The organism is Bradyrhizobium sp. CCBAU 51745 (assembly GCF_028128715.1).
GTDB lineage: Bacteria > Pseudomonadota > Alphaproteobacteria > Rhizobiales > Xanthobacteraceae > Bradyrhizobium > Bradyrhizobium manausense.
In genome coordinates, this window is the sequence record NZ_LBJP01000093.1 from 574,420 (window position 1) to 687,726 (window position 113,307).

102 protein-coding genes and 1 pseudogene (2 of these 103 cut by a window edge) are annotated in these 113,307 nt (G+C 65.3%); 56 read left to right on the forward strand and 47 right to left on the reverse strand.

All coding sequences use genetic code 11. The features are described from left to right. The 7 genes in view from XH98_RS38870 to amaB are tightly spaced (at most 33 nt apart) and all read left to right on the forward strand, a layout consistent with a single transcriptional unit that may run on beyond the window. A protein-coding gene (locus tag XH98_RS38870; protein WP_271621743.1) for an ABC transporter substrate-binding protein crosses the window boundary here: on the forward strand, window positions 1-312 show its 3' portion. It extends 768 nt beyond the left edge of the window; the window shows 312 of its 1,080 coding nt (coding positions 769-1,080); the start codon falls outside the window, past its left edge; it ends in the stop codon at window positions 310-312. 16 nt (window positions 313-328) lie between these two features. After that, window positions 329-1,417: an ABC transporter ATP-binding protein gene (locus XH98_RS38875; protein WP_271621744.1), complete on the forward strand. Its 1,089-nt coding sequence runs from the start codon at window positions 329-331 to the stop codon at window positions 1,415-1,417. A gap of 11 nt (window positions 1,418-1,428) precedes the next feature. Then, entirely contained in the window at window positions 1,429-3,186 is a 1,758-nt protein-coding gene (locus XH98_RS38880) for an ABC transporter permease subunit (protein WP_271621947.1), read from the forward strand. Window positions 3,187-3,219: 33 nt separating this feature from the next. Next, a complete protein-coding gene (dapA, locus tag XH98_RS38885) occupies window positions 3,220-4,125 on the forward strand; it encodes a 4-hydroxy-tetrahydrodipicolinate synthase (protein ID WP_271621948.1) in 906 nt (301 codons plus the stop codon). Window positions 4,126-4,137: 12 nt separating this feature from the next. Continuing rightward, complete coding sequence (locus XH98_RS38890; RefSeq protein ID WP_057757020.1) at window positions 4,138-5,016, forward strand: IclR family transcriptional regulator; 879 nt, start codon at window positions 4,138-4,140, stop codon at window positions 5,014-5,016. Between the two features lie 7 nt (window positions 5,017-5,023). Next, window positions 5,024-6,181 carry an alpha-hydroxy acid oxidase gene (locus tag XH98_RS38895; RefSeq protein ID WP_271621745.1) on the forward strand — a complete coding sequence of 386 codons (1,158 nt, stop codon included), beginning with the start codon at window positions 5,024-5,026 and terminating at the stop codon, window positions 6,179-6,181. 29 nt (window positions 6,182-6,210) lie between these two features. Beyond that, a complete protein-coding gene (gene amaB, locus XH98_RS38900; RefSeq protein WP_271621746.1) occupies window positions 6,211-7,776 on the forward strand; it encodes an L-piperidine-6-carboxylate dehydrogenase in 1,566 nt (521 codons plus the stop codon). A 78-nt stretch (window positions 7,777-7,854) separates the two neighbouring features. On the opposite strand, the gene XH98_RS38905 is transcribed toward amaB, so the two are convergent. The 3 genes from XH98_RS38905 to XH98_RS38915 form a co-directional block, all read right to left on the reverse strand. After that, window positions 7,855-8,955, reverse strand: a complete 1,101-nt coding sequence (locus XH98_RS38905) for an alkene reductase (protein WP_271621747.1) — start codon at window positions 8,953-8,955, stop codon at window positions 7,855-7,857. A gap of 176 nt (window positions 8,956-9,131) precedes the next feature. Further along, the gene (locus XH98_RS38910; RefSeq protein ID WP_220003928.1) at window positions 9,132-9,635 is read right to left on the reverse strand and encodes a DUF1993 domain-containing protein; all 504 of its coding nucleotides are present in this window, start codon (window positions 9,633-9,635) and stop codon (window positions 9,132-9,134) included. 245 nt (window positions 9,636-9,880) lie between these two features. After that, window positions 9,881-11,182 carry a lytic murein transglycosylase gene (locus tag XH98_RS38915; RefSeq protein WP_271621748.1) on the reverse strand — a complete coding sequence of 434 codons (1,302 nt, stop codon included), beginning with the start codon at window positions 11,180-11,182 and terminating at the stop codon, window positions 9,881-9,883. Between the two features lie 308 nt (window positions 11,183-11,490). Between XH98_RS38915 and htpX the strand changes: the two genes are divergently transcribed. Further along, window positions 11,491-12,423, forward strand: coding sequence for a zinc metalloprotease HtpX (gene htpX, locus XH98_RS38920; protein WP_271599739.1), 933 nt, complete (start codon window positions 11,491-11,493; stop codon window positions 12,421-12,423). Window positions 12,424-12,680: 257 nt separating this feature from the next. Next, complete coding sequence (locus tag XH98_RS38925; RefSeq protein WP_271621749.1) at window positions 12,681-13,322, forward strand: tetratricopeptide repeat protein; 642 nt, start codon at window positions 12,681-12,683, stop codon at window positions 13,320-13,322. 9 nt (window positions 13,323-13,331) lie between these two features. Here XH98_RS38925 and XH98_RS38930 read toward each other — a convergent pair whose 3' ends face one another. Together XH98_RS38930 and XH98_RS38935 are read right to left on the reverse strand one after the other, a co-directional pair. Continuing rightward, window positions 13,332-13,700, reverse strand: a complete 369-nt coding sequence (locus XH98_RS38930; protein ID WP_271599737.1) for a hypothetical protein — start codon at window positions 13,698-13,700, stop codon at window positions 13,332-13,334. Window positions 13,701-13,878: 178 nt separating this feature from the next. Then, entirely contained in the window at window positions 13,879-14,679 is an 801-nt protein-coding gene (locus tag XH98_RS38935) for a hypothetical protein (RefSeq protein WP_271621750.1), read from the reverse strand. Window positions 14,680-14,906: 227 nt separating this feature from the next. Between XH98_RS38935 and XH98_RS38940 the strand changes: the two genes are divergently transcribed. Continuing rightward, the gene (locus tag XH98_RS38940) at window positions 14,907-15,200 is read left to right on the forward strand and encodes an antibiotic biosynthesis monooxygenase (protein WP_045005289.1); all 294 of its coding nucleotides are present in this window, start codon (window positions 14,907-14,909) and stop codon (window positions 15,198-15,200) included. A 127-nt stretch (window positions 15,201-15,327) separates the two neighbouring features. On the opposite strand, the gene XH98_RS38945 is transcribed toward XH98_RS38940, so the two are convergent. Next, the gene (locus XH98_RS38945; protein ID WP_271599735.1) at window positions 15,328-16,773 is read right to left on the reverse strand and encodes a helix-turn-helix domain-containing protein; all 1,446 of its coding nucleotides are present in this window, start codon (window positions 16,771-16,773) and stop codon (window positions 15,328-15,330) included. 234 nt (window positions 16,774-17,007) lie between these two features. Between XH98_RS38945 and XH98_RS38950 the strand changes: the two genes are divergently transcribed. The 3 genes from XH98_RS38950 to XH98_RS38960 all read left to right on the forward strand — a co-directional run bounded on the left by XH98_RS38950 (window position 17,008) and on the right by XH98_RS38960 (window position 19,620). After that, on the forward strand, window positions 17,008-18,642 hold the full coding sequence (locus XH98_RS38950; protein WP_271621751.1) for an isocitrate lyase: 1,635 nt from the start codon (window positions 17,008-17,010) through the stop codon (window positions 18,640-18,642). A gap of 23 nt (window positions 18,643-18,665) precedes the next feature. Continuing rightward, complete coding sequence (locus XH98_RS38955) at window positions 18,666-18,875, forward strand: DUF4170 domain-containing protein (RefSeq protein ID WP_008137787.1); 210 nt, start codon at window positions 18,666-18,668, stop codon at window positions 18,873-18,875. A gap of 190 nt (window positions 18,876-19,065) precedes the next feature. Further along, on the forward strand, window positions 19,066-19,620 hold the full coding sequence (locus XH98_RS38960; protein WP_271599733.1) for a hypothetical protein: 555 nt from the start codon (window positions 19,066-19,068) through the stop codon (window positions 19,618-19,620). Window positions 19,621-19,762: 142 nt separating this feature from the next. Here XH98_RS38960 and XH98_RS38965 read toward each other — a convergent pair whose 3' ends face one another. Further along, on the reverse strand, window positions 19,763-20,644 hold the full coding sequence (locus XH98_RS38965; RefSeq protein WP_271599732.1) for a metallophosphoesterase family protein: 882 nt from the start codon (window positions 20,642-20,644) through the stop codon (window positions 19,763-19,765). A gap of 118 nt (window positions 20,645-20,762) precedes the next feature. Between XH98_RS38965 and XH98_RS38970 the strand changes: the two genes are divergently transcribed. The 7 genes from XH98_RS38970 (at window position 20,763) to XH98_RS39000 (ending at window position 27,663) form a co-directional block, all read left to right on the forward strand. After that, on the forward strand, window positions 20,763-21,254 hold the full coding sequence (locus XH98_RS38970; RefSeq protein WP_271599801.1) for an NUDIX domain-containing protein: 492 nt from the start codon (window positions 20,763-20,765) through the stop codon (window positions 21,252-21,254). Between the two features lie 44 nt (window positions 21,255-21,298). Then, window positions 21,299-22,450, forward strand: coding sequence for a hypothetical protein (locus XH98_RS38975; protein WP_271621752.1), 1,152 nt, complete (start codon window positions 21,299-21,301; stop codon window positions 22,448-22,450). Window positions 22,451-22,535: 85 nt separating this feature from the next. Continuing rightward, on the forward strand, window positions 22,536-23,051 hold the full coding sequence (locus tag XH98_RS38980; RefSeq protein ID WP_271599730.1) for a GNAT family N-acetyltransferase: 516 nt from the start codon (window positions 22,536-22,538) through the stop codon (window positions 23,049-23,051). 222 nt (window positions 23,052-23,273) lie between these two features. Beyond that, window positions 23,274-24,044: an IclR family transcriptional regulator gene (locus XH98_RS38985; protein WP_057757053.1), complete on the forward strand. Its 771-nt coding sequence runs from the start codon at window positions 23,274-23,276 to the stop codon at window positions 24,042-24,044. A 269-nt stretch (window positions 24,045-24,313) separates the two neighbouring features. After that, window positions 24,314-25,633, forward strand: a complete 1,320-nt coding sequence (locus tag XH98_RS38990; protein WP_271621753.1) for an MFS transporter — start codon at window positions 24,314-24,316, stop codon at window positions 25,631-25,633. Window positions 25,634-25,643: 10 nt separating this feature from the next. Then, on the forward strand, window positions 25,644-27,254 hold the full coding sequence (locus XH98_RS38995; RefSeq protein ID WP_271599728.1) for an N-acyl-D-amino-acid deacylase family protein: 1,611 nt from the start codon (window positions 25,644-25,646) through the stop codon (window positions 27,252-27,254). Between the two features lie 25 nt (window positions 27,255-27,279). Then, window positions 27,280-27,663 carry a RidA family protein gene (locus XH98_RS39000; protein ID WP_128962613.1) on the forward strand — a complete coding sequence of 128 codons (384 nt, stop codon included), beginning with the start codon at window positions 27,280-27,282 and terminating at the stop codon, window positions 27,661-27,663. 175 nt (window positions 27,664-27,838) lie between these two features. On the opposite strand, the gene XH98_RS39005 is transcribed toward XH98_RS39000, so the two are convergent. The 6 genes from XH98_RS39005 to XH98_RS39030 all read right to left on the reverse strand — a co-directional run bounded on the left by XH98_RS39005 (window position 27,839) and on the right by XH98_RS39030 (window position 37,680). Beyond that, window positions 27,839-30,010 carry a TonB-dependent receptor gene (locus XH98_RS39005; protein WP_271621754.1) on the reverse strand — a complete coding sequence of 724 codons (2,172 nt, stop codon included), beginning with the start codon at window positions 30,008-30,010 and terminating at the stop codon, window positions 27,839-27,841. Between the two features lie 244 nt (window positions 30,011-30,254). Next, on the reverse strand, window positions 30,255-30,653 hold the full coding sequence (locus XH98_RS39010) for a DUF2946 family protein (RefSeq protein ID WP_271621755.1): 399 nt from the start codon (window positions 30,651-30,653) through the stop codon (window positions 30,255-30,257). Window positions 30,654-30,856: 203 nt separating this feature from the next. Then, window positions 30,857-32,920 carry a hypothetical protein gene (locus tag XH98_RS39015; RefSeq protein ID WP_271621756.1) on the reverse strand — a complete coding sequence of 688 codons (2,064 nt, stop codon included), beginning with the start codon at window positions 32,918-32,920 and terminating at the stop codon, window positions 30,857-30,859. 7 nt (window positions 32,921-32,927) lie between these two features. Further along, window positions 32,928-35,741, reverse strand: a complete 2,814-nt coding sequence (locus tag XH98_RS39020) for a DUF4159 domain-containing protein (RefSeq protein ID WP_271621757.1) — start codon at window positions 35,739-35,741, stop codon at window positions 32,928-32,930. Next, window positions 35,738-36,682 carry a DUF58 domain-containing protein gene (locus XH98_RS39025; protein WP_057757070.1) on the reverse strand — a complete coding sequence of 315 codons (945 nt, stop codon included), beginning with the start codon at window positions 36,680-36,682 and terminating at the stop codon, window positions 35,738-35,740. Before XH98_RS39025 ends, XH98_RS39020 begins: the two co-directional genes overlap by 4 nt. Beyond that, window positions 36,682-37,680 carry an AAA family ATPase gene (locus XH98_RS39030; protein ID WP_271599722.1) on the reverse strand — a complete coding sequence of 333 codons (999 nt, stop codon included), beginning with the start codon at window positions 37,678-37,680 and terminating at the stop codon, window positions 36,682-36,684. Before XH98_RS39030 ends, XH98_RS39025 begins: the two co-directional genes overlap by 1 nt. Window positions 37,681-37,969: 289 nt before the next feature. Between XH98_RS39030 and XH98_RS39035 the strand changes: the two genes are divergently transcribed. The 5 genes from XH98_RS39035 to XH98_RS39055 are packed head-to-tail and all read left to right on the forward strand — an operon-like array spanning window position 37,970 to window position 41,543. Then, complete coding sequence (locus XH98_RS39035) at window positions 37,970-38,581, forward strand: DUF1285 domain-containing protein (RefSeq protein WP_271599721.1); 612 nt, start codon at window positions 37,970-37,972, stop codon at window positions 38,579-38,581. Continuing rightward, window positions 38,578-39,252 (forward strand): CoA pyrophosphatase, encoded by a 675-nt coding sequence (locus XH98_RS39040; protein ID WP_442868684.1) that lies wholly within the window; start codon window positions 38,578-38,580, stop codon window positions 39,250-39,252. Before XH98_RS39035 ends, XH98_RS39040 begins: the two co-directional genes overlap by 4 nt. Beyond that, window positions 39,249-39,512 (forward strand): DUF6111 family protein, encoded by a 264-nt coding sequence (locus XH98_RS39045; RefSeq protein ID WP_271599719.1) that lies wholly within the window; start codon window positions 39,249-39,251, stop codon window positions 39,510-39,512. Before XH98_RS39040 ends, XH98_RS39045 begins: the two co-directional genes overlap by 4 nt. Window positions 39,513-39,522: 10 nt before the next feature. After that, entirely contained in the window at window positions 39,523-40,776 is a 1,254-nt protein-coding gene (locus XH98_RS39050) for a CCA tRNA nucleotidyltransferase (protein WP_057757079.1), read from the forward strand. Then, a complete protein-coding gene (locus XH98_RS39055) occupies window positions 40,773-41,543 on the forward strand; it encodes a sulfite exporter TauE/SafE family protein (RefSeq protein ID WP_271621758.1) in 771 nt (256 codons plus the stop codon). The genes XH98_RS39050 and XH98_RS39055 overlap by 4 nt, the downstream gene beginning before the upstream one ends. A gap of 111 nt (window positions 41,544-41,654) precedes the next feature. Here the strand turns inward: XH98_RS39055 and XH98_RS39060 are convergent, their stop codons facing one another. From XH98_RS39060 to XH98_RS39075, 4 genes are all read right to left on the reverse strand, one after another. Next, a complete protein-coding gene (locus XH98_RS39060; RefSeq protein WP_271599716.1) occupies window positions 41,655-42,071 on the reverse strand; it encodes a hypothetical protein in 417 nt (138 codons plus the stop codon). A 191-nt stretch (window positions 42,072-42,262) separates the two neighbouring features. Next, a complete protein-coding gene (locus XH98_RS39065) occupies window positions 42,263-42,631 on the reverse strand; it encodes a VOC family protein (RefSeq protein ID WP_271621759.1) in 369 nt (122 codons plus the stop codon). A 69-nt stretch (window positions 42,632-42,700) separates the two neighbouring features. Then, complete coding sequence (locus tag XH98_RS39070) at window positions 42,701-43,387, reverse strand: helix-turn-helix transcriptional regulator (protein WP_271599800.1); 687 nt, start codon at window positions 43,385-43,387, stop codon at window positions 42,701-42,703. Between the two features lie 161 nt (window positions 43,388-43,548). After that, window positions 43,549-44,097, reverse strand: a complete 549-nt coding sequence (locus XH98_RS39075) for a hypothetical protein (protein ID WP_271599714.1) — start codon at window positions 44,095-44,097, stop codon at window positions 43,549-43,551. Window positions 44,098-44,412: 315 nt separating this feature from the next. Between XH98_RS39075 and XH98_RS39080 the strand changes: the two genes are divergently transcribed. Together XH98_RS39080 and XH98_RS39085 are read left to right on the forward strand one after the other, a co-directional pair. Further along, window positions 44,413-44,799, forward strand: coding sequence for a GNAT family N-acetyltransferase (locus tag XH98_RS39080; protein ID WP_271621760.1), 387 nt, complete (start codon window positions 44,413-44,415; stop codon window positions 44,797-44,799). Window positions 44,800-44,855: 56 nt separating this feature from the next. After that, window positions 44,856-45,503 carry a glutathione S-transferase family protein gene (locus XH98_RS39085; protein ID WP_271621761.1) on the forward strand — a complete coding sequence of 216 codons (648 nt, stop codon included), beginning with the start codon at window positions 44,856-44,858 and terminating at the stop codon, window positions 45,501-45,503. A 175-nt stretch (window positions 45,504-45,678) separates the two neighbouring features. On the opposite strand, the gene XH98_RS39090 is transcribed toward XH98_RS39085, so the two are convergent. From XH98_RS39090 to XH98_RS39110, 5 genes are all read right to left on the reverse strand, one after another. Then, window positions 45,679-46,431 carry an HAD family hydrolase gene (locus XH98_RS39090; RefSeq protein ID WP_271621762.1) on the reverse strand — a complete coding sequence of 251 codons (753 nt, stop codon included), beginning with the start codon at window positions 46,429-46,431 and terminating at the stop codon, window positions 45,679-45,681. Continuing rightward, window positions 46,422-47,309: an oxygen-dependent coproporphyrinogen oxidase gene (hemF, locus tag XH98_RS39095; protein ID WP_205668293.1), complete on the reverse strand. Its 888-nt coding sequence runs from the start codon at window positions 47,307-47,309 to the stop codon at window positions 46,422-46,424. Before hemF ends, XH98_RS39090 begins: the two co-directional genes overlap by 10 nt. 113 nt (window positions 47,310-47,422) lie before the next feature. Continuing rightward, the gene (locus XH98_RS39100) at window positions 47,423-47,788 is read right to left on the reverse strand and encodes a 6-pyruvoyl trahydropterin synthase family protein (RefSeq protein WP_057757100.1); all 366 of its coding nucleotides are present in this window, start codon (window positions 47,786-47,788) and stop codon (window positions 47,423-47,425) included. 14 nt (window positions 47,789-47,802) lie between these two features. Further along, a complete protein-coding gene (queE, locus tag XH98_RS39105; protein WP_271621763.1) occupies window positions 47,803-48,435 on the reverse strand; it encodes a 7-carboxy-7-deazaguanine synthase in 633 nt (210 codons plus the stop codon). A gap of 13 nt (window positions 48,436-48,448) precedes the next feature. Next, complete coding sequence (locus XH98_RS39110) at window positions 48,449-48,913, reverse strand: tRNA (cytidine(34)-2'-O)-methyltransferase (RefSeq protein ID WP_271621764.1); 465 nt, start codon at window positions 48,911-48,913, stop codon at window positions 48,449-48,451. A gap of 279 nt (window positions 48,914-49,192) precedes the next feature. Between XH98_RS39110 and petA the strand changes: the two genes are divergently transcribed. The 6 genes from petA to XH98_RS39140 all read left to right on the forward strand — a co-directional run bounded on the left by petA (window position 49,193) and on the right by XH98_RS39140 (window position 56,360). Then, window positions 49,193-49,723, forward strand: coding sequence for a ubiquinol-cytochrome c reductase iron-sulfur subunit (petA, locus tag XH98_RS39115; protein ID WP_057757105.1), 531 nt, complete (start codon window positions 49,193-49,195; stop codon window positions 49,721-49,723). A 62-nt stretch (window positions 49,724-49,785) separates the two neighbouring features. Beyond that, a complete protein-coding gene (fbcH, locus tag XH98_RS39120; RefSeq protein ID WP_271599707.1) occupies window positions 49,786-51,858 on the forward strand; it encodes a cytochrome b/c1 in 2,073 nt (690 codons plus the stop codon). A 235-nt stretch (window positions 51,859-52,093) separates the two neighbouring features. After that, on the forward strand, window positions 52,094-52,768 hold the full coding sequence (locus tag XH98_RS39125) for a dienelactone hydrolase family protein (RefSeq protein ID WP_271621765.1): 675 nt from the start codon (window positions 52,094-52,096) through the stop codon (window positions 52,766-52,768). Window positions 52,769-52,797: 29 nt separating this feature from the next. Next, window positions 52,798-53,415, forward strand: coding sequence for a hypothetical protein (locus XH98_RS39130; protein WP_271621766.1), 618 nt, complete (start codon window positions 52,798-52,800; stop codon window positions 53,413-53,415). Between the two features lie 230 nt (window positions 53,416-53,645). Next, window positions 53,646-55,811: an anthranilate synthase component I gene (locus XH98_RS39135; RefSeq protein ID WP_271621767.1), complete on the forward strand. Its 2,166-nt coding sequence runs from the start codon at window positions 53,646-53,648 to the stop codon at window positions 55,809-55,811. A 9-nt stretch (window positions 55,812-55,820) separates the two neighbouring features. Next, window positions 55,821-56,360 carry an adenine phosphoribosyltransferase gene (locus XH98_RS39140; RefSeq protein ID WP_011085277.1) on the forward strand — a complete coding sequence of 180 codons (540 nt, stop codon included), beginning with the start codon at window positions 55,821-55,823 and terminating at the stop codon, window positions 56,358-56,360. Between the two features lie 6 nt (window positions 56,361-56,366). Here the strand turns inward: XH98_RS39140 and XH98_RS39145 are convergent, their stop codons facing one another. From XH98_RS39145 to XH98_RS39185, 9 genes are all read right to left on the reverse strand, one after another. Continuing rightward, a complete protein-coding gene (locus tag XH98_RS39145; RefSeq protein WP_271599703.1) occupies window positions 56,367-56,699 on the reverse strand; it encodes a GIY-YIG nuclease family protein in 333 nt (110 codons plus the stop codon). A 128-nt stretch (window positions 56,700-56,827) separates the two neighbouring features. After that, window positions 56,828-57,496 carry a hypothetical protein gene (locus XH98_RS39150; RefSeq protein WP_271621768.1) on the reverse strand — a complete coding sequence of 223 codons (669 nt, stop codon included), beginning with the start codon at window positions 57,494-57,496 and terminating at the stop codon, window positions 56,828-56,830. 60 nt (window positions 57,497-57,556) lie between these two features. Next, window positions 57,557-58,309, reverse strand: coding sequence for a hypothetical protein (locus tag XH98_RS39155; protein ID WP_271599701.1), 753 nt, complete (start codon window positions 58,307-58,309; stop codon window positions 57,557-57,559). A 196-nt stretch (window positions 58,310-58,505) separates the two neighbouring features. After that, window positions 58,506-59,774, reverse strand: a complete 1,269-nt coding sequence (locus XH98_RS39160; RefSeq protein WP_271621769.1) for a M48 family metallopeptidase — start codon at window positions 59,772-59,774, stop codon at window positions 58,506-58,508. Window positions 59,775-59,914: 140 nt separating this feature from the next. Next, window positions 59,915-60,475, reverse strand: a complete 561-nt coding sequence (locus tag XH98_RS39165) for a LemA family protein (RefSeq protein WP_237870166.1) — start codon at window positions 60,473-60,475, stop codon at window positions 59,915-59,917. 139 nt (window positions 60,476-60,614) lie between these two features. Next, window positions 60,615-61,592, reverse strand: coding sequence for a small ribosomal subunit Rsm22 family protein (locus tag XH98_RS39170; RefSeq protein WP_271621950.1), 978 nt, complete (start codon window positions 61,590-61,592; stop codon window positions 60,615-60,617). 112 nt (window positions 61,593-61,704) lie between these two features. After that, window positions 61,705-65,169, reverse strand: coding sequence for a chromosome segregation SMC family protein (locus XH98_RS39175; RefSeq protein ID WP_271621770.1), 3,465 nt, complete (start codon window positions 65,167-65,169; stop codon window positions 61,705-61,707). 216 nt (window positions 65,170-65,385) lie between these two features. Beyond that, a complete protein-coding gene (locus tag XH98_RS39180; RefSeq protein ID WP_220003882.1) occupies window positions 65,386-66,057 on the reverse strand; it encodes a DsbA family protein in 672 nt (223 codons plus the stop codon). A gap of 135 nt (window positions 66,058-66,192) precedes the next feature. Next, window positions 66,193-66,684, reverse strand: coding sequence for a DUF721 domain-containing protein (locus XH98_RS39185; RefSeq protein WP_271599698.1), 492 nt, complete (start codon window positions 66,682-66,684; stop codon window positions 66,193-66,195). Window positions 66,685-66,805: 121 nt separating this feature from the next. Here XH98_RS39185 and mutY point away from each other — a divergent pair, with 121 nt between their 5' ends. Continuing rightward, a complete protein-coding gene (gene mutY, locus XH98_RS39190) occupies window positions 66,806-67,924 on the forward strand; it encodes an A/G-specific adenine glycosylase (RefSeq protein WP_442868685.1) in 1,119 nt (372 codons plus the stop codon). Window positions 67,925-67,976: 52 nt separating this feature from the next. Then, complete coding sequence (locus tag XH98_RS39195) at window positions 67,977-68,396, forward strand: PaaI family thioesterase (protein WP_271599697.1); 420 nt, start codon at window positions 67,977-67,979, stop codon at window positions 68,394-68,396. Between the two features lie 166 nt (window positions 68,397-68,562). Here XH98_RS39195 and XH98_RS39200 read toward each other — a convergent pair. Then, window positions 68,563-69,831: pseudogene (locus tag XH98_RS39200) on the reverse strand (flavin-dependent oxidoreductase); the annotation flags it as partial. A 127-nt stretch (window positions 69,832-69,958) separates the two neighbouring features. Here XH98_RS39200 and XH98_RS39205 point away from each other — a divergent pair. Then, window positions 69,959-70,579: a glutathione S-transferase family protein gene (locus tag XH98_RS39205; protein WP_220003877.1), complete on the forward strand. Its 621-nt coding sequence runs from the start codon at window positions 69,959-69,961 to the stop codon at window positions 70,577-70,579. Between the two features lie 118 nt (window positions 70,580-70,697). Here the strand turns inward: XH98_RS39205 and XH98_RS39210 are convergent, their stop codons facing one another. Beyond that, window positions 70,698-71,612: a LysR family transcriptional regulator gene (locus XH98_RS39210; protein ID WP_271621771.1), complete on the reverse strand. Its 915-nt coding sequence runs from the start codon at window positions 71,610-71,612 to the stop codon at window positions 70,698-70,700. Between the two features lie 92 nt (window positions 71,613-71,704). Here XH98_RS39210 and XH98_RS39215 point away from each other — a divergent pair, with 92 nt between their 5' ends. Further along, entirely contained in the window at window positions 71,705-72,148 is a 444-nt protein-coding gene (locus tag XH98_RS39215; protein ID WP_271621772.1) for a nuclear transport factor 2 family protein, read from the forward strand. A gap of 155 nt (window positions 72,149-72,303) precedes the next feature. After that, window positions 72,304-74,313, forward strand: a complete 2,010-nt coding sequence (locus tag XH98_RS39220) for a methyl-accepting chemotaxis protein (protein ID WP_271621773.1) — start codon at window positions 72,304-72,306, stop codon at window positions 74,311-74,313. Between the two features lie 62 nt (window positions 74,314-74,375). Here the strand turns inward: XH98_RS39220 and XH98_RS39225 are convergent, their stop codons facing one another. After that, window positions 74,376-74,702, reverse strand: coding sequence for a hypothetical protein (locus XH98_RS39225; RefSeq protein ID WP_271599692.1), 327 nt, complete (start codon window positions 74,700-74,702; stop codon window positions 74,376-74,378). Window positions 74,703-74,975: 273 nt separating this feature from the next. After that, window positions 74,976-76,106 carry a site-specific DNA-methyltransferase gene (locus XH98_RS39230; protein WP_057757145.1) on the reverse strand — a complete coding sequence of 377 codons (1,131 nt, stop codon included), beginning with the start codon at window positions 76,104-76,106 and terminating at the stop codon, window positions 74,976-74,978. Window positions 76,107-76,521: 415 nt separating this feature from the next. Here XH98_RS39230 and ypfJ point away from each other — a divergent pair, with 415 nt between their 5' ends. After that, a complete protein-coding gene (gene ypfJ, locus XH98_RS39235; RefSeq protein ID WP_271599691.1) occupies window positions 76,522-77,463 on the forward strand; it encodes a KPN_02809 family neutral zinc metallopeptidase in 942 nt (313 codons plus the stop codon). Between the two features lie 164 nt (window positions 77,464-77,627). Next, window positions 77,628-78,191: a molybdenum cofactor biosynthesis protein B gene (gene moaB, locus XH98_RS39240; protein ID WP_220003871.1), complete on the forward strand. Its 564-nt coding sequence runs from the start codon at window positions 77,628-77,630 to the stop codon at window positions 78,189-78,191. 415 nt (window positions 78,192-78,606) lie between these two features. Here moaB and XH98_RS39245 read toward each other — a convergent pair whose 3' ends face one another. Both XH98_RS39245 and XH98_RS39250 read right to left on the reverse strand, forming a co-directional pair. Then, on the reverse strand, window positions 78,607-79,551 hold the full coding sequence (locus XH98_RS39245) for a bifunctional helix-turn-helix transcriptional regulator/GNAT family N-acetyltransferase (RefSeq protein ID WP_442868686.1): 945 nt from the start codon (window positions 79,549-79,551) through the stop codon (window positions 78,607-78,609). Between the two features lie 62 nt (window positions 79,552-79,613). After that, entirely contained in the window at window positions 79,614-80,189 is a 576-nt protein-coding gene (locus XH98_RS39250) for a glycosyl transferase (RefSeq protein WP_271599690.1), read from the reverse strand. Window positions 80,190-80,525: 336 nt separating this feature from the next. Between XH98_RS39250 and XH98_RS39255 the strand changes: the two genes are divergently transcribed. Beyond that, on the forward strand, window positions 80,526-81,365 hold the full coding sequence (locus tag XH98_RS39255; protein WP_057757157.1) for an RMD1 family protein: 840 nt from the start codon (window positions 80,526-80,528) through the stop codon (window positions 81,363-81,365). A 136-nt stretch (window positions 81,366-81,501) separates the two neighbouring features. Here XH98_RS39255 and XH98_RS39260 read toward each other — a convergent pair whose 3' ends face one another. Both XH98_RS39260 and XH98_RS39265 read right to left on the reverse strand, forming a co-directional pair. Continuing rightward, window positions 81,502-82,695 (reverse strand): acetate/propionate family kinase, encoded by a 1,194-nt coding sequence (locus XH98_RS39260; RefSeq protein WP_271621774.1) that lies wholly within the window; start codon window positions 82,693-82,695, stop codon window positions 81,502-81,504. A 7-nt stretch (window positions 82,696-82,702) separates the two neighbouring features. Then, entirely contained in the window at window positions 82,703-85,117 is a 2,415-nt protein-coding gene (locus XH98_RS39265) for a phosphoketolase family protein (protein WP_271621951.1), read from the reverse strand. Between the two features lie 210 nt (window positions 85,118-85,327). On the opposite strand from XH98_RS39265, the gene XH98_RS39270 reads away from it, so the two are divergent. From XH98_RS39270 to XH98_RS39280, 3 genes are all read left to right on the forward strand, one after another. After that, the gene (locus XH98_RS39270) at window positions 85,328-86,491 is read left to right on the forward strand and encodes a PA0069 family radical SAM protein (protein ID WP_271621775.1); all 1,164 of its coding nucleotides are present in this window, start codon (window positions 85,328-85,330) and stop codon (window positions 86,489-86,491) included. Window positions 86,492-86,575: 84 nt separating this feature from the next. Next, window positions 86,576-87,349, forward strand: a complete 774-nt coding sequence (locus XH98_RS39275) for a ribonuclease HII (protein ID WP_271599687.1) — start codon at window positions 86,576-86,578, stop codon at window positions 87,347-87,349. Between the two features lie 99 nt (window positions 87,350-87,448). Then, on the forward strand, window positions 87,449-88,957 hold the full coding sequence (locus XH98_RS39280) for a glycosyltransferase family 39 protein (protein WP_271621776.1): 1,509 nt from the start codon (window positions 87,449-87,451) through the stop codon (window positions 88,955-88,957). A gap of 141 nt (window positions 88,958-89,098) precedes the next feature. Here the strand turns inward: XH98_RS39280 and XH98_RS39285 are convergent, their stop codons facing one another. Beyond that, window positions 89,099-89,929: a uracil-DNA glycosylase gene (locus XH98_RS39285; RefSeq protein ID WP_271621777.1), complete on the reverse strand. Its 831-nt coding sequence runs from the start codon at window positions 89,927-89,929 to the stop codon at window positions 89,099-89,101. Between the two features lie 136 nt (window positions 89,930-90,065). Here XH98_RS39285 and XH98_RS39290 point away from each other — a divergent pair, with 136 nt between their 5' ends. The 3 genes from XH98_RS39290 (at window position 90,066) to XH98_RS39300 (ending at window position 94,804) form a co-directional block, all read left to right on the forward strand. Further along, entirely contained in the window at window positions 90,066-91,727 is a 1,662-nt protein-coding gene (locus XH98_RS39290) for an electron transfer flavoprotein-ubiquinone oxidoreductase (RefSeq protein WP_271599684.1), read from the forward strand. Window positions 91,728-92,035: 308 nt separating this feature from the next. Then, the gene (locus XH98_RS39295) at window positions 92,036-93,832 is read left to right on the forward strand and encodes a tetratricopeptide repeat protein (RefSeq protein ID WP_271621778.1); all 1,797 of its coding nucleotides are present in this window, start codon (window positions 92,036-92,038) and stop codon (window positions 93,830-93,832) included. 87 nt (window positions 93,833-93,919) lie between these two features. Continuing rightward, entirely contained in the window at window positions 93,920-94,804 is an 885-nt protein-coding gene (locus tag XH98_RS39300) for a 4-(cytidine 5'-diphospho)-2-C-methyl-D-erythritol kinase (protein ID WP_271599682.1), read from the forward strand. A 115-nt stretch (window positions 94,805-94,919) separates the two neighbouring features. Here the strand turns inward: XH98_RS39300 and XH98_RS39305 are convergent, their stop codons facing one another. From XH98_RS39305 to XH98_RS39320, 4 genes are all read right to left on the reverse strand, one after another. Continuing rightward, window positions 94,920-95,789 (reverse strand): alpha/beta fold hydrolase, encoded by an 870-nt coding sequence (locus XH98_RS39305; protein WP_271621779.1) that lies wholly within the window; start codon window positions 95,787-95,789, stop codon window positions 94,920-94,922. Between the two features lie 137 nt (window positions 95,790-95,926). Continuing rightward, a complete protein-coding gene (gene fabF, locus XH98_RS39310) occupies window positions 95,927-97,189 on the reverse strand; it encodes a beta-ketoacyl-ACP synthase II (RefSeq protein WP_271621780.1) in 1,263 nt (420 codons plus the stop codon). A gap of 1 nt (window position 97,190) precedes the next feature. Then, window positions 97,191-97,706, reverse strand: a complete 516-nt coding sequence (locus tag XH98_RS39315; protein ID WP_271621781.1) for a winged helix-turn-helix transcriptional regulator — start codon at window positions 97,704-97,706, stop codon at window positions 97,191-97,193. 440 nt (window positions 97,707-98,146) lie between these two features. Then, on the reverse strand, window positions 98,147-99,154 hold the full coding sequence (locus XH98_RS39320) for a polyprenyl synthetase family protein (RefSeq protein WP_220000532.1): 1,008 nt from the start codon (window positions 99,152-99,154) through the stop codon (window positions 98,147-98,149). Between the two features lie 132 nt (window positions 99,155-99,286). Here XH98_RS39320 and XH98_RS39325 point away from each other — a divergent pair, with 132 nt between their 5' ends. The 6 genes from XH98_RS39325 to glyS all read left to right on the forward strand — a co-directional run bounded on the left by XH98_RS39325 (window position 99,287) and on the right by glyS (window position 104,962). After that, the gene (locus XH98_RS39325; protein WP_057757173.1) at window positions 99,287-99,514 is read left to right on the forward strand and encodes a putative signal transducing protein; all 228 of its coding nucleotides are present in this window, start codon (window positions 99,287-99,289) and stop codon (window positions 99,512-99,514) included. Beyond that, entirely contained in the window at window positions 99,507-100,274 is a 768-nt protein-coding gene (locus tag XH98_RS39330; RefSeq protein WP_271621782.1) for a tRNA1(Val) (adenine(37)-N6)-methyltransferase, read from the forward strand. Before XH98_RS39325 ends, XH98_RS39330 begins: the two co-directional genes overlap by 8 nt. Before the next feature lie 216 nt (window positions 100,275-100,490). Then, window positions 100,491-101,399 carry a S49 family peptidase gene (locus XH98_RS39335; protein WP_057757177.1) on the forward strand — a complete coding sequence of 303 codons (909 nt, stop codon included), beginning with the start codon at window positions 100,491-100,493 and terminating at the stop codon, window positions 101,397-101,399. A gap of 104 nt (window positions 101,400-101,503) precedes the next feature. Next, window positions 101,504-101,695 (forward strand): hypothetical protein, encoded by a 192-nt coding sequence (locus XH98_RS39340; RefSeq protein ID WP_057757179.1) that lies wholly within the window; start codon window positions 101,504-101,506, stop codon window positions 101,693-101,695. 220 nt (window positions 101,696-101,915) lie between these two features. Further along, a complete protein-coding gene (locus tag XH98_RS39345; RefSeq protein WP_271599677.1) occupies window positions 101,916-102,863 on the forward strand; it encodes a glycine--tRNA ligase subunit alpha in 948 nt (315 codons plus the stop codon). Continuing rightward, window positions 102,863-104,962: a glycine--tRNA ligase subunit beta gene (gene glyS, locus XH98_RS39350; protein WP_271599676.1), complete on the forward strand. Its 2,100-nt coding sequence runs from the start codon at window positions 102,863-102,865 to the stop codon at window positions 104,960-104,962. The genes XH98_RS39345 and glyS overlap by 1 nt, the downstream gene beginning before the upstream one ends. A 244-nt stretch (window positions 104,963-105,206) precedes the next feature. On the opposite strand, the gene XH98_RS39355 is transcribed toward glyS, so the two are convergent. Next, a complete protein-coding gene (locus XH98_RS39355) occupies window positions 105,207-105,560 on the reverse strand; it encodes a DUF1236 domain-containing protein (protein WP_271599675.1) in 354 nt (117 codons plus the stop codon). Between the two features lie 200 nt (window positions 105,561-105,760). On the opposite strand from XH98_RS39355, the gene XH98_RS39360 reads away from it, so the two are divergent. The 3 genes from XH98_RS39360 to XH98_RS39370 all read left to right on the forward strand — a co-directional run bounded on the left by XH98_RS39360 (window position 105,761) and on the right by XH98_RS39370 (window position 110,803). After that, window positions 105,761-105,916 carry a DUF3096 domain-containing protein gene (locus tag XH98_RS39360; protein ID WP_083514732.1) on the forward strand — a complete coding sequence of 52 codons (156 nt, stop codon included), beginning with the start codon at window positions 105,761-105,763 and terminating at the stop codon, window positions 105,914-105,916. Window positions 105,917-106,012: 96 nt separating this feature from the next. After that, a complete protein-coding gene (gene ppdK / locus XH98_RS39365) occupies window positions 106,013-108,904 on the forward strand; it encodes a pyruvate, phosphate dikinase (protein ID WP_271599674.1) in 2,892 nt (963 codons plus the stop codon). Between the two features lie 438 nt (window positions 108,905-109,342). Then, on the forward strand, window positions 109,343-110,803 hold the full coding sequence (locus XH98_RS39370) for a cell wall hydrolase (protein ID WP_271599673.1): 1,461 nt from the start codon (window positions 109,343-109,345) through the stop codon (window positions 110,801-110,803). Between the two features lie 167 nt (window positions 110,804-110,970). On the opposite strand, the gene nadC is transcribed toward XH98_RS39370, so the two are convergent. Then, window positions 110,971-111,849 (reverse strand): carboxylating nicotinate-nucleotide diphosphorylase, encoded by an 879-nt coding sequence (nadC, locus tag XH98_RS39375; protein WP_271621783.1) that lies wholly within the window; start codon window positions 111,847-111,849, stop codon window positions 110,971-110,973. 11 nt (window positions 111,850-111,860) lie between these two features. Further along, on the reverse strand, window positions 111,861-113,307 hold the 3' portion of the coding sequence (locus XH98_RS39380) for an L-aspartate oxidase (protein ID WP_271621784.1). The gene runs 161 nt beyond the window's last position; 1,447 of the gene's 1,608 nt are visible here — the last part of the coding sequence; its start codon lies off the right edge, out of view — the gene reads right to left on this strand; the stop codon is at window positions 111,861-111,863.

Below are 113,307 nucleotides of genomic sequence, written 5' to 3' on the forward strand. Positions count from 1 at the left end.
GTCGAGATCGTCTGGAATCAGGGCATCTGGGGCGGCGACAATTGGTCGATCCTGTCAGGCACGCCCAATGCCGATGCCTGCCGCGAGTTCATCAAGTTCGCCTCCGATCCGAAGCGGCAGGCGGCGCTGGTCGAATATTTCCCGGCCGGTCTCACGCAGCCGGAGGCCTTCAATTACGTCAAGCCCGAGGTCGCGAAGAACTGCCCGACCTACCCTGACAACATCAAGGCCGGGCTGAAGATCAACGCCAAGTACTGGCTCGACAACCAGGCCGCCGTCATCGAGCGCTTCAACAGCTGGATACTGGCTTGAGGATCGGAAGCGACCCATGATCTCGTCGAGCCTGTGCATTCGCGAGCTCTGCAAGCGCTACGGCGATTTCGTGGCCCTGGCGCCGACCAGCCTCGACGTCGCGAAGGGTGAATTTCTCACCCTGCTCGGCCCGTCGGGATCAGGCAAGACCACGCTGCTCAGCCTGATCGCCGGGCTCGCCCAGCCCGACGAGGGACAGATCCTGATCGACGATGCCGACGTCACGCATAGCCCGGCCTATGACCGCGACATCGGCGTCGTGTTTCAGAACTACGCTCTGTTTCCTCACATGACGATCGAGGACAACATCGCGTTTCCGCTGAAGATGCGAAAAATGTCGGATGCGGAAGCCCGCCGGCGCGCTGGCGAGGCGCTGGAGACGGTACGCCTGCCGCACGTCGCAAAGCGCTATCCGCGCGAATTGTCCGGCGGCCAGCAGCAGCGTATCGCGCTGGCGCGCTGCATCGTCTATCGCCCTGCGATCATCCTGATGGACGAGCCGCTCGGGGCGCTCGACAAGAAGCTGCGCGACCAGATGCAGCTCGAGATCAAGCGCATCCATCGCGAGCTCGGCACCACGATCGTCTATGTCACCCACGACCAGGAAGAGGCGATGACCATGTCGGATCGCATCTGCCTGATGAATGCGGGTGCGATCGAGCAGCTTGGCACGCCGCAGGATCTTTACTTCCGGCCGCGCTCGCTGTTCGTCGCCGACTTCCTCGGCGAGTCCAACCTGCTCAGCGCCACCGTGCGTGGCGTCGACGGCGAAGGGCTCGACATCGTCCTCGCCGAGCAGCTTGCGGCCTCGCGCGCGGTCGGCAATGGCTCGCGTTTCGTCGCCGGCGAACCCATCAAGGTCATGGTGCGCCCGCAGAACCTCGTGGTCGGCGAGGGCGGCCAGCTGTCCGGACGTCTCACCGACGTGATGATCAGCGGCAGTCTGACGCGGCTCTACATCGCGCCGGAGGCTGCGGGCCTGCCGCAGCTCGTGGCCGCGCATCCGACCCGCAGCGGCTCTCCGCCTTACGAGATCGGCCAACGCCTGTCACTCGGATGGCGTGCGGCGGATGCCGTCGCGATCCATGAGGGGAAGGGGATCTGAGCTTGGCCACCATGCGCGCGATATCGCAGAGGCTGGCCTGGACGCGGGCCGCGATGGGCGCGCCGCTGGTGCTGCTGCTCGTGCTTTTCCTGGTCTATCCCGTCGGCCAGCTGCTGCTGCTCAGCGTCCATGGCGACAATGGCTTCACGCTCGCACAATATCGCCAGCTGTTTGCTTCGTCGGTCTATCTCGACGTTCTCCTGATCACCCTGAAGATCTCGCTGGTGACGACGCTGGTCTGCGTCGTCACCGGCTATCCGATCGCCTATCTGATCTCGGTCGTCGGCAAGGAGCGCAAGGCGACGCTGCTGTTCTGGGTGCTGCTGTCGTTCTGGACCAGCTTTCTGGTTCGCGCCTTCGCCTGGATCGTGCTGCTCGGACGCAACGGCGTCATCAACAAGCTCCTGCTCTCGCTCGGCATCATCTCGAGTCCCGCGAGCCTGCTCTACAATTTCGGCAGCGTCCTGGTCGGCATGGTCAACGCGCTGCTGCCGCTCGCGGTGCTGACCATGCTCTCGGTGATGGAGAACATCGACCGCAATTTGCCGCGCGCCGCCGCCACGCTCGGGGCGCGTCCGGGCATGGCGTTCTGGAAGATCTATTTTCCGCTGTCGCTGCCCGGCGTTGCCGCTGCCGGGATCATGGTGTTCGTCACCGCGATCGGCTTCTTCATCGTGCCTGCGCTGCTCGGCGGGCGCCGCGAGACCATGATCACGCAGCTCATCATCGACCAGGTGCAGCAGACCATGAACTGGGGCTTTGCCGGTGCGATCTCGGTGCTGCTGCTGGTCGTCGTCCTCATCGTCTTTGCCGCCTATGACCGGCTGCTCGGCCTGTCGACCATGACCGGCGCATCGGCGCCGCGCAATGCCAAGCCGTCGCGCCTGTCGGGTCCGATCGTGCGGGCAGGCGATGCGCTGCTCACGCTGCTCGGTGCGATCTCCGACCGCATCATTCTGCTGCTGTCGTCGCGCCGCCGCGACCGCAATCCCGATCAGGCCGGCATGGGCTTGCAGGCCTTCGTCTGGACCATGCTGCTCATCATCAGCGCGCCGACGATCCTGATGATCCCGCTATCGTTCGGCAATGGCGGCCTCAATTGGCCCCCACAGGGCTTTACCCTGCATTGGTACGAGACGGTATTGAGCTCGCCGGTCTGGACCCAGGCCATGCTGCGCTCGCTGCTGGTCGGCATCGGCACCGGGCTGCTCGCCATGCTGATCGGCACGCCAGCCGCGTTCCTGCTGGTGCGCAGCGACATCAGCGGCAAGGCGGCGTGGCTCGCCTTCATCCTGTCGCCGATCGTGGTGCCACGGATGATCATCGCGGTCGGCCTGTTCTACGTGTTCGCGCGCATCGGCCTCGTCGGCAGCGCCGTCGGTCTCGTTCTCGGCCACACCGTCGTCGCGGTGCCCTACGTGGTCATCACCATGATGGCGGTGCTGCGCAATTACGACACGCGGCTCGATCAGGCCGCGCAGAGCCTCGGGGCGCGTCCGCTTGCGACGCTGCGCTACGTCACCTTCCCGATCCTCGCTGCAGGCATGATGTCGTCCTTCCTGTTTGCGTTTGCGACCTCGTTCGACGAGCTCACCATCGCGCTGTTTGCCACCGGCGGCCTCAATGCGACGCTGCCCAAACAGTTCTGGGACGAGGTGACGCTTCAGGTCTCGCCTGTGATCGCCGCCGTCTCGACCTGTCTGTTCGTTTTCATGGGGCTTCTCATCTTCGTCGCCGAACGGCTGCGCCGGCGTGCCGCCGCGAGATAGAAGCGCCGCCGTCCAACCAGAGGTTCTAAAGTGATGCTCACTGCCATCAGTCTCCGCGGCCTGTTCCCGGCCATTCCGACCCCGGTCAAGGTCGACGACACCATCGATGCCGGCGCGGTCTCTTCCATGTTCACCTGGCTCAACAAGCAGGGCATCGACGGCGTGGTGCCGCTCGGCGGCACGGGCGAATATGGCGCGCTGGCTAGATCCGAGCGGATCAAGATGGCTGGCCTGTCGGTGAAGGCGATGGCGGGCAAGGGCCCGGTCATCGCCGGCGTGCTCGACACCGGCTTCCACGATGCCTTGCAGGCCGGCCGCGAATTCGCAGCCGAGGGCGTGGACGGCCTGCTGGTTCTCACGCCATATTATACCAATCCGACTCAGGCGGGCGTTCGCGACTATTTCCTGCGCTATGCCGATGCCTCGCCGGTGCCTATCCTGATCTACGAGATTCCCTATCGCACCCGGATCGCGATCGAGCCCAAGATCCTGCATGAGCTCTCCAGGCATCCCAACATCATCGGCATGAAGGCCTGCAATCTCGACATGTACCATTTCCTCCAGGTCGTGGCCGGCGTCGACGAGAGCTTTGCGGTGCTGAGCGGCGAGGACAGCCTGTTTCCGTTGCATCTCGCAGCCGGCGCGAAGGGCGGCATCATCGTCACCGCGTGCCTGTTGCCGCGCGCCTGGCGCCGGATCTTCGAGACGGCGACGGCGGGCAAGACGGCGGAGGCGTTGAGCCTGCATCGCCGCCTGATCCCGCTGATGAACATGGCGTTCGCCGAGACCAATCCGGGACCGATGAAGGCGGTGATGGACATGGTCGGCGTCGAGGCGCCGCGCATGCTGGCGCCGCTGGTGCAGCCGGCGCCGGCGCTGGTCGCCTCCTTGCGCGCCGAGCTCGGCCGGCAGCTGGCGATCTCGGAGGGTATCGCATGAGAGGGTGGCAGCATGGCGCGTAGCAGCCGCGCGAGCGGCGGCCGGCCTGTCAAGGCAAAGGCCGTCAAGGCGAGCGGGAAAACCAGCGTGAAGGCGACGGACAAGGCCGACGAGCCGCGCTCGTCCTTGTTCGTCGGCTCGACCGAAAAGGCGTTCCAGGTCCTGCATGCCTTCGACGGGCCGCAGCGTTACATGACACTTGCTGACATCGCGCGCGCCGCCGATCTCGACCGCAGCGCCACCCAGCGCCTGGTCTACACGCTTGAGACCCTCGGCTATCTCAAGCGCATCGAGGGCACGCGGAACTATGGCCTCACCTCGAAGGTCCTGCAGTTCTCCCATAGCTATCTCAAGGCCAACGAACTCGTCGACAAGGCCTCGCCCTATCTGCTCGACATGAGCCGCAATCTTGGCGAGACCTGCAACCTGCATGAGCTCGACGGCCACGAGGTCGTGTTCGTGGCGCGCTTTCCCGGGCAGCACCTGATCCATATCGATTTCGTGATCGGAAGCCGACTTCCGGCCTACTTCACGGCTTCCGGCATAGCCATCCTGGCGGCCCTTCCTGAAGCAGAGCAACAGGACCTCCTGAAGCGTACGCGGCTTGAGCCGCTCACGCCTTACACGATTACGGATCCTGTCAAGCTCGCAGAGCAGGTGCACCTGGCCGCCAAACGCGGCTATTCGATCCAGATCAACCAAAGCGTCATGGGCGATATTTCCGTTGCGGCGCCGATCATCGACGAGCACGGGCGGCCTATCGCTGCGGTCAACATCTCCGTGCCCACGACGCGCTGGACCACGGAGCGTGTCGAGGCCGAGCTCGTGCAGCACGTTCACGTCGCCGCAACCTCGATCTCCAAGTCCAAGTTCAAACGCTACGCGGCCTGAAACGCCGATGCCGATGCTCCTCAATGCCAGCGACTATCGCAGCCGCGCGCGACAATTCCTCCCGCGCGGGCTGTTCGAATATATCGATCGCGGCTCCGAGGACGAAACCGCGCTGGCGCGCCTGCGTGACTCGCTCGACGCCATTACCTTGCTGCCCGCGGTCCTGACGGGGCGCGACAGGTGCGATCTCGACACGGTGTTGTTCGGCCGGAGGATCGCTGCGCCCCTCATTGTCGCGCCGACGGCGCTCGCCGGTCTTGTTTCGCATGACGGGGAGACCAAGCTTGCCCGCGCGGCCTCGCGCATCGGCATTCCCGTCTGCATCTCGACGCAATCGGTGACATCAGTCGAGGCGATCCGGCGCGGCGCGCCGGATGCCCTGCTCTGGTTCCAGCTTTATGTCTGGCGCGATCGCGCCCTGACCGCGCGGCTCCTGGAGCGTGCGAGCGCGTGTGGCTGCGACAACCTGCTCGTCACCGTCGATACGCCGGTCTCGCCGAACCGGGAGTATAATGAACGCAACGGTTTCGGCATTCCCTTCAAGCCGCGGCTGCGCAGCATGATCGACGTGGCACTGCATCCCGGTTGGCTGTTCGGGGTTCTCGCGCGCTATCTCATGGGCCAGGGTGTGCCGACCTACGGCCACTATCCGGATGCATTTCGCACCGCCATCACCCGCGCTGACATCGCCGAGTCGGTCCGGATCGAACCGCATCTGAGCTGGGACGACATGCGCTGGCTGCGCGAGATCTGGCCGGGTAAGCTCACCATCAAGGGCTTGCTCGCGGTGGGGGATGCCGAAAAGGCGGTCGAGATCGGTGCCGACGCCATCGTGGTCTCGGTTCATGGCGGGCGCAATCTCGACTGTCTGCCGCCTCCCGCGGACTGCATTCCGGCGATCGTGGCTGCCGTGAAGGGACGTCTGACGATTCTGGCCGACAGCGGCGTCCGGCGCGGCACCGACGTCCTCAAATATCTTGCGCTCGGCGCGGAAGCCGTGCTTCTCGGTCGCTTGCCGCTGTGGGGACTTGCGGCCGGGGGGGAGCAAGGCGCCGAAGCCGTCCTGCGCATGGTCCTGCGCGAGATGGAGACCGCGATGGCGTTCCTGGGAGCGCATTGCGTTCCCGCCTTGCGGAACGGGCGCACCAGCGAGCAACCGAACTAAGATCAACTCCAACATTTTGGAAGGCCGCCATGTCCGTCAAATCAGCACCGCAGACGCATACCGCCAATGCCGATCTTGCCGGCGAAGTCGACCGGCTTCTCGCCGAACTCGGCGTCAAGCGCTCCGACCATACGGAGGGCAGCATCCTCGTTCGTACGCCGATCACTGGCGGGATCATCGGCCGCGTCGCGGAGATCGGCGCAGCCGAAGCTGCCGGTGCGATCGAGCAGGCGCACGCGGCGTATCTCGGCTGGCGGCTGGTGCCGCCACCCAAGCGAGGGGAGCTCGTGCGGCTGTTCGGCGAGGAGCTCCGCGCCAGCAAGGAGGCTTTGGGCCGGCTGGTGTCGATCGAGGTCGGCAAGATCGTCTCCGAGGGTCTTGGCGAGGTTCAGGAAATGATCGACATCTGCGATTTCGCGGTCGGCCTGTCGCGGCAGCTCTACGGCCTGACGATCGCAACCGAGCGTGGCGAGCATCGCATGATGGAAAGCTGGCATCCGCTTGGCGTCACTGGCATCATCTCTGCGTTCAATTTTCCGGTCGCCGTGTGGGCCTGGAACGCAGCCCTGGCGCTGGTGTGCGGCAACAGCCTCGTCTGGAAGCCGTCCGAGAAAACACCGCTCACCGCGCTTGCGACACACGCCCTGTTTGGGCGTGCGGTCAAATGCTTCAACGAAGCTGGCGGGGATGCGCCGCAGGGGCTTGCGGCAGTGCTGTTCGGCGGCCGCGAGATCGGCGAGGTGCTCGTCGACCATGCGAAGGTGCCTCTGGTCTCGGCAACCGGGTCCACGGCGATGGGACGCGCGGTCGGTCCGCGGCTCGCCAGCCGGTTCGCCCGGGCGCTGCTCGAACTCGGCGGCAACAACGCCGCGATCGTCGCGCCGACGGCCGACCTCGATCTCACCCTGCGCGGCGTTGCCTTTGCCGCGATGGGAACGGCGGGACAGCGCTGCACGACGTTGCGCCGCCTGTTCGTCCACGAGAGCATCTATGACAGCTTTGTGCCGCGACTGAAGCAGGCCTATGCGTCCGTCACCGTCGGCTCTCCGCTGCAAGGCGGTAACCTGGTTGGTCCGCTGATCGACGGCGCGGCCTATCGCGCGATGCAGAGTGCGCTCGAGGCTGCGAGCGCTGCCGGAGGTCAAGTCCAAGGTGGCGAGCGCATCGCCATCGAAGGGGCTGCCGACGCTTACTATGTCCGCCCGGCGCTGGTCGAGATCGCGACGCAGACCGGACCGGTGAAGCACGAGACCTTTGCGCCGATCCTCTACGTGATGAAATATCGCGATTTCGATGCCGTGCTCGAGTTGCACAATGCCGTTCCGCAGGGGCTGTCGTCGTCCATCTTCACCAATGATCTGCGCGAAGCGGAAACATTCTTGTCGGCGCGTGGCTCTGACTGCGGCATTGCCAACGTCAATATCGGCCCATCCGGCGCGGAGATCGGAGGCGCCTTCGGCGGCGAGAAGGAGACCGGCGGCGGACGCGAGTCAGGATCCGACGCGTGGAAAACCTATATGCGGCGGGCGACCAACACCGTCAATTACGGCCGCACGCTCCCGCTGGCTCAAGGCGTCAAGTTCGACGTGGTGTGAGGACGCGGCGTACTGTCATGCCCCGTCCCCGTGCGCAATTGCGCACCAGGCGGGGCATGACAGCGTTGGCGTGGGAACCTACTCTGCCGGCTCAGCCGCCAGCGTCGGGTAGTCCGTGTAGCCCTTGGCGCCGCCGCCATAGAAGGTGTTCTTGTCCCAATCGTTCAGCGCCGCGCCCTGCTTCAGCCGCTCGACCAGGTCGGGGTTGGAGATGAAGGGCTTGCCAAAGGCGATGAGATCGGCCGCGTTGGCGTCCAGGACCTTGGTGGCGAGTTCGAAATCGTAGCCGTTGTTGGCGATGTAGGCGCCGCCAAACCGCTTGCGGATGCTCGCATAGTCGAACGGGGCGACGTCGCGCGGACCGCCGGTGGCACCTTCCACGACGTGGAGATAGACGAGCTTCAAGGCGCTGAGGCCGTCGACGATATGGTCATACAGCGCCTGCGGGTTGGAATCCGAGATGTCGTTGGCGGGCGTCACCGGCGAGATGCGGATGCCGGTGCGGTCGGCGCCGGCCTCGGTCGCGACGGCCTTGGAGATCTCAAGCATCAGCCTGGCACGGTTCTCGATTGAGCCGCCATAGGCATCGGTACGCTTGTTGGCGCCGTCCTTGGCGAACTGTTCGAGCAGATAGCCGTTGGCGCCGTGAATCTCGACGCCGTCGAAACCGGCCTCCAGCGCGTTCTTCGCAGCGCGCTTGAAATCGTCGATAATGCCTGGAATTTCGGAGAGTTCGAGCGCGCGGGGCTGGGAGACGTCGGCGAAGGTGCCGTTCACGAAGGTCTTGCCCTTGGCGCGGATCGCGCTCGGCGCCACCGGCGCTACGCCACCGGCCTGGAGATCGACATGCGAGATGCGGCCGACATGCCAGAGCTGGATGAAGATCTTGCCGCCGCGCTCATGCACCTTGTCGGTGACCTTGCGCCAGCCGGCGACCTGGTCCTTGCTGTAGATGCCGGGGGTGTCCTGATAGCCCTGGCCCTGTTGCGACACCTGGCTCGCTTCGGTGATCAGCAGGCCTGCGGAAGCGCGTTGGCCGTAATACTCGGCGGCGAGCGGGGAAGGGACGAAGCTGCCGGGCGCGGCGCGGTTGCGCGTCAGCGGCGCCATCACGAGGCGGTTGGCCAGCGTGATCGGGCCGAGCTTGTAGGTCTCAAACAATTTGGTCGAGCGGCTCATTGAGATGATTCCAGAGGTTAAGGGGTCTGGAACACTTGTGCATTGCGACATCGGGCGCAAGAGACGAGCCATACGGAAAGTGCAGGCGAGCTGCGCGGCAGGCTCCGCGCAGCATATTTCGTGTGCAATTTCGGCCACGACAGCGGAATTCCGCTACGCGGTCGTCGATCCAGCAATCAGTTGGCGCCGAGGAAATCGCGTTTGCCGATCTCGACGCCATTGTGGCGCATGATGCCGTGAGCCGTCGTGGCGTGGAAATAGAAGTTCGGCAGCGAGACGGCGCTGAAGAACTGCTGGCCCTTGAGCGTCATGGTCCGGTCCGGGCCCGCCGGGAAGGTCACGTCCTTGGCCTCGGCGCCTTCGAACTGCTCCGGCTTGAACGATTTCACATAGTCGATCGTCTTCGCGAGCCGCTGCTTCAGCTCCTCGAACGTCTTTTCCGTGTCGGGCATCGAGGGCAGTTCGCTGTGGGTCAGCCGGGCGCAGCCCTTGGCGGCGAAATCGCTGGCGAGCTGGATCTGCTTTGACAGCGGCAGCATGTCCGGGAAGAGGCGCGAGCCGAGCATGACGCTCGGGTCGATCTTCTTGGCCGCGCAATGTGCCTCGGCCTTGGTGAGCAGGCCGATCAAGCTGTTCAGCATTTGCAAATAGGCGGGAACGACGGCGTCATAGAAGGACATGTGATGCTCGCTTTAAGGGTGGGAATCTCAGGCGGAAAACCTGAGCCACTCACATGGGAGCCTCATGGAATAATACAATCGGGAAAGTGGCTTGTGCAGTGCGAAAATTCTACCGTGTCACCCTCCGCTCTCATCGCCCGGCTTGACCGGGCGATCCAGTACGCCGAGACGGCTGTGATTGAATCGAGAAGCCGCGGCGTACTGGATGCCCCGGTCAAGCCGGGGCATGACAGCGCATGGGGTCGCTACCGCATCACCCCCATCGGCTGCGCCTGTGCCGTGCCGCCGCGCATGCGGGCCAGCAGCTCCGCGGTCGGCCAGGAATCGGCGGGCAGGCCGTATTTGATCTGCATCGCCTTGACGGCTGCGCGGCTCTGCTGGCCGAGAACGCCGTCGATCTTGCCGACATTGAAACCGGCCTGGACCAGCAGCTGCTGCAATTGCTTGAGCTCGTTGAACGGCAATTGTGCGACCGGCGTCGCCGGCTTGCGCATCGCCGCTGCGCCCGCGATGCGCGAGGCGAGATAGCCGGCGGTGGTCGAATAGATCAGCGAGTTATTCCACTCGGTATAGGCCGCGAAATTCGCGTAGGCCATGAAGGCCGGCCCAAAGCGTCCCATCGGCAGCAGCACGGAGGCCGGAAGATTGTCGTTCGGCAGCGGCCTTCCGTCGGGATAGGTGACGCCGAACTGCGCCCATTTCGAGCGCGGCAGCTGCACGCTGAGATCGGTCTGATCCCACGGCAGGTTCTGCGGCACCTTGATCTCTTCCAGCCACGGCTCGCCGCGCCGCCACTTCAAGCCGTTGGCGATATAGTTCGCGGTCGAGCCGATCACGTCGGCCTCGCTGCGCAAGAGGTCGCGCCGTCCGTCGCCGTCATAGTCAACGGCGTAGTTGACGTAGTGCGTCGGCAGGAATTGCGTCTGGCCGAGCTCGCCGGCCCAGGAGCCGATCATCTCGTCGGGCGTGAGGTCGCCGCGATCGATGATCTTCAGCGCGGCGATGGTCTCGTTCACGAACATCTCCGAGCGCCGGCAGTCATAGGCGAGTGACACCAGCGATTTCAGCGTCGGCAGATTGCCCATATTGGCGCCGAAGTCGCTCTCCAGGCCCCAGAACGCGGCGATCACCGCCGGCGGCACGCCGTACTCCTTCTCGGCGCGCGCAAACGCTGCCGCGTGCTGCCTGATGTGCTGCTGGCCGTTCTGCATGCGATAGGGCGCGGCCATGCGGCCGGCGAATTCGGTGAAGAGCTGGCCGAACACGCGCTGGCCGCGGTCGCGATTGACGATGCCCTGGTCGTAGACGAGGTAGGGCGACGCCTCCGATATCGTTCGTTGCGACACGCCCGCCGCGACCGCCTGCTGTTTCACCTCGGCGAGGAAGCGATCGAAGCTCGCTCCGTTGTGGCACGAGGCGGCGCGTGGCGACGGTGCCGTCGTCCTGGGCGCCGCAGGCTTTGCGGGCGGTGGCACGAGCTGGGCCGAGGCGGGAAGGGAGAACACGGCGAGGGTAACGGCCGCGATCGCAAATCGGGTCAGGAGCATGAGGTTTCCGAAAGGGGGGAGACGCTTGGATTCTTGACGAAGTTTAATGGAATGATCGCCCGCAAACCATCCCTTCGTCATTCCGGGGCGATGCGCAGCATCGAACTACGGGGCGCGATTGCGCCCCTGAGAATCTCGGGATTCCGGGCTCGCCCTTCGGGCGCCCCGGAATGACAATGCATGGTTGAGCCAGTGCCGCGGCTCCGCGACGCACCCTGAAACCTTGCGCCTTAGCAGGGGGCGTTCCTACCTGATGTCTGCCGGCCCGCAGTGCCTTGGGCGGCCATCGCCGGCGCTGGAGACGAGCCATGAACTATCTGCGTACAGCGATGCTTCTCGCGGGCCTGACCGCCCTGTTCATGGGCGTAGGCTATCTGATCGGCGGCGCCTCAGGCGCCATGATCGCGCTTGTGATCGCGGCCGCGACCAATCTCTTCACCTACTGGAACTCCGACCGTGCGGTGCTCTCGATGTACGGCGCCCATGAGGTCGACCGCCATAGTGCGCCGGAGCTGGTCGGGCTCGTCGCCGAGCTGGCGGGCCGTGCGGGCTTGCCGATGCCGCGCGTGTTCCTGATGGACGAGGCGCAACCCAATGCGTTCGCGACCGGACGCAATCCCGAGAACGCCGCCGTGGCCGTCACCGTCGGCCTGATGAACCAGCTGAGCCGCGAGGAGCTTGCCGGCGTGATCGCTCACGAGCTCGCACACATCAAGAACCACGACACGCTGCTGATGACGATCACCGCGACCATCGCGGGCGCGATCTCGATGCTGGCGCAGTTCGGCATGTTCTTCGGCGGCCATCGCGACAACAACGGTCCCGGCATCGTCGGTTCGATCCTGATGATGATCCTGGCGCCGCTCGGGGCCATGCTGGTGCAGATGGCGATCAGCCGCACCCGCGAATATGCCGCCGACAATCTCGGCGCGCGGATCGCAGGGCAACCGATGTGGCTCGCCTCGGCGCTGCTCAAGATCGAGAGCGCCGCGCATCAGGTGCCGAATTATGATGCCGAGCGCAATCCGGCGACCGCGCATATGTTCATCATCAATCCGCTCTCGGGCCACGGCGTCGACAATCTTTTCGCCACCCATCCCTCGACGCAGAACCGCATCGCGGCGCTCCGGCAGCTCGCGGCCGAGCTCGGCACGCATGCGATGCCCTCGGTCGGCGCCGTCGAGAACTATCCGCCGCACGGCCCTTGGGGCCGCTCGTCCTCGCGCGGGCCGTGGGGATGAGCTTGCGCGTAGCGCCGGCGTATTCTGATCGCGCTGCAATTCGAGCGGGAAATTTCTGATGCAACGTCGCATTGCCGGCACCTGTCGCGATCTGGCCCAGGGAACGGCAGGCGGGCAGGACCCCGCCTGGCCCGGCCACGCATTATGCTGCCATTGTGATCTGGCGCACAGAGGGCCCTCTCGGGGGGTGTTAACACCTCACCCAGAGTGTTCCTTCGAAAGGGGATGTGTGACCGGCCTGTCGGTCACCGCCAAAGATGACCAGAGTTGCCGTGCCATTGTTGATCGTGCTGGGCTTGGCCATCGGCCTGTCCGTGCATACGGTCGTGAATTGCGGCGACGAGGACGAGCCCGACATCTGCTCGGCCGTGATTGGCTTTTCGCCGTTGCGCGGCTCTCTGATCGCCTTCGCCTATGAAGGGCGCGGGCGGATCGCGCTCCGCCACGGCGACAACGCCCGGGCGATCGCCGATTTCAATGAGGCTATCCAGCTCAATCCTAACCGCGCCTCGCTCTACCGCGACCGCGCGCGGGCGTACCGGCAGAACGGCGAGCCGGAGCTTGCGATCACCGATTATGACGAGGCGATCGCGCTTGATCCAAAGCCAGCGGCGCCCTATCGCGAGCGCGGCCTTGCGCTCATCGCCAAGGGCGATCTCGATCGCGCCATTCTCAGCTACAACACGGCGGTCCGTCTCGACCCCCGCGATGCGCAAGCCCGCATCGACCGTGGCCTCGCATTCCTCGCCCGCGGCCAGGCCATTGAGGCCCGCGCCGATTTCGAAGCCGCTCTTGCGCTACCTTCCGGCAAGGACAGCCGGGCCCATGACGCCGCGCGCGCCAAGCTCGCCGAGCTCACCAATTCCGAGCCGACCGAGGTCTCGACACCGCGACGGTGAAAGCGCCGGCTACTTCGCCTTCTTGGCTTTTGCCGCCTTCGCCTTCTTGGCCTTCTTCGCGGGCTTGTCCTTTGCTGGCTTGTCCTTGGCCGGCTTTTCCGACTTCACCTCGACGGGCGTGCTGGCGGCGAGCCGCATCGCGCGGGCGTAGCTGTCGGCGACGTTGTCTGCGGACATCTGCAGGCGCCGCGCGGCGGCGGTGGCCTGTTCCATGGTCGCCTTGGCCATCATCTTGAAGCGGGCGCCGGTCTCCTGGCTCTTGGCCTTGGCCGCGAGGCCGCTGAAGCGATCCCGCCGCTCCTTGGCGCGGGACATCAGGCCCGTCTGCAGCTGTCTGGCCAGTTGCCGGATCACGACATCCAGGTCGGCGTCCGCCATGTCTTCTATCCTCTTCGAAACAGTCCAATCGATGCGGCGGGACTATGCAGATCAGGCCCCGCCTTGGCAATTGCCGCCCGTGCGTCATCCGCAGCTTCCGGCCTTACAAAACGAAAAAAGCCGCGCATGTCGCGCGGCTTTTGGGCATCAGGTTGGCGCTCGCAGCGCCCGGTCGAACTCACTTCAGCGAGGCGACCGGTCCGCTCGAGGCCGCTGCCGGGTCCGGGTCGAAGCCGAACACGCCGATCAGATATTTGTAATAGTCCGGCATCTTCTCCTTGAGCGTCTCACGGGTCTTGGGATCCTGGTAATCGCTCTTTCCCGCCAGGAAAATGCTCGCGGTCACCGCGAAGAATTCCATGTGATTCTTCATCGCATAGGCCTCCTTGGGCAGGAGATCCTTGGACTTGGCGTAGGCGTAATAGCTGATCACGCCCTTGTTGGCGTAGCCGTCCGGCAAGAGCCGTGCGTGATAGGCGTGCAGCATTTCGTGCAGCAGCACGGCCTCCTTCTCGTAACGCATCATGTCCGGCCGGATCATGATCACGCCGAGGCCGGAATCGACCGCGAGGTCGACGGCATTCGGATTGGTCCAGCGCTGCTTGTCATGGTCCCACACCGTCAGGGTGCGAGGGGTGGTGCGCTGGATGTCCGGCGTGACCCGGCCGTAGCAGGCGGTCGCGGCGCCTTCGTCGAGGCAGGCCAGCTCGCTCGCGATGATCGGAACGGTGTGGAAGAAACGCATCACGCGCGGCGACAGGCCGGAGGCCTCGACGACGTCGATCTGCTGCTTCAGATTCTCGGTGAGCTTGTCGAGGTCCTTGCGATCGGACGCCTCCGACACGTCGAACATGTAGCCGCGGTAGCTCTGGAAGCCCGGCGGCAGCGCGGCTGACGTGACGTCGAGCGAGCCGGCGTTGGACGGATTGGCAAAGAGCGCGCCGACAATGGTCGCGGTCAGCAGCAACGCAATGCGCATGATGAACCCCCTGATGTCACTTCACGCGGCAGGATAGGCTGCCGTTGTTTGCGAAAAGTGAGTGGGGCGAGACTAGGGCAGCGATGTTGAGGCGTGCTTAATCCCTGGTTGCAGATCGCGGGCGCAAGTTAGGGCCGGGTTAACCAAGCCGTAGATCGGCCGCGCGCTTCGGCGTAACATGCGAACGGGCCCCAAGCCCCACATCAGTAGCCGGAAGGGAGGATGCCATGTATGCCGCCATCCGTCAGGCCAAGGCGAAGAGCGGAAGCGCCGAGGAGCTGGCGCGCCGGATCAAGGACGGTGCCGTTCCGATCATCAGCGACGTCGACGGCTTCAGGGCCTATTACGTGGTCTATGCCGGCGACGACACGGTGACCGCGATCTCGATCTTCGACAAGTTCGAGCAGGCCGAAGAGGCGAACAGGCGCGCCATCGCCTGGATCGAGAAGGATCTGGGCTCGCTGCTGGCCGGTCACGCCAGCGCCGCCGCGGGGCCGGTGATCGTGCATACGCTGGCGTGAGGGCGCGAGGCTCGCGCCACACTCTCCGCTGTCATCGCCCGGCTTGATCGGGCGATCCAGTATTCCGTGACAGCAGCGATAGAGTCGACAGGCCGCGGCGTTCGCGGGGCAGGACCGAGGTGGGAGGTCACAACTCCCTTGCATTCGAGAACGCGAACGAACTCACCCGCCGCGTGGTCTCATCCAAAATCAGCGTGCGGGTGATCGGCGGCTCGGCGCGCTGGGCGCAGTTTTCGCGCTCGCAGAGCCGGCAGTTGACGCCGATCGGCGTGCCTTCCGTCTTCTCCAGGTCCATGCCGGCGGCATAGGTCAGGCGCGCGGCGTGGCGAATCTCGCAACCGAGGCCGATGGCGAAGCGCGGCTGCGGCAGCGGGTGCGGCGCGATGGGACGGCGTACCATCTGCGCGATCGAGAAATAGCGCGTGCCGTCGGAGAGCTCGATCACCTGCTTGAGCAGGCGATCCGGCGTGTCGAAGGTCGAGTGCACGTTCCACAGCGGACAGGTGCCGCCGAATTTCGAGAACGGGAATGTGCCGGAGGAAAAGCGCTTGGAGACGTTGCCGGCATTGTCGACGCGCAAGAGGAAGAACGGAATGCCGCGTGCATTCGGCCGTTGCAGCGTGGTCAGGCGATGGCAGACCTGCTCGAAGCCGGAATTGAAGCGCTGCGCCAGCACGTGGATGTCGTAGTTCAGCGCCTCGGCGGCGGCGAGGAAGGCCGGGTAGGGCATCATCACCGCGGCGGCAAAGTAATTGCCGAGCGTGATGCGGAACAGCCGCCGCGGCGCATCGTCGAGCGGGCCGGCGCGGCCGATGATGGTCTCCAGGGCTTGCGCGCATTCGCCTAAGCCCAGCTGGAAAGCGAGCTGGAAGGCGCGGCCGGGCGGATCGACCAGCTCCGAGATCAGCAGCTGGCGGCGGTGGCGGTCGAAGCGCCGCAGCGTCTCGCGCATCACATCGACAGGCATGATCCGGGTCTGGATCGAATGCTTCTCGCGCAGCCGCGCGGCAAGCGCGGCGTAGAGCCCTTCGGCCGGCACGTCCAGCTCATCGCGAAGCGTCTCCGCCGCCTGCTCCAGCTCGGGGAAATAATTGCGGTTGGCCTCGATCAGCTCGCGCACGCGCTCGACCGGATTGGCCTCATAGCGGGTGCCGACGTCGCGGTCGGCCATTTGCGCGGCCGCCAGCGTCTCGCCCTGGCGCGCCTCGGTATAGGCCGCGTAGAGCCGTTGCAGCGCATGGGTGACGCCGGGACAGAGCTCGGCGAGGTCGCGCAGCTCCTGCTTTGGCACGTCGATTTGGCGGAACAGCGGATCGGAGAAGATCTCGTTCAGCTCGGCGAAGAAGCGGTCTTCATCGGCGGTGGCGAGATCGCGCAGATCGAGGTCATAGGTCTCGGCCAGCCGCAGCAGGATCTGCGCCGTCACCGGGCGCTGGTTCCGCTCGATCAGATTGACATAGCTCGGCGAGATGCCGAGCCCCTCGGCGATTTGGGTCTGCGACAGCCCCAATTGCTGCCGGATCCGCCGGAAGCGCGGACCGACGAACAGCTTTTTCCCTGACTCGGCGGGCATTTTGAGGCCTCCAGATGCATCAAGGTCAGTCGTTCTGACCTATAATTTACAAAATTTACAAAATAACATCTATTACATGTTCTGATGTTACATGACATCACCATTCAAATACAAGGCCTCTATACGAACTTCTCTTTCTCGCGTTTATCTCGTGACACGCATTTCGCAATGCATTGTCAAAAATGTCGATGACGAAGCGCTCCGCTTTGTCATCCGTCGAGAAGGATAAGGCACATGAACTACCAGCCCCGCGGCGTCAGCACCCTTCAGGGCCCGGCCTCGTATCAGAGCGAGATCGAGGCGGCCCAGGCGCTCCTCAAGACCCAGCCGACCTGGAACGGGGTGACGGCCGAGGCCGTCGCGCGCATGCGCCTTCAGAACCGTTTCAAGACCGGCCTCGACATCGCCCGCTACACCGCGGCGCTGATGCGGGCCGACATGGCGGCCTATGACAACGATCCGACCAAGTACACCCAGTCGCTGGGCTGCTGGCACGGCTTCATCGCCCAGCAGAAGCTGATCTCGATCAAGAAGCACTTCGGCGGCAGGACCGATCGCAAATATCTGTACCTGTCCGGCTGGATGATCGCGGCGCTGCGCTCCGAGTTCGGCCCGCTGCCCGACCAGTCGATGCACGAGAAGACCTCGGTGCCGGCGCTGATCGAGGAGCTCTACACCTTCCTTCGCCAGGCGGATGCCCGCGAGCTCAACGACATCTTCCGCAGCCTCGACAAGGCGCGCAAGGAAGGCGACACCGCGCGCGAGAAGGAGCTGATCGCGAAGATCGACAACTTCCAGACCCATGTCGTCCCCATCATCGCCGACATTGACGCCGGCTTCGGTAACGCCGAGGCGACCTATCTGCTCGCCAAGAAGATGATCGAAGCGGGCGCCTGCGCGCTGCAGATCGAGAACCAGGTCTCGGACGAGAAGCAGTGCGGTCACCAGGATGGCAAGGTCACCGTGCCGCACGAGGTGTTCATCGCCAAGATCCGCGCCTGTCGCCACGCTTTCCTCGAGCTCGGCGTCGAAGACGGCATCATCGTCACCCGCACCGACTCGCTCGGCGCCGGCCTGACGCAGCAGATCGCGGTCAGCCACAAGCCGGGCGACATCGGCGACCAGTACAACAGCTTCCTCGATTGCGAGGAAATCACGGCGGAGAACGCCAAGAACGGCGACGTCATCATCAACCGCAACGGCAAGCTGATGCGTCCGAAGCGGCTGCCCTCGAACCTCTACCAGTTCCGTCCCGGCACGGGCGAGGACCGCTGCGTGCTCGACAGCATCACCTCGCTGCAGAACGGTGCGGACCTGCTCTGGATCGAGACCGAGAAGCCGCATATCGAGCAGATCGCGAAGATGGTCGACCGCATCCGCAAGGTCATCCCGAACGCCAAGCTCGCCTACAACAACTCGCCGTCGTTCAACTGGACCATCAACTTCCGTCAGCAGGTCTATGACGCGTGGAAGGAAGCCGGCAAGGATGTCAGCAAGTACAGCCGCGCCGAGCTGATGAAGCCGGAATATGACGATACGCCGCTGGCCGCCGAAGCCGACGAGCGCATCCGCACCTTCCAGGCGGATTCGGCCAAGCGCGCCGGCATCTTCCACCACCTGATCACGCTGCCGACCTACCACACGGCCGCGCTGTCCACCGACAACCTCGCACGCGAGTATTTCGGCGAGCAGGGCATGCTCGGCTACGTCAAGAACGTGCAGCGCCAGGAGATCCGTCAGGGCATCGCCTGCGCCAAGCACCAGAACATGGCCGGCTCCGATATCGGCGACGACCACAAGGAATACTTCGCGGGCGAAGCGGCCCTGAAGGCGGGCGGCGCCCACAACACCATGAACCAGTTCGGCTAACGCACCTCGACAGGAGACTGACAATGACCAAAGGCAGCAATTTCTGGGTGATCGGCGGCGAGTTCGGCTCGATGAACTTCCACAAGCTGGTCGAGGGCTCGGCCCAGGTGCAGGGCCCGTTCAAGACCCGCAAGGAAGCCGAAGACGCCTGGCGCTCGGTTTCGGAAGAGAACCGCCACAAGGCCGGCGTCCGCTTCTCGATCGTGGAAGAGCCGTCGCGGGTCTCGGCCTGACGGCCAGCTGACAAGTCTCAAGAAGACGTCCAAGGACGGAGGGTCCCATCCGGCGCAAGCCGGGTGGGATCGTCTGTTTTTGGCACATATCAGCGGCCTGTGGGCACCGTAAGTATCTGGAATAATGGGCCCTTTGCGGGGGGTCTGGTTGCTGATAGGTTAACGGGTAGAGTTGAGGACAGGGACGACAATGTCAGAGCCCGAGACCAGCGGTATCAATCCCGGCCAGCCGCGCCCGGTGCGGCTGCGCGATGCGCTGCTCCGCGCACGGATCGAGGCTGCCGACCGGACCGGGGTGGTCGTCGATCTCAGAGACGCCGAAGTGGCCCGGCTCGAGATCCTCAACGACGCTCTCGATCCGCTGTTCGCCCAGGTGCCCGACAGGATCGATCTGTTCGACCGCGGCATCAGCCAGGGTGATACGCCGAGACTCTGGATCGACGTCGTCGCCCATATCATGATGGGACGCGACAAGCGGCAGTACCGCTTCGTCCAGGACACCCGCTTCGGCCGCATCGTGCTCGCCGAATCGCACGACACCGCCGTGATCGTGGACGCCGTGACCGACTACGTCGCCCGCCGCATGATCGAGCGCGAACATGCGATGGTGGTGCCGCCAGAGCCCAAGGAGGAAGTTGCGGAGCCGCCGCGCCGCTCGCGCCTCTGGCCGTTCCTGTTCGGCTTCATCCTCGGGGCCGCCGCGCTGTTCGGTGTCGCCGTGCTCGCAGCGCTGCGGAGCTGGTGAGGACGCTGCTCGTAGCCCGGATGGAGCGAAGCGCAATCCGGGAAGCCTGTCGCTGCGGATGCACTGCCCCGGATTACGCTGCGCTCCATCCGGCCTACGAAGCGGGCTCATGCTTCGCATGCCCCGGAATGACCGCATCGGATCACATCACCCGCGCGCGCTTGATCTCGCGGATCTGCAAGCCATGATCGATGCTCCGCACGATCTGCTCGCAGCGCCAGCCTTCATTGTCCTTCTCGATCGCAAAAAGATTGTAGGCCGCCGCAGGATAACGCCCATGCGCGAGCGCGGAAGCCGATGGCACGCCGATCGCGGGAATCTTGCCGTTGGGGCCTTCGAACCACATCGTCGAATGAATGTGGTCGTGCCCGTGCAAGACCAGCTCGACACCCCGGCGCTTCAGCAGCGCCAGCAGCCCGGCCGAATCCGTCAGCCGCTTCTGGCGCGCGTCGGACTTCAGGGGATGATGCACCAGCAGCACGCGGAAGACGTCCTCGGTCGCAAGCTGCTCGAGCACCTGTTCGAGGTCAGTGAGCTGATCGCGCCCGAGCGTGCCCGTCGCCATCAAGGGCAGCGTCGGCACCGCGCTGGAGAGACTGATCAGCGCAACCGGGCCGCGCCGGCGCACGCCGGGAAAGCCGATGCGGCCGTCGTCATCTGCAAGATAGGGCGCAAAGGTCTCGCCGAAGCGGTGACAGGTCGCGCGGACATAGGCGTCGTGATTGCCGGGGATCGTGGTAACGCGGTCAGGCGGACCGACTTCGTCGAGCCAGGCGCGCGCCGGCGCGAACTCCGCCTCCATCGCCAAATTGACGAGATCCCCCGTAACGGCAATGTGGTCCGGCGCCTGCGCCCGCACATCGGCGACGAGCGCATCAAGCACCTCGCGGCGCTGGTATTTATGGCGGTTGCGTGTCCAGTTGACATAGCCGAGCGCGCGCTTGCCGGCGAGCTCGGTCAGCCGCGGCTTCGGCAGCGGCGGCAGATGCGGGTCGGACAGATGGGCAAGCGTGAAGGGTGCCATGAAAGATGTCATCCGCGCGATGGCCTCGCTATTCCGATGCCGTAATGGCAAGGTCTCCGGCAACGTGCAAGGAAAGCCTGAAAGAGCCAAGCCTGAAAGAGGAAAGCCTGAAAGACTGATGGGAGAGCCTCTGCGCCGGATCCGACGGAAATTCGAGCCGCTGCTGCGGCGGTTCTTCCATGCCTATTTCCTGGTGGTCCGCGGCATGACGCTGGGCGTTCGCGCCGTGGTGCTCGATGCCGACAACAAGGTGTTCCTGGTCAAGCATAGCTATGTCTCTGGCTGGTATTTGCCGGGGGGCGGGGTCGATTTTGGCGAGACCATGGAACAGGCAATGCGCCGCGAGCTCAAGGAGGAGGGCGACATCGACCTGACCGGAGAGGCCGTGCTGCATGGCATCTTTTTGAACAGCCACGTCTCCCGCCGCGACCATGTCGCGGTCTATGTCGTCAGGCATTTCCGCCAGGACCGGCTACCCGAGCCCAACCGCGAGATCATCGAATGCGGCTTCTTCGACGCCGCCGCGCTGCCGGAGGAGGTGACTCCAGGCACTCGCTTAAGGATCGCCGAAGTGCTCGATGGTAAGCCCGTGATGGCGACGTGGCGCTGATGGCCGGCTATGCTAGTGACCCGAACCGGCGCCACGGAAACCTGATGAAATCAGCAAAACTCGCCTTCGGCCTCATCTGTCTTGCGATCCTCGCCAGCAACATTTGGGGAATGTCGCGATGGAGCGAGGCGCGTGGGGTCTATGACGACATCTGCTATCTCAGGCAGGCCCATCTGTTCCAGCGCTTCGGCATCAGTGGGCTCAATACCAACGCAGTCGGGGACGACGACCGTTATTTCGAAGGCAAGTTGAAGGAGATCGCGTTTTCCGAATGGAAGGATCCGATCCGCTGGCCCTGTCACAACCCGATGCCTGGTGGCAAGGTGGTGTTGCAATATCCGCCGGGCACGGGTTTCCTGCTGGCGCTGTTTCCGGAAGGCCACCAGGTGGTGCCGCTCTACATTGTTGCGAACCTGATTGTTGGCGGGCTGGCGCTATCAGCTATTGCAATGGCGAGAAGCCTGCCATCGCTCATTGGCGCAGGCGTGTTCGGCGCGCTTGCGATCGGTCTCATGATCAATCCCGCCAAGGCGAGCTATTCGGTGGCGCCGACCATGGCGCTGTGCGCTGTTGCAGGTTTGCTGACCGCGGTGTGGCTGAGCCGGGACAAACGCAGCGTTCTGCTGATCGCGTTGATCGGGCTCCTGCTCGGCGCCTCCGTCAATCTCAGGCTGCCGAACGCGCTGCTCGCCGCAGGCTATTTCCTGTTCCTCGGCATTCCCTTCCTGTGGACGCGCTCGCTCGCGATCTTCGTGCAGGGACTTGCCTTCGGTGCAGGCGTGCTCGTCGGCATGGCGCCGACGCTGGCCGCGCAGGCCATCAACGCCGGCAGCGCGCTGGCGACCACCTATGGCAGCGCCGACGTGGTTGCGCCGGCGTTCGATCTTGCCGTGTTCGTCCAGTATCTGCGCGACATGCAAATCGTGCTGATCGTGCTCGCGATCGGCGCGACGCTTTGGCTGCTGTGGGCCGGTGAACGACATGTGCGACAGGCCGCGTTCGTCGTTGCCGGCAACCTCGTCGTCAATCTCGCATTTTTCATGACCCACCCGATCTTCACACCATACTATGTCGTGCCGATCACGATGCTGTCGCTGTGGACGCTGTCGTTTGCGCAGGTGTTAGAGCCCGCCGCGGCGCCCATGGCCGCATCGGTCCGGAGCGCAGCGGCGAGCCTTGGACCGCTGCCGCGATGACGCCCCAGCCGGCGCTGAAAAGGGACTGAAGTTGGGCGCGACGCCCATGGACCTCGCCAGGCGCAGATGCTATCCCGCAAATGATATGAACGATCTCTCCATCACCATCCGTCCCGAAGCCGCAGGCGACGCGCAGGCGATCGAGCGGCTGCACGAGCGCACCTTCGGCCCCGGCCGTTTCGTGCTCAGCGCCTATCGCATCCGCGAGCACGTCGAACACCTGCTCGACGTCTCCTTCACCGCCCGCATCGGCACGCTGCTGGTCGGCTCCGTCAGGCAATTGCCCGTGACGGTTGGCGAGACGCCTGCACTGCTGCTCGGGCCGCTCACGGTCGAGCCGCCGTTCCGCAGCCGCGGCATCGGCCGCATGTTGATGGAGCGGGCCCTGAAAGAAGCGAAGGACAAGGGCCATCGCATCGTGCTGCTGGTCGGCGACGAGCCCTATTACAGCCGCGTCGGCTTCAAGCTGGTCCCCAAGGGCCGCGTCACCATGCCGGGCCCGGTCGATGCCGCGCGGATCCTGGTGTTCGAGCTCGTCGACGGCGCCTTCGAAGGCGTCTCGGGCGCGGTTGCTCCGGACTGGAGCAAGGCGCGAGGGTAGCGCATCCGCTCGGAGCTCACATCTTCCGCGCCACCACCGAGACATTGCAGGCCTATCTCGATTTCGATCCCGCGCGAAGCGCGATCTGACCGGGTTGCACAGGGCTGACTGCCAGTACGCCGATGTCACTCCAGAGCTTTGAACGCGAAAGTCTGACCCGCTATACCGTCGGCGCGGTTTGTGCCAAAACGGCAGGCGAAGCTGACGAAGGATTGATGAAGTTTGGCCGCATCGAAGAAGGGCGCCTCGCCCGCGGAACGCCAGAACGGGATTGATCGGACCATCGATCTGCTCGAAGCGCTGCTGCATTTGCGCGCGCCCTCCAAGCTCAGCGACCTCGCCAAGCAGATGGGCGCGCCGCGATCGACGGTCTATGCCATCGCCAACCGCCTGATCGAGGCGGACCTGCTCGAGAGCGTCGGCGACGGCGGTCAGGTCTATTTCGGCAAGGCGGTGCATCTCTACGGCCGGGCCTATGCGGAGGCCAATCCGCTGCATCGCCGCTGCCGCGAGGCGCTCGATCGTCTCGCGACCCAGCACAGCGCCACCGCGCAACTCTGCGCGCTGCGCGGCCGCAAATATGTGGTGGTCGATACCCGCGACGGATCGGGCCTGTTCCGCATCACCACCGACGTCGGCATCGAGGTGCCGCTGCCCTGGACGGCATCGGGCCGGTTGCTGCTCGATCACATGAGCCCGGCGGAGATTCGCGCGTTCGTTCCGAAGGAGGATTTCCGCCTTCCTGATGGCCGCGTGCTCGACGTCGATGATTTCATCAAGGACGTCGCACGGGCGCGGCGCGACGGCAAATGCGTGACCACGGCGCTGTCCGATCGCTTCACGTCGTGCCTTGCCGCGCCGATCCGCGACAAGAAGGGTGTCGCGGTCGCGACGCTTTGCTTCGTCGTTCCCGCCGATTCGGTGAAGGAGCGCAGGACCGCGCTGCTCGACGATCTCGTCGCCACCGCAACGGAACTCTCGGATCGTTCCTGAACCGAACCGACCGTCAACGTCGCTGACCGATGTTCCCGCATCGTTGTGCGTTGTCGCCGCACGATGTTCGCGCAGAACGCGACGCGCGCGAACGCGCGTCGCGGCCGGAATGTCCGCTCTTGACATCACGACGCTGTCATCTCTAACGTGTCGCTATAAGATAATATTGTCCACTATAAGAGACAATGCAGTTGCGGGCGCGATGAGGTTCTCCCGGTCCCATGTCGGGATTGGAGACGCGATCCTGCGTGTCCAAGCGAGGATTCAACATGACGAAGGCAACCCAACAGGTACCCGGACGACGCTGGCTGATCGGTTGTCTCCTCGGCGTTGGAATTCTCATCAACTACATCGATCGCGTCGGCCTCTCGGCCGCGACGCCGGAGCTCACCAGGGAGCTCGGCCTCACCGCCACCGACATCGGCCTGCTTGGCAGCGCATTCTTCTGGACCTATTCGCTGCTGCAAGTCCCCGGCGGCATGGTGCTCGACCGCTTCGGCGTCACCACGGTCGGCCGCGTCTCGAGCTTCCTCTGGGCGGTCGCCGCCACCATCACCGCGCTTGCCAGCGGTCTCTGGGGCATCGCCGGCGCGCGTCTGTTGCTCGGTGTCGCGGAAGCGCCGGCGTTTCCGGCCAGCCAGAAGGCGACCGGCCACTGGTTCCCGCTCGACGAACGCGCGCGCTCGACCGCGATCTTCGATTCCGCCGCAAAATTCTCCAACGTGATCGGCGTGCCGCTGGTCGCCTATGTGATCTTTCTCTACGGCTGGCGCTGGGGCTTTGGCGTCACCGCGCTGCTCAGCTTTGCCTATTTCATCGCCTACTACCTGATCTATCGAAATCCGAGCGAGGATCCGAAGCTCTCCAAGGCGGAGCATGACTACATCATCGCCGGCGGCGGTACGCCGGAAGGCCCGGCCGCAGCGGGGCAGAGCCGCATGCTCGGCTACCTCCTGCGCAACCGCAAGGTCTGGGGCCTGACCATCGGCTTCTCCGCCTATGGCTACACCTTCTATCTCTTCCTCACCTGGCTGCCGGGCTATCTCGCCCAGACCATGCACATGAACCTGATGTCGGCCGCAGGCTATTCGACCATCCCGTGGATCTTCGCGACACTGTCGGACCTGTTGATCGGCGGCTTTCTGGTCGATCATCTGATCGCGCGCGGCTACGACCCGACGCGGGTGCGCCAGTCGGTGATCATCGTCGGCATGCTGATGGGGCTCGCCGTGATCGGCGCCGCCTTCACCGTGAAACCGGGCTGGGCGCTGCTGTGGTTGTCGATCGCGATCTCGGGCCTGTCGGCCGCCGCACCCGTCGGTTCCTCGATCGTGTCGCTGATCGCGCCCAAGGGTGGCGCGGGCACCGTCGGCGGCATCCTGAATTTCACCAACAACATGATGGGCGTGCTCGCGCCGATCGTGACAGGCATCGTGGTCGACTGGACCCAATCCTTTGCCGGTGCTTTCATGATCGCCGGTGTGGTGCTGCTGATCGGCATCTTCTTTTATGTCGTGGTGCTCGGCCGGATCGAATCGATCCCCGACTACGAAGAGGTCGCACCATCAGGCGCCGTGGCTGTTCATTGAGGAGAGGGGCATGCCCCAGACCACCAGCGGCAAGGACACGCTGATCCGCAACGCCAGGCTGATCGACGGCACCGGCGCGCCGTGGTTCGAGGCGGACTTGCGCATCAACGGCAGCCGCATCGCGGCGATCGGTGCCGCGCTGCCGGCGGAGGGTGCCGACATCATCGACGCGCGCGGATGCTATCTCGCGCCGGGATTCATCGACGCCCATTGCCATGACGATCTGATCTGCCTGCGCGAGCCCGACCGGCCCGAAAAGGTGTTGCAGGGTGTGACCACGCTCGTGGTCGGCAATTGCTGCTTCTCGCTCTATCCCGCGACCGCAGGCTCCGCCGAGATGCTGCGGCTGCATTTCTCGGGGCTCGCCGGCGAAACCCGACCCGACGAAGTCTTCGACAGCTTCGACGGCTACAAGCAGGCCCTGGAAGGGCCGGGCGTCGCGCTCAACCTCGTCTCCCTGGTCGGGCACGCCGCGATCAGGCTTGCCGTGCTCGGTTACGAGCGCCGTGCGGCGAGCCGCGAAGAGATCGCGGCGATGCAGGCGCTGCTGGCGCAGCAACTCACGCAAGGAGCTGCCGGCCTGTCGCTCGGCCTCGTCTATCCCCCGAGCGCCTATGCCGACACCAGCGAGCTCAACGCGCTGGCAGAGACCGTCAGAGCGCATGGCAAGCTGCTCACCGCGCATGTCCGCAGCTATGAAGCGGGCCTCCTGCCCTCCATCGACGAGTTCATCGCGATCCTGCGCGCCTCCGGTGCGGCCGGGTTGCTGTCGCATCTGCAATCGGCCGGCAAGCCGAACTGGGGCGCGATCCCGAAGGCGCTCGACCGGCTCGAGGCGGCGCGCGCGGAGGGCATCGACATCTCCTTCGACATGTATCCCTATCCCGCCGGCAGCTCCTACATGCTGCAATTGCTGCCGCCGGCAGCCCTCGAAGGCGGCATCGACGGGTTGCTGGCGCGGCTGCGCGATCCCGGCCAGCGAGAAGCGCTGCGCGTGCTGGTCGAGGAGGGCGATCCCGATCCGCATGCCGCACAGTCCAAGATCGTGCTGATCGGCTGGCACAATGTGCGCATCTCCGCCACCGCCAACCCCGCGCTGAAGCCGCTCGAGGGCAAATCGATGGTCGATGCCGCGCGCGAGCTCGGCATCTCCCCGTTCGATCTCATGGTCCGCTGCATCGAGGAAGACCAGGGCCAGACCGGCATCATCATGTTCCAGCTCGATGAGGCCGATTTGCGCGCCGCCTTCACCCATCGCCTGCACATGGTCGGCTCCGACGGCATTCCGCGCCCGGGCACCAAGCCGCATCCGCGCGCCTATGGCAGTTTCCCGCGCGTCGCCGGCCGGCTGACGCGCGAGCAAGGCTGGCTGACTCTGGAAGACGCCGTGCGGCGGATGACCGCGATGCCCGCGCAGCGCTTCGGACTGTCCGACCGCGGCATCCTGCGGCCCGGCATGATCGCCGATCTCACCCTGTTCGACGAGACCATCAAGGACAGAGCGACGTTCGAGACGCCGACGGAAATGCCCGCAGGCATTCGTGCAGTGTTCGTCGCCGGCGAGGCCGTGGTCGCGGACGGACGCAGCACCTTCGCGCGGCCGGGCCGGGCCCTGACTTGAACCATCACACCCAGGACATGATGCAATGACGCTGAAACGATACGGCGCGGCCGGCGGCACCGGCACCGGCGGCCAGCACCTTCCGTTCGCCCGCGCGGTGGAGGCCGACGGCTGGCTCTACGTCTCCGGCCAGACGCCGATGGAGAACGGCGAGGTGATCGAGGGCGGCATCATTCCGCAGTCTCACAAGGCGATCCGCAACATGCTCGCGATCCTGGCTGAGGCCGGCTATGAGCCCAAGGACGTCGTCCGCTGCGGCGTTTGGCTCGATGACCCCAGAGACTTCCAGAGCTTCAACAAGGTCTTCGCCGAATATTTCGGTGCCAATCCACCCGCGCGGGCCTGCGTGGTCTCGAGCATGGTGGTGGACTGCAAGGTGGAAATCGACTGCGTCGCCTATCGCAGGTGAGGCGACGATTGCGCGCACGCCTCGTCCTTCGAGACGACCGCTTCCAGCGGTCTCCTCAGGATGAGGCAAAGTGCCATCGGCGCTCGCTGCAAATCCCGCCACGCACACCGTCCTCATCCTGAGGGCCCGCCGAAGGCGGGCGTCTCGAAGGATGCGCCACAAGGAAACGGCTCAGCTAGAACCGCTGCGACATGCCGACATAGAAGCCGCGCCGCGGGCCGTATTGCGGGGCGAACACGCCGATGCCGGAGCCGTCGCGGATCTGGTAGATCGTGTCGAACACATTGACCACATCGAACCGCACGGTCGTCGGCTTGTTCGGCGCAACGATGTTGAAATCGTGCGACAGGCCGAGATTCACCTGCGTATAGCCGGGCAGGTGATCGGTGTTGGCAAAGCCGGACCGAAGTCCGCTGCCATAGATCATCGACACGCTGTAGCGCGTGCCCTCCCAGAGATAGGAGGCGCCGGCCGAGCCTGACAGCATCTGCGCGTGGTCGGTGTAGATGTAATGGCCTGCGATATAGGCGAGCTCGTCCGCGCCGAACAGATACTGGTTCGAGACCACATTGGTCGCGATCTGCTTGGCCCAGGCGAGGTTGGCATAGGCGCTGAAATTGCCGCTTCTGTAGGTCGATTTCAGCTCGACGCCGACATTCTCGCCGCGATCATAGTTGAAGCCGCTCAGCACATAGGCCGCGCCGAACTGGCCGTCGTCGAGCAAATCGCGCGCCTTCTTGTAATAGGCATCGGCGCCGACCTCGAGGCCGGGGATTGCATAGATCTTCTGCATGACGCCGACGTCGAACACGTGCGAGCGCTCCGGCAGCACCGGGCTGTTCAGCCCGACCTCCGGCGTCTGGGTGTTGGCGGGCGCGCCGGGCGGCGTCACCAGCGCGAGATTGACGGGGCTGGCAATCACCTGCGAGGGCGGAGTGAAGTTGCGCGCATAGCCGGCATGGAAGGTGGTGCCGTCGAACGGCTTCCAGGTCAGGCTGACGCGCGGGCTGAGCTGGTTGGCATCGACGAATTGATACATCTGGTCGAAGCGCAGGCCGGCGTTCAGCGTCAGCTTGTCGGTGATCTTCCACTCGTCCTGGACGTAGGTCCCGATCAGCCAGCCGGTCTTGGCGTTGGAATCGAACACCGAGAACGGCGCGTCGATCGTGCCTGCGTTCGGGTCGGTGGGATCGGCCAGCGGCAGCACCGTGGTCCCGCTGTTGACCAGGGTTCGCTCGGCGCTCACCGAGAGGCCGAACCGCAGCGTGTGCGCATAGCCGATGCGCCAGGCGGTGTCCTGCTGAATGCCGTTGACCACGCTCTGGCGGTAGACGTCCGAGGACACGCCGTTGAAGACGAGATCGCCGACCGGATCAGGATGGAAGTGCAGCAGGCTGGTGCGGTTGAAGTAGGAGGTCTGGGTGTCGAGCGCGCCGTTCGAGGTCTGGTAGGACACGACGTTGAACTGGTTGAACTCGTTCTGGTGCTCATTGAGCCGTGACGAGTCGAAATTCGAAACGCCGAATGCCGTGTTCGCAGGCGTCTGGCCCGGATTGTTCGGAATCTGGAACGTCGCGTTCGACACGCCGCTCATGAAGGTGAGGCGGCTCGTTGGGTCGATCATCGTCGAGAGATAGAGAAATCCCTTCTCCTGGTTGGTGCGGTCGTGGATCGCGTTGACCGAGGGCGTCGGGTTCTCGATGCCGAGATTGTTCTGCAGGAAACGCCCCGACAGGAAATACTGCGTCTGCCCGGCCGTCCCGCCATATTCGATGTTGGTCGAGATCGTGCCATTGCTGCCGCCATAGACGCCGACGACGCCCGAATTGTTGAAGGCGTCAGCCTTGGTCTGGATGTCGAGCACACCGGCCGTGCGCTGGCCGTATTGCGCCGGCAGCGCGCCGGTGAGCAGGCTGAGGCTGCCGACGATGCCGGTGTCGAGGATCTGCCCGAACGCGCCGACGCCGTCGGGAAGCATCACGCCGTTGATGCGGTATTGCAGATTGGCGTGCTCGTTGCGGACATGCAGGTCGCCGCTCGCCGCCGAATCCTGGGTGACGCCGGGGAATTGCAGCAGCACCTTGTCGAGCGAGGCGTTGCTGCCCTGTGGCAGCGCCTCGATCGCCTGGCGCGTGAGCGTGTGGGTCGTAGCGCCGCCCGGTGGAAGCACCGATTGGCGCGCCGCATCCAGCCGTTCGCTCTGGCCCTCGACGGCGGCCGGCGCCTCGGTCTGCGGCCGCGCCTGCGACGTTGAACGTCGCCTGTCGACCGCGACGCGAACCTTTGGCCGGCGCTGTGCCTGCGTCTGCTTCGGCGCCTCGACTTCGACGGTGGGCAGCGTCGTCATGGGGGCCGTCGTCTGCGCCATGGCTCTGCCGGCGGGATAAGAAAGCGTGAGTGCGGCGAGGCTCGCGCCCGCCAATATTGCTCTTGAAGACACCATTGTCCTGATTTCCGATCGCGCACCACTGCGGCTCTTCAGAGCACCTGCAGGCAGCGCGCGCCGTCGACATGCGACGGATCATCCTCGATGGCCCAGCGCAATCGGCGCGCATGCGCGGCCGATGCCGAGGCAGCTCAATCGATTGACATCAGGAGGCGGGAGGGGCGCGCGGCTGGAACGCGTGGCGTGCCGATTCCAGATGGATGAACTCGGCATCCGTGGTGCGGTAGAGCAACTCGACCGCCTGCGGCAAATGCAGCAGAGGCGGCGTCGCTGATAGGACCGTGCCGGCCATTGCGACGAGCGCGCAGATCGCGCAATTGTCCTCGCCCGGCTGTTCGCGATCGGGATTTGCAGGCGACTGCTTCTGGACCGCAGCGCCGTCGGTCGGCGTGATGGTCTTGGTGCTGTCAGTGAGCCGCGACTGCGCGAGCGGCGCGGCCTGCGCGAACCAGTGGCTATGGCCGAAGGTCAGCGCGAACTGCACCAGCATCGCGAACATCGCGAGCCGGGCACCGTGCCTGATATTCGACCGGAACCACCTCATCTGCAAACGCCACCCCACATCGCGAGGCACCGACCTGATGTCGCGATGTTATATTGTAACATCGCAAGAAGCTGGATCGAATGTCAATCGCACGCAGACCGGCACACGCAAGCGGCCGATGCGTTGTGTCGTTCAGGCAACTAGGCAGCTTGCCGGTGGCCCATCCTTCGAGACGCCCGCCTACGGCGGGCCCTCAGTCTATCTCACCGCCCCTCACGCACCCAGGTCGCGGCGAACGCGCCGAGCAGCAGCAGGAGCCCGATCAGGCCGGCGAAGATCGGCAGCACGCCGACGCCCTTGACGACGCTGGCATCGCGCATCCGCACGCCCATCCAGCCGTCACCGGCAAAGACGCTCGCTGAGCGCACCGGGACGATGCGCGGCAGCTCGACGCTGCCGCCATCGGCGATCCGCACCGAATTGCCACCGGTCGCCTGCGTCAGCGGCTTCAGGGTCTCGGTGGTGGAGGTGACTTCCGAGAATTCCTTCGGATTGGTCGGGCCGACATTGATCAGCGCCTTCAGCGTGCCGTCGGTTGCCTGCCACAGGCCGAGCTCGTTCGCGGGCAGGCTGGCGCGCCACTCGCCGGGATCGCCGGCGCTGAGCGTCAGATCATGCGAGACGCCGGAGGGCGAGGTCACGCTCACCGGCTGCACGCTATCAGCCATGGTCTGGCGCACCACGACGAGATCCTTGCCCTGCACCTGCAAGCGCAGCGCTTCCTCGTCGAGATCAGGCTGCTTCATCAGCCAATGCGACATCCGCCTGAGCAGATCGAGATGCGGGCCACCACCCTCATAGCCGCGCGCCCACAGCCAGATGTGGTCGGACAGCAAGAGCGCAACGCGGCCTTCGCCGAAGCGCGAAAGGAACAAGAGCGGCTTGCCGTCCGCGCCCGTCATCACCGGCGGGTTGACCGCATTGCGGGTCTCGACCGTGCGGAAGAAGCGGCTCCAATGCGGCGGCTCGAACGCCGAGCCCTCGAGCCCGCGCGTCACGGGATGGCGTTTGCCGATGTCGGAGAGATGCGCATAGAACGGCTTCTCCGTGACGCCGACCGGCTCGGCCGGCAGCACCGTGTCCAGCGGTGTGCGCCAGATGCTGCTGGTCGAGGCATAGTCGGGGCCTGCCGAGACCAGCACGGCGCCGCCCGCGCGCACATAGCGTGCCATGTTCTCGAAATAGGGGATCGGCAGCACGCCCTGGCGGGCGTAGCGGTCGAAGATGATCAGCTGGAATTCGTTGATGTGCTGCTGGAACAGCTCGCGGGTCGGAAACGCGATCAGCGACAATTCGTTGATCGGCGTGCCGTCCTGCTTCTCCGGCGGACGCAGAATGGTGAAATGCACGAGGTCGACGCTGGCGTCGGACTTCAAGAGGTTGCGCCAGGTGCGCTCGCCGGAATGCGGCTCGCCCGAGACCAGCAGCACGCGCAGCTTGTCGCGCACACCGTCGATGGCGACGACGGCGCGGTTGTTGACCGGGGTCAATTCTCTTTCGAGCGGCGAGGCCTCGATCTCGACGATATTGGGGCCGGCATGCTTGATCTCGACATCGACGCTCGCGCTCTGGCCGCTCGAAAGCGTGCGCTCGTTGACGACCTCGCCGTCGCGGCGCACCGTGACCTTGGCGCGCTCGCCGGTGACGCCCTGGTCGTCGAGTTTATAGGAGATCGTCTGGTTCTGGCCGACGATGCCGAAGCGCGGCGCCGCGGTGATCGCGATGCGGCGATCACGCTCGTCCTTTTGTCCGGTGATCAGGGCCTGCACCGGCGCCTGGAAGCCGAGCGCGGCGGCGCTCGCCGGGATGTCGTGGACGCGGCCGTCGGTGATCAGGAAGGCGCCGGCGACGCGGTCGACCGGCACGTCCGACAGGGCGGAGGCCAGCGCGCCGAACAGCTTGGTGCCGTCGGTCTCGCCGTCGGCCTGGCCGGCCTCGACGACGCGCACCTCCAGCCCCTTGATCTTCTTCAGGCTGTCGACCAGCGCCTCCTGCGCCTTGGCGGCTTCCTGGTTGCGCTTGCCGAAATTCTGGCTCGGGCTCTTGTCGACGACGACCGCGGCGACCGAGGTGAGGGGATCGCGGTCCTCGCGCGTGAAGGAGGGATTGGAGAGCGCCAGCAGGAACAGCGCCAGCGCCGCCACGCGCACCGCCGCGCCGCGCGCCCGCGCCAGCAGCAGCACGATGGCGATGAGGACGATCGCAGCCAGCGCGATCCAGAGGACGATCGCTGGGACAAGCGGCGTGAACGCGATGCCGTAGTTCATATTGATCCTATTGCCCCAGCCGTTCGATCAGGGCCGGCGCGTGCACCTGGTCGGCCTTGTAGTTGCCGGTCAGCGTGTACATCACGATGTTGACGCCGGCGCGGTAGGCGAATTCGCGCTGGCGCGGCTCGCCCGGCGTCAGCGGCAGCATCGGCTGGCCGTCGGGCCGGAGCGCCCAGGCGCCGGCGAGGTCGTTGGAGGTGATGATGATCGGCGAGACGCCGTCGCCGCCGCGGGCGGGCCGCTGCGCGCTCTCGTCGTCATCCTCGCGCGGCAGCGTCTCGACCCAGGTCTGGCCTGAATTGAAGCGGCCGGGGAAGTCGCGCAACAGATAAAACGTCTTGGTCAGCACGTGCTCGCGCGGCACCGGCTCGAGCTCGGGCACGTCGAGCGAGGACAGGATCTCGCGCAGGGCCTGCATGCCCGGCGTCTGCGCGGCGCCGTTATCGCCGGGCGGCGCTTCGACCGCATCGCGGGTGTCGAAGATCACGGTGCCGCCCTGCTTCATATAGGCCTCGATCTTGTTGATGGCGTCCTGCGGCGGCTTCGGCTGGCCCGGCACGATCGGCCAGTAGATCAGCGGGAAGAAGGCGAGCTCGTCGCGCGCGGGATCGACGCCGACGGGATCGCCGGCCTCGAGCGCGGTGCGCTGGGCCAGGAACAGCGTCAGGCCGGACATGCCGGCCTTGACGATGGAATCGACGTCGGCATTGCCGGTGACCACATAAGCAAGGCGGGTCTGCGACGTCGACTTCATCGCGAACTCGTCCGAGACGCCGTCGGCGCGCGAGGGCGTCGGCGACAGCACCGCGACACCTGCGAGCAAGACGCCAAGCAGGATCATGGCGGGCGCGGCGCGGCGGCGCAGCAGCGCGGCAAGGCCGCCACCGAGCAGCGCGACGATGAGGGCGTCGATCAGGAACAGCGCCAGCGAAGTCGACAGCAGCCAGCCGCGCAGGTCGCGCGGCTCGGCATTGGTGTAGGTGGCGCGCCTTGCGTGCAGCGGCGCGGTGTTGAGGGCTGCGATGCGATCGGCGGCGGCGAGCGTGTTCACGGCGAGCGGTCCTTCTGCCGGACCGTAGTAGCCGGGCGGATGGTCCGGCGTGGCGCGGTCGCGATAATCAGCCGTCAGCGGCTTGGCGGTGGCGGGCGGCGGGCCGAAGGCGCCGAAGCCGTCGAGCATGTGCAGCGGCGCCAGCGTCTCGGCGGTCGCTTCAGTGGCGACGCCGGGGCCGGGCTTGGCGGTGTAGCCGGACATGTCGACGACCCGCCGGAGCATTTCGACGAAGGTGCCGGACATCGGCAGATCCGACCAGCGCATGTCGGCGCTGACGTGGAACAGGCTGACGATGCCCTTGCCGCGATGCTCGCCTGTGACGAGCGGCGTGCCGTCCTCGAGCGAGGCCCAGCTCTTGGTGGCGAGCACGGCGTCTGGCTCAGCCAGCACCTGCCGGCTGACGGTGACGTCCTTGGGGACGGCGACGCCGGCAAACGGGCCGTCAGGGGTGAAGCTGGCGAGATGCTGCGGCTTCTCCCAGGTCAGGCTGCCGCCGAGCGTGCGGCCGCCCTTGCGCAGCTTGACCGGCACGAGATCGTCTTCGGCCTGCGCCAGGCGGGGCCCGGCAAACCGCACCAGCACGCCGCCCTGGGCGATCCAGGCGTTGAGGCGCTCGCGCAAGTCAGGCGCGACGGTGCCGACATCGGCGAGGATGATCATCGGCAGCTTCTGGTCCAAAAACTGGGTGATGCCCTGCTGTGGGGCGCCCTTGTCGGCGAGCCGCACGTCGGCGAACGGCGCCAGCGCGCGTGTCAGGTAGAAGGTCGGCGCGAGCAGCGGCTGCGAGGTCTCGCTGGTCGAGCCCGAGACGATGCCGATGGCGCGGCGGCGCCAGCGCTTGTCGAGCAGCTGCACCGCGCCCGCCGAACGCTCGCCGGAGATCTCGAGCCTGGAGATGTCGTTGCGCAGCTCGACCGGCAGGTCGAACGCGGCATCGACCTCCTTGTCCTGTGGTCCGAAGGTGAAGCGCGCCTCGCCGATCGGCGAGGCTTTCTGGTCCAGCGCCCGCACGGTGCCGGCGAGAATGCCGCTGTCGGTGCGCAGCACCTTCACCGTCATCTTCGCCGCCGCGTTTTCCGCCGCGACCAGCGCCAGCGGGGAAGAGGTGCCGCCTTCGAACAGCGTCAAGCTGCGATCCCCCATGGTCCTGCCGAGCCCGGCCACGAACTCTTCGCCGCGGCCGGTGTCGACGCCGTCGGACAGCCAGGCGATCTCGCAATCGCCGGTTGCTTTCAGGAAACGATCGATTGCGGTGAGAGTTTCAACGCGCTCGATCGAATAGGGCTTTGGCACGAACTGCCGCAGCGCAACGCGCGCGGCGCCCGCCGGCATCAGCGTGATGTCGCGGTTCGGCTCCGACAGCGGCACCAGCGCAATGCCGCGGCGGTCGTTCTCGGCATTCGCGATCAGCTCGTCGGCGGCCCGGATCCTGGTGTCCCAGTTCGAGGCGGCGCTCCAGCCGTCGTCGAGCATGATCATCAGCGGCGCCTTGCTGGCGGCAAGGCCCACTTGCGGATTCCAGATCGGGCCGGCGGCGGCGAAGATCACCAGCGCGGCGGCCAGCAGCCGCAGCGCCGTCAGCCACCATGGCGTCCGCGAAGGCGTCTCCTCGCGCGGTGCGATGTCGAACAAGAGACGGGTCGGCGGAAATTCGATGCGGCGCGGCCGCGGCGGCATCACGCGGAGCAGCCACCACAACACCGGGAGGCTGACGAGGCCGATCAGGAGCAGCGGTTCGGTGAAGGCGAGCGGCAATCCCATCATGCGGCCGGCCCCGCCTTGATCGAGGTGACGCGGGCGCCCGACTTGCTCACCTGCATGCCGGCATGCAGGAACAGCAGCAATTCGGCGGCCGAGCGGTCGGTCGCGTGCGTCGTGAACAGCCAGTCGAGCTTGGCCGTCTCGGCGCGGATCTGGTCGCGGTGCAGGGCCAGCCGCGTGGTGTAATCCTCCGCCCAGCTCTCGGCGCGGCCGGCGGTAATGACGCCAAAGCCCTCGGGCTCGACGAACTCGACGCGGCCGGAATAGGGGAAGCTCTCTTCGGCGGGATCGACGATCTGCACCAGGGTGCCATGCGCGCCGGAGCCGGACAGTCCTGCGAGCGTCGTCCTGATCTCTGATATCGGCGACCAGAAATCCGACAGCACGATGGTTTCGGCGAGCGCCGCGGGCACGAAGGAGGGCGGCAGGCTGAGCCTGATGGCATCGTCATGCAGCATCGCCTGCGCCATCTTGTCGATGACGCTGCGGCTTGCGGTCGGCGCCATCAGGCCGGGAATACCGACGCGTTCGCCGCCCGCGACCAGCAGCTCGGCCAGCGCGAAGGCGACGATCAGGGTGCGCTCCAGCTTGGACTCGCGCGCGGTCCTCGAGGCGAACGCCATCGAGGGCGAGCGATCAGGCCAGATCCACACCGTGTGCGAGGCCTCCCATTCGAGCTCGCGGACATAGAGATGGTCGTCACGCGCCGATCTGCGCCAGTCGACATTCTGCGACGGCTCGCCGGAGACGAAGCGGCGATATTGCCAGAAATTTTCGCCGGAGCCGGCGCGGCGCCTGCCGTGCAAGCCGTGGATGACGTTGGCGGCGATGCGGCGGGCCTCGAGCACCAGGCGTGGCAAGGAAGCTGCAAGCGTGCGGCTTTCGCCATCGGCACGTCGGATTGCGATGATCTCCTTCGCCGTGTGCCCGGTCTCTGCAGCCATCAACCGATCCGTGTCTTCAATTGCCGGATCACGTCCGGAATCGTGCGTCCTTCGGCGCGCGCCTGGAACGTCAGCGCCATGCGGTGCTTCAGCACCGGCTCGGCGAGGTCGAGCACGTCGTCGATCGAGGGCGCGAGGCGCCCGTCGATCAGCGCGCGCGCACGCACCGCGAGCATCAAGGATTGACTGGCGCGCGGACCGGGGCCCCAGGCGATGAACTTGCCGGCCTCGCCGCTGTCAGGACCCGGACGCGCCGAGCGCACCAGCGAGAGGATGGCCTCCACCACGGAATCGCCGACCGGCAGGCGGCGCACCAGCCGCTGCGCCGTGATCAGCGCATCCGCATTCATCGATCCCTTCGCCAGCGTCTCCTCGGCGCCTGTGGTTTCGAACAGGATGCGGCGCTCGGCGTCGCGATCGGGATAGTCGACGTCGATCTCCATCAGGAAGCGGTCGAGCTGCGCCTCGGGCAGTGGATAGGTGCCCTCCTGCTCCAGCGGGTTTTGCGTGGCCAGCACGTGGAACGGTTTCGGCAGATCATGGCGCGCGCCGGCGACGGTGATGTGCTGCTCCTGCATCGCCTGCAGCAGCGCCGATTGCGTGCGCGGTGAGGCGCGGTTGATCTCGTCGGCCATCAACAGCTGCGCGAACACAGGCCCGGAGATGAAGCGGAACGAGCGCTTGCCCGCGGTGCTCTCGTCGAGCACTTCGGCGCCGAGAATGTCCGAGGGCATCAGGTCGGGCGTGAACTGGATGCGCTTGGCATCGAGACCGAGCGTGACGCCGAGCGTCTCGACCAGCTTTGTCTTGGCCAGGCCGGGAACGCCGATCAGAAGCGCGTGGCCCCCGGAGAGGATGGTGACCAGCGTGTTCTCGACCACGCGATCCTGGCCGAAGATCACCGACCCGATCGCATCCTTCGCTGCGCGAATCTGTGCAGACACCTGCTCGGCCGAACGAACGATGCCGTCTTCGAGCTTCTCGACACTCTCTGCCATCCGTTAGCTCCTCAAGCCTGCCACGCGGCTCTGCTGCGTCGTCGAATTTATCGTCGTCGAATTTATCGCATCAATCTGCGTCATGGCCCCTATGCTAGACTTGCAGGAACGCCATGTATTCGTTGAATTAACCTATCCCCACCTTATCGGCTTCGGGGTATGTACGGCATCACGAAGTGGAGACCTCCACACCGGGGGAAACCGGGGTGGAACCGTAGACTTACGTACAACGTAGACTTCTAAGTCAGGCCTGCACCAATCGTGCCAACGGACAAAGTCAGGGCAAACCATGGCGAACCAAGGGCAGAGCGGCGATCGCGGTCTTGAGGGGCTGACTGCCGCCGCCAAAAGTGCTGCCAATGCCGAAGGTGCCAAAAAGGGCCTGCCTCCGGTGCATCTGTGGAATCCGCCGTTTTGCGGCGATCTCGATATCCGAATCGCTTCCGATGGTACTTGGTTCTACATGGGCACGCCAATCGGCCGTCACGCGCTGGTCCGCCTGTTCTCCACCATCCTCAAGCGCGAGGGCGACAAGCATTTCCTCGTCACGCCGGTGGAGAAGGTCGGCATCGTCGTCGATGACGCGCCGTTCATGGCGGTGGAGATGCTGAAGCGCGACGAGGACAACCATCCCGTGCTGAGCTTCCGCACCAATGTCGACGACTGGGTCACCTGCGATGCCGCGCACCGGCTGCGCTTCGAGCAGGCGGCCGATGGCGGCCTGACGCCCTACCTGCATGTCCGCGCCGATCTTTGGGCCAAGGTCACGCGCGCGCTCTATTACGATCTGGTTGACATGGGCGAGGAGCGGATGGTCGATGGCCAGCCGATGTTTGGCGTCGAGTCGGCCGGCGAGTTCTTCGCCATGGCCGACGCGGAGCAGGTGAGGGCCGCGCTTTGAACAAGCCTATCTCCAAGAGCAATTCCAAGTACGCGATGGGAGCCGCGGATTTCTTCGCCCGCTCCAAGGCGCGGCTCAGCTTCGACGTGCCGGCCGGACTTTTTGATCCCAACATCATCCCGGCCTCCGGCGATCCCGGCACCGACAAGATGCTCGAGATCGTCGCGCGCGAGCAGCCGGTGCGCCCTGCGGCGGTGCTGATCGCGGTGGTCGACCATCCCGAGCCGACCATCCTGCTGACGCAGCGCTCGGCGCATCTCAACGACCACGCCGGCCAGATCGCCTTTCCCGGCGGCAAGATCGACGCGATCGATTCCTCGCCGCTCGACGCCGCACTGCGCGAGGCCGAGGAGGAGGTCGGATTATCCCGGGATTTCATCGAGCCGATCGGCTATCTCGATCTCTACGGCACCGCGTTCGGCTTCCGCATCCTGCCCACGGTCGCCCGTGTCAGGCCCGGTTTTCAGCTCAACATCAACCATTCCGAGGTTGATGACGCATTCGAAGTACCGCTATCCTTCCTGATGAATCCGGCCAATCACCAGGTCCACAGCAAGGAATTCCGCGGCATGGAGCGGTTTTACTATGCGATGCCGTTCGCGGAGCGCTACATCTGGGGCGCCACGGCCGGAATGCTGCGTGTGCTGTATGAGCGGATCTATTCATCATGATCCGGCCGGTTCTGACCGAGATCGGAATCTTCCTCATCCCCTTTGCCGTCTATGCGCTGTTCCTGGCCGCCACGCGGTCCGGCCTGTTCGTGCAATCGTCCTGGCCTGTTACCATCGTCGCGCGCCTCATCCTGGTGGCGCTCGTGCTCGTCATTGCCGGGCTGGTCGGCCTTGCGCATTTCTCCGGCGCTGCGCCGAACTCGACCTACGTTCCCGCCCATATCGAGAACGGCAGGCTCGTGCCGGGCACCGAAAGATAAGGGCCGGACGATGAGCGCGGAGCCGATCCTTGCGGGTGCGCCCTGGCTGACTGCAGGCGGGACCGCGCGCGTCCTGCAACTGCTGGGCGCGGGCGGCGAGCAGGCGCGCGTGGTCGGCGGCACCGTCCGCAACGCGCTGCTCGGCCTGCCGCCGGGCGATATGGATATCGCCACCACGGCGCTGCCGGAGGAGGTGGTGCGGCGCGCGAAGGCCGCCGGCATCAAGTGCGTGCCGACCGGCATCGACCACGGCACCGTCACGCTGGTCATCGACGGCGCGCCCTATGAGGTCACGACGCTGCGCGAGGACACCGAGACCTTCGGCCGCAAGGCCAAGGTTGCCTTCGGCCGCGACTGGGTGAAGGACGCCGAGCGGCGCGACTTCACCATGAACGGCCTGTCGGTCGACGCTAGCGGCGTCGTCTACGACTATGTCGGCGGCATCGCCGATGCCAAGGCGCGCCGCGTGCGATTCATCGGCGATCCCGATCAGCGCATCGCGGAAGATTACCTGCGCATCCTGCGCTTCTTCCGCATCCACGCCGCCTTCGGCGCCGGCGAGCCCGACCGCGAGGCCACTCTCGCCTGCATCCGCGGCCGCGCCGGCCTTGCCACGCTCTCGGCCGAGCGGCTGCGCATGGAGATGCTCAAATTGCTGGTGGCGCAAGGCGCATCCGCCGCCGCGCTGGCCATGGTCGATGCCGGCCTGCTGCAGGCCATGATCGGCGGCGTCGCCTATGCCGGGCCGCTGACGGCGATGATCGCGATCGAGCGCACGCTGGGCCTGACAGCCAGCCCCACGCGCCGTCTCGCGGCGCTGACTGTTGCGGTCACCGAAGACGCCAAGCGTGTCGCGACGCGCCTTCGGCTCTCCAACGCCGAAGCCAAGGCGCTGGATTCGATGGGCCATCGCTGGTGGCGCTTTGCCGCCATGGACGAGGCGCGTGCGCGGCGGCTGCTCTATCGGCTCGGGCCCGAGCGCTATCACGATCGCGTGTTGCTGGCCTGGGCACGCAGCGGCAGCGATGCCAATTCGTCGCGCTGGCGCGAGCTCGCCGAGCTGCCGCAGCGCTGGACCGCGCCGAAATTCCCGCTGAAGGCTGCCGACTTCATCGCTCGCGGCATGGCGGAAGGACCTGCGCTCGGACATGTGTTGACACTCGCCGAGGACGCTTGGCTTGCAGCCGATTTTCCACTAGAGCAAGCCGCACTCGCTGCCATCGCCGATCAAGCCGCCGCACGCGCCACTCGCGAGAAACATTGACCATCGTCGCAGGCTTCGCCGACATCTCGATTTTCCAGCTGCTGCTGGTCGCAATGATGGCGTTGTTTGCTTCCATCATCGGTGGTCTCGCCGGCTACGGCACCGGCGCGTTGATGCCCCTTGTGCTGGTGCCTCTGGTCGGCGCCGAGCCTGTGGTGCCGATCATCGCGATCTCGGCGCTCTTCACCAATTCCAGCCGCACTGTGGCTTATCTCCGCTACGTCGACCGACGCCGCGCGGCGATCGTGCTCGCCTGCGCCGCGCTGACCACCGCGCTCGGCGCCTACGGCTACACCCGCCTCACCAACGCCGGCGCCGCGATCGTGATCGGCACCATGCTGATCCTGAGCGTGCCGCTGCGCCGCGCGCTCCGTCGCCGCGAGGTCAGGATCGGCGACACGGGATTGGCCGCGGGCTCGGTCGGTTACGGCGTCCTCGTCGGCGGCACGTCAGGCTCCGGCGTGATCCTGCTCTCGCTGCTGATGGCCGCCGGCCTCGAAGGCGCCGCCGTGATCGCGACCGACGCGATGATCTCGCTCGGCACCGGCCTCATCAAGATCTCGGTGTTCGGCCTCGCCGGCGCCGTCACCGCGCAAGTGCTCGCCTTCGCGCTTTTGATCGGCGGCATCGCCATCCCCGGCGCGTTCCTGGCCAAAGCCTTCGTCGAGCGGATGCCGGTGCACATCCACACCGCGATCCTGGATGTTGCCGTGATCGCCGGTGGCCTTGTGATGATCTCGGCGGCGGCGAAGCAGTTGATCGGTTAGAGCATGATCCGGAAAAGTGTGCAGCGGTTTTCCGAAAAGATCATGCTCAAACAAAGAGCTAAAGCGCGATGACAAACAATCCTGATCGCATCGCGCTTTAGACGGCCTTGCTCAGCGCGCGGTCGCAGCGGGCGCGGCGTTCAGCGGCGCTCCTCCGACCGAGATCGGACCCGTCGGGGTCGCTGCGCGCGGCGGCTTCTTCGGCCGTGGGACGACGCGTGCTGCCGGAGCAGGTGCGACGGCAGGCGCAGAAGCCGGCGGCGTCGACGTAACGGCCCCGGGCGACGGAGACGGTGCGGCCGGTGGCTGCGGGCCGGGGCCCTTCAGTGCGTCGATTTTCGAACTGAGGTTGGCAAGCTGACCCATGATCGCCTTCAGCTGCTCTTGCTGATCGGCCACCGTCCTTTCGACCGCGGCCACATCGTCAGCCGTCTTCTGCTGCGCGGCAAGCAGGTCCGTCATGAAAGCCTTGTCATTGGCATTGGGTTCGGCATCCGCAGCCTCGCGCCCCGCCGTTTGAACGAGCAATCCGGGATTCAGCCAGACATAACAGGCCCCTGCGCCTGCGAGCGCGAGGACAACGCCGGTGACGAGTGCAAGCGGCCACCGGCGGCGGGGCGCGGGAAGGAAAGGCGGTGGCTCCACGACTGGCCAACTAGGGGACGATTCGGAATTCATCCGAATTTCCTAGTCAGCCTTGTCGCTCGGCGCAATCGGCCTTACGCGGCGGTCGCCAGCACGCGCAGGCGATGACCGTCGGGATCGAGCGCAACGAAGGTATGTCCGAACGGCATTGCGGTCGGAGGCTGCGCAATCCGCACCCCGCGGCTCGTCCATGCTTCAAAGGTCGCGCGCACGGCTTCCTCGTTCGCGGCCGCCCATGAGATCTCGCTGCTACCGGCCTCCGCAACAGACGGCGGCACGACGGCATCCCGCTGCCACAGGCCCAGCATGACGCCGCTCCCGAGCGGAAGCACCACGAATTTGGGGGATGATTGCGCGACGGGGCACCCCAGCAGGGTCTGATAGAAAGTGGAGCTCGCTTGCGCATCGTTGACATAGAGCACCACGAGGTTGAAGTCGGCCATTTGCATCTCCTGTTCAGCTGGCGATGGCCGACGCTTAACTGAAGGTACTGCCAGTTTCTGTCAGCATGGTCAGTGCTCACCAATGCATTCCCGCTGCCGCCATTCCCGCAGCAAATCGGTGCGGCGGCGTGGATAGCGGCGCTCTGTCAGCGTGATCGACACGATCCGGTCGGTGCGAAAATGGCGGTAGTCGCTGCGGCTCTCGCACCAGGCCGCCACCATGCGGACCCGGTCGAAGAACCCGAGCGCGATCGGCCAGATGGTGCGATTGGTGCGGTTGTCCCGTTCGTCGCTGTAGACGATGCGCAATTTGCGCTCGTTGCGGATGGCGGCCCGGATGACCGGCAATTCGGCGTCGCCTGCCGCCGGATCGCGGCGCGCGACCATCAGGCCCGAGGTTTCCAGGCTCCGCTGCAGATCGTCCGGTAGCACGGCGGCGATCTTCGCAAGCACGTTCTTGGCCGCCTTGCCGAGCGGCTCATCCGGCTGTGCCGCAACCCACCGGCCGCCCAGCACCAAGGCTTCGATCTCCTCTTCCGAGAACATCAGCGGCGGCAACATGAACCCCGGCCGCAACACATAGCCGATGCCGGCCTCGCCATCGATGTGGGCCCCCTGGCCCTTCAGCGTCTCGATGTCCCGATAGATCGTCCGCAGCGAGACACCCAGCTCCTCGGCCAGCCGGCCTGCCGCGACCGGCCGGCGGTGACTGCGCAAGAGCTGGATCACATCAAGAAGGCGTTGAGCGCGCGACATGCCGGCTGATATCACGCGCTGCTGCCAGATCCTGTCAGCATCGAACACCCAAGGCGTCATCCGAGATGTCGCCGAGGGCTGCGGCAGCTGACGGGATGCGGCGGGGTAAACAGGAAGCGACCGCCCGGCATTCCGGACGGCGCTCCTGACGGCGGCGTGGACTAGCGGCGGCTTTCGGCGACCTGCCTTTCGCCGGCCAGCTTGCCTCCGGCCAGCAGGCTGGTGCAAAGCCACCTGGTCTCTCGGGGCGATGCGCCGAGGAAGGCCTTGGTTTCGACGCACTGGGCGTAGGTATTGTAGGTCAGCGTGTCTCGGCACGTTGCCGAGAAATGACTGGTGTAAGGCTCAGAGCCGCCACTCAAGCTGCATCCGACCCAGGGCGCGTTGCCGACTCGATAGCTGGTTTCGCAGCCACCGTTGCAGCTGCTGGCGGATCGCTCCAGCTTGGCAAGCCTCGCCAATGGTGTGCCCGGCGCGAACGCCGGATCTTGAGCGGATGATGAGCCGCTGGCGCGGTGGTGAGAGGTCACGGTCGCTGGCCCCTGCCGTGGCGCAACGGTCGGTCTGGGCTTCGGCGCTTCGACCGAAACGGCGGGCAGCAAGGAGTTTGGTGTGGGTTGCGACAGTGCCGTGCCTGATGTGCTGCACAGCAAGACAGCTGACAAAGTAAGGACGACGGACGGCACGGCGAAGCCAAACGACGATCGCATGGGTACCTCCAGAAAATAGTCGGAAATGCTTTCCCGACAGCCAGGGGTTGTATCACAATATTCCGGTACCAGCTATTCGCGCGGTGCAGAACCGCATGTCGATGCGTCGAATCGATCCGGCGGCCAGGGTGAGGCCGGCGGCAACCGCGGCAAAGATTGCAGAGTCTAATAGAGGGTCGGCTGGAGAGCGGCGGAGGTGCAATGAACGTCTACAGAATTCGAGCGGCCAGGCTGGACGAGCAGCGTGAGCTCACGCGCCTCTGCGTCCGCGCGACGATGCATGCAGGGCACGACGAAGCGTTCATCGATCGTGTGATGCCAGCGCTGACGATCACGGTGCCGCTCATCAATTCGGGACATGTTCGAGTCGCGGAAGATTCCGGCGATGCCGTTGGCGTCGTCTGGGCACTGCCGGCGCTTCAGGGAATTGCGTTGCTTCACGGCCTGTATGTCGATCCACCGTGTTGGAAACGCGGAATCGGTCGGGCTCTGTTCGAGGCAGCCGTAACGAGCACGCTCGGGATGAAAGCCGGCGCCCTGATGATCAACGCCGAACCTTCCGCGGAAGGGTTTTACACGCGCATGGGGGCCATCAGGATCGGCGAAGGGCCGTTCTACTTCTCGCCGGAAACCATTCTGCCGCAGCTCCTGTACATCATTCCTCGCGACCGCGAGCCCGCCTCTCCGGCGACGGACCACTAAGTGGCAGGGGAATGTTCACTTTGGAACGTGGAAGAAGGGGTAAGATGACAGGGCAAATGACCGTCGAACTCTACGGCTACCAGTACAGCGTATATTCCTGGATCGCTCGGTTGGCTCTCCATGAAAAGGGCGTGGTCTACAATTGGCTCGAAGTCGATCCGTTCTCCGAAAATGTGCCGGCAAGCTATCTTGCCATCCATCCGTTCAAGCGCGTGCCCGCGCTGGTTCACGACGGCTTCGCTGTTTACGAGACGGGCGCCATCACGCGATACGTCGATGAGGCCTTTGAAGGTCCGAAGCTCCAGCCAACCGAGCCAAGAGAACGCGCGCGCTGCAGTCAGATCATGTCGATCGTGGACAGCCACGCTTATTGGCCCCTGGTGAGACAGGTCTTTTCGCACAGGGTTTTCAGGCCCGCCTTGGGGCGACCGGTTGACGAGAGCGAGGTTGAACGGGGCCTGGAAGCAGCGCCAAAGGTCCTTGCGGCTCTGGAGACAATGGCTGGCCGGGGGCAATACCTCACCGGCAAGGATTTGTCGTTGGCCGACATCCACCTCGCGCCGATGATCGGCTACTTTGTGTTGACCCCCGAGGGGCTGGCACTCTTGCAGAAGCACACCAGGCTCAGTCGCTGGTGGTCGGCGCTCTCCCGGAGAACCGGGCTCCTGGCCACGATGCCGCGATTGCCCCAAGCACCACAATAACGACGGCGGCCCGCGAAGTGCGCGCCGGGTCGAAAATTGCCCACGATGGCATCATACGCCTGTTTTGCCCGACGGGACAACGAATTTTCGCAAAATCCGTAGTCGCGTTGCCTCTTGCCGCAAGCTGCTGATTCTGCAGCAGCCGCCTACTGTGCATGGGGTTGTTTTCGAAAACCTAGCCCGGCACCAGCTCGGTCAGCGAGCGGATGATGCGGTCGGGCTTGACGGTCGAGCCCTCGGGCAGGCCCTCGCCATGCGCGTCGAGCCAGATCGCATAGATGCCGAGGCGCTGCGGCGTCACCACTTCCCATTCCAGATTGTCGCCGATCATCCAGGTGTCCTCGGCGGTGACGCCGAGCGCTTCCATCGCATGCAGATAGGCGCGCTCCTCGGGCTTGCCGAAACCATGCTCGCCCTCGATCTGGATGTGATCGAAGCGATGGGTCAGCTCGAAGCGCTCGACCTTGGCGCGCTGCATGTCGGCGGCACCATTGGTGACCAGCGCGAGCTTGACGCCGTGGGCCTTGAAGGCGTCGATCGCATCATGCGCACCGGGGAAGACGAAGATCGCTTCCTCGCGATAGGTCGTGAAGCGGTCGGCGAGGCGATCGGCGAGATCGTCCGAGAGCGCGCGATGGCCGCTCGCGGCGAGCGCGGCAAAACCGCCGCGCACCGTCAGCCGGCGGGCCTCGCCGAGCTTCATGCGCCACTCCGCTCCCGCGGTCGACCAGAACTGCCGGGCAGAGGCCAGCACGGCGGTGGCGACCTGCGGCGGCGGCAGCGGCGCGAGCTCTTCGGCGAATTCCTCCGCGATCGTGTTCCAGGCAATCTCGGGCCGGCCATAGGCCGACAGGATGGTGTCGTCCATGTCGATCAGCATGGCGCGGGGCAGCGGCTTGATCACGCTGTTTGTCGTGGTCATGGCCATTTCACCTCCGGCGGCAGCGACGACAGGATCGACTCCACATTGCCGCCGGTCTTGAGCCCGAAGATGGTGCCGCGGTCGTAGAGCAGGTTGAACTCGACATAGCGCCCGCGCCGGATCAACTGCTCCTCGCGGTCTTCAGCGGTCCAGCTTGTCGCGAAATTGCGCCTGACGATGTCAGGGTAGATCTTGAGAAAGGCGCGGCCGACATCCTGCGTGAACGCGAGGTCGGCGTCCCAGTCGCCGCTGTCGTGCCAGTCGTAGAAGATGCCGCCGACGCCGCGCGCCTCTTTCCGGTGCGGCAGATAGAAATACTCGTCGCACCATTTCTTGTACTTGTCGTAATCGGCAACGCCGCCCGGCTGGTCGCAGGCCTGCTTCATCGCGGCGTGGAAGGCGAGGGTATCAGCATCCTCCTGCGTGCGCCTGCGATTCAGCACCGGCGTGAGATCGGCGCCGCCGCCGAACCACGCCTTGGTGGTGACGACGAAGCGCGTGTTCATGTGCACGGCCGGCACGTGCGGATTGCGCATATGCGCGATCAGCGAAATGCCGGAGGCCCAGAACCGCGGATCTTCCGCCGCGCCCGGAATCTGCGCACGAAACTCGGGTGCGAACTCGCCATGCACGGTCGAGCAGTGCACGCCGACCTTCTCGAACAGCCGGCCATGCATCATCGACATCACGCCGCCGCCACCCTTGGCCCCGCTGTGGTCAGTGCGCTGCCAGGGCGTACGATTGAAGCGGCCGGCCGCGCCGGGATAGAGGCTGTGCGGCGCGTCGTCCTCGAGCCGCTCGAAGCTGTCGCAGATGTCGTCGCGCAAGCGCTCGAACCAGGCGCGGGCGCGGGCCTTGCGGTCTTCGATTATCGAAACGTCCATCTCCATTCCACCGCTCTCGTAGGGTGGGCAAAGGCGCCCCTGCGCCGTGCCCACCATCTCTCACCCTCGTCTCGATTGGTGGGCATGCTCCGCTTTGCCCGCCCTGCGAGATATCACGTCTGCGGACCGTAATAGGTGCAGCTTTCGTTGCAACTGTCGCGGTGGATGCTGACGCGGGTCAGCTTGCCGATATGCGCCAGCCGCTCCCAGACGAAGCGCGAGAGGTTTTCCAGCGTCGGTGTGCCGAGCGCCTCGATCTTGTTGAGGAACTTGTGGTCGAGCATCAAGCGCACCTCTTCGATCGCGCGCTGGAGCAGGCCGAGATCGACCACCATGCCGGTCGCAGGATCCGGCGTGCCGCGCACGGTCACCTCGGCGCGGAAGGAGTGGCCGTGGATCTCTTCGCTCGCTTCACCAAAGGTCGTCCCCTTCAGCGTATGCGCCGCCTCGAAGCGGAACTGTTTCGTCAATTCCCACATCTGTCCGTTCAGTCCTATCTGATGCCGAGCGATTTATGCGTCTGCACGCTCAGCCGCCATTGCGGATGGCGCAGGCAATAATCGATCGCGCGCGCGGTGTTCTCGGCGACCTCGGGCCCGTCCATCGGCTGCAGCGAGAAGCGCTCGAAGGCAAGGCCCTCGAATGCTTCGGGCGCGGCGAGGGCCTGCGGATAGACCAGCTTCAACTCATGGCCGCGCTTTAGCACGAGTTCGCTGCCGCCCTTGGGGCTGACGCAAATCCAGTCGAGGCCTGCGGGGGCTTCGACCGTGCCGTTGGTCTCGACGCCGATCTCGAAGCCTTTGGCATGGAGCGCCGCGACCAGGGCGTCGTCGACCTGAAGCAGCGGCTCGCCGCCGGTCAGCACCACATAGCGGTTGGTGGCCGGGCCGGTCCATTGCCCGGCGATGGCATCGGCGAGTTCCGCGGCCGTGGCGTAGCGGCCGCCGAGCGTGCCGTCGGTGCCGACGAAATCCGTGTCGCAGAACTGGCATATGGCCTGGCTGCGGTCCACCTCGCGGCCGCTCCAGAGGTTGCAGCCGGCAAAACGGCAGAACACCGACGCGCGGCCGGCGTGGGCGCCTTCGCCTTGCAGGGTCAGGAAGATTTCCTTGACCGCGTAGCTCACTGGCCTCTCCTCGTCATATCAATTCGTGCGGGTTCCGGACCTGCCGGAGCGCTTCGCCTGCGGCCATCGCCGCGGTCATGGCGACATTGAGCGACCGCAACCCTTCGGTGATCGGGATCACCAGCCGCGCATCCGCGGCCTCGACCACCGCGTCGGTGACGCCGGCGCTCTCGCGCCCGAATAGCAGGATGTCCGACGTGTGGTAACGGAAATCGCGGTAGTCGGTGGCGCCTTTGGTGGTGAACAGCAGCAGGCGGTAGCTTTGTGCCATCCGCCATTCCTCGAATTTGGTCCAGGAGTCATGCCTGGTGATGCTGACATGGTCGAGGTAATCCATTCCCGCTCGGCGGAAATGCCGGTCGGAGACCGGGAAGCCGGCCGGTTCGATGATATGGGCGGCGATGCCGAGGCAGGCGCACAGGCGGAGAATCGTGCCAGTGTTCTGGGGAATGTCGGGCTGGAAAAGTGCGATCTGCATGGGCGTTACAGGGCTTCGGGCGGGGCGGAATTGTCTCAATAAAACATCGCTAGCGCGGGAATTCGTGCATTGCACGCTCCCGCGCCGTTAGCGGGCTTGCGCTCGCCTTGCAAGGGTGCCAATAGAACGATTCTGGACTGCTGTTTTCGCCTTGTTTTGGCGAGGACAAGCCAAGTTCTGCCGCCGCGGGGGGTCGCGGGCGCCGGCAGCGCTGTTCCGGGGACCTTGGGGGCTCCTGGAGCGGTTCCACCGGCAGCATAAGAAGAAAGGGTTGGAATCGTGACGACAGCGTCTTCGGCGGACCATCCGACACGCCGTGATTTCTTATTCGTTGCAACGGGGGCAGCTGCCGCAGTAGGGGGCGCGGCCGCGCTCTGGCCCTTTATTTCCCAGATGAATCCGGACGCCTCGACCATCGCCGCGGGTGCGCCGATCGAGGTCGATCTGAGCCCGGTTGCCGAGGGGCAGGACATCAAGGTGTTCTGGCGCGGCAAGCCGATCTACATCAGCCATCGTACCAAGAAGCAGATCGACGAGGCGCGCGCCGTCAACGTGGCGAGCCTGCCCGATCCGCAGTCCGACGAGGCCCGGGTTAAGTCCGGCCATGATCAGTGGCTGGTCGTGATCGGCATCTGCACCCATCTCGGCTGCATCCCGATCGCCCATGAAGGCAATTACGACGGGTTCTTCTGCCCCTGCCATGGTTCGCAGTACGATTCGTCCGGCCGCATCCGCCAGGGGCCCGCGCCCGCGAACCTGGCCGTGCCGCCGTACACTTTCGTTTCCGACACCAAAATCCAGATCGGCTGAGCTTCGGACCTGCGTCCGAAGCCTCGAACCGTCACGTCGTAATATTTCCTCAGGATCGCATCATGAGCGGACCATCCGACTACCAGCCGAGCAATCCGGCCCTGCAATGGATCGAGCGGCGCCTGCCGATCTTGGGTCTCGTCCATTCCTCCTTCGTCGTCTATCCCACCCCGCGCAACCTGAACTACTGGTGGACCTTCGGCGCCATCCTCTCCTTCATGCTGGGGATGCAGATCCTGACCGGCGTGATCCTGGCGATGCACTATACGCCGCATGCCGATCTCGCCTTCAAGTCGGTCGAGCTGATCGTTCGTGACGTCAACTACGGCTGGCTGCTGCGCAATATGCATGCCTGCGGCGCGTCGATGTTCTTCTTCGCGGTCTATGTCCACATGCTGCGCGGCCTCTATTACGGTTCCTACAAGGAGCCGCGCGAGGTGCTCTGGATTCTCGGCGTCATCATTTACCTCTTGATGATGGCAACGGGCTTCATGGGCTACGTGCTTCCCTGGGGCCAGATGAGCTTCTGGGGCGCCACGGTCATCACCAATTTGTTCTCCGCCATCCCCTATTTCGGCGAGAGCATCGTGACGCTGCTGTGGGGCGGCTATTCGGTCGGCAACCCGACGCTGAACCGCTTCTTCTCGTTGCACTATCTGCTGCCGTTCCTGATCGCGGGCGTCGTCGTGCTCCACGTCTGGGCACTGCATGTCGCCGGCCAGAACAATCCTGATGGCGTCGAGCCGAAGACCGAAAAGGACACGGTGCCGTTCACGCCGCATGCGACCATCAAGGATGGCTTCGGCGTCGCCTGCTTCCTGCTGCTCTACGCCTGGTTCATCTTCTACATGCCGAACTATCTCGGCGATGCCGACAACTACATCCCGGCGAACCCGGGCGTGACGCCGCCGCACATCGTGCCGGAATGGTATTACCTGCCGTTCTACGCGATCCTGCGCTCGATCCCGAACAAGCTCGCGGGCGTCATCGCGATGTTCTCGGCGATCATCATCCTGTGCTTCCTGCCCTGGCTTGACAGCGCCAGGACGCGTTCGTCGAAGTACCGCCCGCTGGCCAAGCAGTTCTTCTGGATCTTCGTCGCGGTCTGCATCCTGCTCGGCTATCTCGGCGCGCAGCCGCCGGAAGGCATCTACGTGATCGCCGGCCGGGTTCTGACGGTCTGCTACTTCGCCTACTTCCTGATCGTGCTGCCGCTGTTGTCAAAAATCGAGAAGCCGCGGCCGGTGCCGAACTCGATCTCGGAAGCGATCCTCGCCAAGACCGGCGGCAAGTCGACGCCAATGGTCTCGACCGCGATCGTGCTCGCCCTGTCAGGCGCGCTGTTCGCCGCGTCGGCCGACAAGGCCCGCGCCGAGGAAGGCGGCACCAAGCCGCCGGGCAACAGCTGGTCGTTCGCCGGCCCTTTCGGCAAGTATGACCGCGGTGCGCTCCAGCGCGGTTTGAAGGTCTACAAGGAAGTGTGCTCCAACTGCCACGGCCTGTCCCTGATCGCGTTCCGTAATCTCGGCGATCCCGGTGGCCCCGGCTATTCGGCAGCGCAGGTGGCGGCGTTCGCGTCCGAGTACAAGATCAAGGACGGCCCGAACGACCAGGGCGAGATGTTCGAGCGCCCAGGCCGGGCGGCCGACTACTTCCCCTCGCCATTCCCGAACGAGCAGGCGGCTCGCGCGGCGAACGGCGGCGCGGCGCCTCCCGACCTGTCGCTGATCACCAAGGCGCGTTCCTACGGCCGTGGCTTCCCGATGTTCCTGATCGATTTCTTCAGCCAGTACCAGGAGCAGGGTCCGGACTATGTCGCCGCCGTGCTGCAAGGCTTCGAGGAGAAGGTCCCTGAGGGCGTGACCATCCCGGAAGGCTCGTACTACAACAGATACTTCCCGGGCCACGCCATCAAGATGCCGAAGCCGCTCAGCGACGGCCAGGTGACCTTCGACGACGGCTCGCCGACGACGGTCGCGCAATACTCCAAGGACGTCACCACATTCCTGATGTGGACCGCCGAACCGCACATGGAAGCGCGCAAGCGCCTCGGCTTCCAGGTCTTCATCTTCCTGATCATCTTCGCGTTCCTGATGTACTTCACCAAGAAGAAGGTCTGGGCCGACTCGCATTGAGCGGCACGCGCGACACGAGAACGAAGAAGCCCCCGCAAGGGGGCTTTTTTGTTGTCGTCATTCCGGGGCGATGCGCAGCATCGAGCCTGGAATCCGTCATCCACCCACTCGGAGGCCCGATGGATTCCGGGGCGCTATCGCGCGCCCCGGAATGACGAGAGTGTGGATTGCCTCGCGCCCGCTTACCCGCCAAAATGCCGCCAACCTCTCCCCCAGAAACGCCTCGGAGGACACCATGGGAACCGCCATCACCTTCAAGCGCCCGGACGGCAAGGACGCCTCGGGCTATCTCGCCAATGCCGCGCGCGGCAATGCGCCGGGCGTGGTCGTGATCCAGGAATGGTGGGGCCTGTCCGACCAGATCAAGGGCCTGTGCGATCGCTTTGCACTCGCCGGCTTCGATGCGCTGGCCCCCGATCTCTACAAGGGCAAGGTGGTGCCGTATCACGACACGGATTCGGCCAACAAGGAGATGAACTCGCTCGACTTCATGGACGCGACCACGCAGACCGTGCGCGGCGCCGCGCAATATCTGTCGCGCAACGGCGCCAAGGTCGGGCTGACCGGCTTCTGCCTCGGCGGCGCCGTCACCATCATCGGTGCGGTGCATGTGCCCGAGCTTGCGGCCGGCGTCGTGTTCTATGGCATCCCGCCGGAGCAGGCGGCCAAGCCCGCCGACGTCAAGATCCCGCTCCAGGCCCATTTCGCCAACAAGGACGATTGGTGCACGCCGGAGCTGGTCAGTGGCTTCGAGAAGGCGATGAAGGCCGCCAGCAAGTCGCTCGAGCTGTTCCGCTATGACGCCGAGCACGCCTTCGTCAACGAGCAGCGCCAGGCCGTGCACGACCGCGAAGCCGCCGAGCTCGCCTGGGGACGGGCGACGGAGTTTTTCAAACAGCATCTCGGGTGATTTCGGAGCGATCGATTGGGAAACGGAGCATGTCGACGTCGTCTTTCGCGCGCCATGTCCTGGGCTTGATCGTTCGCTCGATCATCGGCGTTGGCCTCGTCGTTGCGGTGGCGACGGCTCAGGCAGCGGCACAGCAGGCATTTGTGACGCTGAACGGGGACCCCAAGAACGAGGCCTGGTGGGTCATCGCCGAATTCCATCCTTTCACGACCGAGGTTCGCGGCATCCCCGCGAACCGGATCCGCAAGAGCTGGTGCAAGGCGACCGAATTCCGCAAGGATCTCATTCCAAGCGAATTGCTCTTTGATGGCAGCACGGATGCAATGGCTGCCGGCGATATGTCCTTCGCCATCGAGGGGCGCTTCGATGGTGCTGCCGCCAAGCAGGTCGCGTTGGTGGGCGCCTTCGAAGAATGCGATGGTCCAAGGGGCAGGTTTATTTTGATCCTCGACCAGCCGGGCGACGGGACGCCAAAGATCCGATTTGTCAATGCCGTGCGCACGGACCGTCAATTCGGTGCTTTGCGAAAGGGACAGGACAACAGCATCGTGGCTTGGGCGTGTATGGAGTGCGACAACTTCTCAGTCCTGAAATGGGACCGGAAGAAGCGCAAATTCGACTGGCAGCCTGACCCGGTCGAGCAATAGCCCAAAGCCGGCGACCGAGGGCGGCGGCCCTTGACGCCGCCCCCTCGCCATGGTGAGTATCCGCCCCATGAGCACCGCAGCCCGCCCATCCCGTCGTTGGTGGCGCACCTCCTAAGAGGTGGCCGGTGCGATTTATTCTCCCAAAATCGTCTGAGGTCGCCAGCACAGCGCGGCGGCCTGATCGTTTGTCCTGTGTGGCGTTCCCTCGGCAAGTTTCGTAAGAGGACGACATGAACAGGACAGTCTTTGCCCTCCCTCCCAGAAGCGATTACGTCACCCGCGGCGGTCTTGCGATCACGCGCGTGGCCGAACAATTTACCGGCGGCGCCAACAGGCTTGACGATCTCGTCAGCCTGCTCGACCGCCGCCGCGGCGTGGTGCTGTCCTCGGGCACGACCGTGCCGGGCCGCTACGAGAGCTTTGACCTCGGCTTCTCCGATCCGCCGCTCAAGCTCGAGACCGTTGGCACCAATTTCAAGCTCGAAGCGCTCAATGCGCGTGGCGAGGTGCTGATCGCCTTCCTCGCGGACGTCCTGCACGAACCTTGCGTCGTGATCTCCGAGAAATCATCGACGCGCCTTGCCGGTCACATCATCCGGGGCGATGCGCCGGTCGAGGAAGACCAGCGCACCCGTCGCGCCAGCGTGATGTCGCTGGTGCGCGACATCATTGCGGCCTTCTCCGCCAATGACGACGGGCTGCTCGGCCTGTTCGGCGCCTTCGCCTATGACCTCGTCTTCCAGATCGAGGACCTCGTGCAGAAGCGTCCGCGCGAGCAGGACCAGCGCGACATCGTGCTCTATGTCCCGGATCGCCTGCTCGCCTATGACCGCGCCACCGGGCGCGGCGTCGTGCTTTCCTACGATTTCGCCTGGAAGGGCAAATCGACCGAAGGCCTGCCGCGCGAGACGGCCGAGAGCCCGTATGTGAAAACCGATCGTCAAGGCTTTGCCGATCACGCGCCCGGCGAATATCAGGCGACGGTCGAGACCGCGCGCGCGGCCTTCGCCCGCGGCGATCTGTTCGAGGCCGTGCCGGGCCAGCTCTTCGCCGAGCCCTGCGAACGCTCGCCGGCCGAAGTGTTCCAGCGCCTCTGCGTCATCAACCCGTCGCCCTATGGCGCGCTGATGAATCTCGGTGAGGGCGAATTCCTGGTCTCGGCCTCGCCGGAAATGTTCGTGCGCTCCGACGGACGCCGTGTCGAGACCTGCCCGATATCAGGCACGATCGCGCGCGGTACCGATGCGATCGGTGACGCCGAGCAGATCCGCCAGCTCCTGAATTCCGAGAAGGACGAGTTCGAGCTCAACATGTGCACCGACGTCGACCGCAACGACAAGGCGCGCGTCTGCGTGCCCGGCACGATCAAGGTGCTCGCACGCCGTCAGATCGAGACTTATTCCAAGCTGTTCCACACCGTCGATCATGTCGAGGGCATGCTGCGTCCCGGCTTCGACGCGCTTGATGCCTTCCTTACCCACGCCTGGGCTGTCACCGTGACAGGCGCGCCAAAACTGTGGGCGATGCAGTTCGTCGAGGACCATGAGCGCTCGCCGCGGCGTTGGTATGCCGGCGCGATCGGCGCTGTGAATTTCGACGGCAGCATCAACACCGGCCTCACCATCCGCACTATCAGGATGAAGGACGGTCTTGCCGAGGTGCGCGTCGGCGCCACCTGTCTGTTCGATTCCGATCCGGCCGCGGAAGACCGCGAATGCCAAGTGAAAGCCGCAGCCTTGTTCCAGGCGCTGCGCGGCGATCCGCCGAAGCCGTTGTCGAGCTTCGCGCCTGACGCGACCGGCTCGGGCAAGCGGGTGCTGCTAATCGACCACGACGACAGCTTTGTACACATGCTCGCCGATTATTTCCGTCAGGTCGGCGCCGAGGTCACCGTGGTCCGCTATGTGCATGCGCTCGACATGCTCAAGCAGAAGAGGTGGGATTTGCTGGTGTTGTCGCCCGGTCCTGGCAGGCCTGAGGATTTCGGGATCAAGAAGACCATCGATGCGGCGCTGGCGAACAAGCTGCCGGTGTTCGGCGTCTGCCTCGGCGTGCAGGCGATCGGCGAATATTTCGGCGGCGAGCTCGGCCAGCTCACCCATCCGGCGCACGGAAGGCCCTCGCGGGTGCAGGTGCGCGGCGGGCGCTTGATGCGCAATCTGCCGAACGAGATCGTCATCGGCCGCTATCATTCGCTCTTTGTCGAGCGCGACAGCATGCCGGATGTCCTATCCGTCACTGCCAGCACCGAGGACGGCGTCGCCATGGCGCTGGAGCACAAGACCCTGCCGGTCGCCGGCGTGCAATTCCACCCGGAATCGCTGATGTCGCTCGGCGGCGAGGTGGGCTTGCGTATTGTTGAGAATGCGTTCCGGCTGGATGCGCCGGTCAATTGAGAGGCACCAATGACCTTTGACCACGATTTGAAGGCGAGCGTCCGCACCATCCCCGACTATCCCAAGCCGGGGATCATGTTCCGCGACATCACGACCTTGCTCGCGGATGCGCGTGCCTTCCGCCGCGCGGTCGACGAGCTGGTCAATCCCTGGGCCGGCAACAAGATCGACAAGGTCGCCGGCATGGAGGCGCGCGGTTTCATCATCGGCGGCGCCGTGGCGCATCAGCTTTCGGCCGGTTTTGTGCCGATCCGCAAGAAGGGCAAGCTGCCGCACACCACCGTGCGCATCGCCTATTCGCTCGAATACGGCATCGACGAGATGGAGATGCATGTCGACGCCATCCAGCCCGGGGAGCGCGTCATCCTGGTCGACGATCTCATCGCCACCGGCGGCACCGCAGAAGGCGCCGTGAAGCTGCTCCGCCAGATCGGCGCCAACGTCGTCGCCGCCTGCTTCATCATCGACCTGCCAGAGCTCGGCGGCGCCGCCAAGCTGCGCGCCATGGACGTGCCGGTGCGCACGCTGATGACGTTCGAGGGGCATTGAGGCGGTTTAGATCGCCTCGGCCTTCAGCTCTGCCTGCCAGTGCAGCGCGCGCTCCTTCAGCCGCGCGTTCCTGACGTAAGCGCTCTCCTCATCCTCCAACCGCTCGCATTCGCTGAACGCCAGGCCGGCCTCGCCATGCGCGTTCCAGGCGGCCTGGAGGCTGTGGCAGGGGTGGCCGCCCTGGCGCAGCGTGAACCAGATGCGGTTCTGGATGGTCTCGAGGTTCGGGGCCTGGCCGACCCAGACCTCGCTGGAGGCCGCACAGCGGACGACGAAAATGCCCGCAACGGTCTTCCGCTCCTTGTAGGCGGCGATGGCTGCTTTCCGGTCGATGCTCACGGGAATCCTCGCTGAGGGATGCTGTTGTGCAGCCTCAGTAACGGTCGATGCCTTCGTCGTCAATATTACCCGGATAAAATAATCTGAGGGACGAGCCTCGTCCTTTTCTCGCCCCGGAATGACGCCCCTCAGGACCGCTGCAGGATCAGGCTGAGCTCGAGCTCGCGGAAGGCGAGGTAGTTGCGCCGGATCCACTGGTGCAGCTCGGTCGAGGAATCCTTCTCCTGACGCAGATAGCCGGTGAAGGAGAAGCTCAGCCGGTCGATATAAGTTTTGAGGAAGCCGGGCAGTGCGGGAAGACGGAACAGTCTGCCGCCTTCCATCGCGGGCGGCAGCTCGCCGCGGATGACGAACTCATTGTCGACGGTGATCAGGTTCATCCGCGGGATTTGCTGGCGCAGCATCTCATGGGCACGGGCCGAGACGCGGTCGGTGTCGGCGACGAAGAGGATCTGTGGTGCGACATGCCGGCGCGCCGCTTCCTTGAGCAGGCCGATCTCGTCGGTCATCTTGAAGAATTCGTCGAAGGCGTGGAAGCCGAGATCGATGACCTTGGCAAGACCGTCGTCGATGATGACGCGGTCCATCAGCTGCATCTTGCCGAAGGTGTCGATCACGTCGGCGGTCTCGGTCACCTTCGGCAGGTAGTCGAGCAGCGACGGCTCCTTCAGATTGACGTCGAAGGCCGCGACATTACCGTTCTTGAGCAGCAAAAATTCGCTCAACAGCCGCGCCAGCAGCGTCTTGCCGACCTGCGGGCGGGACGAGCAGATGATGTAGAGCGGCGTCGCGGGCATCACGCTATTATCTGAGCGAACTCACCGCCCAATCCAGCCGTATCGGCTCTGCTAGCGCAACTATTTTTCGCTGTTGCGGGTGACAGGTTTCGAACCGACGATGTCGGTCAGGCGGATCCGGTCGAACTCGCTCCAGACATTCGCCAGCCAATGCCGGACATAGCCGCGCAGCACGAACGAATAGTTCGCGGCCTCGTCGTGGATGCCTTTATTGGCGACGAATTTCAGGAACGGGACCGAGGACACCTCGACCTGCTCATAGGCCATTTCGTTGAGCTTCGGGATGGTCAGCTCGGTCGCGTCCTTGATGCGGTGGAAGTAGGAATTATAGGTCGCCTGGTCCCACTGGAAGAATTGGGTGTCGTTGATGAAGTTCTTCACCAGGAAGTATTTTGCACCACCCATGAAGCTGGCGGTCTCAGCGATCTCCTCCAGCGAGGCGATCGAAGGTCCGAGAATGTGGAACACGGCAAAGGTGATCTGCCCGGCCTTGGCGGCGTCGAGGAAGCCGATGTCGCGCAGTGAGGCCAGCGCAGGCGAGAGCAGGCCGGCGCGAACGTCGATGACGGTGACCGAAGGGCTGACGGCGTTGAGCGTGTCGAAGATCTTCATCTGGTCGGCCGTCGTCGTCATGTCGACGATCTCGGTGATCTCGGGGTGGAAGCGCTTCAGCGTTCCCCGCGGCGACTCCGTATCGAAGGCGCGCGTCGGCACGTTGTTGGCTGAGAAATAATCGAGCAAGGTGCGCGATACCGTGGTCTTGCCGACCCCGCCCTTGTCCGCGCCCACCACAACTACCGCCGGCTTTGCCATTGCTGTCCCCTAACGCGCGCCCCCGATCGCGAGGTCGCAATCGGCCGGGCCCCAAATCAATGTCCCGAGTCTGCTGTTGGGCGCGAACATGGCAGAAACAAGGGAGAATTCAAATCTCTGGCGCAGGCCAGCTGCAATTCCTGGAGTTTTTCCCAAGGGCCGTGAAACCGGCTGCAAGGCGTGACGAATTGCTCGCTCAATGGCGGCCCCAGGGACCCATGGGATTGCCCATAGAATTAGCCATGGGATTACCCGGAGGGCCCAGCGGATCGGCTGCAGCGGTTCCTGCGGAGCTCGGCGCGGGCACAGGCGGCGGACCGGGCGGGTTGGCTGCATCGTTCCACGGGCCATGCGGGATTGGAGGAGGGGCACTCTGCGGATCGGCCTGTGCCTCGGGCGCGCCGGTCTCGGGCTGCTCGGTCTCGTCAGCGGGCGGCGGCAGCGGACCCGGATCATGGCCGCCGGCAAACTTGACCAGCGCGTCGACGCGGGACTGCACCGAGGGGTGAGTCGCGAACAGATCGGCAAAGCCTTCGCGCGGATTGTCCAGGCACAGCTCCATCACCGCGGAGGTCGCGCCCGGTAATTCGCCACGGCCTTCGATCTTGCGCAGCGCCGAGATCATGGCATCAGGGTTTTTCGTCAGCTCGACCGAGCCGGCATCGGCGAGATATTCGCGCGAGCGCGACAGTGCGAGCTTGACCACCTGCGACACCAGCCAGGCCACCACGATCAGCACGACCGCGATGATGATGACGATGATTGCGCCGCCGCCGGAATTCTTGTTGTCGCTCGACGATGAGGATGAGCGGGACGACGAGGAGGAGCCCGACGACCAAGATCCGCCACCGGAGCTCCAGCTCAGATTGGTGAACAGGCGGAAGAACAATTCGCCGAAGAATCCGACCACGCCGGCGATGATCACGGCGACCACCATCAGCTGCACGTCGCCGTTCTTGATGTGGGTCAGCTCGTGGCCGAGCACCGCCTCGATCTCCTGGTCGTTCAGCGCCTTGAGCAGACCCGTGGTGACGGTGACGGCATATTGCCGCGGATTGAGGCCGGTCGCGAACGCGTTCAGCGCCGGAGAATCCATGATCTTCAGCTTCGGCATGGTGATGCCGCGCGAGATGCAGAGATTTTCCAGGAGATTGTAGAGCCGCGGCTCCTCCTGCCTGGTGACGTCGCGGCCGCCGGTGACCGCGTCGATCATCGACTGGTGGAAGAAATAGGCGATGGCGATCCAGGCAATCGCCGCGGCCGTCGCAAAGGGGAAGGCGACAATGAGGTCGTGGAAGCCCCGGTTCAGATAATAGGCGACGGTGCCGTTGCCGTTGGTGACGACCTCGGCGACCAGCGCGCCGGCAAAGACCAGCACATAGACCAGCGCGAACAGGCCGGCGAGCAGCAGCATCGAACGAAACTTGTTCGAGGCGATGTGCGTGTAGAGACCATACGCGGCCATGACTGCTTCCGTTAGCTTCGGTCATTCCGGGGCACGCCAACGGCGTGAACCCGGAAACCAGAGCTTAGTGTCGCGGTCGAGGTTCCGGGTTCGCGTCTTCGACGCGCCCCGGAACGACGAAGGTGAGGATCATGCTGCAATCAGAACTTCACCTGAGGGGCGGCCTCGACCTCGGTGCGGCTGGTGCCGAGATCGAAGAAGTCCTTCTTGGTGAAACCGAACATGCCGGCGAACAAAGCGGCGGGCATCTGCTGGATGCCGGTGTTGTACTCCTGGACCGCGTTGTTGAAGAAGCGGCGGCTCGCGGCAATCTTGTTTTCGAGGTCGGAGAGCTCGCTCGCGAGCTGCTGGAAATTGGCGTTGGCCTTGAGGTCCGGGTAGGCCTCCGACAGCGCGATCAGCCGGCCGAGCGCGCCGGAGAGCTGGTTTTCGGCCGCGGACACCTGCGCCGGTCCCTGCGCCGACATCGCCGAATTGCGCGCCTTGATGACGTCGTCGAGCGTGCCGCGCTCGTGCGAGGCATAGCCCTTCACCGTCTCGACCAGGTTCGGGATCAAATCATGACGCTGCTTGAGCTGCACGTCGACATCGGCAAAGGCCTGGCCGACGCGCTGGCCCAGCGCCACCAGCCGGTTGTAGGCGCTGAACGCCAGGAACACGAGGACGACGATGACGCCGAGAACGATCCAGCCGGTCGACATGGAGGACTCCTGAAGAGGGAAGAAGGCGGGCGCTAGGGTAGACCAAATTGGCGCAGGGCGAGAGCCCCGGCGCAGAGGGAAGGTAAGGCTTGGTCGGAACAGGAACCATCCAAGTTCAAGGAGAAAGCCCTGAACGAGGTTAACTTTCGGCAATAACGGCCTCGCCCCAGCGCCAGCGCCGGGCGCTTGCGTAGGCCGCTTTGTCGCGCCGCGGGACTTTCGCGAGGTCGACACCGTCCCCGGTGCAAAGCTTTGCCGTGACCTCGACCTTGCCGACCTCAGGTGGCGCCAGCACGCGTGCGGCGCGGATTGCCGGCGGCGTGCGGGTCAATGCGACATAGATGAAGCGTTCGTCCTCGAACGGCACCTCGGCGCCCTTGATCTGGCGGTGCGCCTGGGAGCGCGGCAGGCGCTGGTTGAAATGGCACCAGTCGGGTGCGATGAGCGGGCACGGTTTTTCGTGCGGGCAGGGCGCGGCGACGAAGGCGCCTTGCGCGATCAACTGCGCGCGCAGCGCGAGGATGCGGTCGTAGCCGGCAGGCGTGCCGGGCTCGATCACGACAAGCGCGTGGCGCGCTTTGGCCCACATCGTCTCCGCGAGCTTGCGCTGGTCGGCTTCACTGATCTCGCCGATGATGTAGCTCGCGACGACGAGATCGGCTTGTGCGACCTCGGCGAGGTTGGTGGCGGCATCACCGGGCAAATAGCGGCAATCGGCGAGGCGCGTGCTGTCGCGAGCGAGCTCGAGCGCGAGCCGGCTGAGCGTAGCGTTGGCGTCGAGCAGGGTGAAGTCCTGCAGGGACGGAAACGCTTCCGCGGCGGCCCAACTCGCGGTGCCTGGACCTGCGCCAACATCGAGCAGCGTTTCTGGTGCGAAGTCGGGCGCGATCTCAGCCAGCGCACTCAGGCTCGCAGCGACGGCCGCGTAGGTGGCCGGCATCCGCGCCAGCGCATAGGCAAGTGCATCGGCCTCCGACTTGATCGTGCCGGACCCGCCGCCGGCGCGATAGGTGGTCGAGATTTTCTGTGACCGCCGTGCCGCGTCGGTGCGGGAAAAGCCCTGCAGCCTGGCGTCGAGCGCGGCCTTGAGTTCGGCGGGAAGCGTGGGCGCGACCATTTTCATTCGCCGTCATCCCGGGGCGCGACGAAGTCGTGAACCCGGGATCTCGAGATGATGGCGCGAGATTCCGGGTTCTCGCTTCGCGAGCCCCGGAATGACGGCAGAGATATCACGCCACGTTCTGGTCGAGAATGTCCACGGCTTCGGCGAGGCTCACAGACACCAGCTGCGACACGCCGCGCTCGGCCATGGTGACGCCGAACAGGCGGTTCATCCGCGCCATCGTGATCGGGTTGTGCGTGATGATGATGAAGCGCGTGTCGGTCGAGCCGGTCATCTCGTGCAGGAGGTTGCAGTACCGTTCGACGTTGTGGTCGTCGAGCGGCGCGTCGACTTCGTCCAGCACGCAGATCGGGGACGGGTTGGTGAGGAATACCGCGAAGATCAGCGCCATTGCGGTCAGCGCCTGCTCGCCGCCCGACAGCAGCGACAGCGTCTGCGGCTTCTTGCCCGGCGGCTTGGCGATGATTTCGAGACCGGCCTCCAGCGGATCGTCGCTCTCGATCAGATGCAGCGCGGCCTCGCCGCCGCCGAACAGCTCGACGAACAGGCGCTTGAAGTGGTTGTTGACGACCTCGAACGAGGTCAGAAGCCGCTCGCGCGCCTCCTTGTTGAGGCTCTGGATGCCCTGGCGCAGCCGCTTGATGGCCTCGACCAAATCGTCGCGTTCGGTGACGAGGCCCGTGTGCTGGGTCTCGACCTCGCGCAGCTCTTCCTCCGCGCGCAAATTCACGGCGCCGAGGCGCTCGCGGTCGCGGCGCATCTTTTCGAGGTCTTCCTCGATGTCGTGCAGCGGCGGCAGCTCGGCGCCGGGCTCGATCTCGGCAAGGCCGGCGACGGCCTGCGGCTCGACCTCCAGCATGTCGCGGATCTCTCGCTCGATGTCCTCGAGCCGGCGCCGCGCGCCTTCCATGCGCTCCTCGGCGCGGGCGGTGGCCTCGCGGGCGCTCGACAAGGCTTCAAGCGTCAGCTTGGCAACGCGATCGGTCTCGGCCATCGCGGTCTCGGCGGTGGCGAGCGCGTCGGCGGCCATGCGGCGGTCGTTCTCGGCGTATTCGATCTCGGTGATCAGAGCGCTGCGCTTCTCGGCGAACAATGCGGGCGCGTTTTCGAGTTCGCTGCGCTCGATCGTGAGCTCGGCAATACGGGCCTGGATGGTGTCGATATGGGAGGCCGCGCTTTCCTTGCGGTTCGCCCACTCGGTACGTTCGGCGAGGATCGCCTGGACGCGGCGATCGGCCAGCTCAGCCTCGCGCGCCAGGGCCTGCGCCTCGGCGCGGACCTGAGCGGCGATGCGGCGATGGTTTTCGATGTCGCTCCGCACCGCGGCGAGACGCGTCTCGGTGTCCTCGCTCGACGGCAGCTCGCTGATGCCGGCTTCGGCGTATTCGTAGGCAGCTTCAGCCTCGGCGCGGTCGGCGGCAAGACGGCTATGCGCTTCCGACAGCGTCGCCTTGCGCGCGGCATGGCGGCTGATCTCGCGCTCGGCGGCGGCATGGCGCTCGCGCGCGACGTTCAGCTCGCGCTGCGCGGCACGCATGGCTTCGCGGCTGGCGCCTTCGGTGCTCGCCGCCATCTGAAGCTCGGACTCGGCATTCTCCAGCGCCTGGCGCTTGATCTGCGCGTCGATGCGGGCCTGCTCCAGCTCGTTCTCGATGTCGACGAGGCGGGCACGCTCGGCGAGGCGCCGTGCCGCGCCAGTCGGAGCGTGCGCGGCGGCGACAAAACCATCCCAGCGCCAGACGTCGCCCTCGGGCGAGACCAGTCGCTGGCCGGTCTTGAGCTGGGCGACCAGCTCGGCCCCGCGCTCGCGCGGCACCACGCCGATCTGCGCCAGGCGGCGCGTCAGCTCGGCCGGCGCCTGCACATGGCTCGCGAGCGGGGTGACGCCCTCGGGCAGCTCCGGATCGCCGTCGGTGACGCCGACATTGGTCCAGCGCATCGGCGCGGAAGGGTCGATCGGCGCATCGAGATCGTCGCCGAGCGCCGCGCCGATGGCCTTTTCAAAGCCCTTGTCGACGGTGATGCCGTCGATGATCGGCGGCCACAGATTCTTGGTCTCGCCGTTGACGATTTTCGAGATCGTGCGCGCCTCGGTGTCGAGCCGCTGCACACGCTTGTCGGCTTCGACCAGCGGCGAGCGCGAGGCTTCCAGCGTCTGGCGTGCGGCGACATGCGCGGCTTCGCTCGCTTGAGCTGCAGCTTCCGAAGCCGCCAGCGTCTGCTCGGCGCTCTCGACCGCGGCGGTCAGGTCGTCGAGGTCGCCGAAACCGCCGGTCTCCGCAGCGAGCTTCTGCTCCTCGGCGGCAACATTGGCGATTTCCTGGTCGAGGCGGGCGAGCTTGTCGCGGTGGGTGCGGACGTTGGCCTCGAGCTGGTTGCGCTTGGCGGTGAGGTCGGCGAGCGCGGTGGTGAGCTCGGCGAACTGCTGCTCGGTCTCGGTCAGCACCGCCTCGGCTTCGGCGACACGCTCGTCGACGCCGGAACGCTTCTCGACGCGCGACTTGATTTCTTCCTTCAGCTCGGCGTCTTCGGTGTCGAGCCGCTGCAGCGCGACGTCGGCATCCATGGTTTGTTGCTGAGCGCGGGAAATATCGCCTTCGAACTGGGCGAGACGACGCTCGAGTTCGGCGACGCGCTCCTTGGCGCGCTCTTCCTCGCGGTCGAGCTGCTCGCGGGCATTGGTCAGGCGCTGCAGGCCTGCGGCGGCGCGCGCCTCGGCATCGCGCAGCGCCGGCATTTCGGCGGCGCGGATCGCCTGGATACGCGCGGCCTCGGCCTGATGCTGGGTGCGCTCGGCCATCTCGCGCACGGCAAGGTCATGCGTCTGGCCGGATTCGTTGACGTCGGCATGGGCGCCGATCCAGCGTAGATGGAATAGCGTCGCTTCCGCCTTGCGGACCTTGGCCGCGACCTCGCGATAGCGCACCGCCTGGCGGGCCTGCTTCTTCAGGCCTTCCATTTGCCCTGCGAGCTGGCCGATCACGTCCTCGACGCGGGTAAGGTTGGTCTCGGCTGCCTTCAGCCGCAGCTCGGCTTCGTGGCGGCGGGCGTGCAGACCGGCAACGCCCGCGGCGTCTTCCAGCACGCGGCGGCGCTGCTCGGGCTTGGCCTGGATGATCTCGCCGATCTTGCCCTGGTGGACGAGGGCCGGCGAGCGAGCGCCGGTGGCGGCATCTGCGAACAGGATCTGCACGTCGCGGGCGCGCACGTCGCGGCCGTTGATGCGATAGACCGAGCCCGCCTCGCGCTCGATGCGGCGGGAGATTTCGAGAATCTGGCTGTCGTTCATCGCCGCCGGCGCGGTGCGATCGGCATTGTCGATCGTCATCGTCACTTCGGCGTGGTTGCGCGCCGGACGGTTGCCGGAACCGGCGAAGATCACCGCGTCCATGTCGGCGGCGCGCAAGCTCTTGTAGGAGGTTTCACCCATCGCCCAGCGCAGCGCCTCGACGAGGTTCGACTTGCCGCAACCGTTGGGTCCGACCACGCCGGTGAGGCCAGGCTCGATGACGAAGTCCGTGGGCTCAACGAAAGACTTGAAGCCGTGAAGGCGCAGGCGGGTGATTTTCATAAGCACGCATCTCTGTTGGCAGGCGCGAATCCCCCTGCCCGGACAATACCATGGAAGGCAATGTCGCTGTCTGGGCGAGTCGCGCGGGGCGCCTCATGCGGCGGACAATGGCCGCGGTGCGCCGCGAGGGCAACCAGCGAAAGCCGCTTTTCCCAAGGGATTTATGCCGGGAAAGATACGGCTTTCGAGATGCGAATCAGGATCTTGACGAGCGAATCAGCTCTTCAGCAGCGGATTGATCTTCTTGGCGAACTCCTCGAACGAAGCCTCGCCCTTGATCTTCTCGCCGTTGATGAAGAAGGTCGGCGTCGAATCCACCTTGAGAACGTCGCTGGCGTATTTCTGGTCGGCGGCGATCTTGTCGAGCAGCGCCTGGTCCTTCAGGCAGGCTTCCACCTGCTGCTGGGTGAGGCCGGCCTGCTTGCCGATCCGCGTCAGGGTCTCCGTGGTGTTCTTCGCCACCCAGTCGTTCTGCTGGCGGAACAGCATGTCGGTGACGGCGAAGTATTTCGCGGCGTCGCCATTGGCGATGCAGCGCGACAGCATCGAGCCCGCAGCGGCCTTGATGTCGAGCGGGAACTCGCGGAAGACGTAGCGGATCTTGCCGGTGTCGATGTACTCCGACTTGATCTTGGGGAACACCTGCTCGTTGAAGGCCGCGCAGTGTGGGCAGGTCATCGAGGCGAATTCGGTGATGGTCACAGCGGCGTCCTTCGGGCCGAGCGCCATGTCGGGCAGCGATACGGGCTTGGCCACGGCTGCGGCGTCCTGCGCCATGGCTTCAGGGATCAAGGCTTCGGAGATGAACCGCAGCGGCGAGAGCCCGGCGAGCGCGGCAAGACCGGTCAGCGACAGCATCGTGGTGAAGGCGCGGCGGGTGATGATCAAGGTCGGCTCCCGAATTGGCGTGGTCTTGCCCGAGGTGCGTATCGAGGTTCCCGGGCGGCCTGTCGCTAGCTTGAAACGTGGTTTGAGGCAATGGCGAGCGGCAGCAACGGGTCCAGAATAGCCCGGGAATGAGGCTCAATTTCGCTTGATGGCGGCTCCGAGCCGCGCCAGCGCCGTCTTCAATTCCTCGTCCTCGATGTCGCCCAGGCTCTCCGCCACCTTGGCGACGGCCTTGGGGTCCGGCGGGCCGGGTCGCTTGCGGACCCGGGGTCGCGACAGGGGGGCCTGGCGGAAGGCGAGCTTGCCGACCGCGCTCCAGCCCAAGAAGCGGTTCACCCGTTCCAGGATCACGTCGGCCGAGTGCTGGATTTCCAGCGCCATCGGCCCCTCGACCCGCAGCACCAGCGTCGCCGGCTCCTGCGGCTGGCCCTCCACGGGCCGCGGCCACTGCATCTTCAGCGGCTCGGCATGGGCCGCGATCTCGGGTCCCGCGATCTGCGCCCACCGCGTCACCAGCTCGCGCGCCGCAAATCCCTGCTTGGCATAGGCCTCGGCAAAGACGTCGTTGAGCAGGATCCCGAGCGGCTTGGCGCTGATGGGCCCGGGTTTGGGAGGGAATTTGGCCATGGGGCCTTATAGCACTCCGGCGTGGGCCGGCAGACTCTCCGCAGCGAAGAAAGACGTGGATGCCCGCGACGAGCGCGGGCATGACGTGGAGAGGCCGGTGCGTTGTCGCTACTGTGAGAGTATGAGCACCAAATCCGCCCGGATGGCGACATCGGAACCCAGACCGTCAGAGACCGTGTCGCGCCCAGTCGCGTTGCTCGCCTGGTACGACCGCCACCGCCGCAGGCTGCCCTGGCGCGCGGCGCCCGGCGAGACGTCGGATCCCTATCGCGTCTGGCTCTCGGAGATCATGCTGCAGCAGACCACAGTGAAGGCGGTCGGGCCCTATTTCGAGAAATTCGTCGCGCGCTGGCCTGACGTCACGGCCTTGGGAACCGCCTCGCTTGATGACGTGCTGCGGATGTGGGCCGGGCTCGGCTATTATTCGCGTGCGCGCAATCTTCATGCCTGTGCGGTCGCTGTGACGCGCGAGCATCGCGGTGTCTTCCCCGATACGGAGGAGGGGCTGCGGGCGCTCCCGGGAATTGGGCCCTACACAGCGGCGGCGATTGCCGCGATCGCGTTCGACCGCCACACCATGCCTGTCGACGGCAATATCGAGCGCGTGGTGTCGCGCCTGTATGCGGTCGAGGAGGAGCTGCCGCAGGCCAAGCCGTTGATCCAGCGGATGGCGGCGACGCTGCTGGCCAACGCGCGTGCCGGCGACAGTGCCCAGGCGCTGATGGATCTGGGCGCCTCGATCTGCACGCCGAAGAAACCGGCCTGTTCACTATGCCCATTGAACGAGGATTGTGTGGCGCGCGCGCAGGGCACGCAGGAGACGTTTCCGCGCAAGGCGCCGAAGAAGAGTGGGACGCTGCGGCGCGGCGCTGCCTTCGTCGTCACGCGTGGCGATGAGCTGCTGGTCCGCTCGAGGCCCGAAAAGGGCCTGCTCGGCGGCATGACCGAGGTGCCGGGCTCGAACTGGCTCGCCGGACAGGAAGACGCAGCGGCGAAGCGGCAGGCGCCTGAGTTGAAAGGGCTGTCGCGCTGGCAGCGCAAGGTCGGCGTGGTCAGCCACGTCTTCACGCATTTTCCGCTGGAGCTCGTGGTCTACACCGCGAAGGCCGAAGCCCGCACCCGGGCACCAGCGGGCATGCGTTGGGTGCCGATCGCGACGCTGGCCGATGAGGCGCTGCCGAACGTGATGCGCAAGGTGATCGCGCACGCGCTGGACCTTTCATCGGGGCCAGCTTCCTGACAGCACGCTGGCAGCAGCGCTGCGCTATCAGCATGCGATACGGAGGCTGCCAATGGTCAAGACCGCGCTCGACAACTTCAAGAGGCCGCCCTGCGCCGAGCTGCTCGGCTGGCGCCTGCTCGATGCTCGTCCCGACGAGGGGTGGATCAAGCTCGGCTTCGAGGGCAGACCCGAGTTCTGCAATCCGGCCGGCTTCATCCAGGGCGGCATGCTCTCGGCGATGCTCGATGACACGATGGGACCGGCGGTGCTGGTGATGAGCGAGGGCCGCCTCTACACCACCACCATCAGCATGACCGTGAATTTCCTCAGCCCCGCAAAGCCTGGCCCGATCATCGGCGAAGCCAGGGTGACGCAGCTCGGCAAGACCATCGCGTTCGTCGAGGCCAAGCTGATGGCGGAGGATGGCACGGTGCTGGCGACGGCCAGCGCGAGCGAGCGATTGCTGGAGGCGGCAAGGGTGGTGAAGTGAGGCGGGTGCCTGCGATTCGCCTCCGCCAAATTTCCGGGTCGTCATGCCCGGGCTTGTCCCGGGCATCCACGTCCTTGGTTGGCCTGAGCAAGTCGTGGATGGCCGGGACAAGCCCGGCCATGACGAATTCTGGAAATCCCAGCGACGCCCGAATGAAGCTCACACCCGCGCGCGCGTCCTTGCTCACGATCGGCGGCTTGGCGTTCAGCGCCTCGACCTGGAAGCCCGCGACGCGCTTGTAGTTCGCGGCGATGTCTTCCAGCTCTTTTTGTGACAGCACGTCGGTGACGACCTTGTAGCCGTCAGGCGCGCGTTCTTCGACGAGCTGCATCACCTGCTCGGGGCCGTTCTTGCGGTTGAGCAGCACGAGATCGGTGGTCGCAGGCCGCCGCTCGGCCTCATAGGCGAGCAGAGCTGCGGTCGTCGGGCCATGCGCCAGGATCTCGCGGGTGATGGTGCGGGCATCGAGGATCGCCTGCGAGGCGCCGTTCGAGCCGATCGGGTACATCGGATGCGCGGCATCGCCCATCAGCGTCACCTTGCCGAAGGTCCATTGCGAGACCGGATCGCGGTCGACCAGCGGATATTCATAGGCGTGCGGACAATTCCTGATCAGGCCGGGCACGTCGAGCCAGTCGAATGTCCAGCTCTCGAACCAGGGCAGGAACTCCTCCAGCCGCGCGGTGCGGTTATAGTCCTCGCGGCGCCATTGATAGGTCGGCGGCATGTGCCGCTCGGCGACCCAATTGATCAGGTGGTTGCCTGCAGCGTCCGGCTCCTTCGAGATCGGATAGCAGACGAATTTCAGGATCTCGTGACCGGCCATGATCATGGTGCGGCCGGTGAGGAAGGCTTTCGCCGGCGTGACGCCGCGCCAGAGGATGCGGCCGTTCCAGATCGGTGGGCCTTCGTTCGGATAGAGCTTTTCGCGCGCGGCGGAATGGATGCCGTCGGCGGCGATCAGGATCGCGCCTTCATATGTGCCTGCGGGCTTGCCGGTCGCCTTGTCGATGAAGTCGGCACGCACGCCGCTGGCCGTCTCGGTCCAGCCGGTCAGATGATGGCTGGTCAAAATGTTCTCGCGGCCGAGCCGCTCGATTGCGACATCGAGCAGGATCTGCTGCAGCGTGCCACGATGGATCGAGAACTGCGGCCATTTGTAGCCGGCTTCCAGCCCGCGCGGCTCGCTCCAGATCGGCTTGCCGTGCTTGGAGAAATAGGCGAGCTCGCGGGTCCGCACGCCGCTGGCGTCCAGCCTGTCCAGCAGCCCGAGCTCGATCAGCTCGCGCACCGCATGCGGCAGCACGTTGATGCCGACGCCCAGCGGCTTCAGCTCCGCGACGCTCTCGAACACTTTTACCGGCACGCCGATTTGATGCAGGCTGAGCGCGAGCGTCAGCCCGCCGATGCCGCCGCCGGCGATGAGGACCGTCATGACAAACCCCTCCGATTGCAGGCGTCTTGGCACAGGCGGGCGGATGTGGGCAACTGCGAAGAGGATGTCGTGCTCTAGACCTCGGGGGCAACAGCCGTTAACGTCCGGCTTTCCCATGAGGTCCGACATGCTCAAGCTCTACTACGCCCCCGGCACCTGCGCGCTCGCCACCTACATGACCCTCGAGGAGGCCGGCGCCGACTACACGGCTGAACGGCTGAGCCTCAAGGACAATCAGCAGAACAGCCCGGAATATCTCGCCATCAACCCGAAGGGGCGTGTCCCGGCCCTGGTGACCGACCGCGGCGTCCTCACCGAGACGCCGGCGATGCTGGCCTATATCGCGCAAACCTTCCCGAAGGCGAAACTCGCGCCGCTCGACGATCCCTTCGACTTCGCCCAGGTGCAGTCGTTCAACTCCTATCTGTGCTCGACCGTGCACATCAATCACGCCCACAAGCTGCGCGGCGCGCGCTGGGCGACGCAGGAGAGCTCGTTCGCCGACATGAAGGCGATGGTGCCGCAGACCATGGGCGCCTGCTTCAAGCTGATCGAGCAGAGGATGTTCAAAGGCCCCTGGGTGATGGGCGATCAGTTCACGGTCTGCGATCCCTATCTCCACACGCTCTCGCACTGGCTCGAAGGCGACAGCGTCGACATCAACGCCACGCCGAAGATCGCCGACCATTTCAAGCGCATGTCGGACCGCCCCGCCGTGCGCAAGGTGATGGACGCGCAGAAGGCGTGACGGCTGCGGTTCTTGTAGGGTGGGCAAAGGCGCAAAGCGCCGTGCCCACGATCTTTCGCCGCTGGCAACAGGTGGTGGGCACGCTTCGCTTTGCCCACCCTACGAGAGCTAACCCACCCTACAAAGCTTTCTTCTCCAACTCCCGCCCCGTCTCCAGCATCAGCCGCCGCAGCCAGATCGAGCCCGGGTCCATCTGCGCCCGGGTCGGATAGAACATGAACTGCTCGTCGATCCCGGGATCGAGCGGCGGCGCGACGGTGACGAGGCCGAGCTGCTTCGACAGCGCGGCGATCAGCCGCCGCGGCACGAAGGCGACGAGGTCGGTCCGGGCGGCGACGTGCAGGGCCTCGAGATAGCCCGAGACCACCAGCGAAATGTGCCGCTCGATGCCTTTGCTGCGCAGCCAGGTGTCGATCAGGTCCTCGGGCTGGCCGCGGATGATCACGCCGACATGGCGCGCGGCGAGGAACGCCTCGCGCCGCTTCAGCTTCGGCGCAAGCGGGTGGCCGCGCCGCACGGCGAGCGCATCGCCGTCGGTGTAGAGCAGCTGGCGATGAAAACCCTTGAAGGCGTTGCCGATCGAGACCACGAGGTCGATGATGCGGGCGAACTCGGCATGAAAGATCGCCGGTCCCCGCCACGGCACGACGTCGATGCGGACATTGGGCGCAAGGCGCGTGACCTTCTCCATCAAGGGCGGCATCAATAGCTCGACCGCGAGATCAGGCATCATCAGGCGGAACTGCCGCTCGCTGCGCGCGGCGTCGAATTCCTCGGGCACGAACAGCCCGCGCACCTGGTCCAGCGCCTGCGCCAGCGGCGCGCGCAGGGCTTGCGCCCGCGGCGTCAGCTCCATCCGTGCGCCGGTTCGCACCAGCAGCGGGTCGCCGAAGATGTCGCGCAGCCGCTGCAGGGCGTGGCTGGTGGCCGGCTGTGACAGCCCGATGCGCATGGCGGCGCGGCTGACATTGGCCTCGCGCAGCAGCGCGTCGAGCGCAGTCAGGAGGTTGAGATCGAGCGAATTCAAATTCATGAGGCGAATAGATATCATATTCGCTATCGATTTGAAGAATTCCAATCAAGCGGCGATGTTCTCCCGTGTTGCCATGACAAGGAGATGCCGCCATGAGCGCTGCCGCCAACAAGAAACTGATGCAGGATATTTTTGCCGCTGCCGCCAGCCCCGATCCTGATGTCCGCGACCGGTCGCTGTTCGGCGCAAGCCTTGCCGACGACGCCAAATGGATCGTCACCGGCCAGTATTCCTGGTCGCGCACCTTCACTGGCAAGGACGCGATCCTCAAGGATCTGCACGGCTATGTGCGCTCCCGCCTGCGCGACCGCGCGCGCACGGTCGCCGAGCGCTTCATCGCCGATGGCGACATCGTCGTGGTCGAGGCCAAGGGCGACAACGTCACACTGGAGGGCGTGCGCTACGACAACGACTATTGCCTGGTGTTTCGGTTCGAGGACGGCAAGATCAAGGAGATCCGCGAGTACTGCGACTCCGTGCTGACCGAGAAGGTGCTGGACCGGTTCCCGCAAGCAGCAATCAGGGCCGCTGGCTGATCCGGCTGCGGCGGGCGGTTGCTTGGCAGGCGCCCGCCCGCCTGCGTCTCCGCCCGAGCAGGAAGGACACAATTAACAAGTGTGCTTCATGGTGTCGCCGCGCAGCGAGAAACGCCGTGAGGACGTTCGGCTGCTCGAATCCGGGGGGCGGCATCATGCGGGGCATTCGTTTGAGAATCCGGGGACGTCTTTACGCCGGGTTCACGGCTCTTGCCGCCGTGGGCCTGATCATGACCGTGGTTGCCGTCTGGAACCTGTGGACGGTCCAGGACCAGGTCGCGAAAATGTCCGCCTTCTCGGACAATGCAGCGCGCGTTCGGGAAATATCGGTCCATCTCCAGGCGCTGCAACGGGCCAATCTGCGCTACATCTATGACGCCAACGAACCCGCCTTCAAGGAGGCCGCGGAGCGGGAGGCGGCGGCGGTCGAGTTGCTGAAAGCGGCCTCGGCGGCGTCCTTCACCGAGGAGCGGCGCAAGATCTACGACGGCCTCATTGGCGATATCGACAAGCTGCAGGCGCTGCGCGAGCGCATGGGCGCAGCGGTCAAGGAGACCACGAAGGGCAAGGCCGCCCTGCTGCCCGGTGGCGAGGAACTGAACACCTATGCCGGCAAGCTGGTCATTGCGGCGCATGGCACCCACGATCCCGAGATCACCGCGCCCGTCGCCGACCTCGAGTCCAAGATCCTGCAGGCGCGTCTGGCGAGCTGGCGCTTCCTCGCCATGCGCGATTCCAAGGCGTCCTCGACCTTCAGAGCCAATACCGAGCGGGCGCAGCAACGGATCGCGGCGCTCCAGGACGGCACCCTGCCGGAGCAGGTCAAGTCTGCGCTCGCGCCCGTCAGGACCTCGCTGTCGTCCTACCAGGCGGCGTTCGAGGCGACGTCCGCCGCAATCCTCGTGGCGGAGGAGACCTACCGCAACAACATTGCGCCCTTGATCGCCGGAAGCATCGACAAGCTCAAGGTCGCGGATGCCGAGCTCACGGCCGACTCCCAGAAGACGCGAACGATCGCCGCAGGCGTCATCGCCAGCACGACGTGGATTCAGGCGGCCGCAGGTGGCCTCGCAGTCGTATTCAGCGTGATCGTCGCCTTCCTGATCGCCCGCAGCATCGTCGGTCCGCTGACCTCGATGACGCGCGCGATGGGTCGGCTCGCCGGCGGCGACCTCGCGGTCGAGATCCCCTCGCGCGGCAAGACCGACGAGATCGGCGACATGGCCAAGGCGATCCAGGTGTTCAAGGACAGCATGATCGACACCGTGCGCCTGCGCCACGAGCAGGCCGAGAGCGAGGCGCGGCAGGCCGAGGATCGCAAGAAGGACATGGTCCTCCTCGCCGACCAGTTCGAGCAGGCGATCGGCGAGATCGTCGACACCGTGTCGTCGGCCTCCAGCGAGCTCGAGGCCTCGGCCGGCACGCTGACGACGACGGCGACGCGCGCCCAGGACCTGTCGACGGAAGTCGCCTCCGCATCGCAGGAAGCCTCGGCCAACGTCCAGGCCGTCGCATCGGCGACCGAGGAGCTCTCGTCCTCGGTGAGCGAGATCGCCCGTCAGGTCCAGGACTCCGCCCGCATCGCCGGCGAGGCGGTGGAGCAGGCAAGCAAGACCAATGCCCGCGTCAGCGAGCTCTCCAAGGCGGCTGCCCGCATCGGCGACGTGGTCGAGCTGATCAGCACCATCGCCGGCCAGACCAATCTGCTGGCGCTCAACGCCACCATCGAGGCCGCGCGCGCGGGCGAGGCCGGCCGCGGCTTTGCCGTGGTCGCCTCCGAGGTCAAGGCGCTGGCCGAGCAGACCGCAAAGGCGACCGGCGAGATCGCCCAGCAGGTCTCCGGCATCCAGACCGCGACCGAAGAGTCGGTCGGCTCCATCAGGGAGATCAGCGGCACCATCGAGCGGCTGTCGGAAATCTCCTCGGTGGTCGCCGCTGCGGTGGAAGAGCAGGGCGCAGCGACGCAGGAGATCTCCCGCAACGTCCAGCAGGCCGCGCACGGCACCCGGCGCGTCTCGACCAATATCGGCGACGTCCAGCGCGGCGCGGCCGAGACCGGCTCGGCCTCGTCACAGGTCCTGTCGGCGGCGCGCTCGTTGTCGACAGACAGCAACCGATTGAAGACCGAGGTCGCAAAGTTCATCGCGTCGGTCAACGCTGCCTAAGGTGCCTGAGCATGGCCGGGGAGCGACCGCGGGTTTGCCGGGCGGTGTCCGTGGTGCGCAGATCAGCCGGCGTAGACGAAGCCGATGCCGGCCGCGACGATCATCGCGGCGCCGACCGCTTCCAGGCGAAGCCCGAGCTTGGCCGCGAGATGCATGTCGAAGGCCCGCGCCTTGCGCTCCGAGCCGCGCGCGTAGCCGTGCACGATGACATCGTGATTGAAATTGTCGTGCGCCTCGTTGCTGCTCGCGAGCCCGACGCAGATCACGAGCACGCCGAACAAAGCGAGGCCGAAAAAGCCGAGCAGGGCGATCAGGAACATCGGAAACATGCCGACCAGGAAGATCGGCAGCAGCGGCACCAGCAGCAATGTCTCGGACTGTCGTCGCATGGGAGCCGGACCGTCAGGACGGTTTGATGGTTCAAAGGTAGTCCTGATGGCGACAGCGTCCAATCAACACTATGTCATTCCGGGGCGCGCCGCTTGGCGCGAGCCCGGAATCCATTGGGCCGCAGTGCCGTAGGGTGGGCAAAGGCGCAAAGCGCCGTGCCCACGTCTTCGCATCATTCGGGCAGGACGTGGGCACGCTTCCGCCTTCGCTCTACGAGCTACGGCGGACAAGTCGCTTTGCCCACCCTACGCGCTACGAGATCGTGATCGGATCTACTCCGCCGCCATGCCGGCGCGGATCTCGGCGCGGAGCTCGTCGATCAGCTTGAGACCCTTGTTGGTCTCGACATGCCAGAAGGTCCAGCCGTTGCAGGCCTGCGCGCCTTGCGCCACCGCGCCGATGCGGTGGATCGAGCCGACCTTGTCGCCGAACATGATGGCGCCGTCGGCACGCACCAGCGCACCGAGCTTCTTCTTGGCGTCGAACAGTTTTGTGCCGGGCATGATCATGCCGCGCTCGATCAATTCGGAGAACGCCACGCGCGGCGCCTCGCGCGCGGTCATGAACGGGGCAAGGCTCTCTTCCGGCAGCGGCTCGACCGCGGCGATGCGCGCCTCTGCCGCCTTGGCATAGGTCTTGTCGCGCTCGAAGCCGATATAGGAACGGCCGAGGCGTTTGGCGACCGCGCCGGTGGTGCCGGTGCCGTTGAACGGGTCGATCACGAGATCGCCGGGCTTGGACGAGGACAGCAGCACGCGCGCCAGCAGGCCTTCCGGCTTCTGCGTCGGATGCACTTTCTTGCCGTCGGCGCCCTTGAGGCGCTCCTCGCCGGTGCAGAGCGGGATCAGCCAGTCGGAGCGGGCCTGCACGTCCTCATTGGCCGCCTTCAACGCCTCGTAGTTGAAGGTGTAGCCCTTGGCCTTTTCGTCACGCGCGGCCCAGATCATGGTCTCGTGCGCGTTGGTGAAGCGGCGGCCGCGGAAATTCGGCATCGGATTGGTCTTGCGCCAGACGATGTCGTTCAGGAGCCAGAAGCCGAGGTCCTGCATGATCGCGCCGACGCGGAAGATGTTGTGATAGGAGCCGATCACCCAGATCGTCGCCGACGGCTTCATCGCAGCCCGCGCGGCGAGCAGCCAGGCGCGGGTGAAATCGTCATAGGCGGAGAATGAATCGAACTTGTCCCAGTCGTCGTTGACCGCATCGACATGGGATTCGTCGGGGCGTTTGAGATCGCCCTTGAGCTGCAGATTGTAGGGCGGATCGGCGAACACGAGATCGACCGAACCTGGCTTGAGCTTCGACATCTCGGCGACGCAATCGCCGACAATGATGCTGTGCGAAGCAGACTCAAAGTTTGTGCGGGGCGCCTTTGCAGACGCCCCGCGACGCGACACTACCATGACTCAAGAACTCTGACTCAGGCGACGCTGTCGGCGACGCGGGACCAAACAACCGACTGGCCGTTACAATGGAGCGGCAAAGTAAAAATCGACTTAACCCGCCGCTTTCGTGAGCAGGCCCCACATCGCCCGTTGTACGCGAGAAGCTGCGCGCAATTGCCGTGTTTTATAGTGTGTTTCGCGTTTCTTCGCGTTGCGGGGGTGGCTGGATCTGCAAAAGACTCTCAAATTTCTCTCGGAAAAAATTGCTTGGCCCTCGGAAAAAATTGCTGGCGTCGCAGGTTGTCGCACTAGGCAATAATTGCCGAGCGGGATATTGATTAACGCAATGGAAATTTTAGGTATGTGGCGCGTTAAGGTTTTCGCATTTCCGCGTGCCCGCGCCGTATGATCGCCGACCTAAGGGAAGCCCGCCATGCGTTACGATGATTTCCGCCGCAGCGACGATATCGAGGATCGTCGCGACGACGGTGGTGGAGGATTCGGCGGCGGAGGCGGCGGCTTCGGTCTGCCGATGGGCGGTGGCGGCCTCGGCATCGGCACCATCATCGTGCTTGGTCTGGTCGGCTACGCCTTCGGCATCGACCCGCGCATCCTGATCGGCGGCGCCGAGATCCTCACCGGTGGCGGCCAGGCGCCGAGCTACCAGAGCGACCGTCCCTCCAGTCAGGCCAAGCGCGGCGCGCCGACCGACGAGATGGGCAGCATGATCTCCGGCATCCTCGGCGAGATCGACGATCGCTGGAGCGAGATCTTCCAGGCGAGCGGCCAGTCCTACACCGGTCCGAAGGTCGTGCTGTTCCGCAACGCCACCAATGGCGGCCGCTGCGGCCGGGCGGAATCGGCGATGGGGCCGTTCTACTGCCCGCCGGACCGCACCATCTTTCTCGACACCTCTTTCTTCCGCGAGGTCGAGACGCGCTTCCGCGGCTGCTCCGGCAAGTCGGCGTGCAATTTCACCTCCGCCTACATCATCGCGCATGAGGCCGGACATCACATCCAGAACCTGCTCGGCATCATCCCCAAGGTGACGCGGCTGCAGCAGCAGGCGAGCAGCAAGGCCGAGTCGAACGCGCTCCAGGTGAAGGTCGAGCTGCAGGCCGATTGTCTGTCCGGCATCTGGGTCAATCGCGAAGCGAAGAAGCGCCCGAACTTCCTCGAGGCCGGCGACATCGACGCCGCGCTGACCACGGCGAGCGCGATCGGCGACGACACGCTGCAGCGCCAGGCGACGGGGCGTGTGGTGCCCGACTCCTTCACCCACGGCTCGGCCGCGCAGCGCAAGCAATGGTTCATGACCGGCTATCAGCAGGGCACGCTGCAGGCATGCAACACGTTCGGCGGCGGCGGGCCGTAGCAAGGCTATTAGTGGCGTCGTCCTGAGGTGCTCGCCTCTTCGGCTAGCCCTAGAGGATGGCGAGCCCGCGGCCCATCCTTCGAGGCGCGCTTGCGCGCGCACCTCGAGGGCGAACGCAAGTGCGTTCGTCCCGGGATGACGGGTAGGAGAGAAGGTGCAACGAAATGGCCTCCATCGACGAATCCAAGCAGTTCATCCCGCTCAACATCGCGGTGCTCACCGTCTCCGACACGCGCGCGCTGGCCGATGACAAATCCGGCCAGACGCTCGTCGACCGGCTTACAGCAGCCGGCCATCATCTCGCCGCGCGCGAGATCGTCACCGACGATGTCGAGGCCATCCGCGCCGTCATCCGCCGCTGGATCGCAGATAGCAGCGTCGATGTCGTCATCACCACCGGCGGCACCGGCTTCACCGGGCGCGACGTCACGCCGGAGGCGATCGAGCCGCTGTTCGAGAAGCGCATGGACGGTTTCTCGATCGCCTTCCACATGCTGAGCCATGCCAAGATCGGCACCTCGACGATCCAGAGCCGCGCCACCGCTGGCGTTGCGGGTGCGACCTACATCTTCTGCTTACCCGGATCGCCCGGCGCCTGCCGCGATGGCTGGGACGGCATCCTCGCCAGCCAGCTCGACTACCGCACACGCCCCTGCAATTTCGTCGAGATCATGCCGCGCCTGGACGAGCACCTGCGCCGGCCGAAAGCGCAGGGCGCGACGGTGTAGCTGCGCCGGCGCGCAAGCCCGTTCGCAAGCCAAGCCAAAGGCATCGTAGGGTGGGCAAAGCGATAGCGTGCCCACGATCTCTTTCCGTAATGCTGGGTCCGTGGGCACGGCGCAAGTGCGCCTTTGCCCACCCTACGAGACCAGCGTCGTAGGGTGGGCAAAGCGACAGCGTGCCCACGGCTTTTGTTCGATCGAGAAAGATCGTGGGCACGGCGCAAGTGCGCCTTTGCCCACCCTACGAGACCAGACTCGCCGGAGATTCTTTTCCCAGTTTCGTAGGGTGGGTCAGCTCAGCGGCTGCGCAAAGCGCAGGCGTTGAGCGTAACCCACCATCTTCGATCGGCATCTTCGGAAAGCGTGGTGGGTTACGGCTTCGCCTAACCCACCCTACGAGACTGCGCTCGTGGCGACATCGCTACAGATCCATCTCCCAGGTCTCGCCCACAAGATCATGCCCAAAACTGTGATGCGGCTTGGTTGCGACCAGCTCGAAGCCGGCGCTCTTGTAGATGCCGCGAGCGGCGACCAGGATGCTCTGCGTCCACAGCGTCATCCTTTTGTAGCCCCGCTCGCGCGCGCCCCGGATGCATTGCTCGACCAGCGCGCGGCCGACACCGAGGCCGCGCGCTTTCTTCTCCACCTGCAGCAGGCGCAGCTTGGCGAGCTCGTCGGTGGCCTTGACCAGGAAGACCGAGCCGACCGGCTCGCCATCCAATTCGGCGATCCAGCAATGCTCGCGTGCGGCGTCGTAGGACTTGATGAACTGTGCGCAGATCTCGGCGACCAGCGCCTCGTAGCTGATGTCCCAGCCGTAGTCCGCGGCATAGGCGGCGCCTTGCTTGGAGATGACCCAGCCCATGTCACCGACGCGGTGGCTGCGCAGCACGACGGATGCGGGCTGGCTCTGGCGTTGCTCGAGGACGGCCTGGACGGTCGCCATCGCCTGGGTAAGCCGCGCTGCATCGCCGGCCGAGAGCCGGGCCAGCATAGCGGCAACCTCGTTTTGCGAGCCCAGGTTCAGCTTGGCAAAGGCCTGGCGGCCCTTGGTGGTGAGGCTGAGCTGGTACTGCCTGCGATCCGCGGGCAGGGGCGTGCGCGTGATCAGCCCCTGTTCGTCGAAGCTCTGGACGATGCGGCTGAGATAGCCGGGGTCGAGGCCGAGCTCATTGCCAATCTCCTTCGCCGAAGCGTCGTCGCGATGCGCGAGCTCATAGAGCACGCGGGCCTCGCTCAGCGAGAACGGGCTCTTGCCGAGGTGCTGGTCGAGCACGCCGAGCTTGCGGGTATAGAAGCGGTTGAAGGCGCGCACCGCTGCGATCTGGTCGTCGACACCGCTGATAGCCATGGAACTGATTGGCATGGGACACCTCAATAATTGCCATTGTCAAATAATTATTTGACTTTGGCAAGTATGTGATGGCCTCACCCGACCATGACGATCCGGCTGCGCAGCAACGTCCGGGAGGAACGGCCGAGCCGCCGCAGCAGCCGGGCCTCGGAACGGCGGGCCTGGGGGGGATAGCCGCCGATCCGGTCGTAATGGTCTCGCGCGATCAAAAGCCCCTGATCGCCGAGCGGGCCGACCAGCTTGCGCGCCACGAACCACAGCAGGTCGCGGAAACCGGTATTTGCGTAGGGCGAACGCGCGTAGCGAAACACGGCCGCGCGGTCCCGGCCACTGGCCGCGACGGCCTGGATGAATTGGGTTGTTTCCTCGATCCAGCCGGTGTCCAGCACCGCGCCGGCCGGGAGGAACATCAGCCACGGCGAACGGGCCTGGAGTGCGCCGGCGGCCAGCGCTGCGCCCTGCGAAGTTCCCTCATAGCCGATGAAACGGCAGCCGGCGACGTCGGCAACGCGCTCGATGACGCCGTTGCGGGTGCCGTCGACCAGCAAAACTTCCTTGATGATGCCCGCTGCGGCGCCGGGGACCAGCGCGGCCAGAGTTGCGACCGCCGTCTGCTCGACGCCTTCAGTCGCTATGATGACGCTCAGCATGATTGAGGCTTCGATATCAGCACTTCGGGAGAAGCGTAACTCGTTATGATATTGTCATAAACACGCAGCGATGCCGAGTGCAACTTTCGGCGGCGTTTGGTCGGGCCATGGTAAACCACCGCCGGTCCATCGCAGTCGAATGTGTCGCGCGCAGGGTGGTCATATTGCCGAATATTTCGGCGAGTGACGGGCTCGTGAACTTCAACGCGGGTTTTCTCCGTCGATGTCGTCGCGCGAGCCATGCTGCATCGGTAGTCTGCCACGGACCTTGCTGATGAGAAAAAAAGTTCAAGTGGGAAAAAAGTTCAAGCGCCGCCGCGCAGAGCGAGATGTCCAATGACCGTCGATCAACTTCCCGCTGGTGCGCTGTCAACATCGCCGAAGCCGGACCCCGCGCCGACCTTGCGGATCCGCGCCGTGATGCTCGGCGAACGCATCAACGCCTCGAACCTCGAACTCGGCACCCTCGTGTCCTCGACGCCGGCGGCGTTTCGCGTCCATGGCGGCCTCGCCGTGATCTTCCGCTACGGTGTCGTGGTGCTGATCGGCCTCCTCCCTTCGGAGGAGAAGGTGCTGCTCGACAGCCTGAAGTCCCGCGTGACCGGCGAGCTCAGCCCGATCGAGGAGGAGACCGCCCAGGCGCAGCTGTGCAAGGACGAAAGTGCCGAGGCGATCCAGCCAGGCGGGCCGATCTGCCTCTCCAAGTTCTCCGACGAGCGACTGCTGCTGATCGCGGACGCGCTCGCCAAGAGCACGTCACTGGCGCGCGACGAGCGGCGTGTCGCTGCGGTCTTCGATGTCATCGAGCCCTTTGCGCGGGAGCTTGCCGAGAAGGGCCGGACGTCGCGGCGCCGCAGGGGCATCCTGCAATTGATCGGCAATGCGCTGCTGGTGCAGCAGCGCGTCGCCGGCCGCGTCGCGGTCGCCGAGAAGCCCGATGCGCTCTGGGAAAAACCTCAGCTCGACCGGCTCTATGCGCGTCTCGAAGACGAGTACGAGCTGAAGGAGCGCCTCGACACGCTGGAGCGGAAGCTCACGGTTATTTCCGAGACCGCCGACGCGCTGACCGACATCATCGACACGCAACGCTCACTGCGGCTCGAAATCGCGGTGGTGGTGCTGATCGTGATCGAAGTCGTGATCGGGTGTGTCCAGATCTTCGCGGGGGGTCACTGAGCGTTGAGCCTGCGCGTTGTCGTGCCGGATGTCTCGGCGAGCGAAGTCTCGTAGGGTGGGCAAAGGCGCACTTGCGCCGTGCCCACCACCTGTCCCGTATCATAAAAAGTGGTGGGCACGCTCCGCTTTGCCCACCCTACGATACTGTCCCCGCAGCTTGCAGCACCGCGACACAATGCCGTGCGATTGTCAGCTCCTCGTTGGTCGGGATGACGAACAGATCGACAGCACTGTCCTCCGCATTGATCCGCTCGCGCCCCTTCTCATTCGCCGCTGCATCGATGCGCACGCCGAGCCAGGCGAGCCGCTCGCCGATGGCGCTGCGGATCTCTTTCGCATGCTCGCCAATTCCGCCGGTGAAGACGAGGCCGTCGAGCCCTCCCAGCGTGTTCGCCATGACCGCGATCTCCTGCGCTGCGCGGAAGACGAAGAGATCGACCGCCTCGCGCGCCGAAGCCTCGCTGCTCGCCAGCAGCGTCCGCATGTCCGCGGAGAGGCCGGAGACGCCCAGCAGCCCTGACTCGTGATAGAGCAGATGCTGTAGATCTTCGCTCGTCATCTTCTCATGCTGGAGAAAATAAAGCAGCACGCCTGGATCGATCGCCCCGCAGCGGGTGCCCATCACGAGACCATCGAGCGGTGTCAGTCCCATTGTGGTGTCGACGCTGCGGCCCTCGCGCATGGCGCAAAGGCTCGCGCCATTGCCGAGATGGGCGATGACGACGCGCTTCGTGGCGAGTTGCGGCGCGATCTCGGCGAGCAGGCCTGCGACATATTCGAATGAGAGCCCGTGGAAGCCGTAGCGCCGCAGGCCCTGCACCTCGTAGCGCTTCGGGATCGCGAAGCGATTCATCGGCGGCATCATGCCGTGATGAAACGCGGTGTCGAAACAGGCGATCTGCGTCAGCGCAGGCCGGATCGTTCTGACCGGGTCGACCGGTGCGAGGCACCGCGGCTGATGCAGCGGCGCCAGCGGCGTCAGCGCCTCCAGCTTGGCGTAGACCTCGTCAGTCAATTCCACCGGGCCTGAATATTCCGGGCCACCATGAACGATGCGGTGACCCACAGCGCGCAAGCGGTGATCACCGAAGCGGTCCTCGACGAAAGCGAGCACGTCGGCGAACAGATGGCCGCCGTCGGCATCCGACGCCTCCCGCTGCGTCTCGAACAGGGCCTCGCCCGATGGGGTCTTGGCCACCAGCCGCGGCTTCGCCTCGTGCTCGTCAAGCAGGCCCTTGCAGAGCAGGGCAGGTTCGGTGCCCGAGATCTCGAACAAGCCGAACTTGATGCTCGACGAGCCCGCATTGAGGACGAGGACCGCGTCCGCCATGGCGCCGTCAATCGCCGGCTTCGGCCGGCGTGGTGCCGCCGGCACTGTTCTGCCAGACCCATTCCTGAATGTCCGGCATGTCCTCACCGTGCTCGCGTATGTAACGCGAATGCTCGATCAGCTTGTCGCGAAACCGCTGTTTGACCTGTGCGGCCTTGGTCGACAGGCCTGGCACGCGCTCGATCGCCTCGATTGCGAGGTGGTAGCGGTCGAGCTCGTTGAGAACGACCATGTCGAACGGCGTCGTGGTGGTGCCTTCCTCGGCAAAGCCGCGCACATGCAGGCCGGCATGGTTGGTGCGGTTATAGGTGAGGCGGTGGATCAGGTGGGGATAGCCGTGATAGGCGAAGATCACCGGCTTGTCCTTCGTGAACAGGCTGTCGAAATCGCGATCGGACAGGCCATGAGGGTGCTGCTCCCGGGGTTGCAGCGTCATGAGGTCGACGACGTTGACGACGCGGATCCTTAACTCCGGCAGCGCCTTGCGCAGCAGGTCGACGGCGGCGAGCGTCTCCAAGGTCGGCACATCGCCGGCGCAGGCCATCACCACGTCGGGTTCGCTGTTCGCGTCCTCGTTGCTGGCCCAGGTCCAGATGCCGATGCCGGCATCGCAATGCGTCGCGGCCTCCTGCATCGACAGCCATTGTGGCGCCGGCTGCTTGCCGGCGACGATGACGTTGACGCGGTTGTAGGTGCGCAGGCAATGATCGGCGATCCAAAGCAGCGTGTTGGCGTCGGGCGGGAAATAGATGCGGACGATGTCGGCTTTCTTGTTGGCGACGAGATCGACGAAACCCGGGTCCTGGTGGCTGAAGCCGTTGTGGTCCTGGCGCCAGACATGCGAGGTCAGGAGATAGTTCAGCGAGGCGATCGGCCGTCGCCATGGCAGGTGCCGCGTCACCTTCAGCCATTTGGCGTGCTGGTTGAACATGGAATCCACGATGTGGATGAAGGCCTCGTAGCAGGAGAAGAAGCCGTGCCGTCCGGTCAGCAGATAGCCTTCGAGCCAGCCCTGGCAGAGGTGCTCGCTCAAGACCTCCATCACGCGGCCGTCCTGTGCCAGATGCACGTCGTAAGGTTCGATCGGCTCCATCCAGACCCGTTCGGTCGCATCGAACACGGCATCGAGCCGGTTTGATGCGGTCTCATCAGGACCCACGATGCGGAAATTACGCTCCCCGGCGTTGAGGCGGATGACGTCGCGCAGGAACTTGCCGAGCTCGCGTGTGGCTTCGCTTGTCACGCCGCCGGGCCGCGGCACCTCGACGGCAAAGCTGCGGAAGTCGGGCAGCTTCAGCTCCTTCTTGAGCAGTCCGCCATTGGCGTGCGGGTTGGCGCCCATGCGTCTGTTACCTTGGGGCGCGAGGGCCTGAAGCTCGGGAACGAGCGCGCCGCTCGCGTCGAACAGCTGGTCCGGCTCGTAGCTGCGCATCCAGTCTTCGAGAATCTTCAAGTGAGCCGGGTTCTCGCGGCAGTTCGCGACGGGCACCTGATGCGCGCGCCAAAAGCCTTCAACCTTTTTCCCGTCAACCTCCTTCGGGCCGGTCCAGCCCTTCGGGCTGCGCAGCACGATCATCGGCCAGCGCGGCCGCTCCACGCTCGCACGCCCGTCGCGGGCGTGCAGCTGGATCGAGCGGATGCTGGCGATCGCGACGTCGAGCGCATCGGCCATCGCCCGGTGCATCAGCTTGGGATCGTCGCCTGCGACGAACAGCGGCTCGTGGCCGAATCCGCGGAACAGATCGCGGATCTCGCTGTCGGGCATCCGGCCGAGCACGGTTGGACCCGCGATCTTGTAGCCGTTGAGGTGCAAGATCGGCAGCACGGCGCCATCATGTGTGGGATTGAGGAACTTGTTCGAATGCCAGGACGCTGCCAGCGGGCCGGTCTCGGCCTCACCGTCGCCGACGACGCAGGCAACGATCAGGTCAGGATTGTCGAAGGCCGCGCCATAGGCGTGCACCAGCGCGTAGCCGAGCTCGCCGCCTTCGTGGATCGAGCCCGGCGTTTCCGGCGCTGCATGGCTCGGGATGCCGCCGGGGAAGGAGAATTGCCTGAACAGTTTTCGTAGCCCGTCCGCATCGCGCGGGATGTCAGGATAGACCTCGCTGTAGCTGCCTTCCAGATAAGTGTTCGCCACCATGCCCGGGCCGCCATGGCCGGGACCGCAGACATAGAGCACGCTCAGGTCCAGCGCGCGGATGACGCGGTTGAGATGCGCATAGATGAAGTTCAGCCCCGGCGTCGTGCCCCAATGGCCGAGCAGGCGCGGCTTGATGTGCTCGGGCCGGAGCGGCTCGCGCAGCAGGGGATTATCCAACAGGTAGATTTGCCCGACGGAGAGATAGTTGGCCGCACGCCAGTAGCGATCGAGGAGATCGAGGTCGCTGCTTGCAGCGGACGATTGTTGTTGAAATGTCATGATCATGCCGACCTTCGCCCGGGATCGTCATCAACCGGGTTCCGGCGAGATCGATCCTTCCGCCGCATCAAACGGGATCGAGGTCACGCGGTGTTGCGTGAGGTCAAAGGACCGCGGGCGAAGTTTGGGCAGCGCTACTGTGCATGGGGTTGTTTTCGCGTTTTCGATTCTTGTTCTTGATTTGTTCCTTTGGCGTGCTATCTTGAATGCATGAGTCCAGCTTCTTCTTCTGCTCTGAAGCACCCGCCGGTCACGGCGCCCTCCGAGCCGGCGGGTGCGCCTTCTGACTTCCCTGAACTGGCGGTCGCCATCGACCGCCAGCGCAGGCGGGGGCGGGGCGCCCAGTCCAACGCCAGTGGCCGCTATGAGGCCGAGGCGCGCGTCGCCTTCGACGATGGCTGGCAGAGCCTGGACGATCTGCCGCCGTTCAAGACCACGGTCGGCGTCGACACCTCGCGCAAGGTGATCACCCGCAACGACTCGCCCGACATCGGCTTCGACCGTTCGATCAATCCCTATCGCGGCTGCGAGCATGGCTGCGTCTATTGCTTCGCGCGGCCGACGCACGCCTATCTCGGCCTGTCGCCGGGGCTCGACTTTGAGTCAAAGCTGTTCGCCAAGCCCGAGGCGCCTGTTCTGCTCGAGAAGGAGCTCGCGGCCGCAGGCTACGAGCCGCGGATGATCGCGATCGGCACCAACACCGATCCCTACCAGCCGATCGAGCGCGAGCGCAAAATCATGCGCGGCATTCTGGAGGTGCTGGAGCGCACCGGCCATCCCGTCGGCATCGTCACCAAATCCGCGCTGGTCGTGCGCGACATCGACATTCTCGCCCGCATGGCCAAGCGCAACCTTGCCAAGGTCGCGATCTCGGTAACCTCGCTCGACCCGAAGCTCGCACGGACCATGGAGCCGCGCGCCTCGACGCCGCCGAAGCGGCTGGAGGCGCTGAAGCAGCTCTCGGAGGCCGGCATCCCCACCACGGTGATGGTCGCGCCCGTGATCCCCGCCCTGAACGATTCCGAGATCGAGCGCATCCTCGATGCCGCGGCGCATGCCGGTGTCAAGGAAGCCTCTTACGTTTTGCTGCGGCTGCCGCTGGAGGTGCGCGATCTCTTCCGCGAATGGCTGATGGCGAATTATCCGGATCGCTATCGCCACGTCTTCACCCTGATCCGCGACATGCGCGGCGGCCGCGACTACGATTCGAAATGGGGCGAGCGGATGAAGGGCACAGGCCCGATGGCCTGGACCATCGGCCGCCGCTTCGAGCTCGCCTGCGACCGGCTTGGGCTGAACAGGCGCCGCTCGAAGCTGACGACGGATCATTTTACCAGGCCGAAGCAGAACGGCGAGCAGCTCAGCCTGTTCTGAGGCGCGAGGGGCGGGCGCTGAATAACGGGAATTGCACGGAGTTCCCGGTTGCGCCGGCGAGCCGGCTTGCGCACGATCCCGGCCATGATTCGGGACAAGTCCGCCAAGAAGCCAGTCAAGGATGCGCCAGAAAAGGCTCCTGAGAAGAAGGCTGCGCCCGTCAAGGCAAGCTTCCGCCGCGAGCGCGCGCTGATCAAGCGGGGCATCTGGCCGGTCGCGGGCTGCGACGAGGCCGGCCGCGGGCCGCTCGCCGGCCCCGTGGTGGCGGCTGCGGTGATTTTGGATCCGGACCGCATCCCGCGCGGCATCGACGATTCCAAGCGCCTGACGGCGGAAGAGCGCGAAAGGTTGTTCGACAGGATCTGCGCCACCGCGCAGGTCTCGGTCGCCGTCGCTTCGCCCGCGCGGATCGACCGCGACAACATTCTGCGCGCCTCGCTGTGGGCGCTGAAGCGCGCGGTGGTTGCGTTGCCCGAGCCTCCGAAGCTCGTCTTCGTCGACGGCCGTGATCGCCTCGACACGGCTTGCGACTGCGAAGCGGTGATCGGCGGTGACGGCATCGTGCTCTCGATTGCGGCGGCCTCCATCGTCGCCAAGGTGACCCGCGACCGGCTGATGTGCGCGCTGGCGCAGGATTGCCCCGGCTACGGCTTCGAGCAGCACAAGGGCTATGCCGTGCCCGAGCATCTCGACGCGCTCGACCGTCTCGGCCCCACCATCCACCACCGCAGCTTCTTCGCCCCCGTCGTCGCCGCCCGCGCCAAGCACATGCCCTGGACGGTCGAGCCGGTGCAGGATCTGTTCTCCGTCACCGAGGTCGAGACCGCAGTTGAAATCGAGGCTTCAGCGGGCCTCTAGCGCAGACCGAAGTTGCCACGACGCGTGGCGCGCTTTATCAAAACAGCTGTGAGCGAATAGGGCCGGCTGGACGGGTTGGCTGCATCTTGCGGGCGTTGCATGCGGTTTACCTCCCTGGTCATCGAGCTCATTCGCGCCCGGCCGCGGTTGATCGTCTGGATTGCCGTGCTGCTGCAGGCCACGATGTGGCTGCTGGTGGCGCTGCTGTTCTACCGCAGCCCGCCCGGCAATCTCGCGACCCTGCTGGCCTTTGGCCGCGAATATCAGGTTGGCACTGATCTCGGCCCGCCGCTGTCGCTCTGGCTCGCCGATATCGCCTATCGCGCCGCAGGCGGCCATGTCTTCGGCGTCTACGTCCTTGCCGAGCTCTGCGAGATCGCGACCTTCATCGCGCTGTATCATCTGTCGCGGGCCGTGGTTGGCAGCCAGCAGGCGGTGCTCGCCGTGCTGCTGACCATGACGGTGCTGGCCTTCTCCTCGTCCGCGCTCGACTTCGGCCCCTTGGTCCTCGCCCGGCCGCTCTGGGCGCTGCTGCTGCTGCATTCCTGGCAGATCATCGGCCAGCGTCGCGGCAATGCCTGGTTCGCCTGGTCGATCGAGGCGGGGCTTCTGCTGCTGACCACGCCGGCTGCGATCTTCCTGCTCGCGCTGCTCGTCATCTTCGCGCTCTCGACCGTCGGCGGCCGCCGGACCTTGCGCGCGCTCGATCCGCTGTTCGCACTCGTCGTCGTCGCCGTGCTGGCGCTGCCCTATGCGGTCTGGCTGACGCGCGCCCAAACGCTGGCGCTGCCGGCCCTGCCGCAAACGGCCGACCTCGGCGCCCGTGCGATCCACGCCGCCTGGCTGCTCGGTGGGCTGGTGTCTGGTGCGATCGCGGTGCCGGTGCTGAGCTTCCTCAACACACCCCTGTTCGCCGGCAAGAGCGAGGAGGCGCCGATCATCTACCGCCCGCCGGTCGAGCCGCTCGCTCGCAACTTCGTCTATTTCTTTGCACTCGCGCCGGCGCTGGGGGCGGTCCTGATCTCCGGCCTGTTCGGGTTCGAGACTGTCGTCGGCGGCGCCGGCGTCGTGCTGGTCATGTCGGGCCTCGCCATGGTCGTCATGGCGGGCGATCTCATCGCCATGCGCCGCGCGCGGATGTTGCGCACGGTATGGGCGGCGGCCGTCATCGCCCCTGCCGCCGGCGTCGTGCTGGCCGTGCTGTTTCTGCCCTGGACCGGCACCGGCGAGATCGCGACCTCGATGCCGGCGCACGCGATCTCGGATTTCTTCGACGAGAGCTTTGCCCGCCGCACCAACCATCGCCTGCGCGCGGTCGCCGGCGAGACGCAGCTTGCGAGCCTGATCACGCTGCATTCCGGCCGGCCGCATCTCTTCATCGATGCCAATCCTGCGCGCACACCGTGGATGTCACAGGCAAAATTCAGCGAGAGCGGCGGCGTCGTGGTCTGGCGTGCGTCCGATACTGGCGGCACCCCGCCGCCCGAAATCCTCGCACGCTTCCCGGGCATCGTGCCCGAAGTGCCGCGTGCCTTTGAATGGCTGGTCAATGGCCGTCAGGGATTGCTGCGCATCGGCTGGGCGATCGTACGGCCGAAGGGGGCGTAATCAGGTGTCATTCCGGGGCGCGGCAAAGCCGCGAGCTATGGTGCGCAATTGCGCACCTGAGAATCCATTCATCCACTTGCTCTGCCGCTCCATGGATTCCGGGTTCTCGCTTCGCGAGCCCCGGAATGACGGCGTTTGTGGTTAGGCCGGTCCCTGCGCCAACGCCTTCGCAATCGCCCGCAGATCCTGCCAGGCCAACCGCTTGTACGACGGCGAGCGCAACAGATAGGCCGGGTGGAAGGTCGGCAGCGCGCGGATGGTGCGTTGGCTGGTGTCGTAATCGAACCAGCGCCCGCGCGTGCGCATGATGCCCTCACGGGTCGAGAGCAGTGTCTGCGTCGAGGGATTGCCGAGCGTCACCAGCACATCCGGGTTCACCAGCTCGATATGGCGCTGGATGAAGGGCAGGCACACTTGCGTCTCCTGCGGTGTCGGCGTGCGATTGCCCGGCGGTCGCCAGGGGATGACGTTGGTGATGTAGGCCGTGCTGCGGTTCAGTCCTATCGCGCCGATCATCAGATCGAGCAGCTTGCCGCTGCGCCCCACGAACGGCAGTCCCTCGATGTCCTCGTCGCGGCCCGGCGCTTCGCCGACGAACATGATGCGCGCCTGCGGATTGCCGTCGGCGAATACCAGCCGCGTCGCGGTGTGTTTTAGCGCGCAGCCTTCGAAGTTTTGCATCAGCTCGCGCAGGGCCTCGAGCGTTGGCGCCGTGCGTGCCGCCTCGCGCGCCGAGGCGATCGCAACGTCGGGCGCCGGTGCGGGGGGGGGGGGGGGGGGGGGGGGGGGGGGGGGGACCGCAGGCGCGGCGATGGGCCGCGGCGCTTCGATCGGTGCCGCGCGCGGGGCTGGCGGCGGGGCGTCTAATTCCGCCAGGCGGTCGACCGGTTCCTCTGCGAGCGCGCAATCGACACCGGCCTCCAGATAGAAGGCGAGCAGTTCACGGACGGTGGGTGCGGGCTCGGGGATCATTGGGAAAGTCAGACTATTAGTTCATCTTAAGGCGCCTTGCATCCCAGCGGAACGCATTTCCGTGGTTGTCCTACCCGGAAAAATCGGAAACAAGGGGGCGCAAATGACAAGGAACCGTCTCAAGGGCTGAGATCAGATGAGCATCGAAGAACTTCCCCCGCGCGAATCCATGGAATTCGACGTCGTCATCGTCGGCGCCGGCCCCTCAGGCCTGGCTGCAGCGATCCGGCTGAAGCAGCTCAACGCCGATCTCAACATCGTCATCGTGGAGAAGGGCTCCGAGGTCGGCGCGCATATTCTCTCCGGCGCCGTGATCGACCCGGCCGGGCTCGACAAGCTGATCCCCGACTGGCGCGAGGATTCGGATTGTCCGCTGAAGACGCAGGTGAAGGACGATCGCTTCTACTGGATGACGGCCGGCGGTGCGATCAAGCTGCCGAACTTCATGATGCCGCCGCTGATGGACAATCATCACTGCTATATCGGCTCGCTTGGCAACGTCTGCCGCTGGCTGGCGCGCAAGGCGGAGGCGCTCGGCGTCGAGATCTATCCGGGCTTTGCCGCCGCCGAAGTGCTCTATGACGACAAGGGCGCGGTGAAGGGCATCGCCACGGGCGACATGGGCATCGGCCGCGACGGCAAGCCAAAGGACTCCTTCACCCGCGGCATGGAACTGCTCGGCAAGTACACGCTGTTCGCCGAAGGCGCGCGCGGCAGCCTGACCAAGCAGCTCATCAACAAGTTCGCTCTTGATGCCAAGAGTGAGCCGCCGAAATTCGGCATCGGCCTGAAGGAAGTCTGGCAGATCGATCCCGCCAAGCATCAGAAGGGCCTGATCCAGCATTCGTTCGGCTGGCCGCTCGACCTGAAGACCGGCGGCGGCTCCTTCCTCTATCATTACGACGACAATCTCGTCGCGGTCGGCTTCGTCGTGCATCTGAACTACGAAGATCCCTATCTGTCGCCGTTCGACGAATTCCAGCGCTTCAAGACTCATCCCTCGATCCGCGGCACGTTCGAGGGCGCCAAGCGTCTTGCCTATGGCGCGCGTGCCATCACCGAGGGCGGCTATCAGTCGGTGCCGAGGCTGACCTTCCCCGGCGGCGCGCTGGTCGGCTGCGCGGCCGGCTTCGTCAACGTGCCGCGCATCAAGGGCGTGCACAATGCGATGGGCACCGGCATGCTGGCGGCCGAACATGTTGCGGCGGCGCTCGCGGCGGATCGTGCCAATGACGAGGTCGTCGACTACGAGAACGCCTGGCGGTCCTCCTCGGTCGGCAAGGACCTGTTCCTGGTCCGCAACGTCAAGCCGCTGTGGTCGAAGTTCGGCACTGTACTGGGCGTCGCGCTGGGCGGCTTCGACATGTGGTGCAACACGCTGTTCGGCACCTCGCTGTTCGGCACGCAGTCCCATGCCAAGCCCGATCGCGCGACACTCGATCCGGCCAGGCAGCACGCGCCGAAGAACTATCCGAAGCCGGACGGCAAGATCTCGTTCGACAAGCTGTCCTCGGTGTTCCTGTCCAACACCAACCATGAAGAGGACCAGCCGGTCCATCTGAAGGTGGCCGACATGAACCTGCAGAAGACCTCCGAGCACGACGTCTTCGCGGGTCCCTCGAATCGCTATTGTCCGGCCGGCGTCTACGAGTGGGTCGAGGAGGGTTCGGGCCCGCGCTTCCAGATCAATGCCCAGAACTGCGTCCACTGCAAAACCTGCGACGTGAAGGACCCCAACGGCAACATCACCTGGGTTCCCCCGGAGGGCGGCGGCGGCCCGAACTACGAGGCGATGTAAGAGGGACGTCGGATCACAAAGCGTGATCCGGCGCACGTTCGCCGTGACGACCCGGCTGCGGCTCCCCGCCGCGGCCACGATAAGGCCATAGTACCGTCGTCTTGGGGCTCTCTTGACGGTCACTTGAACCGTCACTTGGCCGATTTGGGGCGTGCGGAGGGGATCGCCCGGTCCGAATCCTTGCGGTGAGGCGCCAAAAGCGGCATTGTCCCGACCCGACGGTTCCGGGTCACATGTCGCCGGCCGCGTTCGCACGCGAGACGGCCTTTGCTTTAGACCCAGGCACTACCAACTCAAGGCGAGCCCTGATGTTTTCAAATCGTTTCAACCGCTGGACTGCTGCTGCCATCGTTTTTGCCGGCTCCGCGATCGTGGCGGTCCCCGGCGCGGTGCTGGCGCAGACGCCGGATCATCCGGCCGACACGGCGGCGCAGTTTCCGACCCGAAACGATCTGAAGTCGCTCACCACCGCCGGCAGCTATCTCGCCGCCCGCCACGCCAGCGTCGAGCGCGATGCGACCTCGGCCGCCGCCTTCTATCGCTCTGCGCTGCGGACCGACCCAAAGAACAACGAGCTGCTCGACCGCGCCTTCATCTCCTCGGTCGACGACGGCGACATCGACGAAGCGGTCAAGCTCGCCGAACGCATCCTCACCATCGACAAGACCAATCGCGTCGCGCGCCTCGTGGTCGGCGTGCATGACCTGAAGTTGAAGAAATATCCGAGCGCGCAGAGCAACATCAACCAGTCGATTCGCGGACCGATCACCGATCTCGTCGCGACGCTGCTATCGGGCTGGGCCGCCTATGGTGCAGGCGATGCCAAGGCGGCGGTCGCCACCATCGACAAGCTGGCGGGCCCGGAATGGTATCCGCTGTTCAAGGACCTGCACACCGGCATGATCCTCGAGAACGCCGGCAAGGAAAAGGAGGCGGGCGTCCGCTTCGAGCGCGCCTACAAGCTCGACGATTCCATGCTGCGCGTGACGGAAGCCTATGCGCGCTGGCTGTCGCGCAACAAGGACGCGGCCTCGGCGACCGCGATCTATGAGGCCTTCGACAAGAAGCTCGCCCGTCATCCGCTGATCGTGGAAGGTCTGCGCGAGACCAGGGCCGGCAAGAAGCTGCCGTCGCTGGTCGATTCCGCGCAGGCCGGCGCAGCTGAGGCGCTCTATGGCATAGGTGCCACCCTGACCCGCCGCGGCGGCGAGGATCTGGCCCTGGTCTATCTCCAGCTCGCGCTCTATCTGCAGCCCAGCCACCCGCTGGCCCTGCTCTCGCTCGCCGATCTCTATGAATCGGTGAAGCGGCCGCAGATGGCGATCAAGATCTATGAGCGGGTGCCGTCGTCCTCGCCGCTCAAGCGCAACGCGCAGATCCAGCTCGCCATTGACCTGGATTCCGCCGACCGCAGCGACGAGGCGATCAAGATCCTCAAGGGCGTGACCGCCGAGGACCCCAAGGATCTCGAAGCCATCATGGCGCTCGGCAATCTCCAGCGTGGCCGCAAGAAGTTCGGCGACTGCGGCGCGACCTATTCGCAAGGCATCGACGTGCTGCCGGCAGGCAACGACAAGGCCAACAGCGTCTGGTACTATTATCGCGGCATCTGCGAGGAGCGCTCCAAGCAGTGGGGCAAGGCCGAAGCCGACATGAAGAAGGCGCTCGAGCTGCAGCCTGACCAGCCGCATGTCCTCAACTATCTCGGCTATTCCTGGATCGACCAGGGCGTGAACCTCGACGAAGGCATGAAGATGATCAAGCGTGCCGTCGAGCAGCGTCCCGACGACGGCTACATCGTCGACTCCCTTGGCTGGGCCTATTACCGCATCGGCAACTACGAAGAGGCGGTGAAGAACCTCGAGCGCGCGATCGACCTCAAGCCCGAGGATCCCACCATCAACGACCATCTCGGCGACGCCTATTGGCGCGTCGGCCGCACGCTGGAAGCCAAATTCCAGTGGGCGCATGCCCGCGACCTCAAGCCCGAGCCGGACGATCTGCCGAGGATCGAAGCCAAGATCGCCAACGGCATGACCGAGGACAATTCGAACTCTTCAGCCGCGCAAGCGGACAAGAAGAAAGACGACGGCAAGGGCGGCTAAGCTGCGCATGATCCGGAAAAGTGTACTTGCGGTTTTCCGACCCAGATCATGCGCACAACGAATGATGTGATTGGGGGCGTATCGCCGATGCCGGCGTTGATTGAAGAAGGGCGCGCGAAGGTCAACTTGAGCCTTCGCGTGGTCGGCCGTCGCGCTGACGGCTATCATGATCTCGAAAGCGTGGTTGCGTTTGCGGATTGTGCCGACCGGCTGACTCTGGAGCCGGGCGACGAGCTCACGCTCGCCACCACAGGGCCGCTCGCGGCGGCCTGCGGCGAGACCTCAGACAATCTCGTGTTCAAGGCCGCCAAGCTGCTGGCCGATGCCGTGCCGAATTTGAAGCTCGGCGCCTTCGCGCTCGACAAGGTCTTGCCGGTTGCAGCCGGTATCGGCGGCGGCTCGGCGGATGCCGCGGCGGCGCTGCGCCTGCTCGCGCGTCTCAACAATCTGTCGCTCGACGATCCCCGCCTGCAGGCGGTCGCGCTGGCGACCGGCGCCGATGTGCCGGTGTGCCTGCTCTCGCGCGCCTGCGACATGACCGGCGTCGGCGAGCAGCTGCTGCCGCTGGCGTTGCCCAGCATGCCCTGCGTCATGGTCAATCCGCGCGTGCCGGTTGCGACCAAGGACGTGTTCAAGGAATTGGGACTGCGCAACGGCGAATTGCTGGTCGGGGCCACCTCGGTCCTCGGAGCTCCGGCCTGGCCGGACGAGGGCGGATCAATCTCGGACTGGGTTGAGGTTCTCGAGACAGTCCCCAACGATCTCGAGGCCCCTGCGCTCCGCATCGAGCCTGTCATCGGCGACGTGCTAGACGCTTTGCGCGCTTCCGCTGGCGTCAAGCTGGCTCGCATGTCCGGCTCGGGCGCGACGTGCTTTGCGATCTATGGCGCGGCAGCTGACGCGCATGCCGCCGCAGAGAAGATCCGCAGCGATCACCCCGCTTGGTGGGTGCATGCGGGCACGTTGAGCTAGGGATTTCCTCCGCGACGGTCGGCAGTCTCGTAGGGTGGGCAAAGGCGCGCAAGCGCCGTGCCCACGATCTCTCGCCAATTGCGACAGGTGGTGGGCACGCTGCGCTTTGCCCACCCTACGGCAGCTCGCCAAGCCCAAGAAATTTCTGAATCTCACCCAGCACCTCTTCCGACTTGTCGTGCTGCAGCCAGTGCCCGGCCCCCGCGATGGTTTCGACGCGCGCCTGCTGGAAGTAGCGCTCCAGGCCCGCCGACCGCGCGCCTGCCAGGAAGCTTTCGCCGGCGTTCAGCAGCAACGTCGGACAGGCGATGCGCGACCACAGCGCGATGTGATCGTCCGGCCAGAGCCGGTGCGGTGCGCTGGCCCGCTGATAGGGATCGAATTTCCAGCTATAGGTGCCGTCCTCGTTCTGTCGCGCGCCATGCGTTGCGAGATGCAGCGCGAGGTCGCGGGAGAGGCGCTTGTTGTGAAGCACCATCTGCGCCGCCGCGTCCTCGAGCGTCGCATAGCGGCGCGGGGTGCGGTCGTGCAGCCTGTCGAGCTGGCTGACCCATTTGTCAATGCGCTCATGCGTTGGAGCTTTCGGCGAATCCGGCAGCATCGTCACGCCGTCGAGCACGACGAGCTTGTCGACCAGTTCGGGGAACGATCCCGAGAAGATCAGGCTCACCATGCCGCCCATCGAATGGCCGATCAGTGTCACGCGAGGCGCTGCGATGCTGCGGACGAGCTGGACGAGATCGTAGACATATTCGGTCAGCGCGTAGCTGCCGCCTCTGGTCCAGTCGGAATCGCCGTGGCCACGTAAATCGGGCGCGATCACATGGAAGTGCGGATGCAGCGAGCGGGCAATGGCGTCCCAACTCCGGCAATGATCGCGGCCGCCATGAACCAGAATAAGCGGCGGCGCGCCCGCGTTGCCCCAATCGGCATAATGCAGCCGCAGGCCGTGAGATTCGTAGAAGCGGCTTTGCGGGTCGAGCATCGGGTCGCGATCCCCTGGACTGACGGCAGATGTCCTGAACTAGCCTGCTACCGGGCATTCGACAAGCAACCGCTCACGTTTGCTTCGGGATCGTTCCGTCGCCGGGCATCGGCTGATGCGCCGAGCTCCCGCGCTCGCTAGCCCATGTGGCGGAAGATCGCGCTGGCGTTGACTCCACCGAAGCCAAAGCCGTTCGTGATCGCGTGCTGCATCGGCACCGGACGCGCAGCACCGGCAACGATATCGATCCCTTCCGCGCCCGCATCCGGGTTTTCGAAATTGAGCGTCGGCGGTGCGACCTGGTCGCGCAGGGCAAGCACGGTGAAGATTGCCTCCAGTCCGCCGGCGGCGCCGAGCAGATGGCCGGTGGCCGATTTGGTCGCGCTGACCGCGATGGATTTGTTGCGGCCGAACAGCGCGCCGATGGTACCGAGTTCGCTGTCGTCGCCGGCGGGCGTCGAGGTCGCATGCGCGTTGAGATGCTGCAGATCGCCGGGCGCAAGGTTCGCCTGCCGGAGCGCGATCTCCATGGCGCGGCGGGCGCCGTCGCCGTCCGGCGGACCCGACGTCATGTGATAGGCATCGGCGGTGGTGCCATATCCAACAAGCTCGGCGATCGGCGTCGCGCCGCGCGCCAGCGCATGTTCCAGCTCCTCGATCACCAGGATGCCGGCGCCTTCACCCATGACAAAACCGTCGCGGTCACGATCGAACGGACGCGAGGCGCGTGTGGGCTGGTCGTTGAAGGCGCTCGACAGCGCGCGAGCTGCCGCAAAGCCGCCGAGGCTGACGATATCGATGCAGGCTTCGGCGCCGCCGCAGATCGCGACATCGGCATCGCCCGCGCGGATCATGCGCGCGGCGTCGCCGATCGCCTGCACGCCGGCGGCACACGCCGTAACGGGCGTGCCCAGCGCGCCCTTGTAGCCGTATTTGATCGAAACGTGGCCGGCGGCAAGGTTGGCAAGGAAGGAGGGGATCGTGAACGGCGACAGCCGGCGCGGGCCGCGTTGCTCGGTGATGCGCACCGCTTCCGCCATCGCGGGAAAACCGCCGACTCCAGAGCCGATGATCGTTGCGGTCCGCTGCAGCGACGCCACATCCTGCGGTGCCCATTTGGCCTGCGCGACCGCTTCCGCGGCGGCGAGTAGCGCGAACAGGATGAAGCGATCCATCTTGCGCTGGTCCTTTGGCGCAGCGGCCTTCGCCGGATCGAAGCCGCCTTCGGGGTCATCGGCCTTGTCGGGCACGAGCCCGGCAATGCGCGCGGGCAATGCCTGCGACCATTGCGGCAGCGGGCGCAGCCCGCTTTGCCCCGCGAGCAGCCGGCGCCAGGATATCTCGACACCACAGCCGAGCGGCGACACCGCCCCCATTCCCGTCACGACGATACGAGGCATGTCAGTCTCCAGCCGGCGCGAGGTCCGGATTCATGGCTTTGAGCGCGATGAGCCGCCGCCGCATCAGGCGGCTCGCGGCAGGACCCGCGATCACCACGGCATTGGCGAGCGTGATCGGCTGCCGATCGGTCGCATCGACCACGACCGGATCGAGCGGCCGACGATCGTCGCGGGTCGCCAGCAGGATGGATTCGCCCTTCGGCGCGAGATGCTTGTTGCCCCAGGCGAGCAGCGTCGCGATCACGGGAAAGAAATCCCGTGCCTTATCGGTGAGCACATATTCGTAACGTGGCGGCCGCTCCTGGTAGCGACGACGGACGAACATGCCGGTCTTGGTGAGATGGGCGAGGCGTCGCGACAGGATGTTCGGCGCAATGGAGAGATTGCGCTCGAACTCGTCGAACCGGGTCGAGCCCTGCAAGGCATCGCGCAGGATCAGGATGCTCCACCATTCGCCAACCGTCTCCACGGCGCGGCCGACCGGGCATTCCTGGAGGGAAGGGGATTTGGGCTGCATGGCGAGGAAGGTAGGGGAGTGACTTGCAAAATGCAAGTTACTGGTGAGATTAAGACTGCCAGTTATGTGGTGGGCGTTTGCTAGTCAATTGCGTGCCCCGGACGCGGCAACGCGAAGGGCGTTGCTGCGCGTCCGGGACACGAGAGTTGAGCGACGGCCGCGCGCCATACTCGGTCATTGTGAGCGCAGCGAAGCAATCCAGGCTCTTTCCGTGGAGGGATTCTGGATTGCTTCGCTGCGCTCGCAATGATGTGGAGAGAGCGATGCCAACAAATCTTTCCCGTCACCCTGAGGCGCGAGCGCAGCGAGCCTCGAAGGGCGAACGGCCAGGATGCATCTCGGCCGTGCATCCTTCGAGGCTCTCCATGGGACGCGTTGCGTCCCATGGAGAGCACCTCAGGGTGACGGAATTGATAGCGGAGGCGGAACGCGCGTCGCGCCTAATGCGACCGTGCCAAACAGAACGCCACCACCTGCTCCAGCGCGCTCTTCATCGGCGACGACGGGAACAGCGCGAGTGCGTCCACCGCCATGGCGCCGTAGTGCTGGGCGCGGCTCAGCGTGTCCTCGAGCGCGCGGTGCTTGTTCATCAGGCCGATGGCGTGATCGAGGTCGGAATCACTGATCTCGCCGCGCTCGAGCGCCTTGATCCAGAAAGCGCGCTCGGTGTCGTTGCCGCGGCGGAAGGCGAGCACCACCGGCAGCGTGATCTTGCCCTCGCGGAAATCGTCGCCGGTGTTCTTGCCGAGCTTGGCGCTCTTGCCGCCATAGTCGAGCACGTCGTCGACGAGCTGGAAGGCGATGCCGAGATTCATGCCGACCGAGCGGCAGGCGGTCTGCTCCGCCTTCGGGCGGTTGGCGATCACGGGGCCGACCTCGCAGGCCGCGGCGAACAGCTCGGCGGTCTTGCCGCGGATCACGGCGAGATATTCGTCCTCGGTGGTCGCGGTGTTCTTGGCGGCCGCAAGCTGCATCACCTCGCCCTCGGCGATGGTGGCCGCGGCAGCAGACAGGATGTCGAGCGCGCGCAGCGAACCGACCTCGACCATCATCCGGAAGGCCTGGCCGAGCAGAAAGTCGCCGACCAAAACGCTTGCCTCATTGCCCCAGAGCATGCGCGCCGACAGCTTGCCGCGGCGCATCTCGCTCTCGTCGACCACGTCGTCGTGGAGCAGCGTGGCGGTGTGCATGAACTCGACAGAGGCAGCGAGCTTGATGTGGCCGTCGCCGGTGTAGCCGGCGAGGTTGGCCATGGCGAGCGTCAGCATCGGCCGCAGCCGCTTGCCGCCGGAGGAGATCAGGTGGTTGGCGACTTCCGGGATCATGGTCACGTCAGATCCGGTCCGCGACAGGATGGTGGCGTTGACGCGCTCCATGTCAGGGGCGACAAGGGCAACCAGCTCTTCGATCGACGCGCCGGGGGTTTCGAAAGGTACGATGACGGCCACGCCGGTCTCCAATATTTGCCCCGGAAGGGCTATTCTGATGGAAAGACAATAGAAACTGGACGGGGATGCGGCAAGGCCTGTGGAACCATTGACATTTGCCGCTTTGACCCCTTTCAGCCCAGGAGGCTCGTCTTGCGTGAACTGGTTCGGACCAACGATATCGTGCTGGTGTCGGCGATCGGCGCGCTGCTCGACGGCGCCAACATCCATCATCTGGTGCTGGACCAGAACATGAGCATCATAGAGGGCTCGCTTGGCGTCCTGCCCAGGCGGATCCTGGTCCATGAGGACGATGCCAGCGAGGCCCGGCAATTGCTGACCGACGCCGGCCTCAGCCACGAACTGCGCGGCGATGATTGACGTCGTCACAGATCTCACCGAGGACGCCTTTCTCGGCGGCCAGCTGCTGCTCAAGCAGAAGCGGACCGGCCACCGGGCAGGGCATGACGCCGTTCTGCTTGCGGCTGCGACGGGGGCCCGTGAAGGCGACCGTGTGGTCGATCTCGGTGCCGGCATCGGTACGGCTGGCCTCGCGCTGGCCCGGCGCGTTGGCGGCATCGATCTTTGCCTCGTCGAGATCGATCCGGAACTCGCCGCGCTCGCGCGCGCCAATGCGGCCGCGAACGAGACTGCCGCTGAGGTGATCGTGCTCGACGTCACTGCTGACGCGCAGGCGTTTGCAGCACATGGGCTCACGCCTGACAGCGCCGATTGCGTGTTGATGAACCCGCCCTTCAACGATCCCGCGCGGCACCGCGGCTCGCCGGACCAGGCGCGTCACACGGCGCATGTCGCGACCGACGAGACGCTGCATGCCTGGGTGCATGCGGCGCGGCGTATCCTTCGATCGAACGGTGTGCTCACCCTGATCTGGCGCGCTGACGGAATCGCAGATGCCTTGGCAGCGCTGTCACGCGGTTTCGGCAGCCTGTCGATCCTGCCGGTTCATGGCGAAGCGGGACGTCCTGCGATCCGCGTCCTGGTGCGCGCAGTCAAGGGCGGCCGAGCGCCGACGCGATTGCTGCCGGGCCTCATGCTCAATGATGAGTCACGCGTGCCTAAAAAAGAGGTGCGGAATATTCTGGAAGGGAGAGCGGTCCTGCCGCTGGTGGAGCCGTGACGGCTTACTGGGGAAGCGATTCCGACTGCTGTTCCGGCTGGGACGTAAAGCGAATCGCCGTAAAGAGCGCGCCCATCAGCATCAACAGCAGATAAATCTTCATGTCGTTCCCTCCGCTGCCTCATTGCAGCTTCCCAACCGGGATTCTGCAAAACACGTTCCAGGCACTAGCAATGACAGTCACGTGATAAATAAAGGTTAACCAGAGGTGACGGCATGGCCGAACAATTGAACGATCCCGAGAATTCCGGCCTGGCCGACAAGCTCTTGCAATATCTGCCGGCGCGCTTCCGCCCCGGTGCTGCGGTCGTGCCGGTGGTGCGGCTGTCAGGTGTCATCGGCGCGGTGACGCCGCTGCGTCCGGGCATGACGCTGGCGGGCGTCGCTCGGGTGCTGGAGCGGGCGTTTTCATACCGGAACGCCAAGGCGGTCGCGCTTGTGATCAATTCGCCCGGCGGCTCGCCGGTGCAGTCGCGCCAGATCTATCTGCGCATCAAGCAGCTCGCGGCGGAGAAGAAACTGCCGGTACTGGTGTTCGTCGAGGACGTCGCGGCTTCCGGCGGCTACATGATCGCCTGCGCCGGCGACGAGATCTTCTGTGATCCGTCCTCGATCCTGGGATCGATCGGCGTGGTCGGCGGCAGCTTTGGTTTTCAGGAGGCGATCAAGCGGCTCGGCATCGAGCGGCGTCTCTATACGGCCGGCGCCCACAAGGCGATGCTCGATCCATTTCTCCCCGAAAACCCCGATGACGTCGCCAAGCTGAAGGCACTCCAGCGCGAGATCCACCAGATCTTCATCGCACTGGTGAAGGAGAGCCGTGGCACCAGACTCAAGGGCGCGGACGACACCCTGTTCACCGGCGAGTACTGGGCCGGCGAGACGTCGATCGCGCTCGGGCTCGCTGACGGCATTGGCGATATCCGCTCAACTCTTCGTGCCCGCTATGGCGAGAAGGTTCTCACCCCCGTGATCGCGCAGCCGACCGGACTTCTGTCCGGCCTGTTGGGGCGGAAATCGCCCGGCGCGGGCCAGCTTTCGGCCATGGAATCAATGGCCGGGCTGCCGGACGAGCTGATCTCGGCGGTCGAGACCCGGGCGATTTGGGCGAAATTCGGGTTCTAGGTCCGGCTCCCCCGCGCCATTTGGTCCGCGCTGAGCCAATTGCGGCGCAGCCCGGACTGCGCGAGAATGCGTGTGGGGGCTGAGCACGACACAAGGATCGACCGATGCCGCCGTTCGTCGCATTCGCGGGCGTCCTGGGTGGGCTTGCCGTGGTCCGCTGGGCCTACAAGACCGCACTCAGGATCAACGAAGAGCTGGAGGAGATGCGCCTGTCGCGCGTCACTGAAGCCGCCCAGATGGGGAATATCCAGACACTGAAGCGTGACCCCGTGACGGGGGCGTATCGGCCGGGATAGCTTTTTCCACGTAGGGTGGGCAAAGCGAAGCGTGCCCACCACCGCGCCGTAATCCGGGAAAGATGGTGGGCACGGCGCAAGCGCGCCTTTGCCCACCCTACGGCACCTTTCCTAGGGCAGTCGTTAAGCCCGAATCCGCTTCCCTTTGCCTTGATTCCCATCCCCGCCGTCGATACGGTCCCGCGCGATTCAAAACCCCCCGCGAGAGCCTGATCTGACGATGGACGCCTCATTGCCCGCCCATATGCGCCCGGACCGCTCGTTCCAGGGCCTGATCCTGGCCCTGCAGCGCTATTGGGCGGATTACGGCTGCGTGATCCTGCAGCCCTACGACATGGAAGTCGGCGCCGGCACCTTCCATCCCGGGACGACCCTGCGCGCGCTCGGGCCGCGGCCGTGGAATGCCGCCTATGTGCAGCCCTCGCGCCGGCCCAAGGATGGCCGTTACGGCGAGAACCCGAACCGGCTCCAGCACTATTACCAGTTCCAGGTGATCCTCAAGCCGTCGCCGCCGAACCTTCAGGAGCTGTACCTGAAGTCGCTCGCCGCCATCGGCATCGATTCCGCCATCCACGACATCCGTTTCGTCGAGGACGATTGGGAGAGCCCGACGCTGGGCGCCTGGGGCCTGGGTTGGGAGTGCTGGTGCGACGGCATGGAAGTCAGCCAGTTCACCTATTTCCAGCAGGTCGCGGGCGTCGAATGCGCGCCGGTCGCGGGCGAGCTGACCTACGGTCTCGAACGCCTCGCCTGTTATCTGCAGGGCGTCGACAGCATCATGGACCTGAACTTCAATGGCCGCGAAGGCGCCGAGAAGGTCAGCTATCGCGATGTGTTCTTCCAGGCCGAGCAGGAATATTCGCGGCACAATTTCGAACATGCCGACACCGCGATGCTGTTCGAGCAGTTCAAGATGGCCGAGGCGGCGTGCCGGAAGTACCTCGACGCCGGCTGGCAAAAAAACTCGGAGTCCGGCAAGCGCGAGGCGCATCTGATGGCGCTGCCGGCCTATGACCAGTGCATCAAGGCGAGCCATGTCTTCAACCTGCTCGACGCGCGTGGTGTGATTTCGGTGACGGAGCGACAGAGCTACATCTTCCGGGTGCGCGAGCTGGCGAAAGCCTGCGGCGAAGCCTGGGTGCACACCGAAGCCGGTGGAGCGGCCTGATGCCCGATCTTTTGCTTGAACTGTTCTCGGAAGAGATCCCCGCGCGCATGCAGGCCAAGGCGGCCGACGACCTGCGCCGTCTGGTCACCGACAAGCTCGTCGCCGAAGGCCTGGTCTACGAGGGCGCGAAAGCTTTCGCGACGCCGCGCCGGCTTGCGCTCACCGTGCACGGCATCCCCGCGCGCCAGCCTGACCTGAAGACCGAGCGCCGCGGCCCGAAAGTCGGCGCGCCCGATGCGGCCGTGCAGGGCTTTTTGAAGGCGACCGGCCTGAAATCGCTGGACGAAGCCAAGATCCAGCGCGACCCCAAGGGCGATTTCTACATCGGACTGATCGAGAAGCCCGGCCGCGACGCCATCGACGTGCTCGCGGAAATCCTGCCCGTCATCATCAGAACCTTCCCCTGGCCGAAATCGATGCGCTGGGGCGCGCGCTCGGCCAAGCCGGGCTCGCTGAGCTGGGTGCGTCCGCTGCACGCGATCACCGCCACCTTTGGCCTGGAGACCGAAGAACCCGATGTCGTGAAGTTTTCCATCGACGGCATCGAGGCCGGCCAGACCACCTATGGCCATCGCTTCCTCGCGCCGTCCGCTATTTCCGTTCGCCGCTTCGAGGACTACGAAGCCAAGCTCCTCGATGCGAAGGTCGTGCTCGACCCCGACAGGCGCAAGGACGCGATCCTCACCGACGCCAAGCAGCTTGCCTTCGCCCAAGGCTTCGAACTGGTCGAGGACCAGACCCTGCTCGACGAGGTTTCGGGCCTGGTCGAATGGCCGGTCGTGCTGATGGGCTCGTTCGAGCCGGAGTTCCTGAAGACGCCCGACGAGGTGATCCGCGCCACCATCCGCAACAACCAGAAATGCTTCGTGGTTAGGGATCCCAAGACCGGGAGGCTGACCAACAAGTTCATCCTCACCGCGAATATCGAGGCCATCGACGGCGGCAAGGTCATCGTATCAGGCAACGAGCGCGTGATCCGCGCGCGGCTGAGCGATGCGAAGTTCTTCTACGAGACCGACCTGAGGACCAAGCTCGAGGATCGGCTGCCGAAATTCGAGCAGATCGTGTTCCACGAGAAGCTCGGGACGCAGGCGGAGCGCATCAAGCGCCTCGAGCGCCTCGCCGCCGAGATCGCGCCGCTGGTCGGCGCCGATGTTGCCAAGGCCACGCGTGCGGCGCATTTGGCGAAGGCGGATCTGCTGACGGAAGTCGTCGGCGAATTCCCCGAGGTGCAGGGCCTGATGGGCAAGTATTATGCGCTGGCGCAGGGCGAGGATGCCTCGGTCGCGGCGGCCTGCGAGGAGCACTACAAGCCACAAGGGCCGGCCGATCGCGTGCCGACGGATCCGGTCAGTATCGCAGTCGCGCTCGCTGACAAGCTCGATACGCTGGTCGGCTTCTGGGCGATCGATGAGAGGCCGACGGGATCGAAGGACCCCTATGCGCTGCGGAGAGCGGCGCTGGGTGTTATCAGGTTGATCGCCGAGAACGCGCTGCGCCTGTCGCTGCTGAAGGTGGCAGCGGCCGCGCTCGCGGGCTTGTCGGTGAAGCCCGCCGATGCGGAGAAGCTCCCGAGCGATCTGCTCGCCTTCTTCGCCGATCGCCTGAAGGTCCAGCTCCGTGAGCAGGGCGCGCGTCACGATCTCGTCGACGCCGTGTTCGCGCTCGGCGGCCAGGATGATCTCTTGATGATCGTTCGCCGCGTCGATGCGCTCGGCAAATTCCTCGACACCGACGACGGCAAGAACCTGCTCGCCGGCACCAAGCGCGCCAGCAACATCCTTTCGATCGAGGAGAAGAAGGACAAGCGCACCTTCCACGGCGCGCCGGATGCTGCGCTCTACAGCCTCGCAGAGGAGAAGGCGCTTGCGAAGGCGATCGGCGAGGTGACGACGGAAGCAAGTGCCGCCGTCGCCAAGGAGGACTTTGCCGCCGCGATGCGCGCGATGGCGAAGCTTCGCCCACCGGTCGATGCGTTCTTCGACAAGGTGCGCGTCAACGACGACGATCCGAAGGTCCGCGAGAACCGGCTAAAACTGCTGAACGAGATCCGCAGCGCCACGCGCGCAGTGGCGGATTTCTCGAAGATCCAGGATTGAGGCGCGCCACAATGACGGCGCGCGTAGCGCGAGCCCGGAATCCATCGTGCCGCACGTGACGTCCCGCACGTGACGTCGAGAATGGATTCCGAGCTCGCGCCAAGTGGCGCGCCCCGAAATGACGGGACAGAAAAATGCCCCGCCCGGCGGGGGGAAGACCGGGCGGGGCCTGATGTCCGATTACACTGCTCGCGCCAGCCTGATTGATGTGGCGCGCCGGACATCTAGTTGAACAGCAAAATTCCTAGTCCATCACCTCGACGATGCGCCGCGAGCGCGGCTCGACCAGCACGGTCTCGCCGTTCACGACGGTGTAGCGATACGTCGTCGCGCCGAAACGTTGCGGCACGTCATAATAAGTGATGCCGGTTTCGGGTAAGGTGGCACCGACCACGACGCGATCGGGAATATGGAAGGCTGGCACACGTTGCTCGACGACATAGTCACGGAACGCCGGCCGTTGCTCGACCGCAATCGTCGGGCTTTCCTCAACCGCCACGGGTGCGCGTCCCACTGTGATTCCGGTTTGCGCCTGCGCCGCGATGGGTGCGCTGAGCGCAGCGCCAAGCACTGCGAGGGCGAGAATCCTGTTTCGCATGGGCAACTCCTTCGAATTGGCGACCGCTTGCCAATGCTGCGCCGCGCGCGATGTTCCGGAAAAAGCCTGCCGCATCCGCGGCAATTTCGGGCAGTTTTTGCGAAGCCGGGAACCCGTATCGACCCCTCCGCGTCTCTACGGACGAAACCGGGTCCGCTATGATCCGCCGCGATTCGCCTCACCCCACGGAAAGATAATTCATGCACCTCACCGTCGCCCACATCTCGCCGCTCCTGTCGCTGCTTGCGGGCGTTCTCATCCTGGTCATGCCGCGCCTGCTCAACTTCATCGTGGCGATTTTTCTCATCCTCAATGGTGCGATCGGGCTCGGTTTGCTGAAATGGCTCCATCTCTAGGCCTTCATTTTCCGGAACTCTTCGACTTGCGCGGGCCTGCTCAAAGTGGTGTAAGGCGCGCGATTTCCCATTCCTCTCGAAGGTTGTGTGCAAGCTATGGCCAAAGCCGCCTCGAAGCCTAAGAAACTGCCAGCGAAATCAAAGCCTTCCGTCAAGGCGAAAGCCGCGCCGGCGGCCCGCAAGGCGCTCCCCAAGAGTTCTGTGAAGAGCGCCCCGAAGCCGGTCGCCAAGGTTGCCGCCAAGGCCGCGGCCAAGCCGGCCGCTAAGGCTGCGGCCAGGGCGGCCAAAAGCGCGCCGGCAAAGATCCCGGCCAACAAATGGGTCTTCACCTTCGGCGACGGCAAGGCCGAAGGCCGGACGGAGATGCGCGACCTGCTCGGTGGCAAGGGCGCGAACCTCGCCGAGATGGCCAATCTCGGCCTGCCGGTGCCTCCGGGCTTCACCATCCCGACCTCGGTCTGCACCTATTTCTACGCCCACGGCAAAACCTATCCGAAGGAGTTGCAGTCGCAGGTCGAGAAGGCGCTCGACTATGTCGGCAAGTTGACGGGCAAGGTGTTCGGCGACACCAAGAACCCGCTGCTGGTCTCCGTACGTTCAGGCGCGCGCGCCTCGATGCCGGGCATGATGGACACCGTGCTCAATCTCGGCCTCAACGACCAGACGGTCGAAGCGCTGGCGGAGCTCTCCGGCGACCGTCGCTTCGCCTACGACAGCTATCGCCGCTTCATCACCATGTATTCCGACGTGGTGCTCGGCTTCGAGCATCATCACTTCGAGGAAATCCTCGACACCTTCAAGGACAGCCAGGGCTATACGCTCGACACCGACCTCACCGCTGAGGACTGGGTCGAGCTGGTCGGCAAGTACAAGGACGCGGTCGCGCGCGAGACCGGCAAGGACTTTCCGCAGGATCCGCATGACCAGCTCTGGGGCGCGGTCGGCGCGGTGTTTTCGTCCTGGATGAATGCGCGCGCGGTGACCTACCGCAAGCTGCACGATATCCCTGAGTCGTGGGGCACCGCGGTCAATGTGCAGGCCATGGTGTTCGGCAACATGGGCGAGACCTCGGCAACCGGCGTTGCCTTCACCCGCAATCCCTCGACCGGCGAGAGCAAGCTCTACGGCGAGTTCCTGATCAACGCGCAAGGCGAGGACGTGGTGGCGGGCATCCGCACGCCGCAGGACATCACCGAGGAAGCGCGCAAAGAGTCAGGTTCCGACAAGGCGTCGATGGAAGCGGCGATGCCTGAGGCCTTCAAGGAGCTGACGCGGATCTACACGCTGCTCGAGAAGCACTACCGTGACATGCAGGACATGGAGTTCACGGTCGAGCAGGGCAAGCTGTGGATGCTGCAGACCCGCAGCGGCAAGCGCACGGCGAAGGCTGCGCTCCGCATCGCGGTCGAGCTTGCCAATGAGGGCCTGATCACAAAGAAGGAAGCGGTGACGCGGATCGATCCCGCCTCGCTCGACCAGCTCCTGCATCCGACCATCGATCCCAACGCCAAGCGCGACGTGATCGCGACCGGCCTGCCGGCTTCGCCAGGGGCTGCCTCCGGCGAGATCGTGTTCTCGTCGGATGAAGCGGCCAAGCTCCAGGGCGACGGGCGCAAGGTCATTCTGGTCCGTATCGAGACCAGCCCGGAAGATATCCACGGCATGCACGCCGCCGAAGGCATCTTGACCACGCGCGGCGGCATGACCTCGCACGCGGCGGTCGTCGCGCGCGGCATGGGCAAGCCCTGTGTCTCCGGCTGCGGCACCATCCGCGTCGATTACGGCCGCGGCACCATGAGCATCGGCTCGCGCACCTTCAAGGCCGGTGACGTCATCACCATCGACGGCTCGCTTGGCCAGGTGCTGGCCGGCCGCATGCCGATGATCGAGCCGGAACTGTCTGGCGAGTTCGGCACGCTGATGAACTGGGCCGACCAGGTCCGCAAGATCGGCGTCCGCGTCAACGGCGACACGCCCGACGATGCCCGCACCGCGATCAAGTTCGGCGCCGAAGGCATCGGCCTCTGCCGCACCGAGCACATGTTCTTCGAGGAGACCCGCATCCGCACCGTGCGCGAGATGATCCTCTCCGAGGACGAGCAGTCGCGCCGGGCCGCGCTGGCAAAGCTGTTGCCGATGCAGCGCGCCGACTTCGTCGAGCTGTTCGAGATCATGAAGGGCCTGCCCGTCACGATCCGTCTGCTGGACCCGCCGCTGCACGAATTCCTGCCGCACACCCATGCCGAGGTCGAGGAAGTGGCGCGTGCCATGAACACCGATCCGCGGCGTCTGGCCGACCGTGCGCGCGAGCTGTCGGAGTTCAATCCGATGCTCGGGTTCCGCGGCTGCCGCATCGCGATCGCCTATCCTGAGATCGCCGAGATGCAGGCCCGCGCGATCTTCGAGGCGGCGGTCGAGGCCGAGAAGCGCACCGGCAAGGCCGTCGGCCTCGAGGTGATGGTGCCGCTGATCGCGACCAAGGCCGAACTCGACCTGGTCAAGGCCCGCATCGATGCCACCGCGAAGTCGGTCATGCGTGAGACCAATACCAAGATCGGCTATCAGGTCGGCACCATGATCGAGCTGCCGCGCGCCTGTCTGCTCGCGGAAGAGATCGCCGAAAGCGCCGAGTTCTTCTCGTTTGGCACCAACGACCTGACGCAGACGACCTACGGCATCAGCCGCGACGACGCGGCGAGCTTCCTCGGTCCCTACGTCGCCAAGGGCATCCTTTCGATCGATCCCTTCATCTCGCTCGACCAGCAAGGCGTCGGCGAGCTCGTCAAGATCGGCGTCACGCGCGGCCGCAAGACGCGGGCGAAGCTCAAGGTGGGCATCTGCGGCGAGCACGGCGGCGATCCCGCCTCCGTCGCCTTCTGCCACAATGTCGGTCTCGACTACGTGTCCTGCTCGCCGTATCGCGTGCCGATCGCGCGGCTCGCGGCGGCCCAGGCCGCGCTCGGCAAGGCGATTGCGAGCCAGGCGTAAGGCGAAGCAACATACGTGATGCGAAAGAGGCGGAGCTTGCTCCGCCTCTTTTCATTTGGGGCGACGCCCTCTCGACTCGTCATTGCGAGGAGCCCTTGCGACGAAGCAATCCAGAGTCTTTCAGCGGAGACAGTCTGGATTGCTTCGCTGCGCTCGCAATGACAGCGAAGGAGGAACCAGGCGCGTCCCGAAATGATACGCGTGCGCAAGAGTTCCTTCACCATTCGCGTTGACCGATTGTTTACCGCTTCTCGCGACGCGGCCTTTACCAGCACATCGCATCGCCCCGTGAAAACACCTGACATCGCTTGCGTGTGTTTCGCGCGCAACGCGGATTAACGCCCCGGCAACCTAAATTAGATACTCACGATAAGGATCGAATTGCACGGATGTACTGAGTTCGATCAGGACGGGCGTAAGCGTAGCGTGAGCGTATCGATGTCAGTGTTGCGTAACCATCCGAAGGGTGCGCGGTTCGCATCCTTCGGACTCGGTCTCTGCATCTTCGCATTGATGCCGAGAGAGATCGGATATCAGGACATAGGCTCGCTGCTGGCGCGTCAGCCCGGCGTCGCCGAGCGCTGGCAGAAGCAGGTGTTCTCTGCGGCCTCCTCCATTCAGCTTGCCACTTACAGTTTCTCGCCCCCGATCGGCACGTCGGCGCCGCAGAGCGCGATGGTTCGTCTCGCCAGCCTCGACGGCCGCGATGTCACCGGTTCCATTTCGCGCAATCCGGTGCTGCAGGCGCCGGCGCGTTACCAGGCCTCCGACTTTCCCAAGGTTGATCGCGCGCTGAAAGGCGATCGTCTCGCCATCGTGACACCTGCGCCAGTACCTCAGCCGGCTGCTCCGGCCGTGACGCCCGCGCAGCAGGATCCCGCGACCTCGAACAGTTCCGTGTTCGGCGCCAAAACCGCCGAGCTGCCAGCCGTGCAGCCGCAGGCGATGTCGCCGGAGTCAGCGGCCGCGCTCGATCCCGAGCTTCAGGAGGCGATGCGTGCGCCGCCGTTGGCTCAATATACAAATCCGCCGAAGGCCGATGACAACGCGCTGTCCTTCGCGGCGCAGCCGCTCAACACGCTGAAGCAGGCGACATCAGCAGCTCCGCCGCGCGACCCCTTCAGCGTCAAGACCTCGAACCTGTTCTTCGGCAGCTCCTCGTTGGGCGGTAACCTCGAGAGCATCGAAAGCTGGCAGCCCGGCGCCGAGCCGCTGATCGTGATGCCTGACCCCGATATGAAGCTGGCCTCGCTGTCGCCGCCGAACGAGGACGCCGCCAGCATCACCGAGAGCGGCGAGAGCATCGCGCCGAAGGGTGAGGTCAACGCCGACAACCAGCGCGCCAAATCTCCGGCCGAGCGGCTGGCGCTCGACGAGAAATCACGCGCGAAGTCGGAGAAGTGCCTCGCCGAAGCCGTTTATTTCGAATCCCGCGGGGAGGCCGTGCGCGGCCAGATCGCGGTCGCGCAAGTGGTGATGAACCGCGTATTCTCGGGCAAATATCCCGATACGGTGTGCGGCGTGGTCTATCAGAACAAGTACCGCCACTTCGCCTGCCAGTTCACTTTTGCCTGCGACAACAATCCCGATGTGATCCGCGAGCCCGAGATGTGGGAGCGCGCCAAGAAGATTTCGAAGGCCATGCTCGACGGCCAGATCTGGCTGCCTGAAGTGGGCAAATCGACGCATTACCACGCCTATTGGGTGCGTCCGTCCTGGGTCGCCGAGATGAAGAAGATGTACAAGACCGGCGTGCACACTTTCTATCGGCCGCGCAATTGGGGCGATGGAGCTGAGGAGCCGAGCTGGGGCACGCCGGCGCAGACCGCCGCGCTCTCGGCCGAGCTCGCGCTGGCGGCCAAGAGCTCCGCCGAGATGGGCGTCACCGAGCGAAGGTAGTTGTCGTCAGAAGCGGTCGTCACGCCCGGGCTTGTCCCGCCTGCGCGGCCGTAGCCGCTTCGGCGCGGCGAAGGCCCGGGCATCCACGTTCTTCGTACCGCGGGAAAGGCGTGGATGGCCGGGACAAGCCCGGCCATGACGTTGCGGAAGCTTTGGGTGCGCCGTCCTCACATCTCGATATCCAGCGCGCAGTCGAAATTCGGCGCCGAATGCGTCAGGGCGCCTGACGAGGCGTAGTCGACACCGGTCGCCGCGATCGCCGCAATCGAGTCCAGCGTGACACCGCCCGAGGCTTCCAGCTCCAGCCGGCCTTCCGTCATTCGCACAGCCTCGCGCAGCGTCGCGATGTCCATGTTGTCGAGCAGCACCGCATCGGCCAGATCAGTGGCGAGCACGTCGCGCAGCTGTGCGAGCGTATCCACCTCGATCTCGATCTTGACGAGATGGCCGGCACGCGCACGAGCGCGCTCCAGCACCGGCCGGATGCCGCCGGCAACAGCGATGTGGTTGTCCTTGATCAGGATGGCATCGTCCAGGCCGTAACGGTGGTTGAAGCCGCCGCCGCAACGCACCGCGTATTTCTCCAGCGCCCGCAATCCGGGCGTGGTCTTTCGCGTGCAGCAGATGCGCATTTTCGTGCCCTCGGCCCGCGCGACGTAGTCGGCCGTGAGCGTCGCGACGCCGGACAGGCGGCCGACGAAGTTCAGTGCAGTCCGTTCCGCGGTGAGAACCGCGCGCGCCGGGCCGGAGATCGTCAACACCTGCTGCCCGCGCGCGACGCGCGCGGCGTCGCGGATATGCGCGCGGACCTCAATGTCGGTCGAGAGCTTTTGCAGCGTCGCCAGCGCCAGCGGCAGGCCGGCGATGACACCGGACTGGCGTGCAACCAGCACGGCCTGCGCCTTGGTCGCTTCCGGGATCGTCGCGAACGAAGTGATGTCGCCGGCGCGGCCGAGATCCTCGTCGAGTGCGCGATGCACGGCGTCATCGATGGCGAGCGGAGACAGGAAGGCGTCGGGATGGAGCAGGGAGGTTGGGGTGATCATGACAAACTCCGTCAGGCGATCATGGATTGCGCGATGCGCGGCGTTGATTGCGCACTCAGCCCGTCCGCGACCTCATGCGCTTGGGCGAGTGTCATCATCGTTCTCTGCGCCAGCGCGGGCGCCTCCTCGGGATGGTCGGAGCGGAAATGCGCGCCGCGACTCTCGCGCCGGCTCCAGGCCGCGGACGCCACGAGCAGGGCCGCTGTCGCCATGTGGCGGACTGCGATGCTTGTTGCCGAGCGCTCGAGCCCGGCAAAACTGCGGACAGCTTCTGCCAGCCCGTCGCCTTCGCGGATCACACCGACATGCGTGGTCATCATCGCGCGCAACCGCTTCACGGCGCTTGCATCCGGCGCGCCGCCGCGTGGCGTCACCGGTGCTTCGGGGAGGCGGGCAGGTGAGGGGATCGCCCGGCCGGCGATGTCGTCGGCGATGCGCGCGGCATAGACCGCGGCCTCCAGCAGCGAATTCGACGCAAGCCGGTTGGCGCCATGCATGCCGGTGGACGAGACTTCGCCGCCGGCCCAGAGCCCGTCGATCGAGCTACGGCCGCGTGCATCGACCGCGACGCCGCCCATGTGATAGTGCACGGCCGGCGCGATCGGGATGACTTGCGTTGCCGGATCGATGCCGGCGGCGATGCAGCTTGCATGCACCGTCGGGAATTTGTCGGCGAAGCGGGGGCCCAGCGCTTGCCGCGCATCGAGGAAGGCGCCGCGCCCCGCCGCGATCTCGGCAAACACGCCGCGGGCCACGATGTCGCGCGGCGCGAGTTCGGCGAGAGGATGCTGCGCGAGCATGAAGCGGTCGCCCTCGCTGTTGATCAAGGTCGCGCCTTCGCCGCGCAGCGCCTCGGTCGCGAGCGGTGCCGGGTCCCGGCCAACCATGATCGCCGTCGGGTGGAATTGCACGAATTCCGGATCGGCGATCACGGCGCCGGCGCGCGCCGCGATCGCAAGGCCCGATCCACTGGCCTCGGCCGGATTGGTGGTGACGGCATAGAGATGGCCGATGCCGCCGGTCGCGAGCACGACCGCGCGCGAGGCCATCATCACGGGCCTTGCCGCAAAGTTGCCCGCCTCGCGCAATTGAAGGCCGGTGACGGCGCCATCCTCGGTGAGCAGCGCTTCGGCGACAAAACCTTCGATCAGGCGGATCGACGGCGTGCGGCGCACGGCTTCGCTCAGTGCCGCGATGATCGCTGCGCCCGCGCCGTCGCCGCGCACGTGCACGATCCGCCGCGCCGAATGCGCGGCCTCGCGTCCCACCGCAAGCCGGCCTTCGAGATCGCGGTCGAACGGCACGCCATAGGCGAGCAGATCGTGTATCCGCAAGCCGGCCTCGCGCGCGATGCCGAGCGCGACCGTTTCATCGACGATGCCGCCGCCGACCGCGACCGTATCCGCAGCATGCGCTTCGGGAGTATCGCCGCCCGCGACGGCAGCTGCGATGCCGCCT

Bases quoted from the DNA above. Each gene is read 5' to 3' on its own strand.
- XH98_RS38945 (WP_271599735.1), bottom strand. From the start codon at position 16,773: ATGCCCGCCGAGTCAGGGAAAAAGCTGTTCGTCGGTCCGCGCTTCCGG.
- XH98_RS39305 (WP_271621779.1), bottom strand. From the start codon at position 95,789: ATGCTCGACCCGCAAAGCCGCTTCTACGAATCTCACGGCCTGCGGCTG.
- XH98_RS38910 (WP_220003928.1), bottom strand. From the start codon at position 9,635: ATGTCCTTCTATGACGCCGTCGTTCCCGCCTATTTGCAAATGCTGAAC.
- XH98_RS39210 (WP_271621771.1), bottom strand. From the start codon at position 71,612: ATGAATTTGAATTCGCTCGATCTCAACCTCCTGACTGCGCTCGACGCG.
- ppdK (WP_271599674.1), top strand. From the start codon at position 106,013: ATGGCCAAAGCCGCCTCGAAGCCTAAGAAACTGCCAGCGAAATCAAAG.
- XH98_RS39270 (WP_271621775.1), top strand. From the start codon at position 85,328: ATGAGTCCAGCTTCTTCTTCTGCTCTGAAGCACCCGCCGGTCACGGCG.
- XH98_RS39110 (WP_271621764.1), bottom strand. From the start codon at position 48,913: ATGCAGATCGCACTTTTCCAGCCCGACATTCCCCAGAACACTGGCACG.
- XH98_RS39100 (WP_057757100.1), bottom strand. From the start codon at position 47,788: ATGTGGGAATTGACGAAACAGTTCCGCTTCGAGGCGGCGCATACGCTG.
- XH98_RS38940 (WP_045005289.1), top strand. From the start codon at position 14,907: ATGTATGCCGCCATCCGTCAGGCCAAGGCGAAGAGCGGAAGCGCCGAG.
- XH98_RS39295 (WP_271621778.1), top strand. From the start codon at position 92,036: ATGTTTTCAAATCGTTTCAACCGCTGGACTGCTGCTGCCATCGTTTTT.
- XH98_RS38965 (WP_271599732.1), bottom strand. From the start codon at position 20,644: ATGGCACCCTTCACGCTTGCCCATCTGTCCGACCCGCATCTGCCGCCG.
- XH98_RS38995 (WP_271599728.1), top strand. From the start codon at position 25,644: ATGCCCCAGACCACCAGCGGCAAGGACACGCTGATCCGCAACGCCAGG.
- XH98_RS39150 (WP_271621768.1), bottom strand. From the start codon at position 57,496: ATGCCCGCGACGCCGCTCTACATCATCTGCTCGTCCCGCCCGCAGGTC.
- dapA (WP_271621948.1), top strand. From the start codon at position 3,220: ATGCTCACTGCCATCAGTCTCCGCGGCCTGTTCCCGGCCATTCCGACC.
- XH98_RS39300 (WP_271599682.1), top strand. From the start codon at position 93,920: ATGCCGGCGTTGATTGAAGAAGGGCGCGCGAAGGTCAACTTGAGCCTT.
- XH98_RS38880 (WP_271621947.1), top strand. From the start codon at position 1,429: ATGCGCGCGATATCGCAGAGGCTGGCCTGGACGCGGGCCGCGATGGGC.
- XH98_RS39255 (WP_057757157.1), top strand. From the start codon at position 80,526: ATGACCGTCGATCAACTTCCCGCTGGTGCGCTGTCAACATCGCCGAAG.
- htpX (WP_271599739.1), top strand. From the start codon at position 11,491: ATGAACTATCTGCGTACAGCGATGCTTCTCGCGGGCCTGACCGCCCTG.
- XH98_RS39330 (WP_271621782.1), top strand. From the start codon at position 99,507: ATGATTGACGTCGTCACAGATCTCACCGAGGACGCCTTTCTCGGCGGC.
- XH98_RS39230 (WP_057757145.1), bottom strand. From the start codon at position 76,106: ATGGTAGTGTCGCGTCGCGGGGCGTCTGCAAAGGCGCCCCGCACAAAC.
- XH98_RS38975 (WP_271621752.1), top strand. From the start codon at position 21,299: ATGAAATCAGCAAAACTCGCCTTCGGCCTCATCTGTCTTGCGATCCTC.
- XH98_RS38935 (WP_271621750.1), bottom strand. From the start codon at position 14,679: ATGCGCATTGCGTTGCTGCTGACCGCGACCATTGTCGGCGCGCTCTTT.
- nadC (WP_271621783.1), bottom strand. From the start codon at position 111,849: ATGATCACCCCAACCTCCCTGCTCCATCCCGACGCCTTCCTGTCTCCG.
- XH98_RS38905 (WP_271621747.1), bottom strand. From the start codon at position 8,955: ATGAGCCGCTCGACCAAATTGTTTGAGACCTACAAGCTCGGCCCGATC.
- XH98_RS39265 (WP_271621951.1), bottom strand. From the start codon at position 85,117: ATGACATTTCAACAACAATCGTCCGCTGCAAGCAGCGACCTCGATCTC.
- XH98_RS39165 (WP_237870166.1), bottom strand. From the start codon at position 60,475: ATGTCGACCGGCTGGATCGTTCTCGGCGTCATCGTCGTCCTCGTGTTC.
- XH98_RS39260 (WP_271621774.1), bottom strand. From the start codon at position 82,695: ATGGCGGACGCGGTCCTCGTCCTCAATGCGGGCTCGTCGAGCATCAAG.
- hemF (WP_205668293.1), bottom strand. From the start codon at position 47,309: ATGGACGTTTCGATAATCGAAGACCGCAAGGCCCGCGCCCGCGCCTGG.
- XH98_RS39045 (WP_271599719.1), top strand. From the start codon at position 39,249: ATGATCCGGCCGGTTCTGACCGAGATCGGAATCTTCCTCATCCCCTTT.
- XH98_RS39250 (WP_271599690.1), bottom strand. From the start codon at position 80,189: ATGCTGAGCGTCATCATAGCGACTGAAGGCGTCGAGCAGACGGCGGTC.
- XH98_RS39275 (WP_271599687.1), top strand. From the start codon at position 86,576: ATGATTCGGGACAAGTCCGCCAAGAAGCCAGTCAAGGATGCGCCAGAA.
- XH98_RS39050 (WP_057757079.1), top strand. From the start codon at position 39,523: ATGAGCGCGGAGCCGATCCTTGCGGGTGCGCCCTGGCTGACTGCAGGC.
- mutY (WP_442868685.1), top strand. From the start codon at position 66,806: ATGAGCACCAAATCCGCCCGGATGGCGACATCGGAACCCAGACCGTCA.
- XH98_RS39205 (WP_220003877.1), top strand. From the start codon at position 69,959: ATGCTCAAGCTCTACTACGCCCCCGGCACCTGCGCGCTCGCCACCTAC.
- XH98_RS39000 (WP_128962613.1), top strand. From the start codon at position 27,280: ATGACGCTGAAACGATACGGCGCGGCCGGCGGCACCGGCACCGGCGGC.
- XH98_RS39015 (WP_271621756.1), bottom strand. From the start codon at position 32,920: ATGAACTACGGCATCGCGTTCACGCCGCTTGTCCCAGCGATCGTCCTC.
- XH98_RS39140 (WP_011085277.1), top strand. From the start codon at position 55,821: ATGACCTTTGACCACGATTTGAAGGCGAGCGTCCGCACCATCCCCGAC.
- XH98_RS39020 (WP_271621757.1), bottom strand. From the start codon at position 35,741: ATGATGGGATTGCCGCTCGCCTTCACCGAACCGCTGCTCCTGATCGGC.
- XH98_RS39090 (WP_271621762.1), bottom strand. From the start codon at position 46,431: ATGGCCATGACCACGACAAACAGCGTGATCAAGCCGCTGCCCCGCGCC.
- XH98_RS38960 (WP_271599733.1), top strand. From the start codon at position 19,066: ATGTCAGAGCCCGAGACCAGCGGTATCAATCCCGGCCAGCCGCGCCCG.
- XH98_RS38875 (WP_271621744.1), top strand. From the start codon at position 329: ATGATCTCGTCGAGCCTGTGCATTCGCGAGCTCTGCAAGCGCTACGGC.
- XH98_RS39245 (WP_442868686.1), bottom strand. From the start codon at position 79,551: ATGCCAATCAGTTCCATGGCTATCAGCGGTGTCGACGACCAGATCGCA.
- XH98_RS39360 (WP_083514732.1), top strand. From the start codon at position 105,761: ATGCACCTCACCGTCGCCCACATCTCGCCGCTCCTGTCGCTGCTTGCG.
- XH98_RS38930 (WP_271599737.1), bottom strand. From the start codon at position 13,700: ATGGCGGACGCCGACCTGGATGTCGTGATCCGGCAACTGGCCAGACAG.
- XH98_RS39135 (WP_271621767.1), top strand. From the start codon at position 53,646: ATGAACAGGACAGTCTTTGCCCTCCCTCCCAGAAGCGATTACGTCACC.
- XH98_RS39010 (WP_271621755.1), bottom strand. From the start codon at position 30,653: ATGAGGTGGTTCCGGTCGAATATCAGGCACGGTGCCCGGCTCGCGATG.
- XH98_RS38915 (WP_271621748.1), bottom strand. From the start codon at position 11,182: ATGCTCCTGACCCGATTTGCGATCGCGGCCGTTACCCTCGCCGTGTTC.
- XH98_RS39080 (WP_271621760.1), top strand. From the start codon at position 44,413: ATGCCAGCGCTGACGATCACGGTGCCGCTCATCAATTCGGGACATGTT.
- XH98_RS39005 (WP_271621754.1), bottom strand. From the start codon at position 30,010: ATGACGACGCTGCCCACCGTCGAAGTCGAGGCGCCGAAGCAGACGCAG.
- XH98_RS38980 (WP_271599730.1), top strand. From the start codon at position 22,536: ATGAACGATCTCTCCATCACCATCCGTCCCGAAGCCGCAGGCGACGCG.
- XH98_RS39130 (WP_271621766.1), top strand. From the start codon at position 52,798: ATGTCGACGTCGTCTTTCGCGCGCCATGTCCTGGGCTTGATCGTTCGC.
- XH98_RS39335 (WP_057757177.1), top strand. From the start codon at position 100,491: ATGGCCGAACAATTGAACGATCCCGAGAATTCCGGCCTGGCCGACAAG.
- XH98_RS39030 (WP_271599722.1), bottom strand. From the start codon at position 37,680: ATGGCAGAGAGTGTCGAGAAGCTCGAAGACGGCATCGTTCGTTCGGCC.
- XH98_RS38990 (WP_271621753.1), top strand. From the start codon at position 24,314: ATGACGAAGGCAACCCAACAGGTACCCGGACGACGCTGGCTGATCGGT.
- XH98_RS39075 (WP_271599714.1), bottom strand. From the start codon at position 44,097: ATGCGATCGTCGTTTGGCTTCGCCGTGCCGTCCGTCGTCCTTACTTTG.
- XH98_RS38950 (WP_271621751.1), top strand. From the start codon at position 17,008: ATGAACTACCAGCCCCGCGGCGTCAGCACCCTTCAGGGCCCGGCCTCG.
- XH98_RS38895 (WP_271621745.1), top strand. From the start codon at position 5,024: ATGCCGATGCTCCTCAATGCCAGCGACTATCGCAGCCGCGCGCGACAA.
- XH98_RS39280 (WP_271621776.1), top strand. From the start codon at position 87,449: ATGCGGTTTACCTCCCTGGTCATCGAGCTCATTCGCGCCCGGCCGCGG.
- XH98_RS38925 (WP_271621749.1), top strand. From the start codon at position 12,681: ATGACCAGAGTTGCCGTGCCATTGTTGATCGTGCTGGGCTTGGCCATC.
- XH98_RS39290 (WP_271599684.1), top strand. From the start codon at position 90,066: ATGAGCATCGAAGAACTTCCCCCGCGCGAATCCATGGAATTCGACGTC.
- ypfJ (WP_271599691.1), top strand. From the start codon at position 76,522: ATGCGTTACGATGATTTCCGCCGCAGCGACGATATCGAGGATCGTCGC.
- moaB (WP_220003871.1), top strand. From the start codon at position 77,628: ATGGCCTCCATCGACGAATCCAAGCAGTTCATCCCGCTCAACATCGCG.
- fabF (WP_271621780.1), bottom strand. From the start codon at position 97,189: ATGCCTCGTATCGTCGTGACGGGAATGGGGGCGGTGTCGCCGCTCGGC.
- XH98_RS39285 (WP_271621777.1), bottom strand. From the start codon at position 89,929: ATGATCCCCGAGCCCGCACCCACCGTCCGTGAACTGCTCGCCTTCTAT.
- XH98_RS39220 (WP_271621773.1), top strand. From the start codon at position 72,304: ATGCGGGGCATTCGTTTGAGAATCCGGGGACGTCTTTACGCCGGGTTC.
- XH98_RS39070 (WP_271599800.1), bottom strand. From the start codon at position 43,387: ATGTCGCGCGCTCAACGCCTTCTTGATGTGATCCAGCTCTTGCGCAGT.
- XH98_RS39160 (WP_271621769.1), bottom strand. From the start codon at position 59,774: ATGGCCGCGTATGGTCTCTACACGCACATCGCCTCGAACAAGTTTCGT.
- fbcH (WP_271599707.1), top strand. From the start codon at position 49,786: ATGAGCGGACCATCCGACTACCAGCCGAGCAATCCGGCCCTGCAATGG.
- XH98_RS39155 (WP_271599701.1), bottom strand. From the start codon at position 58,309: ATGGCAAAGCCGGCGGTAGTTGTGGTGGGCGCGGACAAGGGCGGGGTC.
- XH98_RS39185 (WP_271599698.1), bottom strand. From the start codon at position 66,684: ATGGCCAAATTCCCTCCCAAACCCGGGCCCATCAGCGCCAAGCCGCTC.
- XH98_RS39315 (WP_271621781.1), bottom strand. From the start codon at position 97,706: ATGCAGCCCAAATCCCCTTCCCTCCAGGAATGCCCGGTCGGCCGCGCC.
- XH98_RS39085 (WP_271621761.1), top strand. From the start codon at position 44,856: ATGACCGTCGAACTCTACGGCTACCAGTACAGCGTATATTCCTGGATC.
- glyS (WP_271599676.1), top strand. From the start codon at position 102,863: ATGCCCGATCTTTTGCTTGAACTGTTCTCGGAAGAGATCCCCGCGCGC.
- XH98_RS39345 (WP_271599677.1), top strand. From the start codon at position 101,916: ATGGACGCCTCATTGCCCGCCCATATGCGCCCGGACCGCTCGTTCCAG.
- amaB (WP_271621746.1), top strand. From the start codon at position 6,211: ATGTCCGTCAAATCAGCACCGCAGACGCATACCGCCAATGCCGATCTT.
- XH98_RS39175 (WP_271621770.1), bottom strand. From the start codon at position 65,169: ATGAAAATCACCCGCCTGCGCCTTCACGGCTTCAAGTCTTTCGTTGAG.
- XH98_RS39215 (WP_271621772.1), top strand. From the start codon at position 71,705: ATGAGCGCTGCCGCCAACAAGAAACTGATGCAGGATATTTTTGCCGCT.
- XH98_RS38955 (WP_008137787.1), top strand. From the start codon at position 18,666: ATGACCAAAGGCAGCAATTTCTGGGTGATCGGCGGCGAGTTCGGCTCG.
- XH98_RS39370 (WP_271599673.1), top strand. From the start codon at position 109,343: ATGTCAGTGTTGCGTAACCATCCGAAGGGTGCGCGGTTCGCATCCTTC.
- XH98_RS39340 (WP_057757179.1), top strand. From the start codon at position 101,504: ATGCCGCCGTTCGTCGCATTCGCGGGCGTCCTGGGTGGGCTTGCCGTG.
- XH98_RS39355 (WP_271599675.1), bottom strand. From the start codon at position 105,560: ATGCGAAACAGGATTCTCGCCCTCGCAGTGCTTGGCGCTGCGCTCAGC.
- XH98_RS39065 (WP_271621759.1), bottom strand. From the start codon at position 42,631: ATGGCCGACTTCAACCTCGTGGTGCTCTATGTCAACGATGCGCAAGCG.
- XH98_RS39025 (WP_057757070.1), bottom strand. From the start codon at position 36,682: ATGGCTGCAGAGACCGGGCACACGGCGAAGGAGATCATCGCAATCCGA.
- XH98_RS38890 (WP_057757020.1), top strand. From the start codon at position 4,138: ATGGCGCGTAGCAGCCGCGCGAGCGGCGGCCGGCCTGTCAAGGCAAAG.
- XH98_RS39125 (WP_271621765.1), top strand. From the start codon at position 52,094: ATGGGAACCGCCATCACCTTCAAGCGCCCGGACGGCAAGGACGCCTCG.
- XH98_RS39225 (WP_271599692.1), bottom strand. From the start codon at position 74,702: ATGCGACGACAGTCCGAGACATTGCTGCTGGTGCCGCTGCTGCCGATC.
- XH98_RS39195 (WP_271599697.1), top strand. From the start codon at position 67,977: ATGGTCAAGACCGCGCTCGACAACTTCAAGAGGCCGCCCTGCGCCGAG.
- XH98_RS39035 (WP_271599721.1), top strand. From the start codon at position 37,970: ATGGCGAACCAAGGGCAGAGCGGCGATCGCGGTCTTGAGGGGCTGACT.
- XH98_RS38970 (WP_271599801.1), top strand. From the start codon at position 20,763: ATGGGAGAGCCTCTGCGCCGGATCCGACGGAAATTCGAGCCGCTGCTG.
- XH98_RS39170 (WP_271621950.1), bottom strand. From the start codon at position 61,592: ATGGTCGCGCCCACGCTTCCCGCCGAACTCAAGGCCGCGCTCGACGCC.